Genomic DNA, 113,300 nt, shown 5'->3' on the forward strand with positions numbered 1-113,300 from the left:
CCCTTCGAGCGCCACCTCCTGACGCGCCGCGTACCGCAGCGCCTCATGACGCTCGCCCCCGCGTCGCAGCTCAGGCACGACCTCGTAGAGGTCCTCGTACTCGGCGACGACACCGTCGATCGCGGCCTCCTCCACCGCGTCGACGGCCGCCACCAGGTCGTTCACGCCCCACGTGTTGACGGAGACGCCGAAGCGCAGCTCGGCCTCCGTCTTGTCACCCTCGGTGACCGCGACGTTGCGCATGTTGTCGCCGAAGCGCGCGAGACGCAGCTCGTGCGTCGCAGCCCAACCGGCCGCGCCACGCACCCACGTGCCGACCCGGCGCGTGACGGCGGGGTTGGACACGTGCCCGACGACGGTCGTGCGCGAGACCCCGAGCCGCGTCTGGATGTACGCGTACTCACGGTCGCCGTGCGCCGCCTGGTTGAGGTTCATGAAGTCCATGTCGATGCTGTCCCACGGCAGGTCCGCAGCCGCCTGCGTGTGCAGGTGCAGCAGCGGCTTGCGCAGCGCGTCGAGCCCGGCGATCCACATCTTCGCGGGGCTGAACGTGTGCATCCACGTGATCACGCCGAGCACCTTGTCGTCAGCGCTCGCGTCGATCATCGCCCTGCGGATCGCGTCCGCATCGGTGAGGACGGGCTTCCACACGACCGGCGCCGGCACGTCGCCCGAGGCGTCGAGCGCGCGCGCGACCTCCTGCGACTGCTCGGCCACCTGCCGGAGGGTCTCCTCGCCGTAGAGGTGCTGGCTCCCCGTGAGGAACCAGATCTCGCGGTCCTGGTACGGCTTGTTCATCGTTGCTCCAAGATCTCTCGTCGTCGAAAGGTCGCGTGCGGGCGTCGTCGCGGCGCAGGTTCAGCGCTGCGCGGGCGCAGGCTGGCCGTACACGTTCTGGTACCGGGCATAGAGGCTGTCGATCGCGCGCTGGTCGATCGGTACGGGCTCCCCGAGCTGCCGCGCGACGTGGATCGTCCGCGCGACCTCCTCGACCATGACGGCTGCCTTGACGGCCGCCGTCGCGTCCCTGCCGATCGTGAAGGGCCCGTGGTTCTGCATGAGCACGGCCGGGCTGCGCGAGCCCGTGAGGGTCTCGACGATGCCCCGCCCGATCGAGTCGTCACCGATGAGCGCGAACGGACCGATCGGGACAGGCCCGCCGAACTCGTCGGCCATCATCGTCAGGACGCACGGGATCTCCTCGCCGCGCGCGGCCCACGCGGTCGCGTACGTCGAGTGCGTGTGCACGACTCCCCCGACCTCCGGCATGTTCCGGTACACGTAAGCGTGCGCCGCGGTGTCCGACGACGGGGCGCGCGTGCCGTCGAGCAGCTCGCCGTCGAGCGTGCACACGACCATCGACTCGGCCGTCAGGTCGTCGTAGGTCACGCCCGAGGGCTTGATGACGAACAGGTCCTCGCCGTCGTGCACGCGGACCCGCTGGGACACGTTGCCCGCGGTCCACACGACCAGGCCCCACCTCGGAAGCTCGGCGTGCAGCCGCGCGACCAGGTCGCGGACGCGCGCGACCTCCGCGCGAACCTCGGCGCTCATCTCGTCCAACGTCACCATCGTCCGTCCCTCTGCTCGTCCCGCCCCGGCGCTCACCGGAGCACCTCGGCGGCCGTCCGTACGGCTGCCAGCCCTTGCTCGTAACCCTCGAGGTAGTGCGCGTACCCGGCGACGTCGTCGGCGTCGGGGGTCGCGACCGTGGTCGACGTCGCACGCACGTGCTCGTCGAGAAAGTCCGCGAGGGTGAGCCCGCGCGGGTCGAGGCGGTAGGAGGCGAGGACCGCCATCCCCCAGGCGCCCCCCTCGCCAGCCGTGTCGCTCACGCTCACGGGGACGCCGACGGCGGCGGCGAGCATCCGCTGCGCGACGCCGGCCGTCCGGAACATGCCGCCGTGCGCCTGGAGCGAGTCGATCGACACGCCCTCGTCCGCGAGGACGCGCAGCCCGAGGCTCAGCGTCGCGAAGACTCCGTACACCTGGGCGCGGGCAAGGTTGGCGAGCGTCAAGCGGCTGCCGGGGGTCCTGACGACGAGAGGCCGTCCCTCGTCGAGGCCTGCGATCGGCTCGCCGGACAGCTGGTTGTACGCGTAGACCCCGCCCGCGTCGGCGGCACCGTCGAGCGCTGCGCGCAGCAGCGCGGCGAACACCTGGTCCTGCGTCGCGGGCGTGCCGAGCGCGGTGGCGAGCTCGCCGAAGACCGCGGCCCAGGCGCCGAGCTCGCTCGCACCGTTGTTGCAGTGCACCATCGCGACGAGGTCGCCTGCGGGGGTCGTGACGACGTCGAGCTCTTCGTGGACGTTGCGGAGCGGGCCTTCGAGGACGACCATCGCGAAGATCGAGGTGCCTGCGGAGACGTTGCCGGTGCGCGGGCGGACGGCGCCCGTCGCGACCATGCCCGTGCCGGCGTCCCCCTCGGGTGGCGCGACAGGCGCCCCCGGGCGGATCGCTCCGCTGGGGTCGAGGAAGAGTGCGCCCTCCTCGGAGAGGAGGCCGGCGTCGGCCCCGGCGGCGAGCGGGGTGGGCAGGAGGTCGCCGAGCGGCGTGGTGAACCCGCGCTCGGCGAGGAGCGTGTCGACGACGGCGAGGCGCGCAGCGTCGTAGCCGCCGGTCGTCGGGTCGATCGGGAACATCCCGGAGGCGTCGCCGACGCCGAGGACGCGGCGTCCGGTCAGCCGGTGGTGGACCCATCCGGCGAGAGTCGTCAGCGAGGCGACGTGCGCGACGTGCGGCTCCTCGTCGAGGACGGCCTGGACGAGGTGGCTGACGGACCAGCGCAGCGGCATGTTGAAGTCGAGCGCCTCGGTGAGGAGCGCGGACGCTGCTCCGGTCGAGGTGTTGCGCCAGGTGCGGAAGGGGACGAGGAGCTCGTCGGCCGCGTCGAGGGCGAGGTAGCCGTGCATCATCGCGGAGACGCCGACGGCGGCGACCTCGACGGGGCGCACGCCGTGGCGCTCCTCGGCGTCGTCGAGCAGTGCGGCGACGGCAGCCTGGACCCCGGTCGTGACGTCGTCGAGCGCGTAGGTCCACACGCCGTCGACGAGCTGGTTCTCCCAGCCGTGCCCGCCCTGGGCGAGCGGCTGGTGGTCCGGTCCGACGAGGACGGCCTTGATGCGCGTCGAGCCCAGCTCGATGCCGAGCACAGCGCGACCGTCCGCGAGGATGGTCGATCCCTGAGCAGCTTCCGCCATCGTCGGCGTCCTCTCCCGTACCTCCCGGGAAGGGTTACTTCCCAGGGCCCGCGCCGCCGTTGGCGCGGTTGCGTCGTCGTCGGGCCGCGGGGCCCGGCGGGGTGACGCAGCATCATGTTAGCGCTAACAATCGCGCGTCGGCAACACGCTTGTCCGAAGAAGTCCGATCTGGCGCTCAGCCGCGCGCTTCCGCGGGACCTGCCCCCCGACGTCGGCTCAGGGGCGCGGCGGGGCCGTGCTCGCCCGCACCTGGAGCGTCGGGACGAGCGGCGTCACGACCGGCTCCCGACCAGCGAGCATCGTGCGCATCGCATCGATCGCCAGCCGCCCGAGCGCCTGGAAGTCCTGCCGCACCGTCGTCAACGGAGGGATGAAGTGCGCAGCACCGGTCGCGTCGTCGAACCCCGCCACCGACACGTCCTCAGGCACCCGCACCCCCGACTCCCAGAACGCTCGCAGCATCCCCAGCGCCAGCTGGTCGTTCGCCGCGAACACCGCGGTCGGCAGTCCCTCGCGCACCATCCGCCGGCCCGCCGAGTACCCGCGCTCCGCAGTCCAGTCACCCGGCAGCGGGTCCTCCATCGCGAGCCCAGCACGCTCGACCGCAGCCCGCCAGCCCGCGACGCGCGCCCGTGCGTCGAACCAGTCCTGCGGACCTGCGAGGTGCACGACCTGCTCGTGGCCCAGCCCGATCAGGTGGTCGGTGACCGCCGTCGCACCCGCGACCTGGTCGACGCTCACCGAGCGGATCATGCCCGGACCGGGAGAACCCTCACGGATCCCCGTCGACGAGATCATGACCACCGGGACGGGAGCCGCCAGGCTCACGACCGCACGGGTCGCGTCGACCTGCGGCGCGATCATGATGATCCCCTCGACACCCTGACCGAGGAAGTGGTCCATGACCTGCCGCATCGACGCCGGGTCGAACCGCGTCACCGTCGCGACCGACACGTAGTACCCAGCCTCGCGCGCCGCGACCTCGATACCGATCGCCGTCGACGACGGGCCGTACAGCGCCGAGCCGGTCGAGACGACGCCGAAGATCCCCGACCTGTTCGTCGCGAGCGCACGCGCCGCGCTGTTGCGGCGGTAGCCCAGCTCGTCGATCGCGTCGAGGACGCGCGCACGCGTCTCCGGCCGCACGTTCGGGTGGTCGTTGAGCACGCGCGAGACAGTCTGGTGGGAGACGCCGGCACGCTCGGCGACGTCCGCCATCGAGGGCGCTCGAGACGCGCCGGGACGCACACCCACCTCGCCGAGCGCCATGTCGTGCTCCCCTGTCGATCAGGCGCGGCCGGACCGCGCGTGCGACAACTATCTCACCGGGGGAGCCTCACAGCGGGAACGCGCGGAAGAAGTCCTCGATGCCGTCCGCAGGCCCCTCGGCGTGGAACGCCACGGTCCCGTTCACCCACGTCGCCCCGCCCGTCCCCGAAGGCACGGCACGGATGGTCGCCTCCGACGTCTGCGCGCCGCCGATCACGACCGGGAGCACCGTCGCGGTGCCGTCCGGCGTCGCCTCCGCGAACGCCCCCGCACGCGCCCCGGCGGTCGCACGCGACGCGTCGGCGTCGCGCAGCTGGGTCACCTCGAGCACGATGTCGCCACCCGCCCCGTCCGTGTACGTCACGCGGTACGACTCGAGGGCGTCGCCGGGCCCCTCGGCGTCCTCGACCCCCGCGAACGCCCACTGCAGGACCGTGTCAGGGAGAGCCGCGACGAGCGGCGTCGGCTCCTCGCGCGGGGCAGGCGCGACCGCGGCCGTGGGCACCGGGTTGGTGATCGTCACGGCGGGCGGCGTCACGGGCGCCGTCGGCTCCCGGTTCGCGAGCACGGCAGCCGTCACGCCGCCACCGACGAGGACGACCGCACCGACGATCCCCAGGACGAGGCCGCGCCGCCGCGGGCGGCTGCGCCCGTGCTCGGGCACCTGGCCTCTCGCTCCCACCTTCACCGGCTCGGCCGGCTCGGGGACCTGGTTGGGCTCGGTGTGCTCAGACATCTCACGTCCTTCCGTCGATCGTCCCGAGCCTACGGGGACCGGGCGGGCCGCGTCCTGGCGTCCATGGCACGCGAGCGTGTCGGACGGGGCAGATACCGTGTCGCCCATGACGCCTCCCGCCGCCACCCGCACCTCTGCGCGCCCGTCGCGCCCCGCGTTCGCGTGCAGCGAGTGCGGCTGGACCACGAGCAAGTGGGTCGGGCGGTGCGGCGAGTGCCAGGAGTGGGGAACGGTCTCGCAGAGCGCGGGGCCGACGGCGGGTCCGCGCACGTCGGCGACGTCTCCCGCGCGCACCCCGGCGCGTCCGATCGACCAGATCCCCGTCGACGCGGCTCGCGCGGTGCCGACGGGCGTCGCGGAGCTCGACCGCGTCCTCGGGGGCGGTCTCGTACCGGGGGCCGTCGTCCTGCTCGCGGGCGAGCCGGGCGTCGGCAAGTCGACCCTCCTGCTCGACGTCGCGTCGATCGCCGCAGCGAGCGGCCGCACCGTCCTGTACGTGACGGGCGAGGAGTCGGCCGGGCAGGTGCGGCTGCGCGCCGAACGGATCGGCGCGCTCGACCCGAACCTGCTCCTCGCCGCCGAGACGGACCTCGGGACGGTCCTCGGGCACATCGAGGCGACCGACCCGTACCTCCTCGTGCTGGACTCGGTGCAGACCATCGCGTCGGCCCAGGTCGAGGGCGGGCCGGGCGGCGTCGCTCAGGTCAAGGAGGTCGCTGGCGCGATCATCGCGGCCGCGAAGGGCCGCGACATGCCGGTCCTCCTGGTCGGCCACGTGACGAAGGACGGCTCCGTCGCGGGTCCTCGCACGCTCGAGCACCTCGTCGACGTCGTCTGTCAGTTCGAGGGCGACCGCCACTCGAGCCTGCGCATGGTCCGGGCGGTCAAGAACCGCTACGGCGCGACCGACGAGGTCGGCTGCTTCGAGCTCACCGAGTCGGGGATCGTCGGCCTCGCCGACCCGAGCGGGCTCTTCCTGTCGCACACCGTCTCCGAGACTCCCGGCACGTGCGTGACGGTGACGCTCGAGGGCCGCCGTCCGCTCCCTCTCGAGGTGCAGTCGCTCGCGGTCCCGACGACGCTCGCGAACCCGCGCCGCACGACGAACGGGATCGACTCGAGCCGGGTCGCGATGATCCTTGCCGTCATGCACCGCTTCGCGGGCCTGCGCGCCGAACAGCTCGACATGTACATCTCGACGATCGGGGGCCTGCGCGTCGTCGAGCCGTCGGCGGACCTCGCGATCGCGCTCGCCGCGGCGAGCGCCGTGAGCCACCGGCCGGTCGCCCGCGGGACGATCGCGGTCGGCGAGGTCGGGCTCTCGGGAGACCTGCGTCCGGTGTCCGCGCTCGGGCGGCGTCTCGCCGAGGCTGCGCGCCTCGGCCTGCGTCGGGCGATCGTCCCGCAGGTGTCGTTCGAGACGCTCGACCAGGTGCCTGCCGGGATGACCGTCCTGCCGGCCGTGCACGTCGCGCAAGCTGCGGAGCTCGCTCTCGGCCCGGCCGAGGATCACCTCGGCGCGGCGAACGGCGCAACGGCGGCGCTGCGAGGCGCCTGACGGCTAGGATCGGCCTCGTGCCTCCGTACTCAGCCCACCTGGACGACCAGCTTCGTGACACCCTCGCGGCTGTCGCGCCCGGCACCGAGCTCCGGGACGGCCTCGAACGCATCCTGCGTGGGCGCACCGGCGCGCTGATCGTCATGGGCATGGACGGCGTCGTCGACGACATCTGCTCGGGCGGGTTCGAGCTCGACGTCGAGTTCTCCGCGACCCGTCTGCGCGAGCTCGCGAAGATGGACGGCGCGATCGTCCTCGACCGGCACGCCTCGCGCATCGTGCGCGCCGCCGTGCAGCTCCTCCCCGATCCGACGATCTCCACGTCCGAGTCGGGCACCCGCCACCGCACCGCTGAGCGCGTCGCCAAGCAGACCGGCTTCCCGGTCATCTCGGTGAGCCAGTCGATGCGGATCGTCGCCGTCTACTCGGGTGGCTCGCGTCACGTCATCGAGGACACCGAGGCGATCCAGTCCCGCGCGAACCAGGCGCTCGCGACGCTCGAGCGGTACCGCGCCCGCCTCGACGAGGTGTCCGGCACGCTCTCCGCGCTCGAGATCGAGGATCTCGTCACGGTCCGCGACGTGTGCGCCGTCGTGCAGCGTCTCGAGATGGTCGGACGCATCTCCGAGGAGATCGCCGGCTACGTCATCGAGCTCGGCACCGACGGGCGCCTGCTGTCGCTCCAGCTCGACGAGCTGATCGGCGGCCTCGGCTCCGACCGGGACGCCGTCATCCGGGACTATGTCGAGCTGTCCCGCAAGGACCGCACGTCGGCCGACGTCCTCGCCGAGCTCGGCGACCTCGACTCGACCCAGCTGCTGGACCTGTCGCAGATCGGGCGGGTCCTCGGCCTGCCGGGTGGGGGCGAGGCGCTCGACGCCGCGGTCGCCCCGCACGGGTACCGCCTCCTGTCGAAGGTTCCCCGCCTGCCGGGCGCGATCGTCGAGCGGCTCGTCGTGCACTTCGGCGGCCTGCAGCGCATGCTCGCCGCGACGATCGAGGAGCTCATGAGCGTCGAAGGTGTCGGCGAGCAGCGCGCCCGCGCGATCCGTGAAGGTCTGTCGCGTCTCGCCGAGTCGAGCATCCTCGAGCGCTACGTCTGACCCACCCCGCCAGGGTCACCCGCCAGACAAGCCGCGCGAGGTAGCGCGTTCCAGGCCGGACAAGCCACCCGAGGTAAGTGGGTTCCCCGCCAGGTAGTGGGTTCCACGCCAGACAGGCCCCTCCAGAGCCCTACCTGGCGTGCACGGACCTACCTCGGCGAACAGGCCGGGAGCGTCGACGAACGCGCCGGGCAGGACTCGGGCTCCGGGGCGCGCGCGTCACAGGTGGGGAGGCAGCGCAGGCGTCCGACTCAGGACAGGACGAGCACAACCTCGTCGGACGTCTTTCCGAGGATGCTCGCCGTCGCGCGGTAGGTTCCGGCCTTCGCCTCGACGCCCTTCGTCGGGCAGCCCGGCTCGGACCGCACCCGCTTCCACGTGAGCGACGCTGTGTCGGACTGGCCCGCCGCGAGCAGCAGCATCCGCGGCTTCGGGTCGACGCAGTCGGCGCTGCCCCAGATGCGTGCGGGGCCCGAGACGATCACGAGCTCGCGCGTCTTGTCGGTGACGTCGATCAGGCAGGAACGGTCGCTCGTGTTCGTCACCTCGAGGGCGAACTTCACGTTGCGACCCTGGAACGTCTCGCCGTCGGCGGAGAGCGTGATGCCGACGTCCTCCTGTGCGCACGCGGGCACGTCGCCCGATCCCCCGGACTCGGCACCGTCCTTCACGGGCTCCTCGGCGCTCTGGTCGGCGGGCTTCTCGTCGGTGCCGCCCGCCGGCTGGCCGTCCTTGCCGCCGGAGCCTGACGGTTCGGTGGCCGCGGCTGACACGGTCGGCTTCGCTGTGGGAGCGTCGCCGGCTCCCGCGATCTTGCTGACGGCGGCTGCGACCAGAGCGACCACGACGACGACCGCAGCGATCAGCAGGAGCCGACGCACCCAGTACACGCGAGGGGGCAGCGGGCCCACAGGGCGGATGACTGTGCTCACGCTCCCACCTTCCCTGGGTCGACGTCGGCGGCGATGCTGCACCCAGGCTACGAACCGAGCAGGCGCGGCGTCGCGAGGCGCGCCGCACCGCGCGCACCGCATGGCACGAGGTGCGCATCGCGTGCCGCGTCGCGCAGAATCGTCGTCGTGCCTCCCTCCCCCGCCCTGGTCCGCGAGCGCGTCGGCGCGTGGTTCGCGCGCGCGGCACGTGACCTGCCGTGGCGTGCGCCGGACCGTACGCCGTGGGGCGTGCTCGTGAGCGAGGTGATGCTCCAGCAGACGCCGGTCGTGCGGGTCGAGCCGGTGTGGCGCGAGTGGATGGCGCGCTGGCCTGGGCCGGCGGACCTGGCCGCAGCGCCGACGGCGGACGTGCTGCGCGCGTGGGGTCGGCTCGGCTACCCGCGGCGCGCGTTGCGGTTGCAGGACTGCGCGCACGCCATCACCGAGCGGCACGACGGTCAGGTGCCGGACGGTCTCGACGAGCTGCTCGCGTTGCCGGGGGTCGGGGCGTACACGGCGGGCGCGGTGACGGCGTTCGCGTTCGGGCGTCGCGCCGTCGTCCTGGACACGAACGTGCGACGCGTCCTCGCACGGGCTCTCGACGGCGTTGCCCTGCCGCACCCGCACCAGACGGTCGCCGAGGTGCGGCGCGCGGAGGCGCTCGTCCCGCAGGATGACGCGGAGGCTGCCGAGTGGGCGGCGGCGTCGATGGAGCTCGGCGCGCTCGTGTGCACGGCGCGCTCCCCGCGGTGCGGGGAGTGCCCGGTCGCTGACCTGTGCGCGTGGCGCCTCGCGGGCTTCCCTGCGGACGAGCACGCTGCCCGACGCCGCACGCAGGCGTGGGCGGGGACGGACCGGCAGTGCCGTGGCCGGGTCATGGCGGCGCTGCGCGCGGCGGACGGGCCGGTGCCGCGCGCGGGCATCGACTGGCCCGACCCTGCACAGCTGGACCGCGCGCTCGCCGGGCTCGTGGAGGACCATCTCGCCGAGCAGACGCCGGACGGCTACGTGCTTCCGCGCTGAGCGCGGCGGTGGGCCCGCGCTCGGCGGCGTCAGAGGTGCAGGAGCATCCGGGTGTTGCCGAGCGTGTTGGGCTTCACGCGGGCGAGGTCGAGGAACTCGGCGACGCCGTCGTCGTGCGAGCGCAGGAGCTCGGCGTACACCTCGGGTGAGACGACCGTCCCCTCGATCTCCTCGAAGCCGTGCCGGGTGAAGAAGTCGACCTCGAAGGTCAGGCAGAATACGCGTGCCAGTCCGAGCGCACGCGCCCGGTCGAGGAGCGTCGTCAGCAGCGCGGAGCCTGCGCCCGTGCCGTTCCACCCCGGGGCGACGGCGAGGGTGCGGATCTCCGCGAGGTCGACCCACATCACGTGCAGGGCGCCACAGCCGACGACCGTGCCGTCGGCGTCGACCGCGACGACGAACTCCTGCACGGCCTCGTAGTACGTCACCTGCTCCTTGGCGATGAGGATGCGCTCGTTCGCGTACGGTTCGACCAGCTCGCGGATGGCTCGGACGTCTGCGGGCAGGGCGGGCCGGACGGTGAACTCGCGGGAGGCTTCGGGCACGCCCTGCACGCTACTACCCCGGCACCGCGAAGCGCTGACCTGCACAGGAAGTGGCTGCTGCGCAGCCCGCGCGGCCGTCACGACACCGTCGTGGCGTCGCGCAGCGCGGCGCCACGTTCGGCGGCCGCGCGCTCGGCGTCGTCGAGCTCGAAGAGGCGCAGCGCGGTCAGCTCGTCGATGACGAGGTGGGTGACCGCGCCGGCGAGGAGGGCGGCGCGCAGCGGGACGACCTTGTTGTCGCCTGCGACCGCGCAGACGCGCCGGGGAACGGCACGCAGCTGGGCTGGTGTGGGGCCGGTCGCGCGCGCGTTGAGGTCGATGTCGGAGTAGGTGCCGTCGGCGCGCAGGAAGACCGTGCAGACGTCGCCGACGACGCCCTCGGCCTCGAGGGTCGCGACGTCGTCCGGCTCGAGGTAACCGGCGGAGTAGACGTGGCTCGGGAGCTCGCCCTGGAGGGCTCCGACCGAGAACAGGGCGATGTCGGCGCGGCGCTGCACGTCGACGACGCGCTGCACGCTGCGCTCGCGCCACATCGCGTCGCGCGTCTCGGCGTAGTCGAAGAACGCGGGGACGGGGAAGTAGTGGACGTGCGCGCCGAAGGCGCGCCCGAAGCCGGAGATGAGGTCGCCGGCGTAGTCGACGCCGGAGGTGCGGGTGTTGGCGGCCCCGTTGAGCTGCACGACGGCGGAGCCGCGCGTGGGCTTGTTCGTCAGGTGCCCGGAGATGGCGTTGATCGTGGTGCCCCAGGCGATCGCGAGGACCATCTCGGAGTCGAACCAGGACGTGATCAGGCGGGCAGTCGTGCGGGCGACCTGGTCGAGGCGGTCGAGCTGCGCTCCCGAATCGGGGACGGGGACGACGAACGCCTCGATGTCGTAGTCGTCGCGCAGACGCTGCGTGAGGCCGGGCGCTCGGGAGTGCGTGGGGCGCAGGGTGATCTCGACGATGCCGCTCTCGCGGGCGTCGCGGATCATCCTCGAGACGGTCGAGCGGGACGTCCCGAGGTGCTTGGCGATCGTCTCCATCTTCATGTCCTGGAGGTAGTACATCGATGCCGCGGCGTACGCGTCGCGGCTGTGCCGCAGGGAACGCAGGTCTGAACGAATTGCCACGCTGCCACCTCCACGGACGTCCCAGAGGGTCTTGTCACCCGGGATCTTGGTCCTAGCGTTGCACATATGTGCAGCCCGGTTGCGCGGATGTTCTACCGATGTTTGGTTGAGACCGGAACAGCACCAACCTCCGGCGAAAGGCCAGCAATGTCAGTCTCCGGCACGTCAACCCGTCTGACCCCCAGCACCCGTGAGGCCTCGCTCGAGGCGCTCCGCCAGAGCGCGGCCACCCCGCTCGACGTCCTGGTCGTCGGCGGCGGCGTGACCGGCGCCGGCATCGCGCTCGACGCCGTGACCCGCGGCCTGAGCACCGCGATCGTCGAGGCGCAGGACTGGTCCTCCGGCACATCGAGCCGTTCCTCGAAGCTCGTGCACGGTGGCCTGCGCTACCTGCAGATGCTCGACTTCCACCTGGTCAAGGAGGCGCTCACCGAGCGCGACCTCCTCATCAACAAGCTCGCCCCGCACCTCGTCAAGCCGGTCTCGTTCCTGTACCCGCTCGAGCACAAGGTCTGGGAGCGCGCCTATGTCGGCGCCGGCGTCGCCCTGTACGACGGGCTCGCGACCCTCGCCCCCGGCAAGCGCGCGATGCCGTGGCACCGCCACCTCAGCCGCAAGGGCATGGACCGCCTGTTCCCCGACCTGCGCCACGACGCCGCCGTCGGCGCGCTGCGCTACTGGGACGCGAGCGTCGATGACGCGCGCCTCGTCTCGACCCTCGTCCGGACCGCCGCGGGCTACGGCGCCCACGCCGCGAGCCGCACCCAGGTCGTCGAGCTCACGAAGAACGCGCGCGGCCGCATCGACGGCGCCGTCCTCCAGGACCTCGAGACCGGCGAGAAGATCACCGCCAAGGCTCGCCACGTCATCAACGCCACGGGCGTCTGGACCGAGGACACCGAGGCTCTCGCGGGCGGCTCCGGCGGGCTGCGGGTGCTCGCGTCCAAGGGCATCCACATCGTCGTCCCGCGCGACCGCATCCGCGGCAAGGTCGGCCTGATCCTCCAGACCGAGAAGTCCGTGCTTTTCGTCATCCCGTGGTCCCGCTACTGGGTCATCGGCACGACGGACACCCCGTGGGAGCAGGAGCTCACGCACCCCGTCGCGACCTCGGCCGACATCGACTACGTCCTCGAGCACGCGAACGCCGTCCTCGCCGAGCCGCTCACGCGCGACGACATCATCGGCACGTGGGCGGGCCTGCGCCCGCTCCTGCAGCCGGGCACCAAGGAGGGCACGTCGTCGGCCAAGGTGTCGCGTGAGCACACTGTCGCCTCACCCGAGCCAGGCCTCACCGTCATCGCGGGCGGCAAGCTCACCACCTACCGTGTCATGGCTGAGGACGCCGTCGACTTCGCGCTCGGCGCGGAGGCGAGCCAGCTCCCGTCCGTGACGTCCAAGACGCCGCTGCTCGGCGCCGTCGGGCTCGAGGCCCAGCGCAACTGGGCGCGCACCCACGCCTCGACGTACGGGTGGTCGAACGCCATGCTCGACCACCTCTTCCACCGGTACGGCGCGCTCGTCGCAGACATCGTCCACCTGTGCGAGCAGGACCCGAGCCTCGCCAAGCCGCTCGAGCACGCGTCCGCGTATCTCCGCGCCGAGGTCTCCTACGCGGCGAGCCACGAGGGTGTCCTCCACCTCGAAGACGTGATGCTGCACCGCACGCGCCTCGTCTACGAGGAGCGCGACCGTGGGCTCGCCGCCCTCCCCGAGATCGTCGACATCATCGCGCCGATCCTCGGCTGGGACGACGAGCGCCGGGCGGCGGAGATCGCGTCCTACACCGCGCGCGCCGAGGCCGAGGAAGCTGCTTCCCACGACCTCGACGACGCCTCCGCCGAGGAGACGCGCCTCAAGGCTGCTGATATCAGCCCCATGACAACGCTCGGTTCTCACTGAGCGTCCAGGTCGGTGCTGGCGCCCGCCAGCACCGACCGGCCGCCCTCGGGCGGTCTGGCCCGTCCGCGAGGGGCGGACGGGTATCCACGACAACGAAGTCAATGAAAGCGGGCACACCATGACACTGACCGACATCTTCGTCTCCGAAGTGATCGGCACGGCACTCCTGATCCTCCTCGGCGCGGGCGTCGTCGCCAACGTCGTCCTCCCGAAGAACAAGGGATTCAACGCGGGATGGGTCGTCATCACGTTCGGGTGGGGGCTTGCCGTCTACGCAGGCGTGTGGGCGGCGTGGAAGTCGGGAGCACACCTCAACCCGGCCGTCACGTTCGGCATCATCGCGAACAAGCAGGAGAACTACGTCGACGGCATCCCTGTCGACGTCACCAGCACCCTGGTCTACCTCTCGGGGGAGATGGTCGGCGCGTTCATCGGCGCTGTCCTCGCCTACCTCGCCTACAAGAAGCACTTCGACGACGCCGACGCCGACTCGGGCTCCAAGCTCGCTGTCTTCTCGACCGGCCCGGCGATCCGTTCCTACGGCTGGAACCTCGTCACGGAGGCCCTCGGCACGTTCGTGCTCGTGTTCGTCATCCTGCAGTTCGGCAACTCGCCGCACGAGCTCGGCCCGCTCGCGGTCGCGCTGCTCGTGGTCGGTATCGGCATGAGCCTCGGCGGGCCCACCGGCTACGCGATCAACCCGGCACGTGACCTCGCGCCCCGAATCGCGCACGCCCTCCTCCCGATCAAGGGCAAGGGCTCGAGCGACTGGGGCTACGCCTGGGTGCCCGTCGTCGGCCCGATCATCGGCGGTGTTCTCGCCGGCCTCCTGGCCACCGCCGTCGCCTGACCTTGTCTAGCGCGGAAGGCCGCCACGAACGGCGGCCTTCCGCAGGCACACCTGACCCCCCGCACACGACGCGAAGGAAACCTGGACCATGACGAAGAAGTACGTCCTTGCGATCGACCAGGGCACCACAAGCTCTCGGGCGATCCTCTTCACCCACGAGGGCACGATCCACTCGGTCGGCCAGCTCGAGCACGACCAGATCTTTCCCCAGGCCGGCTGGGTCGAGCACAACCCGGAGCAGATCTGGAACAACGTCCGCGAGGCTGTCGGCATCGCTCTGACGCGCGGCAACGCCACGCACGAGGACGTCGCGGCAGTCGGCATCACGAACCAGCGCGAGACGGCGGTCGTCTGGGACAAGACGACCGGCAAGCCGGTCTACAACGCGATCGTCTGGCAGGACACGCGTACCCAGAAGATCGTCGACGAGCTGGGTGGCTCGGACGGCCCCGAGAAGTACAAGGACATCGTCGGGCTGCCGCTCGCGACGTACTTCTCCGGCCCGAAGGTCAAGTGGATCCTCGACAACGTCGAGGGCGCCCGCGAGGCGGCCGAGCGCGGCGACCTGCTGTTCGGCAACACCGACACCTGGGTGCTGTGGAACATGACGGGCGGCCCCGAGGGCGGCGTGCACGTCACCGACGTCACCAACGCGTCGCGCACGATGCTCATGAACATCGACACCCTCGACTGGAACGAGGACATCGCGAGGGACATGACGATCCCCATGTCGATGCTCCCCGAGATCCGCTCGTCGTCCGAGGTGTACGGCCACGGCCGTGCGCGGGGCATGGTGCCCGGCGTGCCGATCGCCGGCATCCTCGGCGACCAGCAGGCCGCGACGTTCGGCCAGGCGTGCTTCGAGGTCGGTACGGCCAAGAACACGTACGGCACGGGCAACTTCATGCTGCTCAACACGGGCACGGAGCCGGTCCGGTCGGAGAACGGCCTGCTGACGACGGTCTGCTACAAGATCGGCGACCAGCCCGCGGTGTACGCGCTCGAGGGTTCGATCGCGGTGACGGGGTCGCTCGTGCAGTGGCTGCGTGACAACCTCGGCATGTTCGACGACGCGCCGGACATCGAGCACCTGGCGAGCAAGGTCGAGGACAACGGTGGCGCGTACTTCGTGCCGGCGTTCTCGGGCTTGTTCGCACCGCACTGGCGCTCCGACGCGCGCGGGGCGCTCGTCGGCCTGACGCGCTACGTCAACAAGAACCACATCGCGCGTGCTGCTCTGGAGGCCACGGCCTTCCAGACGCGCGAGGTGCTCGACGCGATGAACGCCGACTCGGGCGTCCCCCTCAAGGAGCTCAAGGTCGACGGCGGCATGGTGTCCAACGAGCTGCTCATGCAGTTCCAGGCGGACATCCTCGACGTCGAGGTCGTGCGACCGAAGGTCGCCGAGACGACGGCGCTCGGCGCGGCCTACGCGGCGGGTATCGCAGTCGGGTTCTGGGAGGGCGAGCAGGACGTCCGCGACAACTGGGTCGAGGGCGGCCGCTGGAAGCCGACGATCGAGCCGGAAGAGCGCGACCGTCAGTACCGCCTCTGGAAGAAGGCCGTCACGAAGACCCTCGACTGGGTCGACGACGACGTGAAGTAGACCGCTCGGCCTCCTTCTCTACACACGGATCGCCCGTCTGCACACGTGGAGTGTGCAGACGGGCGATCTGTGCGTCTGGGAGCTGCGCGTCGGCGGGCCGGTCAGAGGTCCGGCTGGCACTCCCCTGAGCCGAGGACGGCGAGCCCAGCACGGTCGCCAGGGCCCCACGACGTCCTCGTCGAGTCGCTCGGGTGCATGAGTGCGTCCGTGTCCTCGACGTGGTCCAGGCCGAGCATGTGGCCGACCTCGTGGCGCAGCACCTGCACGTAGCCCGGCTCCCCCGCGTACCGCGGGTAGTCGAGCATCGTCGTATCGATCGCGACGGCGCCTGTCACGTATCCGACACTGCCGCCGAACTCGAGCGCGGAGGAACCCCCGAGCCCTGCGATGGTGCCGGCGAGCCCCGGCATCTCCGCCTCGTCGGCGAACCCGATGATCACGGGAGCCCACCGCCCGCCGTACTGGTCCGGCTGGTATGCCTCGCGCTCGAAGCTGACCCGCTCGCTCGTGGTGCCGTCGAGGATGATCTGCAGGCCCGTCAGCTCGCTCGCCTCGGCGAGGACGTGGCTCACCCAGTCGACGAAGTCCTGTGGCGCACGCGCGGTGTCGACGACGACGCGCAGCGGCCGGCAGGGTGACCAGGTCACCGGCATCTGGTCGTGGTAGTTCAAGAACTCGTAGGTGCCGACGAGCCCTTGTGTGCTGACGGCGGGGAGCAGCCGCTCACGCTGCTCCTCGAACCCCGCGGGAGGGCGGAGCCGTGACGTGACCCGTGGCATGTCGGCGAGGTCGGACATGGGCACGGTCAGTGACGGGTCGACCCGGTTCGGGCCCCAGCGGCTGTAACCCGCGATGAGGGAGACGACGACGATCACGATGACGAGGAACCCGGTGAGCGGGCTGCTGTCCCGGCGGGGTGCTCGAGAGGTGGCGGGCGACGGGACGTGCCACGCTTCGGGCCGCTGGCGGCGGGTGCGCGGCCGGTCTGCCTCTCGCTCGTACCGGGCGAAGGCCCTCGCAAGGGACTCGTCGTCGCGGAGCTGCTGCTCCATGGCGGTCCACTGTACGTCCACGTTCTCGGGCGTCCACGAGTCTTGTCCCCCGGTCCCGGGCACGGGCACCCCGCGAGGCGGGACCAGCGGCTCCGGCGACCACGACTGTGGCTCGCGGCGCTCGACGACGCCGTCGTCGTCGCGCCCGGAGTCCCAGGGGTTGCTCGGAGGGATCGCGGGATCGCCGGGCGTGGTCACCCCCACATCGTGGCGTATCGAGGAGCATCCGTCACGCATGACCTGCGCACGTACGACTGTCCTCCTCGCCCGGGTGGGAGCATGGGCTCATGAGCCTCCACCGCCTGCCTGGTGTCCGCGTGATCGACCACGTCGTGACGGTCCCGCTCGTCCACGACGACGGCGCAGACCCGCGCACGATCACGGTCCTGGCGCGCGAGCTCGTCTCGGCGACCCGTGCGGGAGACGACCTGCCGCTCCTCCTCTTCTTGCAGGGCGGTCCCGGCGGCAGGTCTCCGCGCCCGCTCGGGAGCGACGGCTGGTGGGCTGCGGCGCTCGACCGGTTCCGTGTCGTGCTGCTCGACCAGCGCGGCACGGGGCGTTCGACCCCCGTGACCGCGGCGACCATGGCGGCGCTCGCGGACGGCGCGGGCTCGGACCCGGCTGCCCAGGCCGCGGCGCAGGCGGAGTACCTCGCGCACTTCCGCGCGGACGCGATCGTCGCTGACGCCGAGGCCGTGCGTCGGCAGGTCTACGGCGGGCGCCGGTGGACGACGCTCGGCCAGTCGTACGGCGGCTTCCTCACCCTCACGTACCTGTCACGGCATCCTGAGGCGCTCGACGCGTGCCTCGTGACAGGCGGCCTCGCGAGCATCCACCCGGACGCGACGGCCCTCTACACGAACACGTGGGCGCGCACCCTGGTGAAGAACGACGCGATGCGCCGTCGGCACCCGGGCGACGCCGAGATCCTCGCGCGCGTCGCGGACGTGCTCGACGCCGGCGAGACGCGCCTGCCGAACGGCGACGTCGTCTCGGTGCGCCGCCTGCAGTCGCTCGGCATGGACCTCGGCATGCAGGCCGGCGCGGACCGCATCCACTGGCTGCTCGACGACGCGTTCCTGCCCGACGGCGCGCCGGGCGCCGACGAGCGGCTCTCCGACACGTTCCTCGCGGGCCTCGAGTCCGCGACGGGCTTCCGCACGAACCCGCTGTACGCGGTGCTGCACGAGTCGATCTATGCCAGCGGCGACGGCGTCACACCGTGGGCCGCCGCCGCGACGATGCCGGCCGACTTCGCGCCCGACGCGCGGCCGCTCCAGCTCACGGGCGAGATGATCCTGCCCTGGATGTTCGAGGAGATCGCCGAGCTGCGGCCGTTCCGCGCAGCGACCGAGGCGCTGCACGCTCGCACGTCATGGCCTGAGCTGTACGACCGCGGGCGCCTGGCCGCGAACGAGGTCCCGGTCGTCGCAGCGGTCTACCACGACGACATGTTCGTCCCGGCGGACCTGTCGCTCGCGACGGCGGCCGAGGTCGGGAACGTGCGCACGTGGATCACGAACGAGCACGAGCACGACGGGCTGCGCGTGGGCAACGCGCTGCCGCACCTGCTCGGCATGCTCGACGAGGGGCTGTAGCGCCGCGCCGTCAGGCCGGGGCGTGCCGCTCGAGGAACCGGTACACCTCGCCGTCGTCGACGCCCGGGAACGTGCCCCGGGGCAGGGCGGCGAGGACGTGGCTGTGCATCTTCGCGCTCGGCCACGCGGCGTCGCCCCAACGCTGCGCGAGCCGCTCGGGCGGGCGCTGGCAGCACGCCGCGTCCGGGCACGTGGAGGTCATGCGGCGCGTCGTCTCGCGACCGCGGAACCACTTCACGTCGCTGAACGGCACGCCGACGCTGATCGAGAACTCGCCGCTCTCGGCGGTGCCCGTCTGCGTCGAGCACCAGTACGTGCCGTTCGGCTTGTCGGTGTACTGGTAGTACTCGCTCGCCCTGTCGCGGGACGCGAACGCCTGCCGCGCCGCCCACCGGCGGCACACGGTCTGCCCCTCGATCGAGCCCGTGACGTCGGCGGGGAAGCGCACACCGTCGTTCTCGTAGCCGCGCATGAGCGTGCCGGCGCCGTCGACGCGCACGTAGTGCAGGTGGATGCCGAGGTGCGCGGTCGCGAGGTTGGTGAAGCGCTGCGCGGCGGCGTCGTGGGCGATGCCGAACGCGTCGCGGAAGTCCGCGACGGCGAGATCCTTCTCCTTCTTGCGCGCGGTCAACCAGTCGACGCCAGCCGAGCGCGGGACGAGGCACGCGGCGGCGAAGTAGTTGATCTCGAGGCGCTGCCGCAGGAAGTCGGCGTAGGAGGCGGGACGCTCGTGGCCGAGCACGCGGTGCGCGATCGCCTGCAGGGCGAGCGACCGCAGCCCGTGACCGCCCGGGATGGAGGCGGGCGGCAGGTAGATCCGGCCGTTCGCGAGGTCGGTGACCGTGCGGGTCGACGACGGCAGGTCGTCCGTGTGCAGGATCGTGAAACCGAGCTGCTCGGCGAGCACCGCGACGACGCGGTGCGTGAGGGGGCCTGACGTGTACCCGGCCTTGCGGACGAGCGGCTCGGCGAGCTCCTCGATCTCGGGCAGGTAGTTGTCGACCTCGCGCATCTCGAGGCGCAGCGCGGTGATCGCGCGACGGGCCTCCTCGGGCGTCGCGACGGCCTCCGCGTCGCGGCGTGCGAGCTCGCGGTGCAGGCCGACGAGCGTCTCGAGGACGGGCAGCGGCAGCTTCTGGCTGGACTTGACCTCGGGGAGGCCGAGCCGGCCGAAGGTGGTCGACCGCTGGGCGCGGTCGAGCTCGATCTCGAGCGCTGCGCGGTGCGACGGCGGCTCGGTCGACAGGAGGGCGGGCACGTCGACGCCGAGCGCGACCGCGAGCGTACCGAGCGCGCTGATGCGCGGCTCGCGCTTGCCGTTCTCGATGAGGGAGAGCTGCGACGGCGCGAGACCCGTCACCGCCGCGACGTCGTCGAGCGTGAGACCGGCGCTGGTCCGGAAGTGCCTGATGCGGCGCCCGAGCGTGATGAGGTCCATCGCTTGACGATAGCGAAAGATCGGGCGATCTTCACCCGATCCCGTTCGTGAATCGCGCGCTGAGGGGCGCAAGGGTGGAATCAGGACGGGCTGCCGACGCCCGCCGCACACGACAGGAGCCACCGATGAGCGTCATCGACCGTCCCCGCCTCGAACTGCCGCACGCGCCGGGCACGCTGCCCTCCCCGCGCGACGCGCTCGGCCGCCAGCTCACCGCGGGCGAGTGGGTCGACGCCGTCGCCGCGTTCCTCGAGCCCGACCACGTCCTGTGGTGCGACGGCTCCGCCGAGGAGCGCGCCGCGCTCCTCGCGCACCTCGTCGAGGCGGGCACGCTCCTCCCCCTCGACCCGGAGAAGCGCCCGGGCAGCTACCTCGCCCGCTCTGACCCGTCCGACGTCGCACGCGTCGAGTCGCGCACCTTCATCTGCTCCGAGCGCGAGGAGGACGCCGGCCCGACCAACAACTGGTGCGCACCCGACGAGATACGCCGCGAGCTGCACACCGTCGCCGCGGGCGCCATGCGGGGCCGCACGATGTTCGTCGTGCCCTTCTCGATGGGACCGGTCGGCGGGCCCATCTCCCAGCTCGGCATCCAGGTCACAGACTCGCCCTACGTCGTCGTGTCGATGGGCATCATGACGCGCGTCGGCGCGCAGGTCACGGCCCGCATCGACGCAGGCGCGCCCTTCGTCCCCGCCGTCCACACGGTCGGCATGCCGCTGCGTCCGCTCGTCGACGAGCCGGGCCTCGCGGACCTCTTCCCCGTCCAGCGGGACAGCTCGCGCCCACGCCGCACGACGGCGTCGGGCATCCCCGCCCCGCACCCGGACGACGTGACCTGGCCGTGCAACGAGACGAAGTACATCGTGCACCTGCCGGAGACCCGCGAGATCTGGTCGTACGGCTCGGGCTACGGCGGCAACGCCCTGCTCGGCAAGAAGTGCTTCGCGCTGCGCATCGCGTCCGTCATGGCTCGTGACGACGGCTGGCTCGCCGAGCACATGCTGCTCATCCGGGCGACGTCGCCCGAGGGCCGCGCCTACCACCTCGCCGCCGCGTTCCCGTCGGCGTGCGGCAAGACGAACCTCGCGATGCTGCAACCGACGATCCCCGGGTGGACGGTCGAGACGGTCGGCGACGACATCGCGTGGTTGCGCCCCGGCCCGGACGGGACGCTGCGCGCGATCAACCCCGAGGCCGGGTTCTTCGGCGTCGCGCCCGGTACCGGCTGGTCGACCAACCCGACCGCGATGCGCACGATCGCACGGGACACGATCTTCACGAACGTCGCCCTGACGGACGACGGCGACGTCTGGTGGGAAGGCATGACCGACGCCCCGCCCGCACACCTGACCGACTGGCGGGGCGAGGACTGGACCCCAGGCTGCGGTCGGCCCGCCGCGCACCCGAACGCGCGGTTCACGGTTGCGGCGTCCCAGTGCCCGTCGATGGCGGACACGTGGGAGGACCCGGCCGGTGTCCCGGTCGACGCGATCATCTTCGGTGGGCGCCGCGCGACGAACGTGCCGCTCGTCGCCGAAGCGTACTCGTGGGAGCACGGCGTCTTCCTCGGCGCGACCATCTCCTCCGAGCAGACCGCAGCCGCCGAGGGGACCGTCGGCGAGCTGCGGCGCGACCCGTTCGCGATGCTGCCGTTCTGCGGCTACGACATGGCCGGGCACTGGGCGCACTGGTTGCGCGTGGGTGCCGGGCTCGACGCGTCGAAGCGGCCGCTCGTGTTCCAGGTCAACTGGTTCCGCAAGAGCGCGGACGGCCGGTTCCTGTGGCCGGGCTTCGGGGAGAACTCGCGGGTGATCGAGTGGATCGCGCGGCGCACCGACTCGCGCCGCGGTCCGGACGCGCCGGGCACCGTGCGCGGCACGGTCGGTCTCATGCCGCGGTTCGAGGACCTCGACCTCGCTGGTCTCGACCTCCCAGAGCGGGACCTTGCCGAGCTGTTCGACGTCGACCCGCACGCTGGGCTCGTCGAGGCGGCGTCGACCGAAGAGCTGTTCGACCGGTTCGACGGGCGCGTGCCCGCCGAGCTGCGCGGTGAGCTCGAGTCCCTGCGGGAGCGTCTCGTCGCCGACATCCGCGGGGCGGTCGACTGACGACGCTGAGGGCCAGCGCCCTGGCACCCCGTCGGACCGCTTGTTAGCCTCGCCGCACCGACCAACGACGATCGGGAGGAGTCGCCGTGCGCCTCGGTGCGGAGAGGAACGACCACGCGCCCCTGCGTCGCGTCGTCGCGGAGTCGTGGCGCCGCTCGCGCGCGTTCGCGCTCGATCCGGACGCCGTGCCGGGTGTCGTCGACGTCGCGGACGACGAGCTGCGCGCCTACCGCGACGAGCACCCGCTCGTGGCGGCGCGCCCGATCATCGACCGGCTGCTCGTCCAGCACGCCACGGACGCGGGACTGATCGTCGCGATCGGCGACCACGCAGGTCGGCTGCTGTGGGTCGACGGCGACCGTCGGCTACGTCGCCGCGCCGAGGCGATCGCGTTCCAGGAAGGCGCTGACTGGTCGGAGCGCGCTGTGGGCACGAGCGCACCCGGGACGGCTCTCGCCCTCGGGCGGGCGGTACAGATCCGCGGCGAGGAGCACTTCGCGCGGATGGTGCACCCGTGGTCGTGCTCGGCTGTGCCGTTGCGCGACCGTGCGACGGGCACGCTGCTCGGGGTCCTCGACGTCACCGGCGGTGAGGCGGCCGTCGCCCCTGTGACGCTGCCGCTGCTCGAGGCGACGGCTGCAGCCGTCGAGGCGGAGCTCGCGCTGATCGAGCGCGGTCGCGCGCCGATCCCCGCGCTCGCTGCGGCACCGGTCGAGCTGTCTGCCACGCCGACGCTGCGCGCGACCGGACCGACGCCGCACCGTCCGTCGCCCGTGCTCGCGATCCTCGGCCGGGACGACGGCGTGCTGCGCTCGTCGGCTGGCGAGGTGCGCCTGTCGCAGCGGCACGCCGAGATCCTCACGGTGCTCGCGGACCGGCCGGAAGGACTGTCGGCGACGGAGCTCGCGGACGCCGTCTACGGGCGGGACGACGCGGTCGTGACGCTGCGCGCCGAGATGGTGCGGCTGCGGCGCGCTCTGCGCGGCGTGGCGCCGCACCTGGGCCCGCTCGCGCGGCCGTACCGCCTGGGCGGCCGGCTCGACGTCGACGCGCACCAGGTGCTCGCGTTCCTCGAGCGTGGCGCGCACCGCATCGCGCTCGCGGCGTACGCGGGCCCGGTGCTGCCTGCGTCGGAGTCGCCGGGCACGGCGCACCTGCGGGAGGCCGTGCGGGCTCAGCTGCGCGAGTCGCTGCTGGCGGGCGCGAGCGTCGACACCCTGCTCGCGTTCGCGCGGACGAGCGACGGCGCTGACGACGTTGAGGTGTGGCTCGCGTGCTTGCGGCTGCTGCCGCCGCGGTCACCGCGGCGGTGTGCGGTCGTCGCGAGGCTCGAAGAGCTGGACGCTGCGCTCACGACCGGGACCGGCCGGGTGCGTCGAGAAGAGACGGGCCGGACGAGCCGGGTGCGTCGAGAAGAGACGGGCCGGACGAGCCGGGCCCGGTCGGTCAGCGCGGGTCAGCCCAGACGCTTGCGGGGGTAGCTGCGCGAGGCGACGAGCCGGGGCTCCCCGAGCGAGGCCTCGAGCACGCTGGCCGCGTTGAAGAGCGCCGCGTCCGCAGCGATCCGCGACCGGCTCAGCGCGGCAGACCTGCGGCGCGAGACTGGGCGGCCCGTCCCGTCGGCGCGGCGCACGAGCGCCTGCTGGATGGGCACGACGTTGCCCTCGTTCATGTCACTCCCCGAATTTCTTGCATCCCCGATGAGCTGGCACGCGTCAGCGCACGCTCTCCAACTCACACTAGACGTCTCACACGTCTTCGGCAGGGGGAAACGTCCCCCCAAGGGCGGGTGAATCGGGAAAAGTCGTGATATGCGTCACCTCGCCAGGGTGGGATCACCTATCCCGGGATGCGATGTGCCACGACCCCGCTGACACTCGAATGAACAGTCAGTCCCACGAAACGGAGCAGTCATGGGTATCGGCGGAGGCATCTTCCTCATCGCGCTCGGCGCAGTCCTGTCGTTCGGGGTCAGCCCCGACGCGTGGGAAGTCTTCAACATCAACATCATCGGCTACATCCTCATGGCGGCGGGTGCGCTCGCACTGATCCTCGCGTTCGCGATGCAGTCGCAGCGCCGGAACACGAGCCACACGGCGTACGTCGAGAAGCACGACGTGGAGCACCAGGCCCCGCCGGCGGGCAACCCGCCCACGGTCTGAGCACCACGCGTCCCGACGAGGCGGCGTCGACCCTCCGGTCGACGCCGCCTCGTCGCGTTCTGCCCGTCGCGGCTCCGCCCGGACCCGACCGTCGATCCACCACACAAGGGACGAACGTCCTGCGATGCAACCGGGCGCAACCTTCGCCGACCTACCGTCAGGGACGAGCCTCCCCACGAGGCGCTCACAGACAACGACGTCGAAGGAGCCACCATGACCGTGTACGCCGCCCCCGGCAGCCCCGACAGCCTCATCACCTTCAAGCCCCGCTACGAGCACTGGATCGGCGGCGAATGGGTACGCCCCGTCCAGGGCCAGTACTTCGAGGACGTCTCACCCGTGACGGGCAAGCCGTTCGCCGAGGTCGCCCGCGGGACTGCCGAGGACATCGAGGTCGCGCTCGACGCCGCCCACAAGGCGGCACCCGCGTGGGGCCGCACGAGCGCGACCGAGCGCGCCGCGATCCTCAACAAGGTCGCCGACGTCATCGACGCCAACCGCGAGCTGCTCGCCGTCGCCGAGACCTGGGACAACGGCAAGGCGATCCGCGAACCGCTCAACGCCGACCTGCCGCTCGCCGCTGACCACTTCCGCTACTTCGCGTCCGTCATCCGCGCGCAGGAGGGCGAGTTCACCGAGCTCGACGGCGACACCGTCGCCTACCACTACGCCGAGCCGCTCGGCGTCGTCGGGCAGATCATCCCGTGGAACTTCCCGCTGCTCATGGCGACCTGGAAGCTCGCACCCGCGCTCGCCGCCGGCAACGCCGTCGTGCTCAAGCCCGCCGAGCAGACGCCCGTGTCGATCCTCGTCCTCATCGAGCTCATCGGTGACATCCTGCCGCCGGGCGTCGTCAACGTCGTCAACGGGTTCGGCCTCGAGGCGGGCAAGCCGCTCGCCTCGTCCAAGCGCATCCGCAAGATCGCCTTCACGGGCGAGACGACGACCGGGCGCCTGATCCTGCAGTACGCCTCCGCGAACCTCATCCCCTCGACGGTCGAGCTCGGCGGCAAGAGCCCGAACCTGTTCTTCGAGGACGTCGCCGCCCAGAACGACTCGTACTACGACAAGGCCCAGGAAGGGTTCGTGCTCTTCGCGTTCAACCAGGGCGAGGTGTGCACCTGCCCGAGCCGCTCGCTCATCCAGAAGAGCATCTACGACACGTTCCTGTCGGACGCGATCGACCGCACCAAGCGGATCGTGCAGGGCAACCCGCTCGACACGGACACCCAGGTCGGCGCGCAGGCCTCCAACGATCAGCTCGAGAAGATCCTGTCGTACATCGACATCGGCAAGCAGGAGGGCGCGAAGCTGCTCCTCGGCGGTGAGCGCGTCGACCTGGGCGGCGACCTCACCGACGGCTACTACGTCGCCCCGACGATCTTCGAGGGCCAGAACAAGATGCGCGTCTTCCAGGAGGAGATCTTCGGGCCGGTCGTCGCCGTGACGAGCTTCGCGGACTTCGACGACGCGATCTCGCTCGCGAACGACACGCTCTACGGGCTCGGTGCCGGCGTGTGGTCCCGCAACGGCAACACCGCGTACCGCGCTGGCCGCGCCATCCAGGCGGGACGCGTCTGGGTGAACAACTACCACGCGTACCCCGCGGGCGCGGCGTTCGGCGGTTACAAGAGCTCGGGCATCGGACGCGAGAACTCGAAGCTCGCGCTGAGTCACTACCAGCAGACCAAGAACCTGCTGGTGAGCTTCTCCGACAACGCCCTCGGCTTCTTCTAGACCGGCCCGTCATGCCGATCGACGCGCAGGTCGTCATCCCCGGGGAGACGCAGTCGCGGGTCGCCCTCACCGACGGGGCGCTCGCCCTCCTGCGGATGCTCTGGGACAAGCACGGACCGCTCATGTTCCACCAGTCCGGCGGCTGCTGCGACGGCAGCTCACCCATGTGCTACCCGGCGGGCGACTTCCTGACGTCGGACGCCGACGTCCTCCTCGGCACCTTCGACATCGCCGAGGAGGGCGCGGCGCGGCAGGCCGTCGACTTCTGGATGTCCGCCGAGCAGTTCGAGTACTGGAGCCACACGCACCTCACGGTCGACGCCGTCCCCGGGCGCGGCGCCGGGTTCTCCGTCGAAGCGCCCGAGGGCAAGAGGTTCCTCATCCGGTCGCGGCTCATGGACATGACGGCCGAGGCCCCCGGCGTGCGGGACATGCCTGACCAGACCTAACCTCAGTCATGGAGACCAGCCGCTCGGACGATGCCGCCCCTCGTCTGTGCGTCCTCGCGGCAGAGCCGCTGCTCACCGTGACGATCGAGGCGAGCGGCCACGAGGTCGACGTCCCCGAGGTTCACGTCCACGCGGGCGGCCAAGGCCTGTGGATCTCGCGCATGGCGGCGTCGCTCGGTGCGACTGTGACCGTGTGCGGGCCTTTCGGTGGGGAGACGGGGTCGGTGCTCGCTCACCTCGCGGAGCAGGAGAGCTTCGACGTACGCACGACCACGGGCCCCTCGAACGGCGCGTACGTCCACGACCGGCGGGACGGCGAGCGCCGGGAGATCGCACGCATGCCGTCCCCGCTGCTCGACCGCCACTGTCTCGACGACCTGTATGGCACGGTCCTCGTCGCGTCGCTCGACGCTGACGTGTGCGTCCTCACCGGGACCGAGGAGAGCAGCAACGTCCCGCCGTCGTTCTTCGGGCGGCTCGCCCACGACCTGCGCGCGGCGGGTCGGATCGTCGTGGCCGACCTGTCCCGGGGGCAGGCGAAAGCCGTGATGGACGTCGACGGGGTCATCCTCAAGATCAGCCACGAGGAGATGGTCGAGGGTGGCTTCGCCGACGACGACACGCTGGACTCCCTGCGCGCCGCCGCCGAGAAGCTCGTCGCAGACGGGCTGGGCGGCGTCGTGCTGTCCCGTGCCCACGAGCCCGCCCTCGTCGTCACCGGCGAGAACGTCGCGACCGTGACCACGCCTCCGATCACGACCGTCGACCATCGCGGCGCCGGCGACTCGATGACCGCGGGGATCGCCGTCGGTGTCGGGCGGGGCGAGAGCCTCGCGTCGGCCGCGCGGCTCGGCGCGGCCGCAGGCGCGCTCAACGTCACCCGCCGCGGGCTCGGGACCGGACGCCGCGAGCAGATCGAGCGATACGCCCAGCAGGTGCGGGTCGACCTGCTCGACTGACCCGCCCGGGTGCGGCGTGCCCGCGCGCACGGCAGGGTGGAGGGACGACGACGCGAGGAGGTTGGCGTGCGCGCCCTCATCACGAACGACGACGGGATCGACTCCCCCGGGCTCACCGTGCTCGCCGAGCGAGCCGCAGCCGAGGGCTACGAGGTGGTCGTCGCCGCACCCCGCCGCGAATCGTCCGGAGCGAGCGCTGCGCTCATGGGCACCGAGGACGACGGCCGGCTCATCGTCGAGCGGCGCTCACCCCCGGGCCTTCCCGACGGCATCGAGTCGTTCGGGGTGCGCGCCACGCCCGCCCTCATCACGCTCGTCGCCGCGCACGGCGGCTTCGGCCCGCCGCCCGACCTCGTCCTGTCCGGCATCAACCGGGGGGCCAACACGGGACACGCGACGTTGCACTCCGGGACGGTCGGCGCCGCCTTGTCCGCCTCGACGCACGGCATGCTCGCGATGGCCGTCTCGCTCAACTCTGCCGACCCGACGCACTGGGACACCGCCGGGTATGTCGTGGAGCGGGCCCTGCGCTGGCTCCTCGATAACCCCGACCCCACGCGGGTCATGAACCTCAACGTGCCTGACCGTCCGGTCGACCAGATCCTCGGCCTGCGCAAGGCGCCGCTCGCGAGCTTCGGCATGGTGCACGCCCGTATCAAGGAGGCCGACCACGGCCACCTCACGCTCACGTACACCGGGACCGACATGTCGAAGGAACCGCAGAGCGACGCGGGTCTCGTCGCCCGCGGCTGGGCGACCGTCTCGCTGCTGCGCGCCCCCGTCGCCGACGACGACGCCGACCTCCCGCACTTCGAGCATGAGGGCGCGCGGGAGCACCGCATGTCCGCGCAGCGCTCCCGCGGCGAGGACGACGAGGGCACCGAGATCATCGACACGATCGACGCGGGCGTCATGACCGGCCAGGACTTCCCGGAACCCTGACGGGCCGTGGGCGCCTTCAGGTGGAACTACTCTTGAAACAGCTTCGCAGCCGACTCGAACGACCCCGTGACGATGAAACCCTCCGGGTCTTCGGCGGCTGGCTCGAGCCGCCCACCCTCGTCGACGGTGTAGATGGTCTGGTCAAGATTCAGCAGGCTCAACCTGCCGTTGTCGATCTGACGGGCGAACAGGAGATACTCCTGGCCCACCGACATCTGGTCGAGGCCCTCTGTCAGGTAGTTGGTCTTCTTGTAGATGCCTCCGAGCTGCGGAACTGTGACGATGTCACCGACTTCATGGTCACCCTGGATGACGTCGGTGATCTCGACGGAGTGCATCGTCGCAACGAAACCGTCGTCAAGTTCGCGCAGCTCGCGCAACTCCTTCTCCGAGAGACCCGCCTGCGGATTTCGCATCGGGTCGTCATCATCGGACACCACAAACTCCGGAACGACATACTCGACCTTGGAGGATCGGACGATGCCCCGCACGATCGTGTCGGCCTTCTCGTCGAGCTCGACCGCTGACTCAAAAACACGATAATCGGCGCGCATCATCACCGTCTCCAGGATCTCGACGCCCTCTCCAGCGCCACCCACGCCGTCAGCTCTCGTGAAAGTACCGGAACAGCCACCGAGCAAACCTATAGCAAGCCCGGCCATGCACACTCCCGACAACAATCTCGCGGCGCGAGTCTTCATCAGTACCACCTCGCTACGTCTTGGATGTCGTACGCTGTCGGCTCGTATACAGTGGAGCGGTTCCTAGCATGCTTCATCAAACTGGACTGCGTCGTGACTGGGTCATCGGCGAGACTGAGGGAATGACCAAGCTCGTGAGTTGTCGTGCTCATGATCCACTCGTAGAGCCTGGGACCAGCGTCCTGCTTGAGGTAGTAGGTGTTTACCTGGATCTTGAACGTCCGCGTCGACCGGGTACCGTAAGCAGTGTAAAGACCATACCAGTCCCACTCAGGCATGTCCTTGGCCGTGAGGAAAGACGCCGCTGTTGAGTTACGCTTGATGTACGAGCCAGTCGAGGTATTCCACGCCCCGCGAGCCGTGTCCACGTAGCCCACCCAAGCGGTGCTAAGCCCGGTCGTGCTCATCCAAAAGCTCGCCGTCGGCATGCCCAGCGACGTTTAGTCCGCATTCGCCGGGGATACGCCGACGCCCATGATGGCGACAGTCGACGCCAGCGATGCCACTGCTATCCGCCGATAACCCACCTTCCGCGCGATCTTCGGTTTCCTGCTCAACGAGGCGCTCATCCTGGTTGGACTCATGACCGTGACGCTAGCAGCAACGAGCCGACCAGCGCTAACACTCCAGCAATTTGCGCACCAATCTCGAGCGCACCGATCTCTTGCGCAGCGGCTCGTCGCCCAGGAGTTGCATTTATTGTGTCTCGAGCCAGCCGATCCTTGCACCCATTCCCACTCGAGTTTCGGGTCTCACTGCAGTCGACGATGTGTCAGGCACCCCGACGTCGCAGTCGGGTCAAGCCTCGCTCAGCGGGCGGGCCACCGCAGGATCGCGCCGCCGACCCCGTGGCGGTCGACCTCCTCGGTCGTCGTCCAGGCGACGTGATCACCCGCGATCACCGTGTCCCCGATGCGCTGATCGACGAGGAGCCGCTCAACGGTCCGGGTCTCGAGGTCGACGACGATCACGGGCCGCTGGTCACCTTCGACCCCGCGATCGGCGGACAGGACGACCCGTCCGTCGGCCAGCCACGGGTCATAGACGTGGTCGCCGACGAGTCTGGCGCCGGTGCGCTGCTCGCGGTCGAGGACCCAGAAGCTGTTCTCCTCGCTACCCTCCGGCGACGACTCCCTGACGACGACATGCTGGTCGTCCCCGCCGACGACCCACGTGTCTGGTGTCAGCGTCAGGAGGGGTGTGCTCGCGCCGTCGCGCGTCACGACGCTCACGTCGCAGGCACCTTCCGCGCTCTTCGCGCACTCGGTCACGAGCACGTCGGCTCCCGCGGCGACGACCTCGACGTCGACCTCGACATCCGACGGACGTTGCTCCGCGGCGACCTTCTCCCCCGTCCAGCGGACGAGGTTGCCGTCCTCGTCGAACGCACCCCACGCGGCGAGCACGGCGATGTCGGCGTCGCCCTCGCCGCCTTCAGCGATCACGGTCCCCTCGGTCGCGCCGTCGGGCGCGTAGAGCAGGCGCCACGTGCGGTAGTCGATCTGGTAGGTCCGCTCCACCCACGCGGTACCGCCGTCGACGAAGGCAGCCAGCTCCGCGCGATCGACGTAGGCGTCGGGCTCGTCCGGGACTCGCAGCACCGTCGCACCGTCGGCCGTGACGATCTGGGGCGGGCCGTACGGGTCCTTGCCCACGGGCCCGCCGCCCGTGCCGACGTCCCCCTCGATCGTCGAGACGAGCGCGGCGCCGTCCGGGCGCAGGTCACGGACCCTCGGCCGCCAGCCATTCTTCGCGTCGAGCGTGCGCACCAGCTCGACGCCGTCTCCGAGCGCCACGGGCTGCGCCTCCGCGAGCACGTCGATCGTCGGCCCCGTGATCGGGCTGCTGTCCGCCCAGGCGAGGATCGGCTTCTCGGCAGCGGGCGTCGTGACTGCAGGCGACGCGACCGCCGCATGCGGCGTCGTCACCCCCGGGCTCACGGCTGGCTGCTCGGCGGTGCAGGCCGGGAGCGCGCTGAGCGCGAGCACGGCGATGCCGGTCCTCATTCCTCGTTGCATGTGTTCCCCCTGCTCAAGCCAGCGAAGCGCTGGCACGCTCACGCTATCGACCGAGGCGACGGCGGGAAAGGGGCAGGTGCTGCAAGGTCGGTCGCCGACGGCGCGGTCGGCGGGTCCCGTCGAAGGAGCCTCGTAGCGACGCCGGCGTGATGACGGGCCAGGACCTGCCCGTCGACCGTGGCGAGGCCTAGCCGTCGGCGGCCAGGCACGGCGTCGCCCGTCAGTCGCCGTGCGGCCAGCTCAGGATGGCGCCACCGACCCCGTCTGCCCCAGCGGGACCGGAGGCCGTCCACGCGGCGAGATCACCAGCGAGCGAGAGACCCAGCGGCAGCCGATCGACCGGCAGACGCTCGGACCGCTGCTCGACGACGTCGACCAGGAACAGCTCGTGCTCCCCCTCCGCATCCATGGACTCGCCCGTCATCAGGACCCGGCCGTCGTCCAGACCGGGCTCGTAGGGATCCGCGCCGAGCAGCCGGACGGCCGTGCGTGCCGTCCGGTCGAGCACCCACACCTGCGAGTCATCCTCGCCGACGGCGACCTGGACCACGACGTGCTGCTCGTCCGCCGCTCTGACGAAGACGCTGCCGGGAGCACGGACGAGCGGCGTGCTGCTGCCCTCCGGGTTCTCGACGCTGACCTCGCAGCCGTCGTCCGTGCAGCTGTTCACCAGGAGGTCGTTCCCGCCCGGGGTGACCCACACGTCCGGCGCGTCAGACGACCGCGGGACCCTCGTCCCGTCCCAGCCGAGCGCGCCACCGCGGTCGTCGTACGCAGCGGACCGGCCGAGCGCACGCACGGCGATCTCGACACCGTCCCCTTCAGCGACCACGCGGCCCTCGTCCTCGCCGTCGGGCGCGTAGAGCAGGCGCCACGGGCCCTCGACCGACCGCTCGACCCATGCGACGCCCCCGTCGACGAACCTTGCGAGCGTGCCGGGGTCGACCATCCCTGAGACCTCCCACCCTGGCGAGCGGAGCGTCGTCGTCCCGTGCGCACCGACGAGGCGGAGGGGCCCGTACCCGTCCGGTCCACCGCCCGGGCTCGCGTCACCCTCGAGGTCGACGGCGAGATACGTCCCGTCAGGTCGCAGGTCGACGACCGCGGGCCGCCAGCCCTCGGCCACCCTCAGCTCGGACACGAGCATGACCCCCTCGCCGAGGCGCACGTCCACCGCGTCGTCGATGTCGATGGTCGGACCGTCGACCGGTGTCCCGTCCGCCCAGGCGAGGATCGGTTCCTCGGGAGCGGGCGTCGTGACCGCAGGGGACGCGACGCCCCCAGGCGGCGTGGTCACCCCCGGGCTCGCGGCTGGCTCCTCGGCGGTGCAGGCCGCGAGCGCGCTGAGCGCGAGCACGGCGATGCCGGTCCCCATTCCTCGTCGCATGTGTTCCCCCTGCTCAGGCCAGCGAAGCGCTGGCACGCTCACGCTATCGACCGGGGCGACGGCGGGGAAGGGGCAGGTGCTGCGAGGTCGGTCGCCGACGGCGCGGTCGGCGGGTCCGTCAGACCGGGCCCGCCGACCGTCAGCCGTCGATCAGTAGGTCGTCCCCATGAGGCGGCGGACGTCGTCGAGGGTCGCGTCAGCGAGCTCGTTCGCCCGCTCGTTGCCGCGGGCGAGCATCTCGAGCACGTCGTCGCCGTGCGCGGCGAGCTCGGCGCGCCGCTCGCGGATCGGCCGCAGGTACTCGACGAGCGCCTCGGTGACCTCGCGCTTGAGCGTGCCCGCACCGCCGTCGCCGATGCGGGCGGCCGCGACCTCGGGGTCCTCGCCCGTCGTGAGCGACAGCAGACCGAGCAGGTTCGCCACCTCGGGGCGTCCCTCCGGGTCGTACGTGATCGTGCGCTCCGCATCGGTCTTCGCGCGCTTGACCCACTTCGCGGTCTCGTCCGCGGTCGCAGACAGCATGAGCGTGTTGCCGCGCGACTTGCTCATCTTCGTGCCGTCGGTCCCGAGGATCGTCGGGGTCGGCGCGAGGAGCGCCTCAGGCTCGCGGAAATACTGCTCGCCGCCCGCGTACCGCTGGTTGAACCGGCGGGCGATCGTGCGCGTCATCTCGAGGTGCGGCAGCTGATCCTGCCCGACAGGCACGAGGTTGCCGTGGCAGAACAGGATGTCCGCAGCCTGGTGCACGGGGTAGGTGAGCATGAGGCCGCTCATCGCACGCCCGCCCGTCGCCGCCGTCTCGGCCTTGACCGTGGGGTTGCGCTCGAGCTCGGAGACGGACACGAGCGAGAGGAACGGCAGCATGAGCTGGTTGAGCGCCGGCACCGCGGAGTGCGTGAAGATCGTCGTCTTCTCGGGGTCGATGCCGCTCGCGAGGTAGTCGAGCATGATCTCGCGGACCGTCCCGCGCAGGTCGCCCATGACGTCCCGGTCGGTGATGACCTGGTAGTCGGCGAGGATCAGGATCGTCTCGACACCCGCCGTCTGCAGCCGGACGCGGTTGGCGATCGTCCCGAAGTAGTGGCCGATGTGCAGCGACCCGGTGGGCCGCTCACCCGTGAGCACGCGGAACTGCGAGGGGTCCTTGGCGATCTGCTCCTCGACCTGGGCGCTGCGCGCGCGTGCGGCCTCGAGGGTCGAGATGGGTGCTTCACTCATGTGTGCGGGCTCCTGGGATCGGGCGCCGCCCCCGCGACCGAGGCGCGGGCCCGGCTGCGGCGAGCAGCTCGGGGACACGGACGGTCACGGCTGCGCGGGCAGCCACCACCATGCGTGCGTCGTCATGCCCCCAAGGCTACCGCGTCCGGCACGAGTACCGGGCTCACGCGAACGCCTCCGGCGGCGGGCACGCGCACACCAGGTTCCGGTCGCCGTACGCCTGATCGATGCGGCGCACGGACGGCCAGTACTTGCGGCCACGCTGCCCCGGCGCCGGGAACACCGCGAGGTCCCGCGGGTACGGGTGCATCCACTGCTCGACGAGGCTCGCCGCGGTGTGCGGCGCGTGCACGAGCGGGTTGTCGTCGGCAGGCCACCGGCCCTCCGCGACGGCGTCGGCCTCTGCGCGGATCGCGACCATCGCGTCGACGAAGCGGTCGAGCTCGGCGAGGTCCTCGCTCTCGGTCGGCTCGACCATGAGCGTCCCCGCGACAGGGAACGACACGGTGGGTGCGTGGAAGCCGTAGTCGACGAGCCGCTTCGCGACGTCGTCGACCGTGATGCCCGTCGCGGCCCGCAGGGGCCGCAGGTCGAGGATGCACTCGTGCGCGACGAGCCCGCCCTCGCCCGTGTAGAGCACGGGGAAGTGGTCGCGCAGCCGCGCCGCGAGGTAGTTCGCACCGAGCACGGCTGATGCGGTGGCGTGCCGCAGCCCGTCCGTGCCCATCATCCGGAGGTACGCCCACGTGATCGGCAGGACGAGCGGGCTGCCGAGCGGCGCGGCGGACAGGATCCGGCGGTGCGCCGGACCGTCGTCGTCCATCGGCGCGGCGGCGCGCGGGTCGAGCGGGTGCCCGGGCAGGAAGGGAGCGAGGTGCTCGCGCACCGCGACCGGCCCCACGCCCGGGCCGCCCCCGCCGTGCGGGATGCAGAACGTCTTGTGCAGGTTGAGGTGCGAGACGTCGCCCAGGTCGCCGAGGCGGACGTGGCCGAGCAGCGCGTTGAGGTTCGCCCCGTCGACGTACACCTGACCGCCCGCCGCGTGTACGACGTCGCGCACCTCGGTGATCGTGTCCTCGTAGACGCCGTGCGTCGACGGGTAGGTGACCATGATCGCGGCGAGGTCGTCCGCATGCTCCGCGACCTTGGCGCGCAGGTCGTCGAGGTCGATGCTGCCGGTCTCGTCGCACGCGACGACGACGACGCGCAGCCCCGCGAGGACGGCGCTGGCCGCGTTCGTGCCGTGCGCCGACGACGGGATGAGGCACACGGTGCGTGCCGCGTCGCCGCGGGAGCGGTGGTACTCGCGCACCGCGAGGAGCCCGGCGAGCTCGCCCTGGCTGCCAGCGTTGGGCTGGAGGCTCACAGCGGCGTAGCCGGTCAGGTCGGCGAGCCACCGCTCGAGGTCCGCGACGAGTGCGAGCGTCCCGGCGGCGTCCTGCGGCGGTGCGAACGGGTGCAGGTCCGCGAACGCGGGCCACGTCACGGGCGTCATCTCGACCGCCGAGTTGAGCTTCATCGTGCACGAGCCGAGCGGGATCATGCCGCGATCGAGCGCATAGTCCTTGTCCTCGAGCGCACGCATGTACCGCACGAGGCTCGTCTCGGAGCGGTGCGTGCGGAACACGGGATGAGTGAGGTAGTCGCTCGTGCGGCGCAGCGCGGCCGGGATGCCGACGTCGGGCGTCCCGTCCGCGGCGGGTGCGGCACCGTGCGCGGTGAGGACCTCAGCGAGGAGCTCGACCTCGGCGTCCGTCGTCGTCTCGTCGAGCGTCACCTGGAGCGTGTCGTCGTCGGCGAGCCAGAGCAGGAGGTCGCGCTCGGCGGCCGCCGCGACGGCCCGCGCCGCGCGGCCGGGCAGGCGCACGGCGAGCGTGTCGACCACGTCGCGGTGCACGACGGCGTCGCCGAGGGCGCGGGCGAGCCGCACCGTGCGGTCGTGGACGGCGCACGCGATGCGGGCGAGCCCGTCGGGTCCGTGGTGCACGGCGTACATCGACGCGACGACCGCGAGGAGGACCTGCGCGGTGCAGATGTTGCTCGTGGCCTTCTCACGGCGGATGTGCTGCTCGCGCGTCTGGAGGCTCAGGCGGTAGGCGGGGTCGCCGTCGGCATCCTTGGACACCCCGACGAGGCGGCCGGGAAGCTGCCGTTCGAGGCCCGCGCGCACAGCCATGTAGCCGGCGTGCGGGCCGCCGTAGCCGAGCGGCACGCCGAAGCGCTGGGTGGTGCCCACAGCGACGTCCGCGCCGAGCTCGCCCGGAGCGCGCACGAGGGTGAGCGCGAGCAGGTCCGCCGCGGCGACGACGAGGCCGCCGCGCGCGTGCACGGCGGCCGCGACGGCAGACGGGTCCCAGAGCCGTCCCGACGCGCCGGGATGCTGGACGAGCACGCCGAACGCGGGCGGCAGGTCCTCGGGTGCCGTGTCTGCGAGCGGCACCTCGACGACCTCGATGCCGACCGCCTCGGCACGGTGCGCGAGCAGCGCGCGCGTCTGCGGCAGGGCGTCCGCGTCGACGAGGAACACGTCGGTCGGCTCGGCCGGGCGCGCGGCGCGGCGAGCGAGCAGCATGCCCTCGACGACGGCGGTGCCCTCGTCGAGCATCGACGCGTTCGCCGTCGCGAGCCCCGTGAGGTCCGCGACCATCGTCTGGAAGTTGAGGAGCGCCTCGAGGCGCCCCTGGGAGATCTCCGGCTGGTACGGCGTGTACGCCGTGTACCAGCCGGGCGCCTCGAGGATCCCGCGGCGGATCGCCGCCGGCGTGATCGTGCCGTGATAGCCCATGCCGAGGAAGGACCGGCGCACGCGGTTCGCGGCCGCGAGCGCGGCCAGCTCTGCGAGCGTCTCGCGCTCGTCGGCCGGTGCGGGCAGCGCAGACGCGAGCGGGTCGGCGTCCGCGTGCAGGACGACGCCCGGGACCGCGCGCTCGACGAGCGCGTCGAGCGACGCGAGGCCCGGGTCCACGGCGGCGAGCATGCGGCGCTGGTCCGACGCGTCGGTCCCGACGTGACGGTCGCCGAAACCTGACGTCATCGCGGGCGCCGCCTCAGGCGCCGACGAGCGAGGCGTACGCGGCGGCGTCGAGCAGCGAGTCGATCGTCGCCGGGTCGTCGGGGGCGACGACGTAGAGCCACGCGGCGTACGCGTCGGCGTTGACGAGCGCCGGGTCGTCGACGACCGCAGTGTTGATCTCGACGATCTCCCCGTCGATCGGCGCGAACAGCTCGGAGACAGACTTGGTCGACTCGATCTCGCCCGCCACGTGACCGGCGACGACCCGCGTGCCCGGCTCGGGCAGCTCGACGAAGACGATGTCACCAAGCTCGGTCGCGGCGTGCGCCGTGACCCCCACACGCACCTGCCCGTCGACGACGGCGACCCACTCGTGCTCGGCCGTGTACCTCAGGTCTGCGGGGATGGTCATCAGGATTCCTTCCGGGAGTAGAACGGGAGCGTGCTGACGGTGACGGGGACGCGCGTGCCGCGCACGTCCGCCTCGAGCGGGAGCCCAGGGTCGGTCAGGGCCGGGTCGACGTAGGCGAGCGCGATCGGGTGGCCGAGCGTCGGCGAGAGCGCTCCGGACGTGACCTCCCCGACGACCGTGTCGCCGTCGAGGATCGCGGTGCCCGCCCGTGGGGCGCGGCGCCCCTCGCCGACGAGACCGACGAGCTGACGGGCATCGGCCGGCGGGCCCGCGAGGACCGCATCGCGACCGACGAACTCGCCCTTGCGGGCGACCGGGACCGACCGGGAGAGCCCGGCCTGCGCGGGGTGCACCTGCCCGGTGAGCTCGTTGCCGTAGAGCGGCATGCCTGCCTCGAGCCGGAGCGTGTCGCGCGCCGCGAGCCCGGCGGGGACCGCGCCCAGGTCGGCACCCGCCGCGAGCACGGCGTCCCACAGCGCGGGGGCCGCCGACGCCTCGAGGTAGAGCTCGAAGCCGTCCTCGCCCGTGTACCCCGTCCGTGCGACGAGGCCGTCAGCACCGGCGAACCGCATGGGCAGCGCTCGGTAGTAGCGCAGCGTCTCGAGACCGTCGACCTCGAGGTCGACGACCCGCTCGAGGACCTCCCGCGAGCGCGGGCCCTGGACGGCGACGAGCGCGAGCTCGTCCGTGACGTCGTCGACCTCGCAGTCCGCGCCGCGGCACCGTGACCGCAGCTCGTCGCGGACGAGGTCGCGGTTGGACGCGTTCGCGACGACGAGGAAGCGGTCGGGTGCCGTGCGGTACACGATCAGGTCGTCGAGGATCCCGCCGTCCGGGGCGAGCAGCAGGCTGTACCGCGCCTGACCGTCGACGAGCGGGGAGAACAGGCCGGCGAGCGCGTGGTCCATCGCCGCTGCCGCGTGCGGACCGGTCACGAGGATCTCCGCCATGTGACTGAGGTCGAACACTCCGGCCGCCTCGCGCACCGCCTTGTGCTCCGCGAGCTCCGACGTGAACCGCAGCGGCATCCGCCACCCTGCAAAGTCGGTGAACCGCGCACCAGCGGCCTCGAGCCGCTCGTCGAGGGGGCTCAGGCTCAGGGACATCGCGCTCCTCCGCGCCGCTGCCGGTCGGGCCCCGCGCGGGTGAGGGACCCGCAGGTGAACAGGACGATCCGGGACGCAGCGCACCTCTGTGGCGAGAGTAGCAAAGGGGTGTTTCGGGCACGTTGCGCACGTGAGAGCCGGCCAGCGTCCGGGACGCGGGAGGATGGGGCGTGCACATCGTGGTCGAGCAGGTGGGGACGCCCGACGGCGACCGCCTCGCGCTCACGTCCGTGACCCGCGAGGGCGAGGTCGTCGCGCGCCGCGACGTCGCCGCGGACGAGCTGCCTGCCGCGGTGCGCGCCGAGCCGGCCGAGGTGCGGTGGACCTGGGCGGACACGTCGGTCGCCCTGCCCCCGCTGCTCGCGGCAGGCGTGCACGTCGCGCGCAGCCACGACCTGCGCCTGTGCCACCGCATCCTGCGCGACGCGGCCGCGACGTCGTCGAGCAGGCTCGCACGGGGGCCCCGGGACGGCTGGGACGACCCGCTGCCGCTCGCGGCGCCCGCGCGGCAGGACGCGCTGTTCGACGCGGCCGAGCTCGGCCCCGCAGCCGAGCGTCTCGATCCTGTCGTCGAGCTCGTCGCCCAGCTCGACGCCGTCAGGGCGGCGGGAGACGGCGCGGGCCGGCTGCGCCTCCTGCTGGCTGCCGAGTCCGCGGGCGCGCTCGTCGCCGCCGAGATGACGTACGCGGGCCTGCCGTGGCGGCCGGACGTCCACGACGCCCTCCTCGCCGACCTGCTCGGCCCGCGCCCGCCCGAGGGCTTCCGCCCCGCGCGGCTCGAGGCGCTCGCCGCGGTGCTGCGCCGCGAGCTCGACGACCCGACGCTCAACCCGGACTCCCCCGTCGACGTGCTGAGGTCTCTGCGCCGCGCAGGCCTCCCCGCGACGTCGACCCGCTCGTGGGAGCTCACGCAGATCGACCACCCCGCGATCCCGCCCCTGCTCGAGTACAAGAAGCTCGCGCGCCTGTGGACCGCGAACGGGTGGCACTGGCTCGAATCGTGGGTGCGCGGCGGCCGCTTCCGGCCGGTCTACGTTGTCGGTGGTGTCGTCACCGGGCGGTGGGCGTCCGACGGCGGCGGCGCCCTCCAGCTCCCCCGCCAGGTGCGCGACGCCGTCCGCCCCGACCCGGGGTGGTGCTTCGTCGTCGCCGACGCCGCCCAGCTCGAGCCGCGGATCCTCGCCGCCATGTCCGGCGACGAGGCCATGGCAGGTGCAGGCCGGGCCGCCGACATGTACGAGGGCATCGTCGCGACGGGCGCGGTCGAGAGCCGCACGCACGCGAAGTACGGGATGCTCGGCGCGATGTACGGCGGGACGCAGGGCGTGTCCGGTCAGGTGCTGCCCCAGCTGCGGCGCGCGTTCCCGGCGGCGATCGGGCTCGTCGAGCGCGCCGCCGAGGTGGGCGAGCGCGGCGGCCAGGTCACGACGTGGCTCGGACGCACCTCCCCGCGCCCAGACGGCGGGAGCGGGGCGCCGCTCGGCGAGGGCGAGGAGCGCGAGCGCCCCGCGGACGCGGGTGCCGACGCCGCGCGCGCCCGCGCGATCGGCCGCTTCACGCGCAACTTCGTCGTGCAGGGCACCGCCGCCGAGTGGGCCCTGTGCTGGCTCGCGCTCCTGCGCGAGCGCCTGCACGCGCTACGCCCGGAGGCACCGCTCGTCGAGCGGCCCCACCTCGTGTTCTTCCTGCACGACGAGGTGATCGTGCACGTGCCCGCCGACCTGGCCGACGACGTCGCGCAGGCCGTGCGGGAGAGCGCAGCCGAGGCGGGTCGCCTGCTGTTCCCCGCCTCGCCCGACGACGTCGAGTTCGCCCTCTCCGTCGCTGTCGTCGCCTCCTACGCCGACGCGAAGGACTGAGGCGCCGCCCTGTAACCTCATCGGGACCGCACCGATCCTGGGAGCCTCGCATGCATGCCCGTCGCCTCGTACGTCCTGTCGGCGGGTTCGCCGTCCTCGCGCTCGCGCTCGCGGCATGCACGTCGTCGAGTCCCGAACCGGCACCGACGACGTCCGCCGCACCCGTCGAGGTCGACCTGCGCGCGACGTTCCCCGACGCGATCGCCGAGGGCGTCGTCACGCCTGTGAGCACCGACGTCGACGCAGGCACCGGCACCGTCCAGGCCGACGGCACGGTGCTGCTCACCGGCTCGAGCGACGGCCTCACCGACGACTCGATCGGGATCCTGGACCTCACGACGGGCGACGTCGAGTGGCTCGTCGAGGACACGGTGCCGGAGACGGTAACGCTCGTCGCGGGCCAGCTCACGCCTGACGTCCTGACCTGGACCGTCGAGGTCGAGGCCGTGGACGAGCAGGAGCTCGCCGCGGCGCTCGAGGACGTCGGCGGCTACGTGTTCGCGCTCGACCGCGCGAGCGGGAAGCGCACCGTCCTCGCCGACGCGTCCGGCGCGGGCGGCATGCCCCCAGGTACGTACGCGGCCTCCGTCGCGGTCCAGGACGGGATCGCGTACTGGGAGGGCCTCGACGGCGACGACCTGTCGACGATCTACTCGCGACCGCTCGACGGCTCGGGCGCGCCCACGGTCGTCGCGACGGACGCGTGGGGCGTCGCGGCAGACCCGTGCGTGTCTGCCGGCAGGCTCTCGTTCTTCGCGTTCGCCGAGGACGACGTCACGCGCCAGCTCGTGAACGCTGACGGGACCGCAGGCGAGACCGTCGCGATCCCCGCACCGACCGCCGCCGACCGCATCGTCGAGATCCAGTGCGGCACCGCCTACGTCCAGAGCCCGTACTCCGAGGACGGCGGTGTGAGCCCTGACGACGCCGACACGGTCGAGGAGGGTGTCGACGACGGCGTCAGCGAGGACGACGAGACCGCAGAGGGCGAGCCGCTCGAGGGCGAGGTCGTCGTCGAGGGCGAGAACCTCTCGACCGAGGGCGAGGCGTCGCCCGCCGACCCGGCAGGAGACCTCATCGAGCTCGTCGACGGAGCGAGCCTCGTGCGCTTCCGGGCGAACGGCGTCGGAAGGATCTCCTCCGTGGCGCTCGACGCGACCTGGATGACGCTCGGGCTCGCGGTCGGCGACGACGACTCCGAGTCGCGACAGCTGCTGTTCCACCGCGCGAGCGGCAAGGTCTACGAGCTCCCGCAGACGAGCATGACGATGCTCGACCTGCAGAACGGCTACGTCACGTACGGCTCGACCGCGACCGAGGACAGCGACTCGATCACGGTGGTCGGCAGGCTCACCGCGCCCTGACGCCGTCAGGCCGCTGGAGACGAGCCTCGGTCGTCAGGGCAGCGAACGCTCGACCTCGAGCAGGTGCGCCTGCATGAGCGTGCGAGCCTCGTCCTGACGGCCGTCCTCGACGGCCGTCAGGATCTGGCTGTGCCACTCATGAGCGCGGGCGTCTGCATCAGGCAGCGTCGTCGCGCGCCACCTGCGGTGCGGCGTCGTGCGCCCAGCAAGAGCGTCGACGAGCGCGGCGAGCACGGGGTTCCCCGCCCACGCTGCGAGCGCGGCGTGGAACGCGACGTCGGCCTCGAGGAACGCGTCGTGCCCGTCGTCGGGCGGGCCGGCGAGCGCCGCCGCGGCGCGGTCGAGCGCGGCGCGGGCGGCGTCGCGGGACGCCGCGTCGTCAGGCCGGCGCGCGGCCCCTGCCGCCGCCTCTGCCTCGAGCATGCGGCGGACGGCGTGAGTGTGCCGCGCCTGACCGGCCCCCTGCAGTTCGACGAGCAGGCCGACCGGACGCAGCAGGAGGCTCGGGGCGAGACTCGTGACGTAGGTGCCGTCGCCTTGGCGCGACTCGAGGATGCCGAGCACCGCGAGCGCGCGCACCCCCTCGCGCAGCGACCCGCGCGACACCTCGAGGCGCTCGGCCAGCTCGGCCTCGACGGGCAGGCGGCCGCCCGGCGCGAGCTCGCCGTCGAGGATCATCTGCGTGACGGCGTCGACGACGCGATCGGTTCGGGACATGGGGCGAGTATCCACGCTGCGGCTCCTCATGGGCCCGGCGGCGCGTCTCGGGGGGACGCGCCGCCGGGGGTCGGGTTGTCCGGCCGGTCGGCGGACCGGTCAGTCGGCGAGCCGCTCGGCGACGGACGAGGCCGCGGTCCCGGCGGCGACCGCGGCACGTGCGGCGCTCTCGTGGCGCTCGCGCCAGTACGCGCCGTCAGGGAAGCGGTAGTCAGCGACCGACGCGGGGAACATCTCGGTCGAGTAGCCGGGCTTGCTCGGCAGGCGGTAGCGCGCGTCGCGGACGACCACGGGGTCGGTGAAGTGCTCGTGCAGGTGGTCGACGAACTCGGTCACGCGGCCCTCCATCGATCCGGAGATGGCGACGTAGTCGAGCATCGACGCGTGCTGGACCATCTCGCACAGCCCGACGCCGCCTGCGTGCGGGCACACGGGCTTGCCGAACTTCGCGGCGAGCAGCATGACCGCGACGATCTCGTTCATCGAGGCGAGCCGGCCGGCGTCGAGCTGGACGAAGTCGATGGCGTCGGCCTGGAAGAGCTGCTTGAACATGACGCGGTTGTGGCAGTGCTCGCCCGTCGCGACGCCGACCGGTGCGACGCCGCGCCTGACGGCCGCGTGGCCGAGGATGTCGTCGGGGCTCGTCGGTTCCTCGATCCACAGGAGGTCGAACTCCTTCATGGCGTTCACCCAGTCGATCGCCTCGTCGACGTCCCACACCTGGTTCGCGTCGATCATGAGCGCGCGGTCGGGGCCGATCACCTCGCGGGCGATGCGGGCACGGCGGACGTCGTGCCCGAGGTCGAGGCCGCACTTGAGCTTGATGTGCTGGTATCCCTCGGCGACGGCCTCCTCGCACAGGCGTCGCATCTTCTCGTCGGAGTAGCCGAGCCAGCCTGCCGACGTCGTGTAGCAGGGGTAGCCAGCCTCTTCGAGGTGGGCGATGCGCTCGGCCTTGCCGGCTTCCTGGGCGCGCAGGAGGGCGATCGCCTCGTCGCGGGTGAGCGCGTCGGACAGGTAACGCAGGTCGGCGACGTCGACGAGCTGCTCGGGCGTCATGTCGGCGAGCAGGCGCCAGACAGGTTTGCCCGCGAGGCGGCCGGCCAGGTCCCAGACGGCGTTCATGACTGCGGAGAGGGACAGGTGCACGACGCCCTTCTCGGGGCCGAGCCAGCGCATCTGCGCGTCGGAGGTGAGGTAGCGGTAGGTGCCGCCGAGGTCGGCGGCGACCTCGGCGACGTCGCGGCCGACGAGGTGCTCGGCCTGCTGGCGTGCAGCTGCGGCGACGATGTCGTTGCCGCGACCCGTGGTGAAGGTGAGGCCGTGGCCGGTGAGCGGCGCCCCGGACGCGTCGACGCCGTCGGTGCGCAGGACGACGTAGGCGGCGGAGTAGTCGCCGTCCTTGTTCATGGCGTCCGAGCCGTCCGCGGTGAGGGACGTCGGGAAGCGCACGTCCTCGATCTCGATGCTGGTGATGCGTGCCATGGGTGGCCCTTCGTCGTTGAGGGGGCGGGGTTGCCTCACGATAGCAGTCGTCTGATGAATCTGACTACTGACGCCCTCATGTCGCTACCCTGGGCGCATGGGGCCGCTATTGATCTGATGATTTGATGCCCTACGCTGAGAACGTTCCGCTGCCCGGAGCGCCTGTTCCACGGTGCGGGGAGGGCGCGACCGCACGAAGGAGTGTCATGGACCAGTCGCACGGCCCCTACGTCGTTGGGCTCACCTCCGACAACGTCGCCCCCGACGGCACGACCGTGTTCGGGGACATCGGCCTCGAGCGCCTCGAGGCCGCAGGCCTCACGTGGCGCACGATGCGCCCCGTCGACGGCCACGCCCCGACGCCCGGGGACCTCGACGGGTTCGACGCGATCCTGTCGTTCGGCCACTGGCCGTTCTCCCGCGAGCTCGTCGCCGCCTGCCCTCGCCTCAAGCACATCGCCCGCTTCGGCGCCGGCTACGACGGGATCGACCCCGACGACCTCGCCGCCGAGGGCGTGGTGCTCACCAACGCGCCCGACGGCGTCCGACGCCCCCTCGCCCTGTCCGCGCTCACGCTCGTGCTCGCGCTGAGCCACGAACTCGTGGCGAACCAGCGCCTCGTGTCGAGCGGCCGCTGGGAGGACCGCGGCCAGCACATCGGACGCGGGGTGGCCGGCCGCACGGTCGGCATCGTCGGCTTCGGCAGCGTGGGCCAGGACCTCGCCGGGCTCCTCGTACCGCTCGGCGCGCGCGTCGTGACGGTCGACCGCGACAGCGCACACGAGCCCGCGGCCCGGCTCGGCGTCGACCTCGTGCCGCTCGACCGCCTCGCCGCCGAGTCCGACTACGTCGTGCTGACGGCGTCCCTCAACCCCGGATCGTTCCACGTCGTCGACGCGACCTTCCTCGCCCACATGCGGCCGACGTCGTACCTCGTGAACGTGGGACGCGGCCCGCTCGTCGACCAGGCGGCGCTCACGGCGGCGCTCGACGCAGGTCAGATCGCCGGGGCCGCTCTCGACGTCCTCGAGGAGGAGCCGCCCGCGACGGACGAGCCGCTCCTCTCGATGGACCAGGTGATCGTCACGCCGCACGCGCTGTGCTGGACCGAGGACTTCGTACGCGGCGTCACCGACTCCGCGTTCGAGTCGCTCGTCGACGTCGCGCACGGGCGCCGCCCGCGCAACCTGCTCAACCCCGCCGCGTACGACGCCGACCGCGGCGTCGGAACGTTCCTCCCCCTCACCGATCCCGAGGACGCCCGATGACCATCCCTGAGACCACACAGCCCGCGAGCACGGCCACGTCACCGGTGGAGGCGATCGACCGCGCCCTGGTCGTGCTCGAGGCGCTCGCCTGCGGGGGCGCCCAGGGCGTCCAGCTCGCCGATCTCGCGGCCGGGCTGGGGCTCAACAAGACGACCGTGCACCGCTCTCTCGCGGCACTGAAGTTCCGCGGCTTCGCGAGCCAGGACCCCGCCTCGGGCGCCTACCTCCTCGGCGCGGCTGCCGTCGCGCTCGGCGACCGCTTCCTCTCCGAGGACAACCTCCCGGCGCTCCTGCACCCCGCGCTCCTTGCACTGTCGACCGCGAGCGGCGAGCTCGTGCACCTCGGCGTGCTGAGCGGGACGCACATCGTGTACCTCGACAAGGTCGAGCCGGAGCGGTCCGTACGCGTCTACTCCGCCGTCGGCCGGCGCAACCCAGCCGCGACGACGGCGCTCGGGCGCGCGCTGCTCGCAGCCCGCGGGACGGACCGTGCGTCGCTGCGGGGGTACACGGTGGGCCTCGCGGACGGCGTCGAGGAGCGGGCGTGGCACGCGCTCGAGGCAGCTCGCGACCGCGGTTACGCCGTCGAGGAGCGGGAGAACGAGCCTGACATCTCGTGCGTCGCGGTCCCACTCTTCCGCAGTGGGCAGCCGGTCGCTGCCGTGAGCATCACGGCGCCGGCGGAGCGGATGTCGCCCGAGCGGGTCGGCGAGCTGCACTCGCTCATCCGCTCGACGCTTCCAGACCTGCTTCCCGGCGGGCTGGGCCTCGGCGCGGCCTGACGCTTGTGCGCCCATGCGCCGCATGCGATGCTTGTTCCGTTCAGCGATACCAGCGTTTCGGGTAGCGAAACGGCCGTGATGACGCGGCCCGCACCGAGACCGACAGGACGGACCCGCCATGAGCCCTCAGCCCCAGCAGACCCTCGACCAGCTCTCCGCAGCACGCCTCGTGCCCGTCGTCGTGCTCGACGACGCCGCCCACGCCGACCCGCTCGCCGCGGCGCTCGCCGCCGGCGGCCTGCCGGTCGCCGAGGTCACCTTCCGCACCGCGGCCGCAGCCGACTCGATCCGCGCGATGGCCGCCCGCGGCGACATGATCCTCGGCGCCGGGACCGTCCTGACCACCGACCAGGTGGACCTCGCCGTCGCCGCAGGCGCGAGCTACGTCGTCTCCCCCGGGCTCTCCCGCGCCGTCGTCGAGCGCTGCCAGGAGCACGGCATCCTCGTCCTGCCGGGCGCCGTCACCGCGACCGAGATCCAGGCCGCCCTCGAGCTCGGCCTGACGACCGTCAAGTTCTTCCCCGCCGGCACGTCCGGCGGCGCCCCCGCCATCAAGGCCCTCGCCGCGCCCTTCGGCGGCGTCTCGTTCGTCCCCACCGGCGGCGTCGGCCCCGCCAACCTCCACGAGTACCTCGCCATCCCCGCGGTCGCCGCCGTCGGCGGCTCCTGGATGGTCCCCAAGAACCTCGTCAACAGCGGCGACTTCGCCGAGATCACCCGCCTCACCGCCGAGGCCGTCGCGCTCGCCGCCCGCTGAACCACCACCGCACACGACCCTGCCTCACACCATGGAGAAGACGACGATGTCCCAGATCCCCGTCGAGATCGCCGCGCTCAACCTGCGCCCCGCCTCCGAGTGCCGCTACGACGCCGTGTCACTCGGCGAGGTCATGCTCCGCCTCGACCCGGGCGCCGGCCGCATCCGCACCACCCGCCAGTTCGCCGCCTGGGAAGGCGGCGGCGAGTACAACGTCACCCGTGGCCTGCGCCGCGCCTTCGGCCTGCGTACCGCCGTCGTCACCGCCCTCGCCGACAACGAGGTCGGCCGCCTCGTCGAAGACCTCATCCTCCAGGGCGGCGTCGACACGCAGCTCATCCAGTGGCGCGACTACGACGGCATCGGCCGCACCGTCCGCAACGGGCTGAACTTCACCGAGCGCGGCTTCGGCGTGCGCGGCGCCGTCGGAGTCTCCGACCGCGGCCTCACGGCCGCGAGCCAGCTCGGCCCCGACGACGTCGACTGGGACCACCTCTTCGGTGCGCTCGGTGTGCGCTGGCTCCACACCGGCGGCATCTACGCCGCGCTCTCCGAGACGTCCGCGCAGACCGTCATCGCCGCCGTCACGGCAGCGAAGAAGCACGGCACCGTCGTCTCCTACGACCTCAACTACCGGCCGTCGCTGTGGAGGTCCATCGGCGGGATCGACAAGGCGCGCGAGGTCAACCGTGAGATCGCTCAGCACATCGACGTCATGATCGGCAACGAGGAGGACTTCACGGCCTCGCTCGGCTTCGAGATCGACGGCGTCGACGAAAACATCTCCGAGATCGAGGTCGACTCGTTCGCGAGGATGGTCGAGACCGCTGCTGCCGCCTTCCCGAACTTCAAGGTCGTCGGCAACACCCTGCGCACCGTCCACTCCGCTTCCGACAACGACTGGGGCGCGCTCGCCTGGTCCCGTGACACGGGCATCGTCCACGCCACCATGCGCGAGCACCTCGAGATCTTCGACCGCGTCGGCGGCGGCGACTCGTTCGCGTCGGGCCTCATCTACGGCATGCTCGAGGGCCAGCCCCTGCAGACCGCCGTCGAGTACGGCGCAGCACACGGCGCCCTCGCCATGACCACCCCGGGCGACACGACCATGGTCACGAAGGCCGAGGTGCTCAAGCTCGCCGGCGGCGGATCGGCCCGCGTCGACCGCTGAGCGTCCTCGATCGACGCGTCTGACCTGCACAGACGCGTCGATCGAGAATCTCGTCCAACTTTCTTGCCTCCAGGTGCATCCGCGCGGCCGCCTCCGCCGGAAGTAGTGGGTGTCCATCACACCCGACGGGTCGACCACGACCCGGCACGCACCTCAGGAGCAATCATGCGAATCACGAAGCGCGCAGCATTCCTCGCCACCGGCGCAGCCGCAGCACTGGTCACCCTCGGCGCCGTCCCCGCCCAGGCCGCTGACGGCGACGCGACCCTGTCCGTCCTGCACGGCGTCCCCGACCTCACCGTCGACGTGTGGGTCGACGACGAGCTCACCCTCGACGACTTCAAGCCCGGCGACCTCGCCGGCCCGCTCGAGCTCCCTGCCGGCACGTACTCCGTCGCGATCACCGCCGCGGACGCGACCGACGCGAGCGACCCGGCGATCGGCCCCGTCGACCTCACGCTCGACGCCGGCAAGAGCTACACCGCGGCCGCGCACCTCGACGCCGAGGGCAACCCGACGGCGTCGCTCTTCACGAACGACACCTCGAAGACCGAGGCCGGCGAGGGCCGCCTCACCGTCCGCCACGTCGCTGCCGCCCCGGCCGTCGACGTCCTCGCAGGCGGCGACGCCGTCATCTCCGACCTCGCGAACGGCAAGGAGGAGGTCCTCGACCTCCCGGCCGGCACGGTCCCCGCAGCGGTCGCGGCCGCGGGCACGACCGAGCCCGTGCTCGGCCCGGCCGACGTCGAGGTCGCCGAGGGCACCAACACGATCGTGTACGCGTGGGGCAGCCTCGAGGGCGACTCGCTCGCGCTCGCGACCCAGACGATCGACGGCCTCCACTCGACGCCGTCGGGCGTCCAGGCCGGCATGACCGGTCTCGCGGCCGAGTCCGGCTCGGGTGTCAGCCCGCTCGCCGTCGGCGGCGGCCTGCTCCTCCTCGCCGCCGGCGGGGCTGCGCTCGTGCGCCGCTCCTCCGTCGCGACCGCCCGCGCCCAGCGCTGACAGGACGGACGACCATGCACCCGACCGGACGAGCTCTCCTCTCGCTCACGGCCCACGGTGCACCCCGGCCGGCGTCCCGCCCGCTCCTCGGAGCGGCGCGGGGCGCCCGGCCCGCGGGGGCTCGAGGCCGTGCGCGGTCCCGGGCTGCCGCAGCCGTCGTCGCCGCGTCGTTCGCGCTCGCCGCGTGCTCGGGCGGCGCGGCGTCCGACGTCCCGGCCCCGACGCCGTCGGCTGTCTCCCCGACGGCGTCGGCCGCGCAGCCGGCCGCTCCCGTCGTCGTCCCGGACATCCCGGTGACCTCGGCGATCGGCGTCCCCGACGCTGCCGCACCGGCACCGGCGACACTCACGATCAAGGACCTCGACATCTCGATGGCGGTCGACGCCGTGGGCGTCGAGCCTGACGGGACCATGACGGTCCCCGAGGACGGGGACCGCGCGGGCTGGTACCGCTACGGCCCTGCACCAGCGGACAGCGCCGGTGCGGTCGTCGTCGCAGCGCACGTCGACACCCTCGCTGGCCTCGGGCAGTTCTCCCGCCTCGTCGACATCGACGAGGGCGCCCGCGTCATCGTGACCGACGACGACGGGCAGATCTTCACGTACACGGTCACCGACATCGAGCGCATCGCGAAGTCCGACGTGCCGCTCGAGCAGGTCTTCGACCGTGCAGGTGACCGGCGTCTTACCCTGGTGACGTGCGGTGGCAGGTTCGACCGCAGCACCGGACACTATGTGGACAACGTGATCGTCACGGCCGTCCCTGCACCATGACCGTCCTGACGACCGCACCACCGCCCACGCGCAGAGGAGAGCACGTGACCGTCACCGCGCGCGCTGACGACGACGCCCTCCGGGCGCTCGGCGCGGCCTTCGCCGGCGGTGACGAGAGCGCGCTGCGCGAGGCGTACGAGCGCTGGTCCGCCCTCGTGCACACGGTGGCGATGCGGTCGCTCGGCAACCGGAGCGACGCCGAGGACGTCACCCAGGCGGTGTTCGTCGCTGCGTGGCGCGGACGGCAGGGCTTCGACCCCGACCGCGCGAAACTCTCGACGTGGCTCATGGCGATCTGTCGGAACAAGGTCGCGGACGCCCACGAGGCCCGGACACGCTCGCGGAAGTCTGAGACGGCGGCCGTCGTGCTGGCACCGGACGTCGCCGGGACCGAGGAGTCCGCCGCGGACCGCGTCGCGGACCGCGTGCTCGTCGCCGACGAGCTCGACAGGCTCGGCGACCCCGCCGGCACCATCCTTCGGCTCGCGTTCTTCCGCGAGCTGACGCACACAGAGATCGCCGAAGAGCTGGCCCTGCCGCTCGGTACGGTGAAGAGTCACGTCAGGCGCGGCCTGACCCGATTGCGCACACGACTGGAGGTGGACGGTGCAGCACGTCGATCCTGACGTCCTCGCGCTCGTCGCGCTCGGAGAGGACGCCGCGAGCGCCTCCGAGCGTGAGCACCTCGCCGCGTGCGAGCACTGCCGCGCCGAGCTTGCCGAGCTCACCTCGGTCGTCGAGACGGGACGATCCGTCACGACGGAGGACGCGCTCGTCCCCGCGGCTCCCGAGGTGTGGGACCGCATCAGCGCCGAGCTCGGTCTCGGTGGCGCGGGTGGAACCTCGGGCGGTTCGTCGCCCGAGACCGGCCCTGCGGGCGTCCAGCCCTTCCCCGGTACACCGGTGCCCGCGGACGCGCCTGTCCCCGTCGTCGACCTGCACGCCGCGAGCGTGCCGCCCGTCGTGCCGGTCGTGCCGCGGGCGGCCGACGCCGAAGGCGGCTCGACGCCTGACGAGCGCGACGAGACCCTGGCGCCAGTCACTGACTTGTCGTCGCGACGTCGTGGGTCGTCGCGCACCGGGCGCGTGCAGATGCTCGTCGCAGCGTGCGCAGCGCTCGTCGTCGGCGTGACCGGCGGCATCCTCTGGGAGCGCCGCGGGTCCGAGCCGCAAGAGGCCCCGATCGCGAGCGCGACCCTCGTCGCGCTCCCCGACTGGCCCGACGCCCGCGGAGAGGCACGCGTCAAGGAGGTCGACGGACACCGCCAGGTCGTCGTCGACCTCAACGCGCCGACGAGCGCCGACGGCTACCGCGAGGTGTGGCTCATCGCGTCCGACCTCTCCGGCCTCGTGAGCCTTGGCGTGCTGCAGGGGCAGGAGGGGCGCTTCGACATCCCGGCGGGCCTCGACCTCGAGAAGTACTCGCTCGTCGACGTCTCCGAGGAGCACTTCGACGGCGACCCGGCGCACTCGGGCGACTCGATCGTCCGCGGCCCCCTCGAGCCCAGCCAGGCCTGAGCGCGCGTTCAGTACCGTCGGCCGCCGTCGCGGGCCCGCACGCGCATGCGCCCGCGCTGAGGTAGGCACTTCCCCGCGAGGTAGCCCTTCCCACGCGACGTAGGCCTCTGCACACCCCTATCCCGCGTGGAACCCCCTACTTCGGCGCGCACGGCGAGGGACCGTCCGGCCGCGACCGTCAAGCCGGGATCGGGACGTTGTACGAGTCGAGCGCGGCCGCGCCGTCGTCCGCGAGGTCGAGCGTGGTCACCGTCGCGTTCCGCAGGTTCGGGAACACCTGCCGGTAGGACTCAGGGTCGATCCCGAGCAGCGCGCACAGCACGAGCCGCAGCAGCGTGGAGTGCGCGACGACGAGCACCCGTCCGTCGGGCTGCTCCGCGCAGATCTCACGGAACGCCGCGGCGGCGCGGGCGATCGCGTCGTAGCCGCGCTCCCCCCCGGGCAGCGGCACCGATGCCGGGGACCGCAAGAAGGCGTCGACCGCGTCCGGGAACACGACGCCCATCTCGCTGCGCGTGAGACCTTCGCCCTTGCCGAACGCGACCTCGACGAGGCGTGCGTCCGTGCGCAGCTCGAGTCCCGCGGCCTCGGCCGCGGGCGCAGCCGTGTCGATCGCGCGCTGCAACGTCGACGACCACACGGCGTCGAGCCGGGCGGTGGCCGCCCACCGGGCGAGGGCCTGCGCCTGCTCGTGCCCGACGTCGGTCAGCGGCACGTCCGACGAGCCGGCATACCTGTTGCCCTCGTGCCACACGGTCTGACCGTGCCGCACGAGCAGGAGCGTCGTCATCACTCGCCCCCGGGGAAGCCGGCCTGGCGCCACGCCTCGTAGATCGCGATGGATGCCGAGCTCGTCAGGTTGAGGGAGCGGCGCTGCGGGAGCATCGGGATGCGCAGCTGCGCGCTGATCGCCGAGTGCGCGAGCACCTCGTCCGGCAGGCCGGTGGGCTCGGGGCCGAAGAGCAGCACGTCGTCGTCCCGGTACTCGACGTCGGTGAAGCGCTGGGTCGCGTGCGTCGTGAACGCGAGGACCCGCGCGTCGCCCCACGCGGCGACGGCCGCGTCGAGGTCCGGGTGGACGACGACGTTCGCGAGGTCGTGATAGTCCAGCCCGGCGCGGCGGAGCTTGGGCTCCGACAGGTCGAAGCCGAGCGGCTCGATCAGGTGGAGCGGCGCGCCGGTCACCGCGGACAGGCGGATCGCGTTGCCGGTGTTCTGCGGGATGCGGGGCTCGAAGAAGGCGATGACGGGCACGCCTGCCATCGTCCCACGGGTGTGACGCAACCGTTCCCTCGGGGGTGCTCTCCGTGTGGTAGAAATTCATGTGACGTCTGCTCTCGCCCCCTCGGTTCTCGACCCGTCCGAGGCATCGGCAGCCACGTCCCTCCTCCCCGCTCGGGGCGCCGCCATCGTCGCCCGCCTGGCCGAGATCGCGCGCTTCGGCGCCGTCGGGACGATCGCCTTCTTCGTGGACCTCGGCGTCTACAACCTCCTCCGCTTCGGCCCTGGCGACGCCCCGCACGCGTCCGCCCTGTGGGCCAAGGTCATCGCCGTCGTGCTCGCGACCGCCGTCTCGTGGCTCGGGTCGCGGCACTGGACGTTCGCGGACCGCCGCACCGACCAGCCTGCACGCGAGGCGCTCAGCTTCCTCGTCGTCAACGGCCTCGGCATGGCGATCTCCCTGCTGTGCCTCGTCGTGGCGACCGACGTCCTCGGCCTGACGTCGCCCCTCGCGGAGAACATCGCCGCGAACGGCGTCGGGCTCGCGCTCGCGAACGTGTTCCGCTACTTCGCGTACCGCCACCTGGTGTTCTCCGAGTCGCGCTGACGCCGTCGGCCCCCACGAGCCGTAGCCTGGACAGATGACGACGCTGTCCTACGCCCCCGACCCCTCTCGCTACGCGAACGCGACCTTCCGGCGGTGCGGCCGCTCCGGGCTCGACCTACCTGCCCTCTCGCTCGGCCTGTGGCACAACTTCGGCGACACCAAGCCGTTCGACGAGCAGCGCGCGATCCTGCGCCGCGCGTTCGACCTGGGCATCACGCACTTCGACCTCGCGAACAACTACGGCCCACCCTACGGTTCTGCTGAGGAGAACTTCGGCCGGCACATCGCTGCCGACCTGCGTCCGTTCCGCGACGAGATGGTCATCTCCTCGAAGGCTGGCTACGACATGTGGCCGGGCCCGTACGGCGACGGCGGCAGCCGCAAGTACCTGCTGTCCTCGCTCGACCAGTCGCTGTCGCGCATGGGCCTCGACTACGTCGACATCTTCTACTCGCACCGCCCCGACCCGTCGGTGCCGATCGCGGAGACGATGGGCGCCCTGCACACCGCCGTGACGAGCGGACGTGCGCTCTACGCCGGCATCTCGAACTACACGCCCGCGCAGACGCGCGAGGCGCAGCGCGTCCTCGCCGAGCTCGGCACGCCGTTGCTCATCCACCAGCCGAGCTACTCGATGTTCAACCGGCACGTCGAGCTGCCCGACGCCGCGTCGACAGCCGACGCGGACGCCGTCGCGGACGGCGCACGGTTCGCCCCCGCACCGACGGGCGAGTCGCTCCTCGACACGGTCGGCGACCTGGGCATCGGCATGATCGTGTTCTCGCCGCTGCACCAGGGGCTGCTCACGGACCGCTACCTCACGGGCGAGGTGCCTGCGGGCTCGCGTGCCGCCGTCGGGCACTTCCTCAAGCCGGAGCGCATCTCGCCGTCGTACCTCGAACGGGCGCGGGGACTCGCCGAGATCGCGGCGGGGCGCGGGCAGAGCCTCGCGCAGCTCGCGCTCAGCTGGGTGCTGCGCGACACGCGCGTGACGTCGGCGCTCATCGGTGCGAGCAGCGTCGCACAGCTCGAGAACAACGTCGCGGCGCTCGAGGCGCCGCCGCTGACGGCCGACGAGCTCGCGGCGATCGACCCGCTCGCGGTACACGGCACGGTATGACCGCCGCCAGGTGATGCTGGCGCGCCGATGGCACAGTGGGCGCATGGAGAAGTTCTCGCTCGTCGCGATCGGCCGCCAGCAGCTCGACGCCGCACGAGCCGCGCGCAGCGGCCGCGCAGCGCAGACCGTCTACGGCGGTCATGAGCACGTGCTGCGTCAGACGCTCGTCGCGTTGCGCGCCGGTGCGCGGCTCGACGAGCACGACAGCCCCGGTGAGGCGACCGTCCAGGTGCTGTCGGGCCGCGTCGTGCTCGTCGCCGCAAGCGCGTCATGGGAGGGCGCGACGGGCGCGCTGCTCGTCGTGCCGCCGGAGCGCCACTCGCTCGAGGCGCTCGAGGACTCGACGTTCCTGCTGACGGTCGCCAAGCACTGAGGCGGGCGCCCTCTCACCCCAGTCCCGCCTGGGGCCCGGGCCCAGGACGAGAGCGAGCGGGGCGCTAGCGCGCCATCCAGCCGCCGTCGACGGCGATGACCTGCCCGTGGACGTAGCGCGCGGCCGGGCTCGCGAGGAACACGACAACGCCACCCATGTCCTCGGGCGTGCCCCACCGGCCGGCGGGGATCCGCACGGAGAGCTGTTCGAGACGGACCGGGTCGGCGAGGAGCGCCTCGTTCATATCGGTCGCCATGTAGCCGGGTGCGACGGCATTGACGTTCACGCCCTTGCCCGACCACTCGTTGCACAGCGCCTTGGTGAGCTGCCCGACCGCGCCCTTCGACGCCGCATACGCGGCGACGTTGAGGCCGCCCTGGAAGGTGAGCAGAGAGGCCGCGTTGATGATCTTGCCTTCGCCGCGCTCGAGCATGGGCCTCCCGAAGAGCTGGCAGAGCTGGAAGACGGCACGCAGGTTCACGTCCAGGACGGCGTCCCACGCGTCGAGGGGGAACTCCGCCGCGGGGTAGCGGTCCTGGGTCCCGGCGTTGTTCACGAGGATGTCGACCGTGTGCGCGGCGAGGACCTCGGCGGCGACCTGGTCGATCGATGCGGCGTCGGCGAGGTCGACGCGGTAGAACGAGACGGTGCGGGCGCGCTCGGACGCGTACGCCTCGAGCTCGGCTGGTACGCCACCGCGTGCGAGGACGACGACGTCGGCTCCTGCGTCGAGGAGGGCCTCGGACATCCCGAGGCCGAGGCCGCGGCCGCCGCCGGTGACGACGGCGGTGCGCCCCGTCAGGTCGAACGCCGGGTTGGGCGTGGTCATGCGTCTGCTCCGTCCGAGAGGGGGGTGACGAGGACCTTGAGCGCATCGGCTCCGGTGGTCGCGGCGTCGAACGCCTCGGTCACCTGGTCGAGCGGGTAGGCGCGGGTCGGGAAGGTGTCGAGTCCGAGCTCGCCGGACGCGATGAGCTCGATCGCACGGACGACGTCGGCGGTCGTGTAGACGCGCACGCCCTGGAGCGACTGCTCCTTGAAGCAGATCGCCTGCAGGTCGACCGGGGTCGGCTGCTTGTAGACGCCGACGATGACGATGCGACCGAGGACGCGCGTCGCGGCGGCGAGCTCGGCTGCGACGGACGGGTGCGCCGCCGAGTCGAACGTCGTGTCGGCTCCCTCCCCGCCCGTGAGCCGCACGAGGTGCTCGGTCATGGTCAGGCCTTCGGGGACGACGTCGAACCCCATCTCGTCGGCGACCGACCGGCGCCAGGCGCTCGGCTCCGTGACGACGACGCGGCCGGCACCCGCGTGGCGGGCGACGAGCGCGGTGAGCAGGCCGATCGGTCCGGCGCCGAACACGGCGACCGTGTCGCCGCGTTCCATGCCGGACAGCTCGACGGCGTGGACGGCCACGGCGAGCGGCTCGGCGAGCGCCGCGGTGCGCGGGTCGACGCTCAAGGGCACTGCGTGCAGGACGCGCGGTGGGAGCGCGACGTACGGCGCCATCCCCCCCGGGGCGTCGATGCCGTACAGGCCGAGCGCGTTGCACACGTGCGCGCTGCCCGTCGTGCACGCACGGCACTCGCCGCACGAGATGAGTGGCTCGACCGCGACGAGCTGACCGACCTCGAGGCCGCTGTCGCCCGGCTGCTCGATCCAGCCGGACATCTCGTGACCGGGGACGAGACCGTGCTGCGCTCGGGGATGCTTGCCGTGGTAGATCGACAGGTCGGTCCCGCAGATGCCGTTGTACGCGACGCGGACGAGCGCCCAACCGTCGGGGACCTCGGGAAGCGGGAGGACCTGGATCTCCGCCGTGTCCGTGGCGGTCCACACGGCTGCCTTCATGGTGGTCATCGCTGCGCTCCTTCGCGTGCGGGGGCGCACGTGGCGTTGCGCCCAGGGGTCCCGAGCACCTCGGGGTTGACGATGTTGCGCGGCGCGCGGTCGGAACAGACGTCGACGACGTTCTCGATCGTGCGGCGCTTGAGCTCGTCGTACGACTCCTCGGTGTACCAGGCGAGGTGCGGCGTGAGGACGACGTTGTCGAACGTGGTGAGCGGGTGGTCGGCGGGCAGGGGCTCGGCCTCGTGGCAGTCGATGCCCGCACCGCCGAGCGCTCCCGCGCGCAGCGCGTCGACGAGAGCGTCGGTGTCGATCACGCCGCCGCGCGCGGTGTTGACGATGATCGCGTCGCTGCGCATCCGGTCGAGCTGTGCGTATCCGATCATGCCGCGCGTCTCGTCGGTCAGCGGCGTGTGTATCGACAGCACCTGGCTGCGCTCGAGCAGCTCGTCGAGGCTCACGTGCGTCACGCCGCGGAACTCGGTCGCACCGTCGGGAGCCGCGGCGTCGTACCCGATCACCTCGTAGCCGAGGCCGGCCGCCTTGCGGGCGGTCGCCGTCCCGATGAGGCCAAGGCCGAGCACACCGAACACGCGGGCGCGCGTCTGGTAGAGCGGCCGGACGGCAGGAAGGTCGAACGCGCCCGCCCGGAGGCCGCGGTCGAGCCGCGGTATGCCCCGCGCGACGGCGAGCGTGAGCCCGATCGCGTGGTCGGACACGGACTCCGTGCCGTAGTCGGGGACGTTGCACACGGCGATGCCGCGCGCGGTCGCTGCGGGGATGTCGACCGAGTCGACGCCGACGCCGTAGCGACCGATGACGCGCAGGCGCGGCAGCCGGTCCATCAGCTCGCCCGTGATGCGCGCGTACTGGACGAGGATGCCGTCGGCGTCCGCGCACGCCGCGACGATCGCGTCGTCGTCGAACGCCTGACGGATCGTCAGCGTCGCGCCCGCCGCGTCGGCGACCGCCTGCTCGGGGGCGAACGAGTCGTGGTCGCACTCGGTGGTGGTGATCTGCACGGTGGTTCTCCCGGTGCGTCGAGGCTGGGGTGGGCGGCCGGTCAGCGGGCGAGCCAGCCGCCGTCGACGGGCAGGATCGCCCCGTTGACGTACGACGCCGCGCGGGAGGCGAGGAACAGGACAGCGCCCGCGATGTCGTCGGCCTCAGCCCAGCGACCTGCAGGGATGCGGTCGAGGATCGCCTCGGAGCGGTCCGCGTCGTCGCGCAGCTGCTGCGTGTTCGCGGTCGCGACGTAGCCGGGGGCGACCGCGTTGACGTTGAGGCCCTTGCTCGCCCACTCGTTCGCGAGCGCCTTCGTAAGGCCCGCGATCGCGGACTTCGACGACGTGTAGCCCGGGACGTTGATACCGCCCTGGAACGAGAGCATCGACGCGGTGTTGATGATCTTGCCGCTGCCGCGCTCGATCATCGTCCGTCCGATCTCGCGCGACAGCACCCACGCGGTACGCAGGTTGACGTCCATGACGTGGTCGAAGTCCTCGTCGGAGTGCTGTGCGGCGGGCGTGCGGCGGATCGTGCCACCGTTGTTGACGAGGATGTCGACAGGCAGGTCGGCGAGCCGTGCGGCAAGGGCCGTGACGGCGTCGCGGTCGGAGAAGTCTGCGCGGATGGGGGTGAGCTCGCGCCCCGCGCCCTCGACCGCGGTACGGACGTCCGACTCGCCGAGCTCCATGTTGTGCGAGACGCCGACGACGTCCGCGCCTGCTCTCGCGAGCATCGTGGCGATCGCGAGACCGATCCCCTGGCTCGCGCCTGTCACGACGGCGAGCTGCCCCTCCAGGGAGAAGAGGTCGGTGAGGTGTGCGGGGACGGTGCTGGTGCTCATGGTGTGTCTCTCGTTCGGGTCAGTCGGTCGCCCAGAGGCTGGGCGCCGGTGGTTCAGTGCGTGATGTGGCCGAGTGCCTCTGAGATGGCATCGGCGGTCGCGATCGCGTGCGGCGCCATCGCCTCCATCTGCGCCTCGTCGTGCTCGACGGCGATCGAGGAGATCGAGAGGCCGTACTTGACCGTGCCTGTGTGGTCGCGGATCGGGGCGGCGACGCAGACGACGCCGGGCACGTTCTCCTCACGGTCGCGCGCGTAGCCCTTGGCGCGGACGTCGGCAATCTCGGCGCGCAGCCCCTCGATCGTGGTGATGGTGTGCGCGGTACGCGCCGTCAGGCCTGCACGGGCGACGAAACGCTCGAGCTCCTCGTCGCTCCAGTCCGCGAGGACGACCTTGCCGATGCCCGACGAGTGCATCGGGATCGCGTGGCCCACCCGCGACGGCATCTGGTAGGGCTTGTCGGAGTCGCTCCGCACGAGGTAGACGATCTCGTCGCTCGCGACGACGCCGACGTGGACCGTGCAGTGCACGAGCGCGACGAGCCTCTCGACGTGCGGGCGGGCGATCGAGGAGATGTCGATGTTCTCGAGAGCCCGGCCCGCAAGGGTGAGGATCTTGGGGCCGGGCTGGAACTGCCCGTCCGAGGACACGAGGATGAACTGGCGCTCCTGGAGCGTCGCCAGGATCCTGTGCGCCGTCGCCTTCGCGAGCCCGGTCGCCTCGACCACGTCCGTGAACCGAGAGTGCGTGAGCGCGGCCTCGAGGACGAGGAGAGTCTTCTCGCTCGCGCTCGCGCTCGCGGTGCGCGTGGTCGGCTCGGTCATGTCGTTCCCCTGTCTCGTCGCGCAGATCAGCGCATGTCGGTGACGGCGAAGCCGTCCATGTCGTCGAACGACTGATTCTCCCCGGCCATGCCCCAGACGAAGGAGTAGGACGCGGTCCCGACCCCCGAGTGCACGGACCAGCTCGGCGCGATGGTCGCCTCGCGGTTGCCGACGACGAGGTGACGCGTCTCGGTCGGCTCCCCCATGAGGTGGATGACGCGGGCGTCCTCGGGAAGGTCGAAGTAGAGGTAGGCCTCCATGCGCCGGTCGTGCGTGTGCGCGGGCATGGTGTTCCACATGCTGCCGGGGTGCAGCGTGGTGACGCCCATGACGATCTGGCAGGACTGGACGCCGTTCTCGTGGATGTACTGGTTGAGCGTGCGCCGGTTCGAGGTGAGCGCGTCGCCGAGCTCGCGGACGTTGCCGTGGCCTGCCTCGACGAGCGTCGTCGGGTACGCCGTGTGTGCGGGTGCGCTCATGACGTAGAACGCTGCGGGAGCCTCGGCGCCTTCGTCCGACGCGAAGGAGACGTCCTTGACGCCGCGCCCGAGGTAGAGGCACGAGCCCTTCGTGAGCGTGTACGTGGTCCCGTCCGCGGTGATCGTCCCGGTCCCGCCCACGTTGATGACCCCGGCCTCGCGGTGCTCGAGGAAGTACTCGGACCGGATCTCGGGGAACGTCGGCAGGTCGAGAGGCTTGCTGGTCGGGCTGACTCCCAGGAGGACGACGCGGTCCTGGTGGGTGTAGACGGCGCCGACAGCGTCGTCCCGGAAGAGGTCCTGGACGAGGTAGCGCGAGCGCAGCTCTGCCGTGTCCATCCCGGGCACGTGCTCGGGGCTGGTGGCGTAACGCTGTTCCATGAGGTTTCTTCTCCTATATATAGGGAGGACTTGCGAGGTGGCCCGGGTGCCGGCCCGCTCGGGGGGACGGGCGCGGCACCCGGACGGGTCAGAGGAGTCCGAGCGCCGTCGGCAGCCAGGTGGAGAGCTGCGGGACGAATGCGACGACGATCAGCACGACGACGAGGGCGAGGAAGAACGGGACGAGCCGCCTGATCACGTCCTCGATCCTGAGGTTCGCGACCTTCGCGCCGACGAACAGCACGGGGCCTACCGGGGGTGTGATCGTGCCGATGCTCAGCGCGAAGCACATGATGATGCCGAAGTGGATCGGGTCCATCCCGAAGCTCGTGACGATGGGCAGGAAGATCGGCACGAAGATCAGCACTGCGGGGGTCGGGTCCATGAAGCACCCGATGACCAGGAGCATCAGGAGGATGAGCAGGACCAGGACGATGGAGTTGTCGGAGACGGAGAACATCGCGTCGGCAACCATCTGCGGGATCTTGGCGAAGCTCATCACCCAGCCCATGATCGAGCTGACTCCGACGAGGAACATGACGATCGCGGTCGTCCGGGCGGAGTCGAGCAGGATCGGGAAGAGGTCCTTGACCTTGATGCTCCGGTAGATGAACGACAGCACCAGCGCGTAGACGACTGCGATGCACGACGCCTCGGTCGGGGTGAAGATGCCACCCAGGATTCCGCCGATCACGACGACGATGAGCAGGAGCGACGGGATCGCATCGACGACGACGAGCGTTCGTGTCTTCATCGGGACGCGCTCGGTGAGCTTGAGCTCGGAGCGCTTGCGTGCGTAGAGGTAGACGATGATCATGCACGCGAGCGCCCAGAGGATGCCGGGGATGTAGCCGGCGACGAACATCGCGGCGATCGACGTGCTCGAGACGAGCGAGTAGACGATCATCAGGTTGCTCGGGGGGATCAGCATCCCGGACGGCGCCGACGCGATGTTCGTGGCTGCGGCGAAGTTCCTGTCGTAGCCCTCCTTCGCCTGGAGCGGGCCCATCGTCGAGCCCACGGCCGCGACCGCTGCGACGGCCGAGCCGGAGACTGCTCCGAAGAGGGCGTTGGCGGCGACGTTCGTCTGGGCGAGCGATCCGGGCATGCGTCCGACGAGCACCTTCGCGGCGTTGATGAGCTTGAGTGCGATTCCGCCGTTGTTCATGATGACGCCGGCTAGCACGAAGAATGGTATGGCGAGCAACGAGAAGTTGTTGATGCCGCGGAACATCTGTTGCGCGGACGTGAGCATGCCGTTCTCGAACCCGAGCGCCGAGACCATGGCGAGCGCCGACGAGAGGCCGACGGCGACGGAGATCGGCGCGCCTGCGAGCAGCAGGACGACGAGACCCACGACGAGGACGAGCCCTGCGAGAGCTGCGGTTTCCATCTGCGACCCTCCTTACAGGACGTCCGGCTCGGTGTCCGTGAGCACGCCGGACTCGGCACGCCGCAGGATCGCGACCAGATGGTAGAGCGTGTAGAAGATGATGAGCACGCCCGAGACCGGCAGTGCGGTGTAGAGCCAGCCCACGTTGACGGGGAGCCCTGTGAGGTTCTGGTCCCACGCGAGCGCCGAGACCTTGTACCCGCCGTAGACGAGCACGAGCGCCGCGAACAGGAGGATGGCGACCTGCACGAGGACGCCGACCCAGTGCTGGAGCTCGCGAGGCAGCTTGGCCACGGCGAAGTCCACGAAGATGTGGCCGCGTTCGCCGAACACGAGGGCGGACCCGAAGAGCCCGAGCCAGATGAAGAGGTACTTCGCGAGCTCTTCCGACCAGCCGCTCGGGCTGTCGAGCACCTGTCGCGTGAACACCTGCCAGGTCACATCGACGACGAGCGCACCGAACAGGATGACGCAGAACCACGCGAGCGCCCTGTCCAGGCCTGTCTTGATCTTGTTCATGGTGTAGTCCTCAGATCCGCCCCCGTGAGGGTCACTTGGCCGCGGCGCGGATCTTCTCGTAGATGCCCTTGACGGTGTCGTTCGAGAGCTTCTCGGTGATCAGCGGCTCGAGCGCGGTGCGGAACGCCTCGGCGTCGACCTCGTTGAACTCTGCGCCAGCCTTCTTGGCGATGTCGATCGAGCGGGTCACCTCGTCGTCCCAGTAGCCGGCCTCGGCGGTGAGGGCCGTCTGGACCTCTTCCTTGAACGCGGCTCGGTCGGCCTCGGACATGCCTTCGAGGATCTTCGGGTTCGTGATGAGGAAGTCCGGGAACATCAGGTGACGCGTGTACGAGTAGTACTTGGCGATCTCGGCGTGCTTGAGGTTCGCGTAGATCGACTCGTTGTTCTCGGCGCCGTCGAGGACGCCGGACTGGATGGCGGTGTAGACCTCGCCCTGACCCATCGGGGTGCCGGAGCCACCCATGAGCTCCATCATCCGCAGGTTGGTGTCGGACTCGATGACCCGGATCTTCATCCCGGCCAGGTCGGCAGGCGTGTTGATCGGCTTCTCGGAGTTGTAGACGGAGCGGATGCCGCCGTGGAAGCCCGCGACGACCTCGATGTTGGAGCTCTTGAGGGTCTCGAAGATCTCGCCGGAGATCTCCGGGTTGTTGACGGTCTCGCGCTGGTGGTCCTTGCTGTCGAACGTGAACGGCAGGTTGAAGACCACGAAGTCTGGGTTGAAGTTCTCGAGCAGCGAGCCGGCGACCATCGCGAAGTCGACCGAGCCTGCCTGGACCAGCTCGAGCGTGTCCTTCTGGGTGCCGAGCGTCTCGTTCGGGAACACCTCGAGGTCGTAGCGGCCGTCGGTGCGCTCCTTGAGGCGGTCACCGAGCTCCGAGATGGCCTTGTACTGCGGGTGGGTCTCGGTCTGGTTGAACGCGACCTTGAAGACCTTCGTGCTGCCCTCGTCATCCGAGCTGCAGGCGGTCAGACCGAGAACCCCCATGGCTCCGATCGCGAGAATCGAAACGACCTTGTTTCGCTTCATGAGGTGGCTCCTCTCGAGGGCTGACGCTGGTGGGCCGCAAAAGTGCTGGGGGCCGGTCCGATGCTCGACATCGAGCGGAGGTGATCGAACGACCTTGTTGCGATCCCACACCGTCACCCGCGACGATGTGATTCAGAATGGAACTCAGTTCCAGTGGACGGAACTAGTAAGCCATGGTCTTCCGAGCAAGTCAACCCACAGCATCTCGAGGAAGAGAGTCCGATGACTGACAACCGTGCCACTGCGCCCCGCACCCACCTCACGCTGGGCTCGTACGCGTTAGCACCCCACCCCGGGCAGGACGAGGCCACGTTCTATGCCGCTCTGCGTGACGTCACGTTCGACGCGTACGAGCTGCCCGTCCCCACCTCGGACGCGGCTGCGCACGTCACGTCCTGGATCCTGAAGCACCTCCCCGACGACCGGGACGTCGTCCTCACAGCTATCCCGAGCACGATGCGTCGGCTGGGCGAGAGCCCGGGGTACGGGCTCGCGTCCAGCGACGACGAGGGCCGTCAGGCGGCCCTGACCGACCTCGCGGTCGTGGGCGAGCTGGCGCAGCGGCTCGCCGACGCGTCCGGCCGTCGGCGAGTCGTGGCGGTCGAGGTCCACTCGGCGCCAGGTCCCGACGGCGGGAACGCTCGCGGGGGCGCTCCGGGCTCGTCGGAAGCACTCGCGAGCTCGCTCGCGGACATTGCGGGGTGGGGCACGGGAGCGCGGATCGTCGTCGAGCACTGCGACAGGCTCGTCTCGGGGCAGCGCCCGGAGAAGGGCTTCTTCTCGATCGCGGACGAGATCGCGGCTGTGCGCCGCGCCGTCGACCTGGGCCTGCCTGCGGCCGACGACGGCGGCTCACCTCTCGGGGTCGCGCTCAACTGGGGGCGGTCGGCAATCGAGGCGCGCGACGCTGCGGCGCCCGTCGCGCACGCCCGGGCAGCCGCGGCTGCGGGTGTGCTGCGGGGCGTGATGCTGTCGGGGGCGACGCCCGAGGCGAGCGAGTGGGGCGAGCCGTGGACGGACGCTCACATCCCGCCGCGGGGTGCGGCCGCTGCGCTCGCAGCGTCGGCCACGTCCGCGCTCGACGTCGAGCAGGCCCGAGCGACGTTCGCGGCTGCGGCCGGAGGCCTCGACTTCGTCGGGGCGAAGGTCTCGGCACGCCCGCTCCGCGCGAGCGTCACCGACCGGGTGGCCCTCGCCGAGGCGACGCTCGCTCTCGTGCGCACAGCGTACGGAGCCTAAAACCATGCGAGGCGCGGCGACCAGGCATCTCCGGCTGCGGTCGCCGCGCGTCTGCCCTGGTCCGGGCCCCACAGCGCCTGGGCCTCAGCTCGAGACGAGCCCGGAGAGCTCCGGCGCCGGGTCGCGCAGCAGCTGCGCCAGGCGGGTCAACGACTCGCTGACTGCCGCTCGCTTCGTCGGGTCGGCATATCTGTCGAGCATCGACACGCCGACAGCGCAGGGCCGCGTGCCTGCGACGCCGGGAACGGCGACAGCAAGGCCCACGACGTGCTCGAACGTCCGTCCGTCGTCGACCCCGTAGCCGCGCTGCCGCGTGCGTTCGAGCTCTTCCTCGAGGACGCGCTCGACCACGGAACCGTCGGACGCCTCGGCGACTGCCCGGACAGCCTCCGCGCGTCCAGCATCGTCGAGCGCGGCAAGCATCACCTGACCGACGGCGGTCGTCGTGGCAGGCAAGCGGTCCCCGACGGAGGCTGAGACGCGCAACGGTGCCGTGCCATCGTGCCGCGCGAGGTACAGGACGGCGGGGACGCGCCGACCGGAGGTCACCATCTCGTCGAGCACGGCGAGCTGCACGACCTCCTCGCGGAGCACCGGGTCCCGCCGGCACACGGTGACGAACTCACGCACCGGCTCGAACTGACGGACGTACGCTCCGCCCAGCGCGACGGCCGAGCGCCCGAGGCGCATCCCGCCGTCGGCCCGCTCGATGTAGCCCGCGCCCTCGAGCTCCGCGCACAGCGCAGACGTCGAGGACTTGGGCGCACCCAGCGCCCGGGACAGCTCGCTCAGGGTGCGCGCCTCGCCGCGCGAGGCGGCGAGGATCTCGAGCAGCGCGATCGCACGCGCGACCGCCGGGACGCTCACGCGAGATCCTCAGGACGGATGCGGTTGCGCAGCGGCGCGCCCGCGAGCAGCCGGCGCGCATTGTCGGCGGCGAGCCGCGCTATGCGAGCGTCCTCGGCGTCGCTCAGCGCCGCGGTGTGCGGGCTGAGGAGCACTCGGGGGTGCGCCCAGAGCGGGCTCGTCGGATCGAGCGGCTCGTGCACGACGACGTCCAGCGCCGCGAACCCGACCTGACCGGTCTCGAGCGCGTCGACGAGCGCCCGCTCGTCGATCACGGTCCCGCGACCGACGTTGACGACCGTCACGCCGCGCCGCGCAGCGCCGAGCAGGTCGTCGTCGACGAGTCCTGTCGTCCCCGGCGCTCCCGGCAGCGTCACGATGATCGCGTCCGCCTCCCCGACGACGTGGACCACCTCGCCGAGCCCGACGACACGCTCGAGGCCGGGCACCTCGACCGGCGACCTGTTCGCGCCGATGACGCGAGCACCGACGGCGCTCAGCAGGCGCGCACAGTCGCGACCGATGTTCCCGAGCCCGACGACGAGGACCGTCTGCTCGTGGACCTGGCCCATGGCCCAGCGCGGTGCCCACTCGCGCGCCCTCTGGTGCGCCTGGAGCCTCGGCAGATCCTTCGCCCCGGCGAGGACGCCCAGGAGGGCGAACTCGGCGAGCGTCCCGCCGTGCACCCCGGCCGAGGTCGTGAACGCGATCCGGTCGAGCGCACCGTCAGGCAGGCGCGCAGCCGCGACCTGCGAAGCTCCGCCCGCGGCCATCGTCTGGACCCAGCGCAGCCGCGGGTTGGCCGCGACCGTGCGTGCGAGCGCCGCCGGGGACACATCGGGGATGCCGTAGAGCGCCTCGGCTGTGTCGACGAGCGCTTCGAACGCCGCCTGCTGCTCGGGGGTGCGCCGGAACGCCGGGTCACCGTCGTGGTCGCCCGGGTAGCGCATCGGGGGGAGCAGCGCGTGGTCACGGACGAGCTCGAGGCCAGGCGCCTCCCTCTCGAGCTGGACGCACAGCTCCTCGGGGAGCGGGGTGGCGAGAACCATGCGGAGCGTGTTCGACATGGAGAACAGTATTCACCATGTCGAACATCTCGGCTAGGGTGGCTCGCATGGACGCACAGGCGATCGAGGGAGATGTCGGTTTCGTGGGGCTCGGGACGATGGGTGCCCCCATGGCCGGGCACCTGCTCCGCGCACTCGGCCCCGGGCGGCTGCACGTCACGGCCCGCCGCCGCGACGCCGCCGCCGACCTCGTCGCAAGCGGCGCCGTCTGGCACGCGACAGCCCGCGAGGTCGCTGCCGCGAGCACGACCGTGGTGCTGATGGTTCCCGACCTCCCCCAGGTCCGGCAGCTGCTCGAAGGTCCGGACGGTCTGCTTGCCGGCGCAGGCGACGACCTGCTCGTCATCGTGAGCTCGACCTCGTCGCCGCGGGGCGTGCGCGACCTCGACGCCGAGCTCCGCTCGAGGACCGCGAGCGCCGTCCGGGTCGTCGACGCCCCGGTGTCCGGCGGCGAGGAGGGCGCGCAGGTGGGCTCTCTCGCGATCATGGTCGGCGGCCCCGAGGGCGATGCGGCGCGCGCGTGCGCCACGCTCGCGCCCTGCGGGCGACCAGAGCACCTTGGCCCGCTCGGCGCAGGACAGGTCGCCAAGGCATGCAACCAGATGATCGTCGCTGCGACCGTGACGGCCCTCGGTGAGGCGAGCGTCCTCGCCGAGCGCGCGGGGCTCGACGTCGCACGTCTTCTCGCGCTCCTCGGCACCGGGTACGCCGGGTCACGCATCCTCGACGTCAAGGCACGGCGTTTCGCCGAGCACGACCACTCGCCGTCGGGTGCCGCGAAGTTCATGGTCAAAGACCTCGGCTTCGCGACCGAGGAAGCAGCCCGCACCGGAACGGGCACCCCGCAGCTCGATGTCTTGAGGTCCGTGTTCGCCGATCTCACGGATGCCGGTCTGGGCGAGCAGGACACCGCAGTCGTGCAGGCGTGGATCGGGCAGCTCGCACGCAGCACCGCTGTCGCGTGATCTGCATCACATCATCAGCGTGGGGGCCCACCGGTTGTCGAGGGCGCGCGTACGCACGCGATATCACCTTGCACGCCTCCGCACCAGACCCTGCGGTCCCTCATCCGGGCTCTCCCCCGTCGGGCGCGGGGTTATCGTTCCCGTGAACCCGTGCCCGTCGACGAGGACGAACCATGACTGACAAGAACGCGATCCTGGGGAAGCTCACCCCGGGCTCCCGGCGGAACTTCCTGGATACGCTGCGCGCCGAGAACACCGGCGCGATCCTCCTGCTCCTCGGCGCCGTCGTCGCACTCGTCTGGGCGAACTCACCGTGGGGCGACAGCTACCGCAACCTCTCCTCGCTCCGGTTCGGCCCGTCCGCGGTGCACCTCGATCTCACCGTCGCGCAGTGGGCGACCGACGGGCTTCTCGCGATCTTCTTCTTCGTCGTCGGCGTGGAGCTCAAGCGTGAGATCGTCGACGGCCAGCTGCGGCGCCCCTCGACCGCGATCGTGCCGATCGTCGCAGCCGTCGGCGGCATGGCCGCGCCAGCGCTCCTCTACACCGCCGTCAACACGTTCGGCAACGGCGACCCCCAAGGCTGGGCCGTGCCGGTCGCGACCGACATCGCGTTCGCGGTCGCCGTTCTCGCGATCGCCGGAAGAGGGCTGCCGACCGCCCTGCGAGCGTTCCTGCTCACGCTCGCCGTCGTCGACGACCTTCTCGGCATCATCGTCATCGCCGCCTTCTACACCGAGTCTCTCGACTTCCTCGCGATGGCAGGAGCCGGTCTCGTGATCGCCGCCTTCGCCGCCCTCGTCCGCAAGCACGGCGGCGCGTCGCCCTGGCTGCTGGTCCCCCTCGCTGTCCTCGCATGGGCGCTCATGCACGCGTCCGGCATTCACGCCACGATCGCAGGGGTCTTGCTCGGGTTCACCGTTCCCGCCCTTCCCCGCGCCGGCGAGCGGCACAGCCTCGCCGAGCACTACGAGCACCGGTGGCGGCCCATCTCCGCCGGCTTTGCCGTCCCGGTGTTCGCGCTGTTCGCCGCCGGTGTCACGATGACGCCCGACGCCCTGCGCGACGCCCTCGGCAACCCGGTCGCGATCGGCGTCGTCCTCGGCCTCGTCGTCGGCAAGCCCCTGGGCATCACCGCCGCCACCTGGCTGCTCGTGCGCCTCACCCGAGCGACGCTCGACGCGGCGCTGCGCTGGCTCGACGTCATCGCCGTCGCCTGCGTCGGCGGCATCGGCTTCACCGTGGCCCTCTTGATCGGCGAGCTGTCGTTCGAGCCTGGATCACCGGACAGCGAAGCCGGCAAGGCCGCGATCCTCGTCGGGTCGCTGCTGTCCGCCCTTCTCGGAGGCCTGCTGCTGGCCTGGCGCTCGCGCGTGCACCGCGCCGCGGCCGTCCGCGCCGACGACGTGCAGGTTCGCACCCAGGAGGATCCGCCGCACAACGGCTAGGATCGTCCAGGCTGAGCGGGCACCGAGGCAAGGACAGAGGCGACGAGCGACGTGAGCGACCACAGCTATGGGGTCATCGAGGCGGGCTCCGGCCACCTCGGGCACGTCACGTGGGCCGCCTTCGGCCCGACCGACTCCCCTCTTCCCCCGGCGGTGCTGGTCCACGGTCTCGGCGACTCGGCCGCGTGCTGGCCCGGCATCGTCGAGCACCTCGCCGAGCAGCGCCTCGTCATCGTCTCCGACCTGCGAGGTCACGGCGACTCCCCTCTCCCCGACGGCCCCGTCACGGTGCGCGCGCTCGCGGACGACCTCGCCGTCGTCGTGCACCGCGTCGCGCAGCGGCCCGCCGCGCTCATCGGGCACTCGCTCGGCGCGCTCGTCGCACAGGATCTCGCGCTGCGCGGACCGGCGCTCGTCTCGGCACTCGTGCTCGAGGACCCGGCCTGGACGGCGGACGACACCACCTTCCCCGACGTCGCGCGCATCCTGCGCGAGCTGAACACCACCCCGTACGCGCGGCTCCTCGCGTCCGTCACCCGCGACCACCCGAGCTGGCCAGCCGCCGAGGCAGCCCCCTGGGCGACGTCGAAGCGTCAGCTGGACCCTCGTTTCCTCGACCGTGCCACCGGCTTCTCCCAGGACTGGGTCTCACCCCTGGCCACGCTCGCACCCGACGGCGAGTTTGCGACGACCGTCCTGCTCGGCCAGGAAGAGCTCGGCGGGATGATCCCCGGCGCGATGGCCGTGCGCGCCGAGGAGCTGCTCGAAGGCAAGGGTGAGGTCTTCGTCCTCGCCGCCGGACACGACGTCCGGCGAGAGCAGCGCGCCACCTACCTCCAGCTGCTCGACGAGGCCCTCGCGGCTCACCCGGCAGGCTGAGCCGCGCCGCGCCCTGCCGCGCGCCGCCGGGCTGCCGCGCGCCCGCCCTGCCGCGTGCCCGCCCTGCCGCGCTATGCCCTGCCGCGTGTTGCCCGCCCCGCGCGGACAATCCGCGTGACGTATGTCGTTCCTCGCGAGGTAGGGCCTTCCCCGCGTATCAGGGCCCTGCAACGCCCTACCTCGCATGCCGACCCCTACCTCGAGTGCAAGCCCCTGCCTCGCGACGCACCTCGGCGCCCTCGCGTGGCCGTGGGCCGCGGCACGGGGCGCCGGACCTGTCCCGCGGGGTCGCAAGGCGACGCTCTCGCGGGCCGACGCCGCTGAGCGCCCGACTACAGGTCAGCCGGGCGACGGCGCGGTCGACGACTCGGGTTCGAGGAGGAGGACCGCGTCATGGTGGGTCCGCAGCGCGGTTGCCGGGACGGCGGGTCCGACGGGCGCGGAGAGCGTCGCCGCGATCGCGGCGGCCTTGCGCCGCTCGGGCACGTTGACAATGATCTTCTGGCCTGCGAGCAACCCCGGCACGGTCGTGGAGATCGCACGGTCGGGCACGTCGTCGATCGACTCGAAGTGGCCTTCACCGACCTCTTGTCGTCGTGACGCCTCCGCGAGTGCGAGGACACGCACCCACCGCGGGTCGGAGAACCATGCGGCGTGGGGTTCGTTGAGGCCGATGTGGGCGTTCTCGCCGATGCCGAGGACGACGACGTCGATCGGGTCCTCGCGCAGCAGCGCCTCGTATCGCTCGGCCTCGGCGAGTGGAGACGTGACGTCGCCGCGGAGCCGGTGAACGATCCCGGGCTGGAACGGTGTGACGAGGTGCTCCTGGATCCACGTGCCATATGCGGCTGGGTGGCCGTCGGGCAGGCCGACGTACTCAGCGACCTGGAAGATCGTGACCGCAGCCCATGGGATGTCCTTGCCCGGGAGGGCGCGGACGAAAGGAAGCTGCGCGTTGCCGGTTCCGATGAGGACGCGCGCCTCACCGTGCTCCCGGACGACGCCGCGGATCGCGTCAGCGAACAGGGTCGCGGCGCGGTCGCCGAGCGCGTCGGCGTCCTCGTGGACCTCGACGGTGAGGCCGTCGACGGCGAATGTCATAGGGATGTAACTACCAGCCAGACGCCACGCCGTCGAGGTTATGGTTGACCTTCCCACCGGATCGGGTGTATTTATCCCCATTCGCGCGCTGCGCGTGAGACGAACGACGGAGGTCCCCGGCACTCCTGGTGCCGGGGACCTCCGTCGCGTCTGTGCTGCTGAGGGCTCAGGCGCCTGCGCTGAGCTGCCCCTCGCCGCCGCTCGAGCTTCCCTTCGAACCGGTCGACGCGGGAACCGCGATCGACTCGATCTCAGGAACCTCCGAGGTCGGTGCACCGGGCTTGCGCGGCTCGCCACGGAAGGTGAACTCCCCGAGCGGGGCCTCACCCTCGGCGTCGACCACGATGTTCTCGCCGGCTTTGAGGTCTCCGAAGAGGATCTTCTCGGAGAGCACGTCCTCGATCTCTCGCTGGATCGCGCGGCGCAGCGGGCGCGCGCCGAGCACCGGGTCGTAGCCCTTGTCGGCGAGCAGGCTCTTGGCGGCGGGCGTGAGCTCGACGCTCATGTCCTTGTCCCGGAGCCGCTTGTCGAGGCGGGCGATCATCAGGTCGACGATCTGGACGATCTCCTCGTGCGTGAGTTGCGGGAACACCACGACGTCGTCGACACGGTTGAGGAACTCAGGCCGGAAGTGCTGCTTGAGCTCGTCGTTGACCTTGCCCTTCATGCGCTCGTAGTCGGTCGACAGCTCGCCGGACGCCGCGAAGCCGGTCATCACGCCCTTGGCGATGTCCCTCGTGCCGAGGTTCGTCGTCATGATGATGATCGTGTTCTTGAAGTCCACGACGCGGCCCTGCGAGTCGGTCAGGCGACCGTCCTCGAGGATCTGCAGGAGCGAGTTGAAGATGTCGGCGTGCGCCTTCTCCACCTCGTCGAACAGGACCACGGAGAACGGACGGCGGCGCACCTTCTCGGTGAGCTGGCCACCCTCGTCGTAGCCGACGTAGCCGGGAGGCGAGCCGAACAGGCGCGACACCGTGTGCTTCTCGGAGAACTCCGACATGTCGAGCTGGATGAGCGCGTCCTCGTCACCGAAGAGGAACTCGGCGAGCGCCTTGGCGAGCTCGGTCTTGCCGACACCAGTCGGCCCGGCGAAGATGAACGAGCCACCGGGACGCTTCGGGTCCTTGAGCCCGGCGCGCGTGCGGCGGATCGCCTGCGAGATCGACTTGATGGCGGCCTCCTGGCCGATGACCCGCTTGTGCAGCTCGGTCTCCATCTTGAGGAGCCGCGAGGACTCCTCCTCGGTCAGCTTGAAGACGGGGATGCCCGTGGACTGCGCGAGCACCTCGGCGATCAGGTCCTCGTCCACCTCCGCGACCGAGTCGAGGTCCCCGGACTTCCAGGCCTTCTCACGGTCGGCGCGCTGGGCGGTGAGCTGCTTCTCCTTGTCGCGCAGGCCGGCGGCCTTCTCGAAGTCCTGCTCGTCGATCGCGGACTCCTTGTCGCGGCGCGCCTCGGCGATGGCCTCGTCGAGCTCGCGGAGCTCCGGCGGCGCGGTCATGCGGCGGATGCGCAGGCGCGCGCCTGCCTCGTCGACCAGGTCGATCGCCTTGTCCGGGAGGAAGCGGTCGTTGATGTAGCGGTCCGCGAGGGTTGCCGCAGCGACGAGCGCGCTGTCCGTGATGGACACACGGTGGTGCGCCTCGTAGCGGTCGCGCAGGCCCTTGAGGATCTCGATCGCGTGCTCGAGGTTCGGCTCGGCAACCTGGATCGGCTGGAAGCGGCGCTCGAGAGCGGCGTCCTTCTCGATGTGCTTGCGGTACTCGTCGAGGGTGGTCGCACCGATCGTCTGCAGCTCGCCGCGGGCGAGCATCGGCTTGAGGATCGACGCCGCGTCGATCGCGCCCTCGGCGGCACCGGCACCGACGAGGGTGTGGATCTCGTCGATGAACAGGATGATGTCGCCGCGGGTGCGGATCTCCTTGAGGACCTTCTTGAGGCGCTCCTCGAAATCACCGCGGTAGCGCGACCCGGCGACGAGCGCGCCGAGGTCGAGCGTGTACAGCTGCTTGTCCTTCAGCGTCTCCGGGACGTCGCCACGGACGATGTCCTGGGCGAGGCCCTCGACGACGGCCGTCTTGCCGACGCCGGGCTCACCGATCAGGACAGGGTTGTTCTTGGTGCGGCGCGACAGGACCTGCATGACGCGCTCGATCTCCTTGGACCGACCGATCACGGGGTCGAGCTTGCCCTCGCGGGCGGCCTGAGTGAGGTTGCGCCCGAACTGGTCGAGGACGGCCGAGCCGGCCGGCTGCCCCTCGTTCGGGGCGCCCGCAGCGACCGGCTCCTTGCCCTGGTAGCCGGACAGGAGCTGGATGACCTGCTGGCGCACACGGTTGAGGTCGGCGCCGAGCTTCGTCAGCACCTGGGCGGCGACGCCCTCGCCCTCACGGATGAGGCCGAGCAGGATGTGCTCGGTGCCGATGTAGTTGTGGCCGAGCTGCAGGGCCTCGCGGAGCGAAAGCTCGAGCACCTTCTTGGCGCGCGGCGTGAACGGGATGTGGCCCGACGGCGCCTGCTGGCCCTCGCCGATGATCTCCGTGACCTGCTGACGCACGGCGTCCAGCGAGATGTTCAGGGACTCGAGCGCCTTGGCGGCGACCCCCTCACCCTCGTGGATCAGACCGAGCAGGATGTGCTCGGTGCCGATGTAGTTGTGATTGAGCATCCGTGCCTCTTCTTGGGCAAGGACGACCACCCGACGCGCTCTGTCGGTGAATCTCTCGAACATCTGCTGCTCCTCACGAGCGGCGTTCACCCGCGCCGGATAGCGCACAGGTCTGACCGCTTCGACTCTAACCAAGCGAGGGGTGCCGTGATGCCCGTGTTCGCCATGGGCGTGACACCTCGCCGGAGCGGGCGCGGGGGCACCGTGACCGCCCGGCGGGACGTCCGTCACGTTCCGCGTCAGGCGCCGCCACGGTCAGGTACGCTCCCACCGTGAACATCCGGCAGAGCGCTCTCCAGCCCGCGTCGACGTCGTCGTCGCTGCGCTGTTGCTGCCTGCCCGCAGGCACCTTCGGGTGTCCCTGTCAGCGCTGAGGCGCTGCCCCTGCACCCGGCTCGGGTGCCCGACGTCGTCGCGACCCCTGGTCGCCGTCGTCCCCTCCCCGTCGCTGACGTGAGCCTCCCCGCACCGGCCTGAGCGCTGGCGCTGCGAGCACCCGTCCGACACCTCCCCGGCGCTCCGCCCACCCTCAGGCTGCGCCTCCCGAACGGCCGCGACATCCTGGACCTTGCGGACATACGTCCGCCGGTCCGGCGTCGCTGTCACCACCCCTCAGGAGAACCATGAACATCCGTAGGTCTGTCGCCGCCACCGCCGTCGTCCTGTCTGCGCTCGCACTCGCCGCGTGCTCGTCCGACGGCGACGAGAAGACCGCTGCCGACCCGGTCGCCGCACTCAAGGAGTCCGGCGTCCTCAAGGTCGGCACGGAGGGCACGTACGCGCCGTTCACCTTCCACGACCCGACGTCGGGCGAGCTGACCGGCTACGACGTCGAGGTCATCACGGCCGTCGCGGAGAAGCTCGGCGTCAAGCCGGAGTTCTCCGAGACGAAGTGGGACTCCATCTTCGCGGGCCTCGAGGCCAAGCGGTACGACGTCGTCGCGAACGAGGTCACCATCAACGACGAGCGCGCCGCGAAGTACGACCTGTCCGACCCGTACTCCGTGTCCGTCCCGGTCGTGATCGTGCCGGCGGACGACACCGAGCTGACGGACCTGGCCGGCTTCGAGGGCCGCACCGCCGCCCAGACGGCGACGTCCAACTGGGGCGCGCTCGCGCGTGACAACGGCGCGAAGGTCGAGCCGATCGACGGCTTCACGGAGGCCGTCACCGCCGTCCGGGACGGCCGCGTCGACTTCACTGTCAACGACAACCTCGCGGCCCTCGAGTACCTCACCTCGACCGGTGACACGAGCGTGAAGATCGCGTTCGAGATCCCTGAGGAGAAGGTCGTGCAGGCGTTCGCGCTGCGCAAGGACTCGGGTCTCGTCGCGGAGATCAACAAGGCGCTCGGCGAGCTCGCGGCCGACGGGACTCTCGCCTCGATCGGTGAGAAGTACTTCGGCACCGACATCTCGAAGTGACGGCGACGGCCCTGACGAGCGGAGGTCTCACGATGTTCGGCATCGACGACCAGCTGCAGCAGCTGCTCCTCGACTCGCTCGTGCCCCTGCTCGTCGGGGCCGTGCGCGGCACGATCCCGCTGACGCTGCTGTCGTTCACGATCGGCCTCGTCATCGCGCTCGTCGTCGCGCTCGCCCGCATCTCCCGGTGGCGCGTGCTGCGCTGGGTCGCGCGTGCGTTCGTGTCCCTCATCCGCGGCACACCGCTGCTCGTGCAGCTGTTCATCATCTTCTACGCGCTGCCGTCGCTGGGCATCGTGATCGACCCGTTCCCGTCGGCGATCGTCGCGTTCTCGCTCAACGTGGGCGGCTACGCGGCCGAGGCGATCCGGGCGGCGATCCTCTCGGTGCCGCGAGGGCAGTGGGAGGCTGCGCAGACGGTCGGCATGTCGTACGCGACGACGCTGCGCCGCGTGATCCTGCCGCAGGCTCTTCGCGTCGCGGTCCCGCCGCTGTCCAACACGTTCATCTCGCTCGTGAAGGACACGTCGCTCGCGTCGTCGATCATGGTGACCGAGCTGTTGCGCAAGGCGCAGGAGATCGCGGCGCCGTCGTACGAGTTCCTTGCGCTGTACTCGCTGGCCGCCGTCTACTACTGGCTGATCTGCACCGTGCTCTCGGCGGTGCAGTCGCGGCTCGAGAGCCGCCTGGAGAGGTACGTGACCGTATGACCGCCCCCGCTCTTCTCGAGGTCGAAGACCTGCACAAGTCGTTCGGCGACAACGAAGTGCTGCGCGGCATCGACCTGCGCGTCGACCGCGGCTCCGTGACGGTGCTGATCGGCCCGTCCGGTTCCGGCAAGACGACGCTGCTGCGCTGCCTCAACGCGCTCGAGACGCCGCAGCGCGGCGTCGTCCGGGTTGACGACGTCGCCGTGGACTTCGCGACGTCGCCCACGCCGGCAGACCTGCGCCGGCTGCGCGCCGGCTCCGGGATGGTGTTCCAGGCGCACCACCTGTTCCCGCACCGCACGGCGCTGCAGAACGTGACCGAGGGGCCGATCTACGCGCAGAAGGCTCCGCGGGCACAGGCGGAGGCACAGGCTCGCGAGCTGCTCGCGAAGGTCGGGCTCGCCGACAAGGTGGACGCACTGCCTGCGCAGCTGTCAGGCGGGCAGCAGCAGCGCGTGGGGATCGCGCGGGCGCTCGCGCTGCGTCCGGCTCTGCTCCTCTTCGACGAGCCGACGTCGGCCCTCGACCCAGAGATCGTCGGCGAGGTGCTCACGGTCATGCGCGACCTCGCTGCCGAGGGCTGGACGATGGTCGTCGTCACGCACGAGATCCGCTTCGCGCAGCAGGTCGCCGACCACGTCGTGTTCCTGGACGGCGGGGTCGTCGTCGAGGAAGGCCCGCCGTCCGAGGTGCTGACCGCGCCCCGCGAGGAGCGGACGCAGCGGTTCCTCAAGCGCGTCCTGGACCCGCTCGGAGAGTAGGGCGTACCCCTCGGATCCACAGATCCGCGACATGTGTGGCGAGCCGCTCGGCGGATCGCTACCTTGCTCACCATGCCCGCAACCCGCTCGTCCGCCCTGCGCTGTGCCTCCGTCTTGCTCGCACTCGCGCTGATCACTGGCTGCACGAGCGAGGCAGCACCCTCACCGACCGCGACGGCGGCCACCCCGGCAGCGAGCGCGTCACCGACCGCGACGCCGACCGTCTCAGCGACCTCCGATCCGACGATCGAGAAGATCACGACACCTCCGCCTGTGCCTGCAGACCTCACGACGCCCGGAAAGGTCGGGTCGAAGGCAGCGGTCGAGCACTTCGTGGCGCTGTACGGGTACACGCTCAACACCGGCGACACGTCGCTGCTTCGGGCGGCCTCGACCGAGACGTGCGAGTACTGCCTCGACCTCGCCGAGGGGATCGAGGAGGGCCACGAGTCGGGCTGGGAGTATGTCGGCGAGCAACTCAGGATCGAGAGGATCGAGCTATACGAGCCCGAGTCCTCGGAGAACAGGCACCTCTGGGTCGTAGCGGCAGAGGTGGCGCCGTCACAGAGAACATCACCTGATGGCGAGCGGGCTACCCAGCCGACGAAGTCTCATACGACGGCACTTCTGGCGGTCTGGACGGGCCACCAGTGGAAGGTCACCAGTCGTCTGAACGTGCGAGAGGGGACCGGGACAGCGTCATGAGTCGTCCCTTCTGGACCGTCGCTGTCGCCGCCGCCGTCGCGTTCACAGCGCCGTTGCCGACGCTGAGAGCTTCAGACCTTCTTGGTGACGACCCCGTGGAGGCGTGGGACTCGAACGCTGAGAGAGAGACCATCGAGCTCGGCGCCCGGAGAAGCGATGAGAGAGGCACGAAGACGAAGCCCCGAACTCGCCCGATCGGGGGCCCGCCTCTCGTCGAGTCTCGGGTGATTGATCCGGCGATGTGTCAGCCTGGCTCGTCGGTCACCTACGACCCGGCGTACTCCTACCGGTGCGACGGGTTCGATCTCGAGTGTGCGGAAGGGGAGATCCTCCAGCCGCCGCGTGAGACGCGTAGCCGCCTCACCGGCACCGCGGAATGGGGTCCGTGGACCGCCCTGTCTTCGTGGCAGTGCGTGACCCCGGAGGAAGGCGACCTGATCGGCGACGTACGTTCCGCATTCGCCGAGATGACGCTGACGCCCTCGCCGATCACGGTGATCGACGGGCGAGGCTGGACGTTCGTGCAGATCGATACCGTCATCTACTCCGACGCCGAACCCCAGACCCTCGCCACCACCGTGGGCGGCACGCCTGTCGAGCTGCGGGCCACCCCCGTCGAGTGGCACTGGGACTTCGGCGACAAGTCCAAGCCTCTGACGACCACCACGCCCGGTGGCCCCTACCCGGACAAGAGCGTCTCGCACGTCTACACGCGACTCGACACCTACCAGGTCACGCTCACCACCACCTGGCAGGGCCAGTGGCGTCTCGTCGGTGAGACCACCTGGCGCGACGTGGACGGGCAGAACGTCACCACCAGCACCTCCGAGCCCTTCACCACCCACGAGATCCGCACCCGCCTCGTCACACCACCCAGCTGAGCGGCGCGGGGGAGGCATCCTTCCCGCGAGCGCCGGGAGCACAAGGAGCGTCGGGGAACCCGCTCGAGGACGCGTCGCCGCCCACAGCCAGCCACGAACAGGGCCTCGTCGCGCGCGTCACTCGACGTCGGCGACCGCAGTCCGAGGGAGCAGCGGCACCGCGACGAGGCACAGTGCGATCAGAGCGAGCAGCGCGAGGAGCGTCGTGGTGACGGCCGCGACGTCACCACGGGGCAGCAGCGTCAGGAAGACACTGGTGACCAGGGCGGAGCCGATCCCGTTGGCCACCTGCTGCACGGCGCTGAGCGAACCGCTGGCCGAGCCCGCTTCCTCGGGGGCGACGTCGCCGAGGGCGGTGTTGAAGACAGAGCTGAAGCAGATGCCCGCTCCTAGCCCCATGAGGAGCGTCGCGGTCCCGGTCTGCCACCACTGCGGGTCGAGCCCTCGCGCCTGGACGACGACGAGGAGGACGCCGATGCCCGCCATGATGACCCCGAGCCCGAGGGCGACAAGCCGGCGGGCGAGCTTCACGACCAGCGCGGCCGCCACGCCGGATCCGGCCATGATGCCCAGGGTCAAGGGGACGAGCTGGACGGCCGTCTGCGTCGGGGTGTATCCGAGGCTGTACTGGAAGAACAGGGAGAGGACGTACATCAGTCCGCCGAAGCCTGCGAAGACCAGCAGGCCGACCACCATGCCGGCGGTGAAGCCTCGGTTGGTGAGCAGCGTGCGAGGGAGCAGCGGTGCGGCGGTGCGGGTCTGACGCCGCGCGAACCCAGCAAGGAGGAACACGCCGACGACGAGCGCCCCGACGGAGACGCTGGTCCATCCGCTGCTCGACCCGTCGATGAGCCCGAAGAGGACTCCGAAGAGGGCGATCGTGAGCAGGGCGCTGCCGAGCGTGTCGATAGGTGTCTGCTGATGGCGCGGGACCGTGGGGAGGAACCGGAGGGCCAGGACGAACGCGACGCCACCCAGCAGGAGGTTGATGAGGAAGATCGGGCGCCAGTGCAGCCCGAAGAGGTTGGCGTCGATGAGCACGCCGCCGAGGATGGGGCCGGCTATCGCGAACACTCCGAGCATCGGCGCGAAGACGCTGAACGCCTTCCGGAGGACGGGCTTGGGGAAGGTGGCGGCCATGATCGCCATCCCTTGCGGGATGAGGAGCGCGCCGAAGATCCCCTGGCCGGCCCGGGCTCCGATCAGCATCGCTGGGGAGGTCGCCAGTCCCGCTGCCACGGATGCGAGCACGAATCCGCCCATGCCGACGAGGAAGGTGCCCTTCTGGCCGAACTTGTCCCCGAGACGCCCGCCGAGCACGAGCAGCGACCCGAGGGCGAGGGCGTAGGCGGCGCCGAGCCACTTGATCAGGCTGTCGTCCGCGCCGAGGTCGGCGACGATCGACGGTGCGGCGATGTTCGTGATGGCGGCGTCCATGAGATCCATGGCGTCTGCGAGGAGCACGACGATCAGGGTGAGCCATACCCCTCGTGTCGTGAGTTCGGGTGAGTGCGTGGTGGTCGTGGTGGACATGAGAACCCCTTCCGGGGCGGCGTCCGTCGTCGTCCCGAACGCGATCGTAACGAACATGTTCGTCACGATCAATCGTACGATGACTGCATGGCCCGTCCTGAACCCGTCAGCCGCCGCGAACGCCCTGCCAAGCCGGCCCTCTCCCGTGCGGCGATCATCGACGCCGCGATGAGGCTCCTCCGCGAGGAGGGTGCGCGCGCCCTGACGATGCGCCGCCTCGCCGCGCAGCTCGACACCGGGCCTGCATCGCTTTACGTGTACGTGCGCAACACGACCGAGCTCAACGCCCTGCTCATCGACCGGCACCTCGCAGAGCTCGACCTGAGGTGGGACCGCACCGAGGACCCCCGCGCGCGGATCCACCGGGCGCTGCTCGACTACACGCACCTGCTCGCCAGCCAGCCCGCTCTCGCCCAGGCGGCTCAGGTGACCTGGCCAGAGGGGACCCACTACCTCGACCTGCTCGAGCTCCTCCTCCAGGCGCTGCACGCGCTCGGGCTCGACACCGCGACGGCCGCCCGTGCCGTCGACCTGCTCCTGCAGCTCGCTACCGCATCGGCGACGGAGTGGGCGGCACGCTCGGCCACCGACGCCCAGCAGCTCGCCGACCTGGAGTCCACCCTCGCGTCCGCCGACCCGGCCCGGCATCCCGCGCTCGTCAGCGCCGGGGCACCCGCGTTCACGGCGGGCACACCCCACGAGCGCAACACGTGGGCCATCGACGTGCTGCTCGACGGCCTGCTCCAGTCCGCATCCCCCCACCGCTGGTCAGGAACGTGAACAGCGCGTCCTGAAGAGCCGCCCCAGCACCATGGATCCGCGCTCATCGAAACGTTACGATGGCGTAGCGGAAGAATGATCGCCCCGCATCCCCCGAGCTCGGAGCCCGACCCCCATGGCGAGGAACCTCACCACCGGCACGCCCTGGCGCGTCATCGGCGTCTTCATGGTGCCCTTGCTCATCGGCAACGTCGTCCAGCAGCTCTACCAGGTCACCGACGCGATGGTCGTCGGTCGCACGCTCGGTGTCGACGCGCTCGCTGCGGTCGGGGCGACCGGCTCGCTCCTGTTCCTGCTGCTCGGCTTCGCCTTCGGGATGACGTCCGGCTTCGCGATCCCGACGGCGCAGGCGTTCGGTGCCGGTGACCTCGCCGCGGTCCGCCGATCGGTCGCCGCGGGGACGCTGCTCACCGGGGCTGCGAGCATCGTCGTGACGGTGGGCGGCCCGCTCCTCGCGGGCACGGCGCTGCGCCTGCTCGGCACGCCGGAGGAGCTGGTCCCGCAGGCGACGACGTTCGCGGTCGTCACGTTCGCCGGCGCCGCCACGACGATGTACTTCAACTTCCTCGCGGCGATCATCCGCGCGATCGGCGACTCCCGCACCCCGCTGCTCTTCCTCGTCGTGTCGTGCCTGCTCAACATCGGGCTCGTCCTCGCGATCGTGCGCGGCGCAGGCTACGGCGTCGGCGGTGCGGCGCTCGCGACCGTGGTCGCGCAGCTCGTCTCGGTCGTCCTGTGCCTCCTCTACGTCCGCAGCCGCGTGCCCGTCCTGCACGTGCACCGCGCCGACTGGCGCGTCCCCCGCGCCGACCTGCGCGAGCACCTGCGCATCGGCCTGCCGATGGGCTTCCAGATGTCGATCATCGCGATCGGCGCGGTCGCGGTGCAGGTCCGGCTCAACACGCTCGGTGCGGACGCCGTCGCGGCCTACACGACGGCGCTGCGCGTCGACGGCATCTCGATGGCCGTCATGTCCTCACTCGGCATCGCCGCCTCGACGTACACCGCGCAGAACTACGGCGCCGGCCGCTACGACCGCATCCGCAGCGGCATCAGGCAGGCGATCGTCATGGCGGTCGTCGCAGCGCTCACGATCGGCGCGGCCCTCGCGCTCTGGGGCGGGCAGATCGTGCAGCTCTTCGTCGGCAGCAGCGAGGAGCAGGTGGTCGACATGGCTGCGCTGTTCCTCCTCGTCAACGGCTCCTTGTACTGGGTGCTCGCGGTGCTGTTCGTGGTGCGCGGGGCGCTCCAGGCGCTCGGCCGCACGTTCGCGCCGACGGCGAGCGGCGTCGTCGAGCTCGGCATGCGCATCGGCGCGGCCATGATCCTGGGCGCGGCGTACGGCTTCCCGGGCGTCGTGTGGGCCAACCCGCTCGCATGGGCAGGCTCGGTCGCGGTGCTGCTGCCCGGGTACGTGCTCGCGCGCCGTGCACTCCAGCCGGGCTCCCCCGGCCGCCCCATCACGACGCCGGAGCTCGCCGCCGCGGAGCCCGTCGCACTCGGCGCGGCAGCGCCCGGGGCCTCGACCCCGGACGCACGCCCCGCCTCGGTCCCGCCCGCGCAGTGAGCCCGCGCAGCGAGCCGGTCAGGCTCGACGGCGCAGCGCGAGCGCGGCGCCCGTGACCGTCGCGAGGCACCACGCACCGAGCACGACGACCGACCTCGCAGGCATGTCGAACGTGTCGCTCACGAGCCCGGCGCGGACGAGCTGTGCCATGGGTTCGAACGGGAGCCACTCGTGCGCGTCCTGCGCCCACTGTGGCATCCGCTCGCGCGGGTAGCTGACGGGTGCGAAGAGCAGGACGACGAAGACGAGCACCTGGCTCATGAGCATCGCGATGGCAGGCGGCATGAGCACCGCGATCGAGTAGCCGATGGCGGCCGCCGTCATGGACACGGCCACGACGCCGGGCAGGAGCCAGGGCGCGAGCGACAGCTCGACGTCGAACCGGAGAGCTCCGGCGACGACGCCGAGGACCATGCCAGGGAGAGCGAGCGCAGACCACATCGCGAGGTCGGCGACGAGGAACACGCCTCGCGGCACGGGCAGGGTGCGCATCCAGTCGTACGAGCCCTCGGTCCGTGCCGTCGCGACCATCTGGGGTGTCATGACGAGCCCCACGGTGATGAGGGTGATGGTCGGGGCGCCCGTCGCGAGGTAGAGGGCGGTCTCGGACGGCGGGTCGCCCACGAGCATCCCGTACCCGACCACGGTCGTGACGGCGAGGAACACCTGCACGAGGACGAGGAGGGGCAGGTACATCGACTGGCGGCGCAGCTGCCAGACGAGCAGGAGCAGCGTCTGGCGGGTCATGCCGGCGAGGCGGGGGCGGTGGGCGGGGAGGGGCGGGTGCACGGCGGGGACGGTGGTCGTGCGCGTGGCGGCGCTGGTGCGGTTCATGCTGCTGCCTCCTCAGTGAGGGTGCCGCCGTCGCTGGCGCCGACGAGCTGGACGTAGACGTCCTCGAGGGACGCGGGCGTGAGCGCGTAGCGCTCGACGCGTCCGGCGTCGACCTGGGCCTGAGCCCAGCGCACGACGTCGGTCGCGTCCTGGGCGGGCACGGTCCCGCTCACGCGCCCGTGCCCGGAAGCGGTCGCCGTGACGGCCGGGTGCAGCGCGACGTCGTCTGCCGTGTCGAGCTCGATGGTCAGGGAGCCGCGGAGCGCGGCGGTGAGTCCCGCCGGCGTGTCTGCGGCGAGGACGACGCCGCGGTCGAGGATCGCGAGATGGTCGACGACGCGTTCGGCCTCGCGGACGTTGTGCGTGACGAGGAGGACGCCCGCTCCGCCGTCGGCGAGCCGCCTGATCGCCTGCCACAGGAGACGACGACGCACGGGGTCGACGTCGTTGGTCGGTTCGTCGAGGACGACGAGGCGTCCGGGCACGACGGTCGTCATGCCGAACGCGGTGAGGCGGGCGACTCCTCCGGAGACCTTCTCGGCGGGGGTGTCGGCCCACGGTTCGAGGGCGAGCTCCTCGATGAGGCGTGCCGTGCGGGCGCGGACCGCGTCCCGCTCTCCCCCGCGGATGCGGCCGACGAGCTCGATCGCACGCCGGGGGGTGAGTCCGGTGATGGGCACGTTCGCCTGGGCCTGGACCGAGGCCCAGGCGCGGGCGAGGTCGGGGCGCTCGACGGCGTCGATCGCGGTGGTGCGGTCGCCGAGGCGGATGCTGCCGCTGTCGGGGCGGACGAGGCCGACGACCTGGTTGACGAGCGTCGTCTTGCCCGCGCCGTTGTGGCCGAGCAGGCCGACGACCTGGCCGGCGGCGACGTCGAGGTCGATCCCGTCGTTGGCTTGTGCGCCCTTGCGACCGCGGTATCGCTTCCGCAGGTCGCGGACTGTGAGGACTGGGTCGTTCACGATCACTCCTTTCGGTTCCATACCGGTCGGTATGTGCGAGACGGTAGCAAACCTCTGTACCGATCGGTACCCCTGAGGTACGGTGACGTCATGAGCGGAACCGACAGCACCCCCGGACCCGATGACCGGAGCCCCCGCGACGAGAGCCTCGGCGCCGCGACCCGCGCGCTGCGCGACGCGACCGTCGCCCTCACGCGGCTCATCCGCGACGAGGTCGCCGCCGTCGGACCCGACGTCAACGAGGCGGTCAACTCCGCACTTCGCGAGGCAGCGCGCGGCCTCACCGACGTCTCCGAGAAGGTCGCGCGCAACGCCGCCACCTCCGACCGCCGCCGCAACCGTGCCGAGCAGACCCGCACCGACCTGCTCGACGCCGCCGAGCGCGTCATCGCACGCAAGGGCTATGAGGGCGCGTCCGTCGAAGACATCGCATCGGACGCCGGCTACACGAAGGGGGCGCTCTACTCGAACTTCGGGTCCAAGAGCGGCCTGTTCATCGCGCTCGCCCACCGCTGGTTCGACGCCCCCGACGCCGGGCCGGGCGCGCGAGGCGCGCGCATCGACGGACTCTTCACCGCCGTCCGCGACCATGACGCGGGCGACGCGGCCGCGCTGCGCCGCTGGCTCACCACCGCCCAAGAAGACCCCCAGCTCCTCCTGCCGATCGAGTTCGCCGCGTTCGCCCTGCGTCACCCCGGCTCACGCGACGAGCTCGGCGGCCTCCTCACTGCCGCGCTCGACCGCGTCGCCCAGCAGATCGCGGCACTGCGCACCGGCGCGGACCCCACGGCTACCCCCGAGCAGGCACCGACCGAGCACGACCACGACACCGCGCTCGCCGTCGTGAGCGTCTACCTCACCGCCAACCTCCTCGGCGCGGCGACCGGCTCACCGACCAGCTCGCCCGCCGCCGTCGCGCGGGTCGTCGAGCGCCTCCTCGTCGACCGCCGCTGAGACGCGCACCTCCCCCGGGAGCGATCCGGGCCTCTCGTGCGTTAGAGGTTGAGGCACCCGATGGAGCACGATAGAGCCGTGCCCGGCGACCACGCCGGGCACAGCCACGAGGAGAGAACGACACGATGGCCGGTCCCAAGTCCGCGAAGCCGCTGCACGCCCAGGACCTCTGGGCTGGCTACCCGGGAGTCGAGCCGCTGCGCGGCGTGACGCTCGACGTCGTCCCCGGCGAGGCTCCGATCGGCGTCGTCGGCGAGTCCGGCGTCGGCAAGTCGACTCTCCTGCGCGCGCTCGCCGGCAAGATCAAGCCCCTCTCCGGCTCAGTCACCTGGGGCAAGCGCCCCGTGCACCGCATCGGCCCGCGCGACAAGCGCGAGTTCCGCGCCGCCGTGAGCCACGTCGGGCAGCAGGAGCTCGTCAACAACGTGGACCAGCGCAAGACGGTCGACGCCGTCGTCAAGGCCGGCCTCGCCGAGGCCCGCAAGGCGGGCCGCACCGTGAGCCTCACGGTCGGCGACCTGCTCGAGTCGCTCGCGCTGCCCGCGTCGTTCGGCAGCCGGCAGATGTACACGATCTCCGGCGGCGAACGTCAGCGCGTCGCGCTCGCCCGCGCGATCGCGTCGCGCCCCGACATCCTGCTCCTCGACGAGCCGCTCACCGCGCTCGACCCGGCCACGCGCCTCGAGGTCGCGACGGCGATCAAGGACGTGCTCGCGACGCTCGGCACCGGCATGCTGCTCGTCACGCACGACCTCGAGCTCATGGCCCGCATGACGTCGACCGTGCACTTCCTGGCCGACGGCGTCTTCGTCGCGGACGGCCCGCTCGACCGCGTGCTCGCCGAGAGCGAGCACCCGTCTGTGCGCGGGCTCGCGGAGGCCGCGCCGCTCGCCGTCCAACGCATGCGCTGAGCTACCCCGGACGGCGCCGCGGCCAGCTACGCCGCTGAGGTCTCGTAGACGATCGTCACAGGGCCGTCGTTGACGAGCTCGACCGCCATGTCGGCGCCGAAACGCCCCGTCCCGACCCGCAGCCCCATCCCGCGCAGCGTCTCGACGACCGCGTCGACGAGCGGCTCCGCGACCGGGCCGGGCGCCGCCGCGTTCCACGTGGGGCGGCGTCCCTTGCGCACATCGCCGTAGAGCGTGAACTGGGAGACGACGAGCACGGGCGCACCGGCGTCCAGCGCTGAGCGCTCGTCGCGCAGGATGCGCAGGTTCGCGACCTTGCTCGCGACGGTCGCGACCTGGTCGGGTCCGTCGTCGTGCGTCACGCCGACGAGGACGACGAGGCACGGCTCGTCGAACGCCGCCAGAACCTCGCCCGCGACCGTCACCGAGGCGCGCGCGGCACGCTGCACGACGACGCGCACGTCACCACCCGCCGCGGTTGCCGGTGCCGCGCGAGCCGCCCTTGCCCTTGCCGTAGGACGCGATCGCGGGCTTCACGTCGACGAAGTAGACGATCGGCGGGACCGCGGAGATCACGACGAGGAACGAGAGCCCACCGATGCCGACGGGGTACGGCAGGCTGATGAAGCCGAAGAGCGCGGAGACGCCGAGGATCAGCAGCCACTTGGTCTTGGTCAGCTTGCCTTCCGCGGTGAAGCCGCGCGCGGAGCGCGGGGCGGCGTCGACGAGAGCCCACACCTGGCTCGCGAAGACGGCGACACACAGGATGAGCTCGATGGACAGCTGCGCAAGGGTGAACACCCGCCGATGCTAACCCGGCCACCTGGCCACCACGCGAGCGTCAGATCGCTGGGAGCGCCGCGCGCGCCTCTTCAGGGCTGGCGCCCGTCGCCTCGAGCAGGTCCACGATCGGGCTGCGCATGAGGACGACGAGGGACTGCACGTACCAGTCCGTCTCGCCGAGCTGCCCGGGGTCCGCGAGCGCCGCGGCGGCCTCGAGGGCGCGGCGCGGGCCGCCGAGGTCGGTCCCGTTGAGGAGCGCGCCCGCGAGCTCTTGGACGGCCTGAGCGGTCTCCCCGACGACCGGTGCGACGATCGACAGGTCCCGTCCGGCGTCGGGGCCGAGCCCTTCGACCCTGCGGGCGAGGACGCGCACCGAGCGCACGGCCCGGTCGATGAGCACGGCCTGCCGCTCGAGCAGGACGAAGTCCTCGCGGTAGCGGCGGGTGCTCGCGTCGATCCGCGTGTTCTCGTAGCCGGCTCGTGCGGAGGCGAGCCACTCCTCGAGGAGCGGCTGGGTCGTGCGGCCGCGGGCGAGGGCGTCGCGCAGGTCTTCGTGGTCGCCCGTGCGCAGGCCGCGCGCGAGGACGCGCATCGCCTCGGCGAGGACGCGCGTCGACTCTCCGGCGAGACGGCGGGCGTACCGTCGCGGGTCGCCCGGTGTCAGGATCGCGACGAGGAGCGCCATGGCGCCGCCGATGAGGGCGTCGGTCCACCGGCCGACGGGCCCGGCGCTGATCTGGGGCATGCCGATGATGACGATCGCCTGGACACCGGCTTGCGTCGTGAGCATCTGGCCGCGGTCGAGGAACCGGGCGAGCAGTGCGGCGGCGGCGAGCGTCAGGCCGATCTGCCAGGGTCCGGAGCCGATGAGGTGCGCGACGAGGTCACCGAAGCCCACACCCACCGCGACGCCGACCGCGAGCTCGGCGACGCGCCGCAGCTCGCGCTCGTGCTGGAACCCGAGGCACACCCACGCGGCGATCGGCGCGAAGACGGGCATCGCGTGGCCGAGCCCGTAGTGCGCGATCGCATACGCGAGCCCGGCGGCGACAGCCGCGACGAGGACTGGGACGGCAGCGTTGCGGACGCGGTCGCGCCCTTGACGCAGGCGGATGCTCACGAGCCGACGGCGCGCGACAGGATCCCCCAACGCGTCAGCCTCGCGGCGCGCGGGGCGCGAGGCCCCGGGCGACAGGGCCGCGCGGGGCGGGGCGGTCCGTCGAGACGCCCTCGGCGCTCACGACGACCTCCTGCCCGGCGGCGACGGCACCCCCGTCGCAGTCGACGAGGAGGTCGGCGTCCGGGTCGACCGACCGTTTGAGGACGACGAGCGCGACCGGGCCGAGCTCGTGGTGCCGAGCGACCGACGTCGCGCGTCCGACCTCGCGCTCGCCGTGCCGGACGGCGGCACCGGGCTCGGGGAGCAGGTGGCCGGAGCCGTCGAGGTGCCCGAGGGCGAGCCGCCGCGGCGGGCGCCCGAGGTTGTGGACGCGCGCGATCGTCTCCTGCCCGCGGTAGCAGCCCTTGTTGAGGTGGACGGCGGTGCGGAGCCAGTCGAGCTCGTGCGGGATGGTGCGGTCGTCGACCTCGCGGTCGAGGCGAGGGCGCAGGGCCTCGACGCGCAGCGCCTCGGTCGCCCAGGTCCCTGCGAGCCGCCAGCCGGTCGCCTCGCGGGCGCGGACGGCGTCGTCCAGCTCGGCGCGGGGGACGAGCACGAGCCGCCACGCACGGTCCTGGCCGGGGTGCTCGTCGTCGGCCGGGCCGTAGCGGGTCGAGCCGGGCGCGGTGCGCGGCCACGGGTCGACCCAGGTGACGGGCTCGTCGGCCGTGCCCTCGGCGCGGACGGCCTCACCGACCGCAGCCCACTGCTCGGTGACATCGGCGACCTCGACGCGCAGCATGAAACGCATGCGGTCGAGCCACGCGGCGAGCGGCGCGGCGTGGTCGCCCTCGGTGAGGAGCCAGGTCGTCGTGCCATCGTCGACCACGCCCACAGCGTGCTCGACGTGCCCGTGCGGGTCGAGGACGAGCGTCTCGGTCGAGGTGCGGGGCGCGAGCGTCGCAAGGTCCTGCGACGTGATCGAGTGCAGCCAGGTGAGCCGGTCCGGTCCCGTGATCGTGACGACGCCCGTGTGTGACATGTCGACGACGCCAGCACCGCGGGCGAGCGCGCGCTGCTCAGCGACGGGGTCGCCGTAGTGCCAGGCGACTCCAGCGTCCGGACCGGACGCGGCGACGGCGCCAGACCGCATCAGGAGCTGGCTCGAGCGCACCGCGCGCTCGTCCGACGCGGTCGCGTCCTCGGGCACCGCGGGGGCCATGTCAGGCCTCCTGGCGGAAGAGCTGCGCGGAGGCGTAGGACTGCAGCGGCTTGCCGAACGCGGCGAGGTCCCACGCCCACATGAGGCTGCCTTCGACGAGGCCGTACATCCGCTTGGACGCGGTGACGTCCGCGCCCGTCGAGGTGCGCGCGATGAGGTCGGAGACGAGGTCGATGCGGCCGTTGCCTGCGACTCCGAGGTAGACGCTCACGCGGCCGGCCGGGTCCGCGAGCAGCACCTCGAGGGATGCCTGGTCCTCGCGCGCACCCTCGTGCGGCTCGGGCGAGACGCGCCAGTAGCCGGTCTCGGTGGACCAGACGGTCTCCTCGCCGTCGGGGCCGTCAGCCCCGGGCTCGACCGCGGGCAGGCGCGTCGTCGCCTCGTAGCGGAGGTACGGTCCGCCGTCGTGGTCGAACACGACGTCCTGGACGAACGTCGTCTCGGGGATGTCCGGGTAGGAGATGACGCCCTCGCCACGCCAGTGGCCCACGAGCCAGGCGAGTGGGTACGCCTCAGGGGCGAGTCCGTCCGGGAAGGTGAAGGGCATGGGGAGCTCCGCTCGGGGGTGGTGCGTGGTGGTCGCGGGCGTGTCAGGCCCGCGTGAGAGCGCTGCGCGCGGCCGGGATCGTCTCTGATCCCGGCCGCGGCCGTGTCAGCGCTGGGCCTGGCCCTTGAACAGCTTGACGACGACGAGACCGGCGAACCAGGTGATCGTCAGCGTCGCTACCACGAGCAGGCCGATGAATACTGCCTCGAGTGCGTCGATTCCCATGGCCCGATCCTAGCGTCGGGAGCGCGGCCCCACGCGTGATGCGGGTCTCGCTGTGCGCCGCGGCTCAGTAGACGAGGGAGCGGGCGCCCGGCGCCATGACCTCTTCGACGAACGCGGGGGCGCCCGCGATGCGGATGCCGCGCAGGAGGTCGGCAGGCGTGAGGTCGCGGCGAGCCGCGCACTGCGTGCACAGGGTCACGGTGCCGGCCTCGAGGACGCTCGCGAGGAGCGCGTCGAGCGGGGCGGCGTGCTCGAGGTCGAACTCGGCGGCCTTCCCCGGGACGGCGAACCAGGCGGCCTCACCCGTGAGCCACAGGCTCACGCGGACTCCGGCGGCGACGGCGGCGGCAGCGACGGTGAACGCCTGGTTGCAGGCCTCGGCGCGCTCGGCTCCGGCAGTCACCTTGACGACGAGCGAGGGCGTGGCGGCGGGCTCTTCGGTAGGCATGCGGCCACCCTAGCCCCGCCCGGCGCGTCCCTCCCGGAGACGTCGGACCCGTCTCAGACGACGATCGACGCGACGACGTGGACGAGCATCCCGCCGACGAGCACCGGCACGAGCGCGGCAGCCAGGCCGCCGGTCCGCGTCTGCGACTGCGGCAGACGCTCGAACATCACGTGGAAAGAAGCGGCGAGGATGCCGGCCGTCGCGCCGAGCCAGAGCCCCTGCGCGACGTCGACCTGCGGGAGGACCGTGCCGAGGGCCCCGCCCACGCCGACCGCGACCCCCACGGTGAGTCCGACGTTCGCCCACCCGCGCCACGGCAGCGCGGCCGCGACCGCTGAGGCGGCCGCGAGGGTCGCGGCAGCGCACACGACGATGCCCTCGCCCGAGTAGACGGCGACCCAGCCGGACGCGCTCAGCACGACGAAGACGCCGCCGACGGTCCCGGACAGCGACTCGACGAGCCGCATGCGGCCGTCACGACGGAGCATCTCGCGGACGAACGACAAGATGAGGCCGCCGGCCGCGACGAACGGGAGGAAGGCGAGACCCTGGTCGCCGAGCACGGCGGCGACGGAGCCGAGGCCGACGATGGCGAGCACCGCGGTCGCACCGGCGGGCCAGGGCAGCTCGACGAGGGAGGGCCAGCCCGCGGCGAAGGCCAGGGCGAGGACGGCGGACGTGGCGACCAGCGGAACCTCGCCGAGGTACGCCGCCACGGCGACGAGCGCGGCCAGCGCGGCCGTCACGACGGCGCGGGTCGATCTGCTCACTGTGTACGCACGTCCAGGGCGTCGGAGGGCTGGGAGTCACTCGATTCTCCCAGATGTTGGCGCCGTCCACGACCATCGGCTCCGTCGGACGATAATGTCGGCACGTCACCGGCATCCCCGCTGCGTCGACCACCGTGATGCGTTCGAGAGAAGGAGGTGAGGCGTGTGGCCGAGCTCCTGCTCCTGACACCCGCAGCCGGCGCCTCCGCCCAGGTGCTGCCCGCACTAGGACTCCTGGCGCACCGCGTGCGCGTCCTGCCCATGGAGCCCTCCGCGTTGGTCGACGCCCCCGACTCCGACGTCCTGCTCCTCGACGCCCGGCACGACCTGGCGGGCGCCCGCACGACGTGCCGCGTGCTCCAGGCCGCTGGCCTGGACGTGCCCCTCGTGCTGATCCTCACCGAGGGCGGCCTGACCGTCGTCACCGGCGAGTGGGGCGCGAGCGACCTCCTCCTCGAGACGGCGTCGCCCGCCGAGGTCGAGGCGCGCCTGCGGCTCGCGATCGAGCGCGGCTCCGGCGCCCGCGGTGACGACGCGCCCGAGGAGATCTCCTCGGGCGACCTCGTGATCGACGCGAGCGGCTACACGGTCCGTGTGCGCGGCGTGCCGATCGACCTGACCTACAAGGAGTTCGAGCTGCTCAAGTGCCTGGGCCAGCACCCGGGCCGCGTGTTCACGCGGGCCCAGCTCCTCCAGGAGGTCTGGGGCTACGACTACTACGGAGGCACCCGGACGGTCGACGTGCACGTGCGTCGGCTGCGCGCGAAGCTCGGCCCTGAGCACGAGCAGCTCATCGGCACGGTGCGCAACGTCGGCTACCGGTTCGACCCGCCGTCGTCCCGACGTCCGGGCGGGGAGCCGCCGACCGCAGTCTCGGCGCCCGAGCCTGCGACCGCCGACCTCGAGACGGGTGACATGTGAGCGCCGACTTCAGCTCGGTCCTGATCGACGGACCGTGGAAGCACGAGCTGGTGCCGGCGAACGGGGCGCGGTTCCACGTCGCGATCGCCGGCCCGGTCGACGCACCCGGCCCGCTCGTCGTCCTGCTCCACTCGTTCCCGCAGTTCTGGTGGGCGTGGCGCTTCCAGATCGAGGCGCTCGCCGCGGCCGGGCACCGCGTCGCGGCGATGGACCTGCGTGGCGTCGGCGCGTCGGACAAGCCGCCGTCGGGCTACGACGTCGCGACGCGCTCGCGGGACGTCGCGGGAGTGGTCCGCAGCCTCGGCGCGGACTCGGCCGTGATCGTGGGTCACGGCCTGGGCGGTGTCGTCGCGTGGGCGATGGCGTCGCTCCAGCCGTCGGTGACGGACGGCGTCGTCGCGCTCAGCGCACCGCACCCCGCCCGCCTGCACCGCACGGCCCGCGCGGCGCTCACGCCGACCGCGCTCAAGCACCTCGCGTTCCTGCAGCTGCCCGTCCTGCCCGAGCGTGCGTTCGCGAACCGGTCGCTGACGACGCAGCTGCTCGTCGAGGGCTCGTACGAGCGCCGGAGCTCGAGCGAGCTCGCGACCTACGAGACGGCGATGGCCGTGCCCTTCGCCGCGCACAACTCGATCGAGGCGGTGCGCTGGCTCATGCGGTCGACGCCGCGACTCGACGGTCGCAGGTTCTTGTCGGTCGTGCGACGCCCGATCGCCGTGCCGGCGATGCAGGTGCACGGCGCGCACGACGCGTTCTTGCGCCCCGAAGGGGTCGAGCTCGACGCGGCCGCGCTCACCCGCGACCTGCGCTTCGAGATGCTCGACGACGCGGGGCACTTCCTGCACGAGGAGCGACCCGAGCAGGTCGACCGGCTGCTGCTCGACTTCCTCGCACGCTGGCGCTGACGGGCGTCAGTACGGCCTGACGAGCGCGGCCGCCGCGGCCGGGTCGTTCTCACCGATGCCCGCCGACGGGCAGAGCTGCGCGATCGCGCACGCCCCGCACGCTGGGCGGCGCGAGTGGCACACGCGACGCCCGTGGAAGATCAGCCGGTGCGACAGGAGCGTCCACTCGCTCTTCTCGATGAGCCCGCCGACGGCCGTCTCGACCTTGACCGGGTCCTCCTCGGCCGTCCAGCCGAGCCTCCGGACGAGCCGCCCGAAGTGCGTGTCGACCGTCAGGCCAGGTACGCCGAACGCGTCGCCCAGCACGACGTTGGCCGTCTTGCGCCCCACGCCCGGCAGCGCGACGAGCGCGTCGAGGTCGGCCGGCACCTCGCCGTCGTGCCGCTCGACGAGCGCGCGGCCGAGCCCCACGAGGGACTTCGCCTTCGCCCGGAAGAAGCCCGTCGACCGGATGATCTGCTCGATGTCCTCGACGTCGGCCGCCGCGTAGTGCGCCGCGGTCGGGTACGCCGCGAACAGTGCGGGCGTCACCTGGTTCACCCGCACGTCCGTCGTCTGGGCGGAGAGCACGGTCGCGACGAGCAGCTCGAGCGGCGTCGTGAAGTCCAGCTCGCAGTGCGCGTCCGGGTGCGCGACGGCGAGCGCACGGTTGGTCCGCCGGGCGCGTCTGAGCAGGGCGAGAGGCGTCTCCCCCGCGACCGTCGGACGCGCTGCGGGGGCATCGTTCCTGGGCACGCGCCCAGCCTAGGACGCGCTCGGGCTCAAGGTCGCAGGCCGGGACGCCGATCTACAGGGCAGCAGCACGCGCCGAGCGTCGCTGCAACACGGCTTCGGGGCGGAAGGAGCGGCATGACCATGCAGATCGGCACGACAGCCGCTCTCGACGACCTCCGCCTGCGGCGCCGGGCGCTGCGCTCAGAGGTGAACCGCGTCCTCCACTGGCGCCGCCTCATCAAGGCGCGCATCGACCTGTCTGTCGCGGGGGCGCTCCTGCCCGACCGCCTCGGCATCGATGCCTGGGACGTCCTGCGGCCTGCCGACTCCGTCCTTCCCGACCACGTGCGGATGGCGCAGCTCGTCCGCGGCTCCGGCTCGGCGTCGGCCGTGCTCGACCTGCCCGAGCTGCGCGACATCGACCGGCATCTCGCCGCGTACGGAGCGCACGCCAGGTCCGAGCTCGAGCGCGTCACGTCGCTGCTCGTCGAGCTCCTGTCGCAAGACCTCACCGAGGAGCACGCGGGCCTCTAATCCGGTGCTCACAGCGTGATCTGGTGCACAATGTGAGTGAGCCTTCGGGACCGGATCGACAAAGGAATGACACGTGGACGACTCAGTGGTCCTTGCAGCCCCGCTCTTCGCAGGCCTCGACCCCGAGGAAGCCCGCCCCCTGCTCGCGTCGATGGCCACGGTTCGTCTGACGCGCGGTGACGTGCTGTTCAACGAGGGTGAGCGCGGCGACCGCCTGTTCATCATCTCCGAGGGAAAGATCAAGCTCGGTCGGCGTTCCTCGGACGGCCGCGAGAACTTGATGGCGATCCTCGGTCCGGGCGAGATGTTCGGCGAGCTGTCGCTCTTCGACCCGGGGCCCCGCACGCTGACGGCGAGCGCCGTCGCGGACACGACCCTCCAGGAGCTGTCGCACGCCGAGCTCGTCGCCTGGCTGCAGGCGCACCCTGGCATGTCCAAGTTCCTGCTCGGCGCGCTCGCACGCCGCCTCCGTCGGACGAACGAGAACCTCGCCGACCTCGTCTTCTCGGACGTTCCCGGCCGCGTCGCCAAGGCGCTCCTCGACCTGTCCACGCGCTTCGGTCAGAAGACCGACGAGGGCATCCGTGTCGCGCACGACCTCACGCAGGAGGAGCTCGCTCAGCTCGTCGGCGCGTCGCGTGAGACGGTCAACAAGGCGCTCGCCGACTTCGCGGCACGCGGCTGGGTGCGTCGCGAGGGCCGCGCCGTCGTCCTCCTCGACATCCCGCGCCTGGAGCGCCGCGCCCGCTGACACGGCCCCTGACGCAGCGATGCGCCCGTGACGCTCAGCGTCACGGGCGCATCGTCGTTGCGGGGCCTGGTCAGGCGACCTCGACCATGATCTCGACCTCGACCGGCGAGTCGAGCGGCAGGACCGCGACGCCGACGGCGGACCGGGCGTGCACGCCAGCCTCGCCGAAGATCTCGCCGAGGACGGTGCTCGCGCCGTTGATGACTCCCGGCTGGCCCGTGAACCCCGGCTGGCTCGCGACGAACCCGACGACCTTGACGACGCGCACCACCGTGTCGAGGTCGCCGACGAGCGCGCGGACCGCCGCGACGGCGTTGAGCGCCGCCACGCGCGCGAGCTCGGCCGCACGCTCGGGGCTCACGTCCTGGGGACCCGTGCCGACCTTGCCCGTCGCGGGGAGCGCGCCGTCGACGAACGGCAGCTGGCCGGACGTCAGGACGTGGATCCCGGACCGCACGGCGGGGACGTACGCCGCGACGGGTGCCGCGACGTCGGGCAGCGTGATGCCGAGCTCCGCGAGACGCGCGGCGACGCGGCCGCTCACTTCTCGCCCGTCGGGCGCTTGAGGTACGCCACGAGGTTCGTCGAGCCCTCGGGGCCGGGGACGACCTGGACGAGCTCCCACCCGTCCGCGCCCCACTGGTCGAGGATCGCCTTCGTGGCATGGATCAGAAGCGGAACGGTTGCGTACTCCCACGTGGTTGCCATGTGCCCGAGCGTAGTGCGTGCCCGACGGGGCGGGCAGGGGGCAACCTTCCAGCGACTCCTTCCCGCCCCGGGGACGTGACACTCACACAACCTGCACACCCCCACCGAGGCCCTCTCAGGAGGTCCGACTACCCTGGATCCATGCCTCATCCCTCCACCCGGTCGACCCGTCAGGTCAACGTCTTCCAAGCCCTCGCGCTCCTGGTCACGTTCCTCCTCCTCGCCGGCGTCGGTGGAGTGCTCACCGCCGGCCTCGTGCTGCCCCTCGCGGCCGGCGCGAGCACGGTCACCGACGAGAGCGCCGAGGTGTTCGAGGCGCTGCCCGACGAGCTCGTCCCTGGGCCGCTCTCGCAGAAGTCGACGATCGTCGACCGTGACGGCAAGCTGCTCGCGACGTTCTACATCCAGAACCGCGTGGTGGTCCCGCTCAACGAGATCTCCCTCGCGATGCAGAACGCGATGGTCGCGATCGAGGACAAGCGCTTCTTCGGCCACGGCGGGGTCGACGTCGAGGGCATGGCGCGCGCCGTCGTCGTCAACCTCGCGTCGAAGAGCCGTCAGGGCGCGTCGACGCTCACGCAGCAGTACGTCAAGAACGTCCTCATCGAGGAGGCGTCCCGCGCAGGCGACAAGCTCGCCGTCGAGGCAGCGCGCGACGACACGATCGAGCGCAAGCTCCGCGAGGCCAAGCTGGCGATCGCGATCGAGAAGAAGATGTCGAAGCTCGAGATCCTTGAGCGCTACCTCAACATCGCGCAGTTCGGCTCGTCGGTGTGGGGTGTCGAGAGCGCCGCGCGGTACTACTTCAACAAGTCCGCGAAGGACCTGAACATCACCGAGGCCGCGACGATCGCAGGCATCACGAAGGCCCCCACGAAGTACGACCCGGCGCTCAACCCGAAGAACGCCACGGACCGCCGCAACCTCGTGCTGAACAACATGTTCGCGCAGGGCTACATCACCAAGGCGGAGCTCGACGACGCGCGCGCGGTCAAGCTCGAGGACATCCTCGACATCACGCCCGTCGAGAACAGCTGCGAAGGCGCTGGTGGGGCCGCGTACTTCTGCGACTACGTCACCAAGGTCATCCTCAGCGACCCGGTCTTCGGCAAGACGAAGGGGGACCGCTACGACCTGCTGACCCGCGGCGGGCTGACGATCCGCACGACGCTCGACTCGAAGGCCCAGAAGGCCGCGAACAAGGAGCTGCGCGCGTCGATCCCCGCGAAGGACCCCTCGGGCATCGCTACCGCTCTCACGTCCGTCGAGCCCGGTACGGGCGAGATCCTCGTCATGGCCCAGAACCGGAAGTTCGTCGCTAACGCCGACGACGTCAAGGTAGGCCAGACGACGGTCAACTACTCGGCGGACCAGGCGCACGGCGGCTCCCGCGGCTTCCAGCCGGGCTCGTCGTTCAAGCCGTTCGTGCTCGCCGAGTGGCTCAAGTCCGGGCACTCGCTCAACCAGATGGTCAACGCGAGCTCCACGGCGTGGAAGGGCGACTCGTGGACCGCGAGCTGCATCGACAACTTCGGGGCTGGTCGCGGCGAGTACAAGCCCCGCAACTCCGACGGCGCGGGCAGCGGTATGAAGTCCGTCCTCCAGGCGACCGCCTTCTCGATCAACACGGCGTACGTCGCGATGGAGAACCAGCTCGACCTGTGCGCGGTCGCCGACACGGCCTACCTGGCTGGCTTCCGGCCCTCGCTCTCCGAGGCGCCCGACAGCTCGACGAACGCTGATGGCATCCAGGTCGAGCCGTCGATGGTCCTCGGCATCCAGAACACGTCGCCGCTCGCGATGGCGTCCGCGTACGCGACGTTCGCGTCGGGCGGCAAGTACTGCGAGCCGGTCGCGATCACGTCGGTCCTCGACGCCGAGGGCAAGGAGCTCGAGGTCCCGTCCGCGAACTGCCGCACCGTCATCGACTCCTCGGTCGCCGCGGGTGTCAACCACGCGCTCAAGGGCGTGCTCGACAACGGCGGCGCGAAGGCCTCACGACTCTCGGGCCGCACGGCCGCGGGCAAGACCGGAACGGCACAGATGAGCTACCACACGTGGTTCGTCGGCTACACCCCGCAGCTGTCCACCGCCGTGTGGGTGGGCCACCCCGACCGCAACATCTCGATGCAGAACATCGTGATCAACGGGATCCGCCGCCCGATCGTCTACGGCTCGACGATCGCCGCCCCGACGTGGAAGCGGTTCATGGACACCGCCCTCAAGGGGCAGCCGAACAAGGAGTTCCCCGAGGTCAGCACCAAGGTCCTGCACGGCGAGAAGGTCGCCGTGCCGCGCGTGTGGGGCCAGTCGGTCGACGCCGCGAAGAAGCTCCTCGAAGAGGCAGGCTTCTCCGTGACGGTGCGCGAGCAGAAGGTCTACTCGAGCGCGCCTGACGGTGCCGTCGCCTACACGTCGCCGTCAGGTACCGCGACGAAGGGCACGCTCATCTCGATCTACGTGTCCAACGGGCAGCCCGAGCCGCCGAAGAGCGACGACAACAAGGACAACGCGGGCGACAAGGGTAAGGACAACAAGAAGGACAACAAGAAGGGCCGCGGCGGGGCGCGGGGCAACGACTGACGTGGCCGAGGTCTGGAAGACGCTCCGACGCACGCTCGGAGCGGGTCTGGTGGCGGGCGTCGCGGGCGTCGCCTACGCGCGCTGCGAGGCTGAGATGTTCACGCTGCGCCGGGTCACCGTTCCCGTGCTCCCCTCCGGCGCCGCTGACCTGACCGTCCTGCACCTGTCCGACCTGCATCTCACACCGAGCCAGACCCGGAAGATCGCCTGGGTCCGGGAGCTCGCCGACCTCGAGCCCGACTTCGTCGTCGACACGGGCGACAACATGGCGCACGTCGACGTGCTGCCGCACCTGTTGCACGCGCTCGAGCCGCTCCTCGCATTCCCCGGTGCGTTCGTCATGGGCTCGAACGACTACTTCTCGCCCCACGCCAAGAATCCTGCGCGCTATCTCTTACCTGACGCCCGCACACCACGCGTGCCGCGCAAGCCTGACCTCCCGGTCCATGAGCTCGCGATCGCCCTGTCCGCGGCCGGCTGGGTCGACCTCGACAACAGCAGGGCACGGACGACGATCGCCGGCCTCGACGTGGCGCTCGCCGGTCTGGACGACCCGCACATCGACCGGGACAAGATGCCCGCTCCTGACCAGACGACGGCGGGCGCGGACCTGCGCCTCGGCGTCGTGCACGCCCCGTACGTCCGGGCGCTCGACGCGCTGCAGCGCGACGGCGCGGAGCTCATCATCGCGGGGCACACGCACGGCGGGCAGCTCTGCCTGCCGGGCCTCGGTGCGCTCGTGACGAACTGTGACCTCGACCGAGGGCGCGCCCAGGGGCTGCACGGTTGGCCAGGCGCGCGGCCGGACGAGTTCAGCGGTCACGACTCCACGTGGCTGCACGTCTCCGGTGGGCTCGGCACGTCCCCGTACACGCCGGTGCGCTTCGCGTGCCGCCCGTCCGCGACGCTCCTCACCCTCACCGCCCGCTGAGAACCGCGAGACTCCGCCGGTTTCGTGAAGTAGCCCCCTGTCGGCTATCCTGAGCGAGGCCGTTTTCGAGGTGATCACCTCGAGGGCAGCCGCTAGACCTCGGGGTGTGGCGCAGCTTGGTAGCGCGCTTCGTTCGGGACGAAGAGGTCGCAGGTTCAAATCCTGTCACCCCGACCAGCCGAGAGGCCCTCCAGCCAGCAGAGATGCGGGCAGGAGGGCCTCTTTCGTCACGCTGAGCGCGAGCCTCACGACCGACGAGGCCGCACGGTCCTAATGCACCGTGAAGCCAGCACGCAGAAGCGCCTCGTCGCGCGAGGACGGCCCGACGATCAGCTCGAACGCGCCCGGCTCGACACCCCGGCGACCTGCCGCGTCGACGATCGTGCACGACGACGCCGGAACGTCGAGGTCCACCACGACCGTCTCGCCGGCGGCGACAGGAACCTGGCGGTAGCCCTTGAGCTCCTTGTCGGCCCAGCTCACCGAGGACACGACGTCGGACACGTAGACCTGGACCGTCTCGAGCGCCGGCCGCGACCCGGTGTTGGTGAGCGTGACGCGGGCGCGCACGTCCTCGTCCGCGGACACCTCGGGCGTCTGGACGACGAGGTCGGAGTACTCGATCGTCGTGTAGGAGCGACCCTCCCCGAAAGCCCATGCGGGTGACTGCGTGAGGTCGGCGTAGCGGTCACCGTGCTGGCCACGGATCTGGTTGTAGTACGTCGGCTGCTGACCGACATGACGGGCGAACGAGATCGGAAGTCGGCCCGACGGCTCGGATAGCCCGAAGAAGATCTCGGCCAGAGCACGTCCTCCCTGCATACCGGGGCTCGCCGCCCAGATGACGGCAGCCGCATCCGCGACCGACGGCGGCAGGACGAGCGGCTTGCTCGCCAGGAGAACGACGACGACGGGCGTGCCCGTCGCGACGACCGCGTCGAGCAGAGCGACCTGACCACCGAGCAGCTCGAGCGTGGCCGTCGAACGTCCCTCGCCCACGAGCTCCATCCGGTCACCGACGACGGCGACGACGACGTCGGACGCCTCTGCCGCAGCAACAGCCTCGGCGAGCTGCACCTCGTCGACCGGCGCGGGGACGACGACTGGCGGCCGAGGCTGCCCGTCCGGGAAGGTCTCTCCAGCGGGGCTCGGGAGCAGATCAAGGATGTTCGCCCCCCGGGCGAAGACGACCTCGGAACCCCGAGGAGCGAGCGCGCGCAGGCCGTCGAGCACGGTCGTGATCATCTCGCGCGGGTGGCCGTCGGGCAGCCAGTCAATCTGCCCGGACGACCCGGCCCAGTCGCCGAGCTGCGTCTGCGCGTCGTCGGCGAGCGGCCCGACGACTGCGATGCGCGCTGGCTTGTCCGTGGTGAACGGAAGCACGCCGCCGTTCTCGAGGAGGACGAGCGACCTGCGAGCGACCTCGAGGTTGAGGTCGACGTGCGAGCCGATGACCGCAGAGATGCGCTCGTCTGACGGACGGCGCGGATTCTCGAACAGCCCCAGCTCGAACTTCAGGGTGAGGATGCGGCTGACTGCGGCGTCGAGCTCCTCCTCACCGAGCATCCCCTGCGCGATGGCGTCGAGCGCACCCTCGTAGAAGCCCGGGGTCGTCATGATCATGTCGTTGCCGGCCTTGACGGCGGCGGCCGCCGCGTGAGCGAGGTCGGGCTGGACCTTCTGCTCCCACACCATGCGGCCGACGTTGTCCCAGTCGGTGACGAGGATGCCCGTGTAGCCCCACTCGCCCCGCAGCACGTCGGTGAGGAGCCAGTCGTTGATCGTGATCGGCACGCCGTCGGTCGTCTGGTAACCGAGCATGAAAGATCGGCATCCCTCACGGGCCACCCGCTCGAACGGCGGAAGGAACCACGAGCGGAGCTTGCGGCGGGAGATGTCAGCCTCGGACGCGTCACGTCCGCCCTGGGTCTCCGAGTACCCGGCGAAGTGCTTCGCGGTCGCGAGGATCGCGGTCTCGTCGGCGAGGCCAGAGCCCTGATACCCGCGCACCATCGCCGACGCGAGCTCGCCGATGAGGAACGGGTCCTCGCCGAAGGTCTCGTTGATGCGTCCCCACCGCAGGTCGCGCGCGATGCACAGCACGGGTGAGAAGGTCCAGTGCATGCCGGTCGCTGACGCCTCGATGGCCGTCGCACGTGCCATGCGTTCGATGAGCTCCGGGTCCCAGGAGGCGGCCATGCCGAGCTGGGTGGGGAAGATGGTCGCGCCCTCGTAGAACGAGTGCCCGTGGATGACGTCCTCCCCGACGAGCAGCGGGATCCTCAGGCGTGTCTGCGCGGTCAGGTCGTGCGCCTCCCGCACGCGTTCGGGCGACGTGTGGAGGATCGACCCGGCGTGCATGTCGCAGATGTGCCCCCGAACGCCCTCGCGGGCGTCGAGCTGCATCATCTGGCCGACCTTCTCCTCGACGGTCATGCGTGCGAGGAGGTCGGCGACACGGTCGGCGACCGTGAGCTCGGGGTTGAGGTAGGGGTGGATGGTCACTGCTTCTCCGTCGTGGTCTGGTGGGCGCGGACGACGGTCACTGCGTTCGTCACGTCGAGCCCCTTCTTCTTCATGGCGCGGGCACGCTCGCCCGCCGAGCGCAGGCGCGGGTTGATGTACTCGTCGATGCCGAAGTTCAGCAGCGCGAGCGCAACCCCGATCGCGGCGATGCACAGCCCCGGGGGCAGGAACCACCACCACTGGTTCTGGACGAACGCACCCTGGGCGGAGGCCCAGTTGAGGATCGTTCCCCAGTTGTAGGCGTTGACCGGAATGACGCCGATGTACGAGAGGGTTGTGAGTCCGAGGATCGCAGCGGTGACCGAGCCGACGAACGACGAGGCGATGATCGCCATGAGGTTGGGCAGCATCTCGACGCCGATGATCCGGTGCAGCCGCTCACCGTTGAGCTTCGCCGCCTGGACGAAGTCCCGGTTGCGCAGCGACATCGTCTGCGCACGCAGGACGCGGGCGCCCCATCCCCAGCCGAGGAGGCCGAGTACCCCGGCGATGAGCCACAGCGGCGGGTTGGTGAACCGCGAGGCGATGATGATGAGCAGGGGGATTCCAGGGATGACGAGGAAGATGTTCGCGAGGGCGGAGAGCCCCTCGGAGCGCCAGCCCGAGAGGTAGCCGGCGAGGACCCCCACGACGATGGCGATCGTCATCGAGATGACCGCGGTGAGTGCGCCGACGACGACGACGCCACGCGTGCCGTAGATGACCTGGCTGAGGACGTCCTCCCCCAGGTGTGTCGTGCCGAGCCAGTGGGTCGCCGACGGCGGCTGGAGCCGCGCCCTCGGGTTGATCTGCGTCGGCGAGAACGGCGCGATCTGCTCGGCGAAGATCGCGACGAGGACGAAGAGCGTGAGGATCGAGAGTCCCGCGACCGACTTGGCGTTGCGGAACATCGCGAACGCGGCGCCGAGCTTCGTGGCGCGCTGGCGAAGGATGAGGTGCGTGCTGGACATCGGTCAGCCCTCCGACTGGCGGGTACGTGGGTCGAGGACCGCATAGACGAGGTCCGCGACGATGTTCGCGGCAAGGACGGCGAGCACGATGACGAGGAATCCGCCCTGCATGAGGGCGTAGTCCTTCGCATTCGTCGCGTCGAGGAGCATCTTGCCGACGCCGGGGTAGGAGAAGACCTGCTCGACGATGATCGCGCCTCCGACGATGAAGGCGATCGACAGGGCGAACGACTGGATCTGCGGGAGGACGGCGTTCCGTGCCGCGTAGCGCCACAGGACTCGACGGGTCGGCATGCCCTTGGCCTGCGCCACGGTGATGTAGTCCTCGTCGAGGACGGTGAGCATCATGTTGCGCATGCCGAGCATCCAGCCGCCGAGCGAGGCGATGACGATCGTCGCGACCGGGAGGGTGCCGTGCTTGATGACGTTCCCGATGAACTCGAGGGTGAAGCCCGGTGCCTGCCCGACGCCGTAAGCCTTGCCGATGGGGAACCAGCCGAGACCCACGGAGAAGAACGAGATCGCCATGAGGCCGATCCAGAAGTACGGGACGGTCGACAGGAAGGTCGTGATCGGGATGAGGACGTCGAGACGAGAGCCGCGCCTCCACCCGACGAACGCTCCGCCGACGGTGCCGATCGCAACCGCGACCAGGGTCGCGAGGCCGATGAGACCGATGGTCCAGGGCAGTGCGGTGGCGATGACGTCACCCACCGGCTGGAGCCCGTGGGTGATGGCCACCCCGAGGTCACCGCGCAGGAGCATCCCGAAGTAGTCGATGTACTGCTCCCACATCGACTTGCCGGAGTCGAGGCCGAGAAGCGCGCGCAGGGCCTCTACGGCCTCGGGAGAGATCTCTCGGTTGCGGGCAAGATAGTTGTCGACGGCGTCGCCCTTCATCATGCGCGGCACGAAGAAGTTGATGGTGAGCGCAGCCCACAGGGTGACGAGGTAGAACACAGCGCGCTGACCCAGGAAGCGCCACGGGACCCTCACGCGCGCCTTGGTTGCCCGGGTGGCCGTGGTGCCCTCCGCGACGACCTCGACGGTGACGTCCTGGCGGTCGGTCGTGGTCATGACGCACCTCCTGCTCGTGCGGCGAAGAATCGCTCGGGGTCGGGTGAGGCGCCACGAAGGGCCCGCGTGTACGCGTCCTGCGGGCGCAGGATGACGTCGTCGGCCGGGCCGTGCTCGACGATGCGCCCCTGGTTGAGGACGATGATCTCGTCGGAGAAGTACCGCGCCGTAGCGAGGTCGTGGGTGATGTAGAGGACTCCGAGGCCGTCGTGGCGTCTGATCTCGGCGAGCAGGTTGAGCACACCCATGCGCAGCGAGACGTCGAGCATCGAGACGGGCTCGTCCGCGACGAGGAGGGTCGGGCGCGGGGCGAGCGCACGGGCGATGGCGACGCGCTGACGCTGGCCGCCCGACAGCTCGTGCGGTCGTCGGTCGATGACCACCTGGGGATCGAGGTGGACCTTCTCCAGCAGGCGGTGGACCTCCGCCTCGATCTCGTCGGACGGGACGACACCGGACAACGCCAGGGGGCGCTCCACGTGGTGCCGGATCGAGTGGTAGGGGTTGAGGGAGGCGAACGGGTCCTGGAAGACCATCCGCAGCCGCTGTCGGTAGGCGCGTAGCGCCTTCCCGCGCGTGGGGACGGGCACACCGTCGAGAAGCACCGCGCCCTGGGTGGGCTTCTCCATCTGGGTGAGGATCTTCGCCACGGTGGACTTGCCGGAGCCCGACTGTCCGACCATGCCGACGCACCGGCCGGTCGTGAGCGTGAACGAGACGTCGGACAGGGCGTTGATCGCCCCGGCGCCACGCACGCGGTACGTCTTGGTGACGTTGCGGACCTCGAGGGTAGTCATGGGGTCACCTGTGTCTCGGCCGTCAGTCTGGGGAAGGACGACAGCAGCTTCGTCGTGTAGTCGTGCTGGGGCCGGAACCAGATGTTCTCAGCGGTGTTCTGCTCGACGATCTCGCCGTCCTTCATGATGGCGATCCGGTCGGTGATCTCGAGGAGCAGGGGAAGGTCGTGGGTGATGAAGACGACCGAGAACCCGAAGGCTTCACGCAGGTTGGTGATCTCACGGAGGATCTCGCGCTGGACGAGCACGTCGAGCGCCGTGGTCGGTTCGTCCATGACGACGAGCTGGGGGCGCAGCGCGAGCGCCATCGCGATCATGATGCGTTGCCGCATGCCTCCGGAGAGCTCGTGCGGGTAGCTCTTGATGCGCTCGCCGCCGACCTTGACGATCTCGAGCAGCTCGACGACGGCTGCGATGCGCTGCTTCTTCGACATCTGAGGTCGGTGCACCTCGAAGACGTCGGCGAGCTGGGCCCCGATGGTGGCGACCGGGTTGAGCGCGTTCATCGCACCCTGGAACACCATCGACACCTTGTCCCAGCGAAACCTCATCATCGCGTCGGCCGAGAGGCCGAGGATGTCGACCTCCGTGCCGTCCGCGTCGTGCCAGACGACGGACCCGCCGGGGATCGTGGCCGGTGGCCGCAGGAGCCGCTGGATGCCGTAGGCGAGCGTCGTCTTACCGCACCCGGACTCGCCGGCGAGCCCGAGGATCTCCCCACGGTGGAGGGTGAGGGAGACGTTCTTCACCGCCTCGACGGGCGGGTCGACCTCGTACACGACGGAGAAGTCGCGTATCGAGAGCAGTGGTTCGTTCACGAGGGTCACCTTCCGGGGATCGTCGCCCGCGCGACGGGCAGCGGGCCGGTGCGGCCGAGGGGCCACGCCGACCCGCTGCGTGTCGTGGACCGTCAGGAGACGGGCTTGAGGTTCTGCAGGACCATGGTGATCTCGGCCTGGGTCGGGTCGGCCGAGGCGTACATGTTGTCCTCGGTCGGCCAGCCCGTGTAGCTGCGCTCGTTGAAGAGACCGATGAGCGGGTGCGCACCGAGCGGGATCGCGGGGACGTCCTTGACGAACGCCTTCTGGACCGTCGTCAGAGCCGCGAGCCGGGCCTCGTCGCTGTCGGCGGAGGCGTAGGCCGCCAGCGCCTCGTCGACCGCCGGGTTGTCGTACCGGCCGAAGTTGAACTGGGCGGTGTTCTTGTCCTTGTCGATCCACCGGGTGCTCATGATCGAGTCGTAGACGCCCCAGGCGCCCTCACCGTCGAGCCAGTGGATGATCGCGTCGAACGTGGCGGTCTGACGCGCCTCGTCCCAGCCGCCCCAGTCGGGCTGCTCGATGGTGACCTCGATGCCGAGCTGCTTGAGCTCCTCGGCGAGGAGCGCCTGCTCCGTGTTCCAGTCGGACCAGCCGGCAGGGACGGAGACGGAGAAGGTCACCTTCTCGCCGTCGGGGTCGACGAGCGCCGTGCCGACGCCGGTGTACCCGGCGTCCGTGAGGATCGTCTTGGCCTTCTCGACGTCGACCGTGTAGACCTGCCCGGCGAACTCGTCGATGACGTCGTTCTGGAGCGACGGGCCGAGGCCCGTGACGGAGTCGACGACGGCGGACGCGCCCTCACGGGCGATCTCGACGTACGCGGACCGGTCGATCGTCCACGCCAGGGCCTGGCGGAGCGCCGGGTTGTTGAACGGCTTGCGGGTCATGTTGAGGAAGAGCGTGCCGGCACCCGCCGTGGGGGTGATGAGCTGGCGGTTCGCGTCGTCGACGCCGAGGAACGACGCCTGGATCTGCGGGAGGAAGGCCTGGGCCCAGTCGGCCTCACCGGTGGCGAGGGCGGTCGTCAGGGCCGCGTTGTCGCCGTAGGAGACGTAGTGGAGCTCGGGGACGGCAAGCTCGCCGCCCCACCAGTCGGGGTTCGCCTTGAGGGTGACCGCCTGCGTGGTCCACGAGTCGAGCATGTACGGGCCGGTGCCGATGGCCTCGCCCTCGCCGGTGAGCGGGGTCGTTGACGGGTCGTCGATGTTGTCCCAGATGTGCTTGGGAACGATCGGGACGTGGAGGACGGAGCCGCGCTTGACGAACTTCGAGTCCTTGAACTTCAGGGTCGCGGTGTCACCGTCGACGTCGGCGCCGAGGTAGTTGAGCGCAGCGGAGTCGGTGAGGCGACCGTCGAGGTACATGTCGAACGTGCCGACGATGTCCGCGATGGTGAACGGCTTGCCGTCCTGCCACGTGACGCCCTCGCGCGCGGTGACCGTGAGCTCGGTGTAGTCGGCGTTCCACTCGACCTTCGAGGCGAGGCGCGGGGTGACGACCGTGTTGTCGGCCGTGTTGACGAGCGCCATCGTCTCGAACATCACCTGGCGGTAGCCGTACATCGAGGCCGAGGTGTCGCCGAGGTAGGGGTTGTGGGACTCGGTGGTGATGGCGCCGTCGGGCTTGGCGATGGTCAGCGCCGCTCCGGTGGCGGCGCCCCCGGTGCCTGTGCCGCCTGTGCTTGTGCCACCGGTAGCCGTGTTGCTGGTGTCCCCACCACCACAGCCGGTGAGGAGTAGAACTGCTGCCGTGGCGAGGGCCGCCACGGCTTTGATGGATGACTTCATCGTCGCTCCTGAAGTGGGCCAAGCCCCTTCGTCGGGGCCGTCGCCAGGTTGGCTGGCCCCAACTTACTGTCGAGAAAGTAAGATGGGAAGTCGACAGTGTCACAGTTCCGCAACGACAATGGACGCCGCCGACCGCAACAACCCCGTGGCGCGTGCCCCACCACCCGCTACACGACGACGAGATGAGTTCTCACCATGGTCTCCCCGACCGCTCGCAGGACGCTCCAACCCCGCCCCGAGACGGCACGGCGCCGTGAAGAGATCCTCCGCGCGGCCATCTCGACGTTCGCAGCCAAGGGGTACAAGGGCCCGCTCAGCGACATCGCCGAGCAGGTCGGCATGACGCACGCCGGCGTGCTCCACTACTTCGGCTCGAAGAGCGCTCTCCTCCTCGAGGTCCTGAAGTTCCGCGACGAAGAAGACGTCGAGGATCTCCCCACCCAGCACATACCTGGCGGCGCCGAGCTCTTCCGTCACCTCGTCAAGACGGCGTTCCTCAACGCACGGCGCGCCGGAATCGTCCAGGCCTTCACCGTCCTGTCCAGCGAGGCCGTCACGGACGGCCACCCGGCCCGGCGCTTCTTCGAGGAGCGCTACGTCAACCTGCGCAAGGAGGTCGCCGAGGCATTCCGAACGATGTGCGCCGACGAGGGCGTGACCGCGCCCGAGACCGTCGACCGCGCCGCGGCCTCGATCCTCGCCGTCATGGACGGCCTCCAGATCCAGTGGCTCCTCGACCCAGCAGCCGTCGAGCTCGGCGAGGCAACCCAGTTCGCCGTCGAGGCGATCGTCGCGCAGGTGCTCGATCCGCGTTCGACGCCCGGGTCGACCACCACGACGGGCAACGACGCGGGCTGATCCTTGCTGCCGCCGCGGCTCCCGCGGCCGGTAGTGACAGACGTCCTACGAATCTGCAGTGCTCCCGCCTTAGGGTTTGCTGGAAGGAGTGCAGCCGTGCGTCCCGAGTCCCGCACGACGCCCGCCCCATGACGCCCACCTCCGCGCCCAAGCGCGCCCCCCGTCCCTTCGCCATGCCGCGCCTCACGAGTGTCCGCAGCGACGTCCTCGCCGGCGTCACCGTCGGGGTCGTCGCGCTCCCCCTCGCTCTCGCGTTCGGCATGAGCTCGGGTGTGGGCCCGGCCGCCGGTCTCGTCACGGCCGTCGTCGCCGGCGTCGTTGCCGCAGTGTTCGGCGGCTCCCGCGTGCAGGTCTCGGGCCCGACGGGCGCCATGGCAGTCGTCCTTGCGCCGCTGGTCGCCGTCCACGGCGCGGGCTCCGTCCCGCTCGTCGCCATCATGGCGGGCGTCATCGTCCTGGCGGCAGGCGTTGCGCGCCTCGGCCGGGTCGTCACCTTCATCCCGTGGCCCGTCGTCGAGGGTTTCACTCTCGGCATCGCGACGATCATCTTCCTGCAGCAAGTGCCCGCCACCGTCGGCGTTGTGGCGAAGGCCGGGGAGAACCCGCTGCTCACCGCGATCGACGTCATCCCGCGCGCAGGATCGACCGCCGCGTGGACGCTCGGAGCCGTCGCTGCGGTCGTCGCGATCATGCTCGTGCTGCCGCGCGTGTGGGCGGCGCTCCCCGCTTCGCTCATCGCGATCATCCTCGTCACGGTTGCCGCAGAGCTTCTCGACGCTCCGATCGCGCGCATCGGCGCGCTTCCCGACGCGCTGCCCGCCCCCTCGATCCCGGACGTCACGCCCGCGCTCCTCAGCGAGCTCCTCGGCCCCGCGTTCGCAGTCGCGGCGCTCGCGGCGATCGAGTCGCTCCTGTCGGCGCGCGTGGCCGCGACCATGCCGTCCGAGACGCTTCCCGAAGACGCCCGCCGCTACGACCCAGACCGGGAGCTCGTCGGCCAGGGCCTTGCGAGCGTCGCCGCTGGCCTCTTCGGCGGCATGCCGGCGACCGGTGCGATCGCACGGACAGCCGTCAACGTGCGCGCCGGCGCGCAGACGCGGCTCGCCGCCGTCGTTCACGGTCTCGTCATCCTCGTCCTCATCTACGCGGCGACCGCGCCCGTCGGGCGCATCCCGCTCGCTGCGCTCTCGGGCGTCCTCATCGTGACGGCGTTCCGCATGGTCGACATCCGCGCGGTGCGCACGGTGCTGCGTTCGACGCGGGGCAGCGCGCTCGTGCTCGTCGTGACCGCCATCGTGACGATCGCGGTCGATCTGGTGCAGGCGATCATCGTTGGCCTGGCGGCTGCGGCGCTGCTCGCGCTGCGCGCGATCTCGCGCGCGTCGGTCGTGCACCGTCAACCCTTGCCCGGCCCCGCAACCCACGGTGACGAGCACATCGCCCTGTTCCGGCTCGACGGATCTATGTTCTTCGGCGCGGCCGACCGCATCGCTGAGACCGTGCTGCGCGACCACGGTGCGCGCGTTGTCGTGCTGCGGCTCTCAGGCCTGAGGCTCGTCGACGCGACGGGAGCGCACGCGCTGGCCGAGCTCGTGGGGACGCTCGAGCGGACGGGCGTCACAGTTCTGGTCAAGGGTGTCCAGGAGCAGCACCGTCCCGTGCTCACGCGCGTGGGCGTCCTCGACGAGCTTGCGAGCGAGCACCACCTCTTTGACGACCTCGACGCCGCGATCGCGCACGCGCGCGACCACATCGCCCGCGAGACGTCGCCGAGGTAGGCGGCGGGCGGGCCCCGGCTGCCACGGCGCCCGAAGAACTCCGCCGAGGTAGGGCCTCCCATTCGAGATCGGGCGTTGTAGGGCCCGATCTCGCGTGCAGACACCCACCTCAGCGCCTGGGCGGCGGGTCCGGCAGCGCCTGGGCGGGCCGCCCGCGGACGACGCCGTGGCTAGCTGAAGGAGATCGTCGCCAGGCGGGTCGTCTTGCCCTTCTTCACCGTGATGACTCGCGACTTCTTGAGCGTCTTGCCCTGGTAGTACGCGTCGCGGAACCCTCCGACGGTGAAGGTGGCGCCCATGCGCGATGCGTCGCGCACGATGACGCGGTAGCGCCCCGGAGCGATCTCACCCAGCACGAAGCGCCCGGAGTCCTTCGCCTTGCGCTCGTAGCGCGCTGACGTGCCGACGCCCTTGAGGATGACCGTGCCGGGGTAGCCCTTCCCGCCCGCCTTGATCCGGCCCGCGACCTGACCGCCGGCAGGGTTGATGACGACCGTCGTCGTCCGGCCTGCGCGCACGGTGACCTTCCTGACGTACTCGCGCTCCGAGGCTCGGAGCCGGAGCGTGTACGTGCCTGCACGCATGTCGTAGAACTTCAGGCCGTTCGCCCGCGCGATCCGGACGTTCGACGAGTTCCACAGCTCCGTGTCGAGGAAGTGCTTGTCCTTGAGGTGCCGGCCAATCTTGATCTTGAGGTCACCCCGCTTGGCGGGCATCGTGAGCGTGAGCTTCGTGTTGACCGTCTCGCCAGCACCGACCGCGACCTCGAGAGACTGACGGGTTGATGGTACGTAGACCTCGTAGGTGCCGGCGGCGAGGAATCGGAAGACGGCCTCGTCCGCCCCCGGGTCTTCCCAGATCTGCTGCTCCTCGAGGAAGTTGCCGCGAGAATCCAACAGGTAGACCGGCGTCGTGTAGCTGTCCTGGCCCATGGGGCCTGAGAACGCGATGTACAGGGTCGACGTCCCAGACCCTGCCGGGCGGTCGATCGTCACGTCTCCCAGGTCGAGCGTCTTGCCCTTCCGCACCTTCGCGGTCTTGACCGTGGTCGTGTAGTTCCCCTGGTCGGGGCCGCGGAAGGAGAGCTCGTACGCGCCCAGCCCCTTGACCCCGAGCGTGAACCGGCCGTTCGCGTCCGACCGCCACCGTGCCTGGTTGTCGCCGATGATCGCGCGGCCGTGGACATCCACCCTCCCGAGCGGGCGGCCGGCACGGTCGACGACGCGGCCCGTGATCTTCGCTGGCGGCACGACCCGCACGGCGGGGACGTTCTCGGTCACGTGGCCGCCAGGGGCGACGACGAAGCTCTTCGCGGCCGCTTCGGACGTCACACCGCCGGAGTACGTCGTCTTGGTCGCTTCCTGACCGACGACACCCTTGGCGATCCTGAGGACAAACGTGCCGGGGCTGACGACGAGCGCGTACCGTCCGTCGGCGTCGGTCTTCGTTCGCGCGCCGTTCAGGTACCCCTTCCCGAACCTGCTCCGGGCTGTGACGGCGACACCCGCCACCGGCTTCGAGCCGAGCGTGACGCGTCCCGAGATCGTCTGGGCGGCGGTGATCCGCATCGTGACCTTCACCGACTCGCCTGCGGCGACAGTGACGAGCGCGGTGCGCTCCGCTTCTGTCCCGAGGAGGTCGCGGATGACCAGCCGGTACGAGCCGGGCGCGATGCCGGTGTATCGGGTCCACCCGCCGCTACCGACAGGAGTCACGACGAGGAGATCGCCGCTGCCGGCATCTTCCCTTTCGAGGCTCTCGAGGTCGACGCGAGACTGCCTGATCACCTGGTCGTCCTGGGTACGCACCTGTACGGCGATCGAGGCAGTCGCCTCGGCAGAGTACGCGGGGGCGGTTCCCGCCACGAGCCCGGCAAGTGTGAGCAGCCCGGCGAGCAATGCGGCGATGAGACGTCTGAACATGAGAGCCCCCTACGCTGCGAACCGCACCCGAATCGGCCATAGCGCCCAGGGAGCACGCGCCGCCAGGGCGGTTCGTCGAGGTAGGCGGCCCCTCGCCAGATCGGGGACTACAGGGCCCGATCTCGCGTGGGAGCGCCTACCTCGGCGGAAGGGGAGTTCAGGCGGTGCGGCGTGCGCGGACGTCGGCGGCGAGCTCGCGCAGGAGCGTCGCGGTCGTCTCCCAGTCGATGCACGCGTCGGTGACGGACTGACCGTAGGTCAGGCCGCTCGGCGCGGGCTTCTGCGCGCCGGCGACGATGAAGCTCTCCATCATGATCCCCGCGATGCCAGCGTTGCCTGCAGCGATCGACGCGCCGATCTCGCGGACGACCTCCGCCTGACGGACGTGGGACTTCCCGGAGTTGCCGTGGGACGCGTCGATCATGAGGCGAGGCTCGAGGCCTGCCGTGGTCACGACGTCGAGCGCGGCTGCGACGGACGCGTCGTCGTAGTTGGGGCCGCCGCGGCCGCCGCGGAGGATGACGTGGCAGTCCGGGTTGCCGGCCGTCGCGACGGCCGCAGCGCGGCCGGCGGAGTCGACGCCGAAGAACGTGTGCTCGGCGGCGGCGGTGATGCAGCCGTCGACGGCGATCTGGACGTCGCCGTCGGTCGCGTTCTTGAAGCCGACCGGCATGGACAGGCCGGACGCGAGCTGGCGGTGCACCTGCGACTCGGCGTTGCGGGCGCCGATCGCTCCCCACGAGACGGCGTCGGCGATGAACTGCGGGCTCGTGGGCTCGAGGAACTCGCACGCCGCCGGGACACCCTCGTCGAGCACGCCGAGCAGGACCTCCCGGGCGAGGCGCAGGCCGCGCTGGATGTCGTGGCTGCCGTCGAGGCCGGGGTCGTTGATGAGGCCCTTCCAGCCGACGGTCGTGCGCGGCTTCTCGAAGTAGACGCGCATGACCACGCACAGGTCCTCGGCCAGCTCAGGAACGAGGGCTGCGAGGCGGCGCGCGTAGTCGAGCGCCGCGTCGGCGTCGTGCACGGAGCAGGGGCCGACGACGACGAGCAGACGGTCGTCGATGCCGCTCAGCACGGCGCGGACCTCGTCGCGCGAGCGCGCCACCAGGTCGGCGTTGGCGCCGGTCAGCGGGAGGTCGGCGAGCATCTCCGCGGGGGTGGGCAGCGGTGCGAGCTCGCGGACGCGAAGGTCGCTGGTGCTGGGTGCCGCGAGAGGCGCGGTGGCGGTCATGGTCGAGCTCCGATTCCTTGGTTCTGGTCAGGTACGGCCTGCTCAGACGGAGCCTCGGCGGCCGTCCCGCACGCGGAGTCGGCCCGTCTGAACGACGAAGGGCCGAGACGTCGCGCGTCTCAGCCCTGTGCTGGCTCCGGGTGGATGTTGGTCAGGCAGCAGCCCGCTCGGCCCCACCAGGAGCCAGCGTAAAGCGCCAATACCAACGGTTGTTCATGACGGGGAGGCTAGCACAGGGCGTCTTGCCTGCCGAGTAGTGCGTCCGCCTGCTGGTCAGGCGTGGCCGCCCGGGGAGACGCGGGGTGTGCGGAAAAGCAGGTCGCCTGCATGGTGGGTCGAAAGTCCCACCCCGCGGAGACCACTACATCTAGTCTACTTACACGAACGTAGGCACAAGATGTAGTGGCGACAGGGACTGGGGCGGACAAGAGATGACCATCATCGCGGACGGGACAGAACGAGCAGAGGCCCCCACACCCGACCGCGAGGACCCCAGCGGCCCCGCCCTCAGCGTCCGCAAGCGCGACGGACGCACCCTCCCGTTCGACTCGACCCGCATCCGGGCCGCCATCACCAAGGCGTTCCTCGAGGTCCACGGCGAGGTCAGCCCGCTGCACGACCTCACGATCACCGACCTCGTCGAGCGCACGCTCGACGAGCTCCGCACCCGCTACGCCGGCGAGGTGCAGATCTACGAGATCCAGAACGTCGTCGAGCACACGCTGCTCTCCTCGCACGAGTACGACGTCGCGAAGGTCTACATCGACTACCGCGTGCAGCGCGACCTCGCGCGCTCGCAGTCCGTCGACGTCAACCACTCGATCGGGCAGCTCATCGGCAAGGACTCGTCCGTCGTCCACGAGAACGCCAACAAGGACGCCGACGTCTTCAACACGCAGCGCGACCTCACGGCCGGCGCCGTCGGCAAGGCCATCGGCCTGCGCATGCTGCCCGACCACGTCGCCAACGCGCACACCAAGGGCGACATCCACTACCACGACCTCGACTACCACCCCTACGCGCCGATGACGAACTGCTGCCTCATCGACTTCCACGCGATGCTCTCCGAGGGCTTCCGCATCGGGAACGCGCAGGTGTCCCCGCCGCGCTCCATCCAGACGGCGACGGCACAGATCACGCAGATCATCGCCAACGTCTCCTCGAGCCAGTACGGCGGCTGCTCGGTCAACCGCATCGACGAGCTCCTCGCCCCGTACGCGGAACGCAACTTCGCAAAGCACCTCGCCGACGCCGAACGCTGGATCGAGGACGAGTCGCGCCGCGACGAGTACGCCCGGGAGAAGACCCGCAAGGACATCTACGACTCGATGCAGTCCCTCGAGTACGAGATCAACACCCTGTTCACGTCCAACGGGCAGACGCCGTTCACGTCCGTGGGCTTCGGCCTCGGGACCGGGTGGTTCGAGCGTGAGATCCAGCGCGCGATCCTCGAGGTGCGCATCCTCGGCCTCGGCAAGGAGCGCCGCACGGCGATCTTCCCGAAGCTCATCTTCACGCTGCGCCGCGGGGTCAACCTCGAGCAGGGCGACCCGAGCTACGACATCAAGCAGCTCGCGGTCGAGTGCGCGACCAAGCGCATGTACCCCGACATCCTCAGCTACGACAAGATCGTCGAGATCACGGGCTCGTTCAAGGTGCCGATGGGTTGCCGCTCCTTCCTCCAGG

At 71.2% G+C, this 113,300-nt stretch carries 106 protein-coding genes and 1 tRNA gene (2 of these 107 cut by a window edge); 50 read left to right on the forward strand and 57 right to left on the reverse strand.

The window, feature by feature from the left end; translation table 11 throughout:
- The 5 genes from araA to HF995_RS03695 form a co-directional block, all read right to left on the reverse strand.
- Positions 1–798, reverse strand: the 5' portion of a protein-coding gene (gene araA / locus HF995_RS03675) for an L-arabinose isomerase (RefSeq protein ID WP_168446416.1). Its footprint begins 708 nt before the window's first position; 798 of the gene's 1,506 nt are visible here — the first part of the coding sequence; its start codon is at positions 796–798; its stop codon lies off the left edge, out of view.
- A 60-nt stretch (positions 799–858) separates the two neighbouring features.
- Entirely contained in the window at positions 859–1,572 is a 714-nt protein-coding gene (locus HF995_RS03680; protein WP_168446417.1) for an L-ribulose-5-phosphate 4-epimerase, read from the reverse strand.
- A gap of 32 nt (positions 1,573–1,604) precedes the next feature.
- The gene (locus HF995_RS03685; RefSeq protein WP_168446418.1) at positions 1,605–3,200 is read right to left on the reverse strand and encodes an FGGY-family carbohydrate kinase; all 1,596 of its coding nucleotides are present in this window, start codon (positions 3,198–3,200) and stop codon (positions 1,605–1,607) included.
- Positions 3,201–3,416: 216 nt separating this feature from the next.
- Positions 3,417–4,469, reverse strand: coding sequence for a LacI family DNA-binding transcriptional regulator (locus tag HF995_RS03690; protein ID WP_286189163.1), 1,053 nt, complete (start codon positions 4,467–4,469; stop codon positions 3,417–3,419).
- Positions 4,470–4,536: 67 nt separating this feature from the next.
- Positions 4,537–5,205, reverse strand: a complete 669-nt coding sequence (locus HF995_RS03695) for a hypothetical protein (RefSeq protein ID WP_168446419.1) — start codon at positions 5,203–5,205, stop codon at positions 4,537–4,539.
- A gap of 106 nt (positions 5,206–5,311) precedes the next feature.
- Between HF995_RS03695 and radA the strand changes: the two genes are divergently transcribed.
- Both radA and disA read left to right on the forward strand, forming a co-directional pair.
- Entirely contained in the window at positions 5,312–6,763 is a 1,452-nt protein-coding gene (gene radA, locus HF995_RS03700) for a DNA repair protein RadA (RefSeq protein WP_168446420.1), read from the forward strand.
- A gap of 17 nt (positions 6,764–6,780) precedes the next feature.
- Positions 6,781–7,866: a DNA integrity scanning diadenylate cyclase DisA gene (disA, locus tag HF995_RS03705; RefSeq protein WP_168446421.1), complete on the forward strand. Its 1,086-nt coding sequence runs from the start codon at positions 6,781–6,783 to the stop codon at positions 7,864–7,866.
- A gap of 251 nt (positions 7,867–8,117) precedes the next feature.
- Here disA and HF995_RS03710 read toward each other — a convergent pair whose 3' ends face one another.
- Positions 8,118–8,798, reverse strand: a complete 681-nt coding sequence (locus HF995_RS03710) for a hypothetical protein (protein ID WP_168446422.1) — start codon at positions 8,796–8,798, stop codon at positions 8,118–8,120.
- 147 nt (positions 8,799–8,945) lie between these two features.
- Here HF995_RS03710 and HF995_RS03715 point away from each other — a divergent pair, with 147 nt between their 5' ends.
- On the forward strand, positions 8,946–9,821 hold the full coding sequence (locus HF995_RS03715; RefSeq protein ID WP_350308719.1) for an HhH-GPD family protein: 876 nt from the start codon (positions 8,946–8,948) through the stop codon (positions 9,819–9,821).
- 29 nt (positions 9,822–9,850) lie between these two features.
- Here HF995_RS03715 and HF995_RS03720 read toward each other — a convergent pair whose 3' ends face one another.
- Together HF995_RS03720 and HF995_RS03725 are read right to left on the reverse strand one after the other, a co-directional pair.
- Positions 9,851–10,366: an amino-acid N-acetyltransferase gene (locus tag HF995_RS03720; RefSeq protein WP_168446424.1), complete on the reverse strand. Its 516-nt coding sequence runs from the start codon at positions 10,364–10,366 to the stop codon at positions 9,851–9,853.
- 77 nt (positions 10,367–10,443) lie between these two features.
- The gene (locus HF995_RS03725; protein ID WP_286189304.1) at positions 10,444–11,415 is read right to left on the reverse strand and encodes a sugar-binding transcriptional regulator; all 972 of its coding nucleotides are present in this window, start codon (positions 11,413–11,415) and stop codon (positions 10,444–10,446) included.
- A gap of 210 nt (positions 11,416–11,625) precedes the next feature.
- On the opposite strand from HF995_RS03725, the gene HF995_RS03730 reads away from it, so the two are divergent.
- The 3 genes from HF995_RS03730 to glpK all read left to right on the forward strand — a co-directional run bounded on the left by HF995_RS03730 (position 11,626) and on the right by glpK (position 15,836).
- Positions 11,626–13,380, forward strand: coding sequence for a glycerol-3-phosphate dehydrogenase/oxidase (locus HF995_RS03730; RefSeq protein ID WP_168446426.1), 1,755 nt, complete (start codon positions 11,626–11,628; stop codon positions 13,378–13,380).
- A 118-nt stretch (positions 13,381–13,498) separates the two neighbouring features.
- Positions 13,499–14,230, forward strand: coding sequence for an MIP/aquaporin family protein (locus HF995_RS03735; RefSeq protein WP_168446427.1), 732 nt, complete (start codon positions 13,499–13,501; stop codon positions 14,228–14,230).
- 88 nt (positions 14,231–14,318) lie between these two features.
- Entirely contained in the window at positions 14,319–15,836 is a 1,518-nt protein-coding gene (glpK, locus tag HF995_RS03740) for a glycerol kinase GlpK (protein ID WP_168446428.1), read from the forward strand.
- A 101-nt stretch (positions 15,837–15,937) separates the two neighbouring features.
- On the opposite strand, the gene HF995_RS14050 is transcribed toward glpK, so the two are convergent.
- Complete coding sequence (locus HF995_RS14050) at positions 15,938–17,086, reverse strand: matrixin family metalloprotease (RefSeq protein WP_168446429.1); 1,149 nt, start codon at positions 17,084–17,086, stop codon at positions 15,938–15,940.
- 89 nt (positions 17,087–17,175) lie between these two features.
- On the opposite strand from HF995_RS14050, the gene HF995_RS03750 reads away from it, so the two are divergent.
- Complete coding sequence (locus HF995_RS03750) at positions 17,176–18,486, forward strand: alpha/beta fold hydrolase (protein ID WP_168446430.1); 1,311 nt, start codon at positions 17,176–17,178, stop codon at positions 18,484–18,486.
- Positions 18,487–18,496: 10 nt separating this feature from the next.
- Here the strand turns inward: HF995_RS03750 and HF995_RS03755 are convergent, their stop codons facing one another.
- The gene (locus HF995_RS03755; protein ID WP_168446431.1) at positions 18,497–19,924 is read right to left on the reverse strand and encodes an XRE family transcriptional regulator; all 1,428 of its coding nucleotides are present in this window, start codon (positions 19,922–19,924) and stop codon (positions 18,497–18,499) included.
- 125 nt (positions 19,925–20,049) lie between these two features.
- Here HF995_RS03755 and HF995_RS03760 point away from each other — a divergent pair, with 125 nt between their 5' ends.
- Positions 20,050–22,035, forward strand: a complete 1,986-nt coding sequence (locus tag HF995_RS03760; protein ID WP_168446432.1) for a phosphoenolpyruvate carboxykinase (GTP) — start codon at positions 20,050–20,052, stop codon at positions 22,033–22,035.
- An 86-nt stretch (positions 22,036–22,121) separates the two neighbouring features.
- Positions 22,122–23,516, forward strand: a complete 1,395-nt coding sequence (locus tag HF995_RS03765; protein ID WP_168446433.1) for a GAF domain-containing protein — start codon at positions 22,122–22,124, stop codon at positions 23,514–23,516.
- Here HF995_RS03765 and HF995_RS03770 read toward each other — a convergent pair.
- Positions 23,492–23,707: a hypothetical protein gene (locus HF995_RS03770; RefSeq protein WP_168446434.1), complete on the reverse strand. Its 216-nt coding sequence runs from the start codon at positions 23,705–23,707 to the stop codon at positions 23,492–23,494. The genes HF995_RS03765 and HF995_RS03770 overlap by 25 nt on opposite strands.
- 241 nt (positions 23,708–23,948) lie before the next feature.
- On the opposite strand from HF995_RS03770, the gene HF995_RS03775 reads away from it, so the two are divergent.
- From HF995_RS03775 to surE, 5 genes are all read left to right on the forward strand, one after another.
- Positions 23,949–24,197 (forward strand): DUF6458 family protein, encoded by a 249-nt coding sequence (locus tag HF995_RS03775; RefSeq protein ID WP_168446435.1) that lies wholly within the window; start codon positions 23,949–23,951, stop codon positions 24,195–24,197.
- A gap of 213 nt (positions 24,198–24,410) precedes the next feature.
- Complete coding sequence (gene exaC / locus HF995_RS03780; protein WP_168446436.1) at positions 24,411–25,934, forward strand: acetaldehyde dehydrogenase ExaC; 1,524 nt, start codon at positions 24,411–24,413, stop codon at positions 25,932–25,934.
- A gap of 11 nt (positions 25,935–25,945) precedes the next feature.
- Entirely contained in the window at positions 25,946–26,383 is a 438-nt protein-coding gene (locus tag HF995_RS03785; protein ID WP_168446437.1) for a DUF779 domain-containing protein, read from the forward strand.
- An 8-nt stretch (positions 26,384–26,391) separates the two neighbouring features.
- Complete coding sequence (locus tag HF995_RS03790) at positions 26,392–27,342, forward strand: PfkB family carbohydrate kinase (protein ID WP_168446438.1); 951 nt, start codon at positions 26,392–26,394, stop codon at positions 27,340–27,342.
- A 66-nt stretch (positions 27,343–27,408) separates the two neighbouring features.
- Positions 27,409–28,284 (forward strand): 5'/3'-nucleotidase SurE, encoded by an 876-nt coding sequence (gene surE, locus HF995_RS03795; protein ID WP_168446439.1) that lies wholly within the window; start codon positions 27,409–27,411, stop codon positions 28,282–28,284.
- A gap of 26 nt (positions 28,285–28,310) precedes the next feature.
- Here the strand turns inward: surE and HF995_RS03800 are convergent, their stop codons facing one another.
- The 8 genes from HF995_RS03800 to gcvT all read right to left on the reverse strand — a co-directional run bounded on the left by HF995_RS03800 (position 28,311) and on the right by gcvT (position 38,139).
- Complete coding sequence (locus HF995_RS03800) at positions 28,311–28,985, reverse strand: hypothetical protein (RefSeq protein WP_168446440.1); 675 nt, start codon at positions 28,983–28,985, stop codon at positions 28,311–28,313.
- Positions 28,985–29,392 (reverse strand): hypothetical protein, encoded by a 408-nt coding sequence (locus HF995_RS03805; RefSeq protein ID WP_168446441.1) that lies wholly within the window; start codon positions 29,390–29,392, stop codon positions 28,985–28,987. Before HF995_RS03805 ends, HF995_RS03800 begins: the two co-directional genes overlap by 1 nt.
- A 402-nt stretch (positions 29,393–29,794) precedes the next feature.
- Positions 29,795–30,991, reverse strand: coding sequence for a hypothetical protein (locus HF995_RS03810; RefSeq protein ID WP_168446442.1), 1,197 nt, complete (start codon positions 30,989–30,991; stop codon positions 29,795–29,797).
- A gap of 232 nt (positions 30,992–31,223) precedes the next feature.
- The gene (locus HF995_RS03815) at positions 31,224–32,390 is read right to left on the reverse strand and encodes a hypothetical protein (protein WP_168446443.1); all 1,167 of its coding nucleotides are present in this window, start codon (positions 32,388–32,390) and stop codon (positions 31,224–31,226) included.
- A 150-nt stretch (positions 32,391–32,540) separates the two neighbouring features.
- On the reverse strand, positions 32,541–33,608 hold the full coding sequence (gene trpS, locus HF995_RS03820) for a tryptophan--tRNA ligase (RefSeq protein ID WP_168446444.1): 1,068 nt from the start codon (positions 33,606–33,608) through the stop codon (positions 32,541–32,543).
- A gap of 163 nt (positions 33,609–33,771) precedes the next feature.
- Complete coding sequence (gene gcvP, locus HF995_RS03825; protein WP_168446445.1) at positions 33,772–36,642, reverse strand: aminomethyl-transferring glycine dehydrogenase; 2,871 nt, start codon at positions 36,640–36,642, stop codon at positions 33,772–33,774.
- 13 nt (positions 36,643–36,655) lie between these two features.
- On the reverse strand, positions 36,656–37,036 hold the full coding sequence (gcvH, locus tag HF995_RS03830) for a glycine cleavage system protein GcvH (protein ID WP_434060841.1): 381 nt from the start codon (positions 37,034–37,036) through the stop codon (positions 36,656–36,658).
- Complete coding sequence (gene gcvT / locus HF995_RS03835; protein WP_168446447.1) at positions 37,033–38,139, reverse strand: glycine cleavage system aminomethyltransferase GcvT; 1,107 nt, start codon at positions 38,137–38,139, stop codon at positions 37,033–37,035. Before gcvT ends, gcvH begins: the two co-directional genes overlap by 4 nt.
- A 170-nt stretch (positions 38,140–38,309) precedes the next feature.
- Here gcvT and HF995_RS03840 point away from each other — a divergent pair, with 170 nt between their 5' ends.
- Positions 38,310–39,998: a bifunctional 3'-5' exonuclease/DNA polymerase gene (locus HF995_RS03840; RefSeq protein ID WP_168446448.1), complete on the forward strand. Its 1,689-nt coding sequence runs from the start codon at positions 38,310–38,312 to the stop codon at positions 39,996–39,998.
- A gap of 50 nt (positions 39,999–40,048) precedes the next feature.
- A complete protein-coding gene (locus HF995_RS03845) occupies positions 40,049–41,362 on the forward strand; it encodes a hypothetical protein (protein ID WP_168446449.1) in 1,314 nt (437 codons plus the stop codon).
- A 33-nt stretch (positions 41,363–41,395) separates the two neighbouring features.
- On the opposite strand, the gene HF995_RS03850 is transcribed toward HF995_RS03845, so the two are convergent.
- Together HF995_RS03850 and HF995_RS03855 are read right to left on the reverse strand one after the other, a co-directional pair.
- Positions 41,396–42,079 (reverse strand): FadR/GntR family transcriptional regulator, encoded by a 684-nt coding sequence (locus tag HF995_RS03850; RefSeq protein ID WP_168446450.1) that lies wholly within the window; start codon positions 42,077–42,079, stop codon positions 41,396–41,398.
- 99 nt (positions 42,080–42,178) lie between these two features.
- A complete protein-coding gene (locus tag HF995_RS03855) occupies positions 42,179–43,564 on the reverse strand; it encodes an L-fuconate dehydratase (protein ID WP_168446451.1) in 1,386 nt (461 codons plus the stop codon).
- A gap of 206 nt (positions 43,565–43,770) precedes the next feature.
- Here HF995_RS03855 and HF995_RS03860 point away from each other — a divergent pair, with 206 nt between their 5' ends.
- The 8 genes from HF995_RS03860 (at position 43,771) to HF995_RS03895 (ending at position 50,838) form a co-directional block, all read left to right on the forward strand.
- Entirely contained in the window at positions 43,771–44,832 is a 1,062-nt protein-coding gene (locus HF995_RS03860) for a 2-hydroxyacid dehydrogenase (protein WP_168446452.1), read from the forward strand.
- Entirely contained in the window at positions 44,829–45,614 is a 786-nt protein-coding gene (locus HF995_RS03865) for an IclR family transcriptional regulator (RefSeq protein WP_168446453.1), read from the forward strand. Before HF995_RS03860 ends, HF995_RS03865 begins: the two co-directional genes overlap by 4 nt.
- Positions 45,615–45,732: 118 nt before the next feature.
- Positions 45,733–46,371: a bifunctional 4-hydroxy-2-oxoglutarate aldolase/2-dehydro-3-deoxy-phosphogluconate aldolase gene (gene eda, locus HF995_RS03870; RefSeq protein WP_168446454.1), complete on the forward strand. Its 639-nt coding sequence runs from the start codon at positions 45,733–45,735 to the stop codon at positions 46,369–46,371.
- 31 nt (positions 46,372–46,402) lie between these two features.
- Positions 46,403–47,542 carry a sugar kinase gene (locus tag HF995_RS03875; protein ID WP_286189175.1) on the forward strand — a complete coding sequence of 380 codons (1,140 nt, stop codon included), beginning with the start codon at positions 46,403–46,405 and terminating at the stop codon, positions 47,540–47,542.
- A 165-nt stretch (positions 47,543–47,707) separates the two neighbouring features.
- On the forward strand, positions 47,708–48,547 hold the full coding sequence (locus HF995_RS03880) for a DUF4397 domain-containing protein (RefSeq protein ID WP_168446455.1): 840 nt from the start codon (positions 47,708–47,710) through the stop codon (positions 48,545–48,547).
- A gap of 14 nt (positions 48,548–48,561) precedes the next feature.
- On the forward strand, positions 48,562–49,320 hold the full coding sequence (locus tag HF995_RS03885) for a class F sortase (RefSeq protein ID WP_168446456.1): 759 nt from the start codon (positions 48,562–48,564) through the stop codon (positions 49,318–49,320).
- A complete protein-coding gene (locus HF995_RS03890) occupies positions 49,317–49,946 on the forward strand; it encodes an RNA polymerase sigma factor (RefSeq protein ID WP_168446457.1) in 630 nt (209 codons plus the stop codon). Before HF995_RS03885 ends, HF995_RS03890 begins: the two co-directional genes overlap by 4 nt.
- Positions 49,927–50,838 carry an anti-sigma factor domain-containing protein gene (locus tag HF995_RS03895; protein WP_168446458.1) on the forward strand — a complete coding sequence of 304 codons (912 nt, stop codon included), beginning with the start codon at positions 49,927–49,929 and terminating at the stop codon, positions 50,836–50,838. Before HF995_RS03890 ends, HF995_RS03895 begins: the two co-directional genes overlap by 20 nt.
- A 178-nt stretch (positions 50,839–51,016) precedes the next feature.
- Here HF995_RS03895 and HF995_RS03900 read toward each other — a convergent pair whose 3' ends face one another.
- Together HF995_RS03900 and HF995_RS03905 are read right to left on the reverse strand one after the other, a co-directional pair.
- Positions 51,017–51,628 carry a histidine phosphatase family protein gene (locus tag HF995_RS03900; RefSeq protein WP_168446459.1) on the reverse strand — a complete coding sequence of 204 codons (612 nt, stop codon included), beginning with the start codon at positions 51,626–51,628 and terminating at the stop codon, positions 51,017–51,019.
- The gene (locus HF995_RS03905) at positions 51,628–52,101 is read right to left on the reverse strand and encodes a tRNA (cytidine(34)-2'-O)-methyltransferase (protein WP_168446460.1); all 474 of its coding nucleotides are present in this window, start codon (positions 52,099–52,101) and stop codon (positions 51,628–51,630) included. Before HF995_RS03905 ends, HF995_RS03900 begins: the two co-directional genes overlap by 1 nt.
- Positions 52,102–52,162: 61 nt before the next feature.
- Between HF995_RS03905 and HF995_RS03910 the strand changes: the two genes are divergently transcribed.
- The 3 genes from HF995_RS03910 to HF995_RS03920 are packed head-to-tail and all read left to right on the forward strand — an operon-like array spanning position 52,163 to position 54,159.
- Positions 52,163–52,666 carry a GtrA family protein gene (locus tag HF995_RS03910; RefSeq protein WP_350308721.1) on the forward strand — a complete coding sequence of 168 codons (504 nt, stop codon included), beginning with the start codon at positions 52,163–52,165 and terminating at the stop codon, positions 52,664–52,666.
- Positions 52,667–52,700: 34 nt separating this feature from the next.
- Complete coding sequence (locus HF995_RS03915) at positions 52,701–53,786, forward strand: aldo/keto reductase (protein WP_168446461.1); 1,086 nt, start codon at positions 52,701–52,703, stop codon at positions 53,784–53,786.
- Between the two features lie 43 nt (positions 53,787–53,829).
- A complete protein-coding gene (locus HF995_RS03920) occupies positions 53,830–54,159 on the forward strand; it encodes a cupin domain-containing protein (protein WP_168446462.1) in 330 nt (109 codons plus the stop codon).
- A 64-nt stretch (positions 54,160–54,223) separates the two neighbouring features.
- On the opposite strand, the gene HF995_RS03925 is transcribed toward HF995_RS03920, so the two are convergent.
- The 9 genes from HF995_RS03925 to HF995_RS03965 all read right to left on the reverse strand — a co-directional run bounded on the left by HF995_RS03925 (position 54,224) and on the right by HF995_RS03965 (position 62,485).
- Positions 54,224–54,988: an SDR family oxidoreductase gene (locus tag HF995_RS03925; RefSeq protein WP_168446463.1), complete on the reverse strand. Its 765-nt coding sequence runs from the start codon at positions 54,986–54,988 to the stop codon at positions 54,224–54,226.
- Positions 54,985–56,019 carry a zinc-dependent alcohol dehydrogenase gene (locus tag HF995_RS03930; protein ID WP_168446464.1) on the reverse strand — a complete coding sequence of 345 codons (1,035 nt, stop codon included), beginning with the start codon at positions 56,017–56,019 and terminating at the stop codon, positions 54,985–54,987. The genes HF995_RS03925 and HF995_RS03930 overlap by 4 nt, the downstream gene beginning before the upstream one ends.
- On the reverse strand, positions 56,016–57,029 hold the full coding sequence (locus HF995_RS03935) for a C-terminal binding protein (protein ID WP_168446465.1): 1,014 nt from the start codon (positions 57,027–57,029) through the stop codon (positions 56,016–56,018). The genes HF995_RS03930 and HF995_RS03935 overlap by 4 nt, the downstream gene beginning before the upstream one ends.
- Before the next feature lie 41 nt (positions 57,030–57,070).
- Positions 57,071–57,856, reverse strand: a complete 786-nt coding sequence (locus HF995_RS03940) for an SDR family oxidoreductase (protein WP_168446466.1) — start codon at positions 57,854–57,856, stop codon at positions 57,071–57,073.
- A gap of 53 nt (positions 57,857–57,909) precedes the next feature.
- Positions 57,910–58,680, reverse strand: coding sequence for an IclR family transcriptional regulator (locus tag HF995_RS03945; RefSeq protein WP_168446467.1), 771 nt, complete (start codon positions 58,678–58,680; stop codon positions 57,910–57,912).
- Between the two features lie 26 nt (positions 58,681–58,706).
- Positions 58,707–59,540: a 5-dehydro-4-deoxy-D-glucuronate isomerase gene (kduI, locus tag HF995_RS03950; protein ID WP_168446468.1), complete on the reverse strand. Its 834-nt coding sequence runs from the start codon at positions 59,538–59,540 to the stop codon at positions 58,707–58,709.
- Between the two features lie 88 nt (positions 59,541–59,628).
- Entirely contained in the window at positions 59,629–60,933 is a 1,305-nt protein-coding gene (locus HF995_RS03955) for a TRAP transporter large permease (RefSeq protein WP_168446469.1), read from the reverse strand.
- Between the two features lie 12 nt (positions 60,934–60,945).
- Positions 60,946–61,452 carry a TRAP transporter small permease gene (locus tag HF995_RS03960; RefSeq protein WP_168446470.1) on the reverse strand — a complete coding sequence of 169 codons (507 nt, stop codon included), beginning with the start codon at positions 61,450–61,452 and terminating at the stop codon, positions 60,946–60,948.
- A 31-nt stretch (positions 61,453–61,483) separates the two neighbouring features.
- On the reverse strand, positions 61,484–62,485 hold the full coding sequence (locus tag HF995_RS03965) for a TRAP transporter substrate-binding protein (RefSeq protein ID WP_168446471.1): 1,002 nt from the start codon (positions 62,483–62,485) through the stop codon (positions 61,484–61,486).
- Between the two features lie 222 nt (positions 62,486–62,707).
- Here HF995_RS03965 and HF995_RS03970 point away from each other — a divergent pair, with 222 nt between their 5' ends.
- Entirely contained in the window at positions 62,708–63,724 is a 1,017-nt protein-coding gene (locus HF995_RS03970; protein WP_168446472.1) for a DUF4862 family protein, read from the forward strand.
- An 84-nt stretch (positions 63,725–63,808) separates the two neighbouring features.
- On the opposite strand, the gene HF995_RS14055 is transcribed toward HF995_RS03970, so the two are convergent.
- Complete coding sequence (locus tag HF995_RS14055; protein WP_168446473.1) at positions 63,809–64,591, reverse strand: IclR family transcriptional regulator; 783 nt, start codon at positions 64,589–64,591, stop codon at positions 63,809–63,811.
- A complete protein-coding gene (locus HF995_RS03980; RefSeq protein WP_168446474.1) occupies positions 64,588–65,637 on the reverse strand; it encodes a D-2-hydroxyacid dehydrogenase in 1,050 nt (349 codons plus the stop codon). The genes HF995_RS14055 and HF995_RS03980 overlap by 4 nt, the downstream gene beginning before the upstream one ends.
- 47 nt (positions 65,638–65,684) lie before the next feature.
- Here HF995_RS03980 and HF995_RS03985 point away from each other — a divergent pair, with 47 nt between their 5' ends.
- The 3 genes from HF995_RS03985 (at position 65,685) to HF995_RS03995 (ending at position 68,929) form a co-directional block, all read left to right on the forward strand.
- The gene (locus HF995_RS03985) at positions 65,685–66,602 is read left to right on the forward strand and encodes an NAD(P)-dependent oxidoreductase (protein ID WP_168446475.1); all 918 of its coding nucleotides are present in this window, start codon (positions 65,685–65,687) and stop codon (positions 66,600–66,602) included.
- A 173-nt stretch (positions 66,603–66,775) separates the two neighbouring features.
- A complete protein-coding gene (gene nhaA / locus HF995_RS03990; RefSeq protein ID WP_168446476.1) occupies positions 66,776–68,050 on the forward strand; it encodes a Na+/H+ antiporter NhaA in 1,275 nt (424 codons plus the stop codon).
- Positions 68,051–68,101: 51 nt separating this feature from the next.
- Positions 68,102–68,929, forward strand: coding sequence for an alpha/beta fold hydrolase (locus HF995_RS03995; RefSeq protein ID WP_168446477.1), 828 nt, complete (start codon positions 68,102–68,104; stop codon positions 68,927–68,929).
- A 339-nt stretch (positions 68,930–69,268) separates the two neighbouring features.
- Here HF995_RS03995 and HF995_RS04000 read toward each other — a convergent pair whose 3' ends face one another.
- Positions 69,269–70,030 carry a 6-phosphogluconolactonase gene (locus tag HF995_RS04000; protein WP_168446478.1) on the reverse strand — a complete coding sequence of 254 codons (762 nt, stop codon included), beginning with the start codon at positions 70,028–70,030 and terminating at the stop codon, positions 69,269–69,271.
- A gap of 166 nt (positions 70,031–70,196) precedes the next feature.
- Complete coding sequence (locus HF995_RS04005; protein ID WP_168446479.1) at positions 70,197–72,764, reverse strand: ATP-dependent Clp protease ATP-binding subunit; 2,568 nt, start codon at positions 72,762–72,764, stop codon at positions 70,197–70,199.
- Between the two features lie 560 nt (positions 72,765–73,324).
- Here HF995_RS04005 and HF995_RS04010 point away from each other — a divergent pair.
- The 5 genes from HF995_RS04010 (at position 73,325) to HF995_RS04030 (ending at position 77,182) form a co-directional block, all read left to right on the forward strand.
- On the forward strand, positions 73,325–74,125 hold the full coding sequence (locus HF995_RS04010; protein WP_168446480.1) for a transporter substrate-binding domain-containing protein: 801 nt from the start codon (positions 73,325–73,327) through the stop codon (positions 74,123–74,125).
- 32 nt (positions 74,126–74,157) lie between these two features.
- Positions 74,158–74,835, forward strand: a complete 678-nt coding sequence (locus tag HF995_RS04015) for an amino acid ABC transporter permease (protein ID WP_168446481.1) — start codon at positions 74,158–74,160, stop codon at positions 74,833–74,835.
- A complete protein-coding gene (locus HF995_RS04020; RefSeq protein WP_168446482.1) occupies positions 74,832–75,596 on the forward strand; it encodes an amino acid ABC transporter ATP-binding protein in 765 nt (254 codons plus the stop codon). Before HF995_RS04015 ends, HF995_RS04020 begins: the two co-directional genes overlap by 4 nt.
- Positions 75,597–75,869: 273 nt before the next feature.
- Entirely contained in the window at positions 75,870–76,301 is a 432-nt protein-coding gene (locus HF995_RS04025) for a DUF6318 family protein (RefSeq protein WP_168446483.1), read from the forward strand.
- A 413-nt stretch (positions 76,302–76,714) separates the two neighbouring features.
- Positions 76,715–77,182: a PKD domain-containing protein gene (locus HF995_RS04030; RefSeq protein ID WP_168446484.1), complete on the forward strand. Its 468-nt coding sequence runs from the start codon at positions 76,715–76,717 to the stop codon at positions 77,180–77,182.
- 117 nt (positions 77,183–77,299) lie between these two features.
- Here HF995_RS04030 and HF995_RS04035 read toward each other — a convergent pair whose 3' ends face one another.
- Complete coding sequence (locus HF995_RS04035; protein WP_210727067.1) at positions 77,300–78,772, reverse strand: MFS transporter; 1,473 nt, start codon at positions 78,770–78,772, stop codon at positions 77,300–77,302.
- A 30-nt stretch (positions 78,773–78,802) separates the two neighbouring features.
- Here HF995_RS04035 and HF995_RS04040 point away from each other — a divergent pair, with 30 nt between their 5' ends.
- Both HF995_RS04040 and HF995_RS04045 read left to right on the forward strand, forming a co-directional pair.
- Positions 78,803–79,495, forward strand: coding sequence for a TetR/AcrR family transcriptional regulator (locus tag HF995_RS04040; RefSeq protein WP_168446485.1), 693 nt, complete (start codon positions 78,803–78,805; stop codon positions 79,493–79,495).
- Positions 79,496–79,610: 115 nt separating this feature from the next.
- A complete protein-coding gene (locus tag HF995_RS04045; protein ID WP_168446486.1) occupies positions 79,611–81,062 on the forward strand; it encodes an MATE family efflux transporter in 1,452 nt (483 codons plus the stop codon).
- A gap of 18 nt (positions 81,063–81,080) precedes the next feature.
- On the opposite strand, the gene HF995_RS04050 is transcribed toward HF995_RS04045, so the two are convergent.
- Together HF995_RS04050 and HF995_RS04055 are read right to left on the reverse strand one after the other, a co-directional pair.
- Entirely contained in the window at positions 81,081–81,896 is an 816-nt protein-coding gene (locus HF995_RS04050) for an ABC transporter permease (RefSeq protein WP_168446487.1), read from the reverse strand.
- A complete protein-coding gene (locus HF995_RS04055; protein ID WP_350308722.1) occupies positions 81,893–82,858 on the reverse strand; it encodes an ABC transporter ATP-binding protein in 966 nt (321 codons plus the stop codon). The genes HF995_RS04050 and HF995_RS04055 overlap by 4 nt, the downstream gene beginning before the upstream one ends.
- A 90-nt stretch (positions 82,859–82,948) precedes the next feature.
- Between HF995_RS04055 and HF995_RS04060 the strand changes: the two genes are divergently transcribed.
- Together HF995_RS04060 and HF995_RS04065 are read left to right on the forward strand one after the other, a co-directional pair.
- Positions 82,949–83,812, forward strand: a complete 864-nt coding sequence (locus tag HF995_RS04060) for a TetR/AcrR family transcriptional regulator (protein ID WP_168446489.1) — start codon at positions 82,949–82,951, stop codon at positions 83,810–83,812.
- Positions 83,813–83,937: 125 nt separating this feature from the next.
- The gene (locus HF995_RS04065) at positions 83,938–84,723 is read left to right on the forward strand and encodes an ABC transporter ATP-binding protein (protein WP_168446490.1); all 786 of its coding nucleotides are present in this window, start codon (positions 83,938–83,940) and stop codon (positions 84,721–84,723) included.
- Positions 84,724–84,749: 26 nt separating this feature from the next.
- On the opposite strand, the gene dtd is transcribed toward HF995_RS04065, so the two are convergent.
- From dtd to HF995_RS04100, 7 genes are all read right to left on the reverse strand, one after another.
- Positions 84,750–85,184, reverse strand: a complete 435-nt coding sequence (dtd, locus tag HF995_RS04070) for a D-aminoacyl-tRNA deacylase (RefSeq protein WP_168446491.1) — start codon at positions 85,182–85,184, stop codon at positions 84,750–84,752.
- 1 nt (position 85,185) lies between these two features.
- Entirely contained in the window at positions 85,186–85,524 is a 339-nt protein-coding gene (locus tag HF995_RS04075) for a DUF2516 family protein (protein ID WP_168446492.1), read from the reverse strand.
- Positions 85,525–85,564: 40 nt separating this feature from the next.
- Entirely contained in the window at positions 85,565–86,626 is a 1,062-nt protein-coding gene (locus HF995_RS04080) for an FUSC family protein (protein ID WP_350308723.1), read from the reverse strand.
- A gap of 34 nt (positions 86,627–86,660) precedes the next feature.
- Complete coding sequence (ygfZ, locus tag HF995_RS04085) at positions 86,661–87,827, reverse strand: CAF17-like 4Fe-4S cluster assembly/insertion protein YgfZ (RefSeq protein WP_168446494.1); 1,167 nt, start codon at positions 87,825–87,827, stop codon at positions 86,661–86,663.
- Position 87,828: 1 nt separating this feature from the next.
- On the reverse strand, positions 87,829–88,374 hold the full coding sequence (locus tag HF995_RS04090) for a heme-binding beta-barrel domain-containing protein (RefSeq protein WP_168446495.1): 546 nt from the start codon (positions 88,372–88,374) through the stop codon (positions 87,829–87,831).
- A 289-nt stretch (positions 88,375–88,663) separates the two neighbouring features.
- The gene (locus tag HF995_RS04095; RefSeq protein ID WP_168446496.1) at positions 88,664–89,047 is read right to left on the reverse strand and encodes a DsrE family protein; all 384 of its coding nucleotides are present in this window, start codon (positions 89,045–89,047) and stop codon (positions 88,664–88,666) included.
- Positions 89,048–89,100: 53 nt separating this feature from the next.
- Positions 89,101–89,817 (reverse strand): hypothetical protein, encoded by a 717-nt coding sequence (locus HF995_RS04100; RefSeq protein ID WP_168446497.1) that lies wholly within the window; start codon positions 89,815–89,817, stop codon positions 89,101–89,103.
- Between the two features lie 165 nt (positions 89,818–89,982).
- Between HF995_RS04100 and HF995_RS04105 the strand changes: the two genes are divergently transcribed.
- A complete protein-coding gene (locus HF995_RS04105; protein WP_168446498.1) occupies positions 89,983–90,738 on the forward strand; it encodes a winged helix-turn-helix transcriptional regulator in 756 nt (251 codons plus the stop codon).
- On the forward strand, positions 90,735–91,643 hold the full coding sequence (locus HF995_RS04110) for an alpha/beta fold hydrolase (protein WP_168446499.1): 909 nt from the start codon (positions 90,735–90,737) through the stop codon (positions 91,641–91,643). Before HF995_RS04105 ends, HF995_RS04110 begins: the two co-directional genes overlap by 4 nt.
- Before the next feature lie 6 nt (positions 91,644–91,649).
- Here the strand turns inward: HF995_RS04110 and nth are convergent, their stop codons facing one another.
- Positions 91,650–92,378: an endonuclease III gene (nth, locus tag HF995_RS04115; RefSeq protein WP_350308724.1), complete on the reverse strand. Its 729-nt coding sequence runs from the start codon at positions 92,376–92,378 to the stop codon at positions 91,650–91,652.
- A 114-nt stretch (positions 92,379–92,492) separates the two neighbouring features.
- On the opposite strand from nth, the gene HF995_RS04120 reads away from it, so the two are divergent.
- Positions 92,493–92,891 (forward strand): hypothetical protein, encoded by a 399-nt coding sequence (locus HF995_RS04120; protein ID WP_168446500.1) that lies wholly within the window; start codon positions 92,493–92,495, stop codon positions 92,889–92,891.
- A 73-nt stretch (positions 92,892–92,964) separates the two neighbouring features.
- Positions 92,965–93,642, forward strand: coding sequence for a Crp/Fnr family transcriptional regulator (locus HF995_RS04125; protein ID WP_168446501.1), 678 nt, complete (start codon positions 92,965–92,967; stop codon positions 93,640–93,642).
- 70 nt (positions 93,643–93,712) lie between these two features.
- Here HF995_RS04125 and HF995_RS04130 read toward each other — a convergent pair whose 3' ends face one another.
- Together HF995_RS04130 and sp36 are read right to left on the reverse strand one after the other, a co-directional pair.
- Positions 93,713–94,186: a RidA family protein gene (locus HF995_RS04130; RefSeq protein ID WP_168445802.1), complete on the reverse strand. Its 474-nt coding sequence runs from the start codon at positions 94,184–94,186 to the stop codon at positions 93,713–93,715.
- A complete protein-coding gene (sp36, locus tag HF995_RS04135; protein ID WP_168446502.1) occupies positions 94,183–94,350 on the reverse strand; it encodes a Sp36 family protein in 168 nt (55 codons plus the stop codon). Before sp36 ends, HF995_RS04130 begins: the two co-directional genes overlap by 4 nt.
- 141 nt (positions 94,351–94,491) lie before the next feature.
- Here sp36 and HF995_RS04140 point away from each other — a divergent pair, with 141 nt between their 5' ends.
- The 3 genes from HF995_RS04140 (at position 94,492) to HF995_RS04150 (ending at position 98,041) form a co-directional block, all read left to right on the forward strand.
- Positions 94,492–96,933 carry a transglycosylase domain-containing protein gene (locus tag HF995_RS04140; protein WP_168446503.1) on the forward strand — a complete coding sequence of 814 codons (2,442 nt, stop codon included), beginning with the start codon at positions 94,492–94,494 and terminating at the stop codon, positions 96,931–96,933.
- 1 nt (position 96,934) lies between these two features.
- Complete coding sequence (locus HF995_RS04145; protein WP_434060833.1) at positions 96,935–97,864, forward strand: metallophosphoesterase; 930 nt, start codon at positions 96,935–96,937, stop codon at positions 97,862–97,864.
- Between the two features lie 100 nt (positions 97,865–97,964).
- Positions 97,965–98,041: transfer RNA gene (locus HF995_RS04150), tRNA-Pro, on the forward strand.
- A gap of 93 nt (positions 98,042–98,134) precedes the next feature.
- Here the strand turns inward: HF995_RS04150 and HF995_RS04155 are convergent.
- The 6 genes from HF995_RS04155 to HF995_RS04180 form a co-directional block, all read right to left on the reverse strand.
- Positions 98,135–100,369 carry an exo-beta-d-1,3/1,6-glucosidase gene (locus HF995_RS04155; RefSeq protein ID WP_350308725.1) on the reverse strand — a complete coding sequence of 745 codons (2,235 nt, stop codon included), beginning with the start codon at positions 100,367–100,369 and terminating at the stop codon, positions 98,135–98,137.
- Entirely contained in the window at positions 100,366–101,340 is a 975-nt protein-coding gene (locus HF995_RS04160; protein ID WP_168446504.1) for an ABC transporter permease, read from the reverse strand. The genes HF995_RS04155 and HF995_RS04160 overlap by 4 nt, the downstream gene beginning before the upstream one ends.
- Positions 101,341–101,343: 3 nt before the next feature.
- Positions 101,344–102,417 carry an ABC transporter permease gene (locus tag HF995_RS04165; protein WP_168446505.1) on the reverse strand — a complete coding sequence of 358 codons (1,074 nt, stop codon included), beginning with the start codon at positions 102,415–102,417 and terminating at the stop codon, positions 101,344–101,346.
- Complete coding sequence (locus HF995_RS04170) at positions 102,414–103,214, reverse strand: ABC transporter ATP-binding protein (protein ID WP_168446506.1); 801 nt, start codon at positions 103,212–103,214, stop codon at positions 102,414–102,416. The genes HF995_RS04165 and HF995_RS04170 overlap by 4 nt, the downstream gene beginning before the upstream one ends.
- Positions 103,211–104,032, reverse strand: a complete 822-nt coding sequence (locus HF995_RS04175) for an ABC transporter ATP-binding protein (protein WP_168446507.1) — start codon at positions 104,030–104,032, stop codon at positions 103,211–103,213. The genes HF995_RS04170 and HF995_RS04175 overlap by 4 nt, the downstream gene beginning before the upstream one ends.
- Positions 104,033–104,124: 92 nt before the next feature.
- On the reverse strand, positions 104,125–105,822 hold the full coding sequence (locus HF995_RS04180) for an ABC transporter substrate-binding protein (RefSeq protein WP_168446508.1): 1,698 nt from the start codon (positions 105,820–105,822) through the stop codon (positions 104,125–104,127).
- Positions 105,823–106,017: 195 nt separating this feature from the next.
- On the opposite strand from HF995_RS04180, the gene HF995_RS04185 reads away from it, so the two are divergent.
- Both HF995_RS04185 and HF995_RS04190 read left to right on the forward strand, forming a co-directional pair.
- Positions 106,018–106,680 carry a TetR/AcrR family transcriptional regulator gene (locus HF995_RS04185; RefSeq protein ID WP_168446509.1) on the forward strand — a complete coding sequence of 221 codons (663 nt, stop codon included), beginning with the start codon at positions 106,018–106,020 and terminating at the stop codon, positions 106,678–106,680.
- A 128-nt stretch (positions 106,681–106,808) separates the two neighbouring features.
- A complete protein-coding gene (locus HF995_RS04190) occupies positions 106,809–108,458 on the forward strand; it encodes a SulP family inorganic anion transporter (RefSeq protein WP_168446510.1) in 1,650 nt (549 codons plus the stop codon).
- A 170-nt stretch (positions 108,459–108,628) separates the two neighbouring features.
- Here the strand turns inward: HF995_RS04190 and HF995_RS04195 are convergent, their stop codons facing one another.
- Both HF995_RS04195 and HF995_RS04200 read right to left on the reverse strand, forming a co-directional pair.
- Complete coding sequence (locus HF995_RS04195) at positions 108,629–110,380, reverse strand: carboxypeptidase regulatory-like domain-containing protein (RefSeq protein WP_168446511.1); 1,752 nt, start codon at positions 110,378–110,380, stop codon at positions 108,629–108,631.
- A gap of 157 nt (positions 110,381–110,537) precedes the next feature.
- Positions 110,538–111,614: a 3-deoxy-7-phosphoheptulonate synthase gene (locus HF995_RS04200; RefSeq protein WP_168446512.1), complete on the reverse strand. Its 1,077-nt coding sequence runs from the start codon at positions 111,612–111,614 to the stop codon at positions 110,538–110,540.
- 431 nt (positions 111,615–112,045) lie between these two features.
- Here HF995_RS04200 and nrdD point away from each other — a divergent pair, with 431 nt between their 5' ends.
- Positions 112,046–113,300, forward strand: partial view of an anaerobic ribonucleoside-triphosphate reductase gene (gene nrdD, locus HF995_RS04205; protein ID WP_168446513.1) — the 5' portion only. 983 nt of this gene lie beyond the right edge of the window; 1,255 of the gene's 2,238 nt are visible here — the first part of the coding sequence; its start codon is at positions 112,046–112,048; its stop codon lies beyond the right edge, outside the window.

Source organism: Sanguibacter hominis ATCC BAA-789 (genome assembly GCF_012396185.1).
Taxonomy (GTDB): domain Bacteria; phylum Actinomycetota; class Actinomycetes; order Actinomycetales; family Cellulomonadaceae; genus Flavimobilis; species Flavimobilis hominis.

What these genes read in the sequence shown, in the direction of transcription:
- HF995_RS03680 (WP_168446417.1), bottom strand. Translation starts at nt 1,572, where the DNA reads ATGGTGACGTTGGACGAGATGAGCGCCGAGGTTCGCGCGGAGGTCGCG.
- HF995_RS03685 (WP_168446418.1), bottom strand. Translation starts at nt 3,200, where the DNA reads ATGGCGGAAGCTGCTCAGGGATCGACCATCCTCGCGGACGGTCGCGCT.
- HF995_RS03690 (WP_286189163.1), bottom strand. Translation starts at nt 4,469, where the DNA reads ATGGCGCTCGGCGAGGTGGGTGTGCGTCCCGGCGCGTCTCGAGCGCCC.
- HF995_RS03695 (WP_168446419.1), bottom strand. Translation starts at nt 5,205, where the DNA reads ATGTCTGAGCACACCGAGCCCAACCAGGTCCCCGAGCCGGCCGAGCCG.
- radA (WP_168446420.1), top strand. Translation starts at nt 5,312, where the DNA reads ATGACGCCTCCCGCCGCCACCCGCACCTCTGCGCGCCCGTCGCGCCCC.
- HF995_RS03725 (WP_286189304.1), bottom strand. Translation starts at nt 11,415, where the DNA reads ATGTACTACCTCCAGGACATGAAGATGGAGACGATCGCCAAGCACCTC.
- HF995_RS03730 (WP_168446426.1), top strand. Translation starts at nt 11,626, where the DNA reads ATGTCAGTCTCCGGCACGTCAACCCGTCTGACCCCCAGCACCCGTGAG.
- HF995_RS03735 (WP_168446427.1), top strand. Translation starts at nt 13,499, where the DNA reads ATGACACTGACCGACATCTTCGTCTCCGAAGTGATCGGCACGGCACTC.
- glpK (WP_168446428.1), top strand. Translation starts at nt 14,319, where the DNA reads ATGACGAAGAAGTACGTCCTTGCGATCGACCAGGGCACCACAAGCTCT.
- HF995_RS03750 (WP_168446430.1), top strand. Translation starts at nt 17,176, where the DNA reads ATGAGCCTCCACCGCCTGCCTGGTGTCCGCGTGATCGACCACGTCGTG.
- HF995_RS03755 (WP_168446431.1), bottom strand. Translation starts at nt 19,924, where the DNA reads ATGGACCTCATCACGCTCGGGCGCCGCATCAGGCACTTCCGGACCAGC.
- HF995_RS03760 (WP_168446432.1), top strand. Translation starts at nt 20,050, where the DNA reads ATGAGCGTCATCGACCGTCCCCGCCTCGAACTGCCGCACGCGCCGGGC.
- HF995_RS03770 (WP_168446434.1), bottom strand. Translation starts at nt 23,707, where the DNA reads ATGAACGAGGGCAACGTCGTGCCCATCCAGCAGGCGCTCGTGCGCCGC.
- HF995_RS03775 (WP_168446435.1), top strand. Translation starts at nt 23,949, where the DNA reads ATGGGTATCGGCGGAGGCATCTTCCTCATCGCGCTCGGCGCAGTCCTG.
- exaC (WP_168446436.1), top strand. Translation starts at nt 24,411, where the DNA reads ATGACCGTGTACGCCGCCCCCGGCAGCCCCGACAGCCTCATCACCTTC.
- HF995_RS03785 (WP_168446437.1), top strand. Translation starts at nt 25,946, where the DNA reads ATGCCGATCGACGCGCAGGTCGTCATCCCCGGGGAGACGCAGTCGCGG.
- HF995_RS03790 (WP_168446438.1), top strand. Translation starts at nt 26,392, where the DNA reads ATGGAGACCAGCCGCTCGGACGATGCCGCCCCTCGTCTGTGCGTCCTC.
- HF995_RS03800 (WP_168446440.1), bottom strand. Translation starts at nt 28,985, where the DNA reads ATGAAGACTCGCGCCGCGAGATTGTTGTCGGGAGTGTGCATGGCCGGG.
- HF995_RS03805 (WP_168446441.1), bottom strand. Translation starts at nt 29,392, where the DNA reads ATGAGCACGACCGGGCTTAGCACCGCTTGGGTGGGCTACGTGGACACG.
- HF995_RS03810 (WP_168446442.1), bottom strand. Translation starts at nt 30,991, where the DNA reads ATGAGGACCGGCATCGCCGTGCTCGCGCTCAGCGCGCTCCCGGCCTGC.
- HF995_RS03815 (WP_168446443.1), bottom strand. Translation starts at nt 32,390, where the DNA reads ATGCGACGAGGAATGGGGACCGGCATCGCCGTGCTCGCGCTCAGCGCG.
- trpS (WP_168446444.1), bottom strand. Translation starts at nt 33,608, where the DNA reads ATGAGTGAAGCACCCATCTCGACCCTCGAGGCCGCACGCGCGCGCAGC.
- gcvP (WP_168446445.1), bottom strand. Translation starts at nt 36,642, where the DNA reads ATGACGTCAGGTTTCGGCGACCGTCACGTCGGGACCGACGCGTCGGAC.
- gcvT (WP_168446447.1), bottom strand. Translation starts at nt 38,139, where the DNA reads ATGTCCCTGAGCCTGAGCCCCCTCGACGAGCGGCTCGAGGCCGCTGGT.
- HF995_RS03845 (WP_168446449.1), top strand. Translation starts at nt 40,049, where the DNA reads ATGCATGCCCGTCGCCTCGTACGTCCTGTCGGCGGGTTCGCCGTCCTC.
- HF995_RS03850 (WP_168446450.1), bottom strand. Translation starts at nt 42,079, where the DNA reads ATGTCCCGAACCGATCGCGTCGTCGACGCCGTCACGCAGATGATCCTC.
- HF995_RS03855 (WP_168446451.1), bottom strand. Translation starts at nt 43,564, where the DNA reads ATGGCACGCATCACCAGCATCGAGATCGAGGACGTGCGCTTCCCGACG.
- HF995_RS03860 (WP_168446452.1), top strand. Translation starts at nt 43,771, where the DNA reads ATGGACCAGTCGCACGGCCCCTACGTCGTTGGGCTCACCTCCGACAAC.
- HF995_RS03865 (WP_168446453.1), top strand. Translation starts at nt 44,829, where the DNA reads ATGACCATCCCTGAGACCACACAGCCCGCGAGCACGGCCACGTCACCG.
- eda (WP_168446454.1), top strand. Translation starts at nt 45,733, where the DNA reads ATGAGCCCTCAGCCCCAGCAGACCCTCGACCAGCTCTCCGCAGCACGC.
- HF995_RS03875 (WP_286189175.1), top strand. Translation starts at nt 46,403, where the DNA reads ATGGAGAAGACGACGATGTCCCAGATCCCCGTCGAGATCGCCGCGCTC.
- HF995_RS03880 (WP_168446455.1), top strand. Translation starts at nt 47,708, where the DNA reads ATGCGAATCACGAAGCGCGCAGCATTCCTCGCCACCGGCGCAGCCGCA.
- HF995_RS03885 (WP_168446456.1), top strand. Translation starts at nt 48,562, where the DNA reads ATGCACCCGACCGGACGAGCTCTCCTCTCGCTCACGGCCCACGGTGCA.
- HF995_RS03890 (WP_168446457.1), top strand. Translation starts at nt 49,317, where the DNA reads ATGACCGTCCTGACGACCGCACCACCGCCCACGCGCAGAGGAGAGCAC.
- HF995_RS03900 (WP_168446459.1), bottom strand. Translation starts at nt 51,628, where the DNA reads ATGACGACGCTCCTGCTCGTGCGGCACGGTCAGACCGTGTGGCACGAG.
- HF995_RS03905 (WP_168446460.1), bottom strand. Translation starts at nt 52,101, where the DNA reads ATGGCAGGCGTGCCCGTCATCGCCTTCTTCGAGCCCCGCATCCCGCAG.
- HF995_RS03915 (WP_168446461.1), top strand. Translation starts at nt 52,701, where the DNA reads ATGACGACGCTGTCCTACGCCCCCGACCCCTCTCGCTACGCGAACGCG.
- HF995_RS03920 (WP_168446462.1), top strand. Translation starts at nt 53,830, where the DNA reads ATGGAGAAGTTCTCGCTCGTCGCGATCGGCCGCCAGCAGCTCGACGCC.
- HF995_RS03925 (WP_168446463.1), bottom strand. Translation starts at nt 54,988, where the DNA reads ATGACCACGCCCAACCCGGCGTTCGACCTGACGGGGCGCACCGCCGTC.
- HF995_RS03930 (WP_168446464.1), bottom strand. Translation starts at nt 56,019, where the DNA reads ATGACCACCATGAAGGCAGCCGTGTGGACCGCCACGGACACGGCGGAG.
- HF995_RS03940 (WP_168446466.1), bottom strand. Translation starts at nt 57,856, where the DNA reads ATGAGCACCAGCACCGTCCCCGCACACCTCACCGACCTCTTCTCCCTG.
- HF995_RS03945 (WP_168446467.1), bottom strand. Translation starts at nt 58,680, where the DNA reads ATGACCGAGCCGACCACGCGCACCGCGAGCGCGAGCGCGAGCGAGAAG.
- kduI (WP_168446468.1), bottom strand. Translation starts at nt 59,540, where the DNA reads ATGGAACAGCGTTACGCCACCAGCCCCGAGCACGTGCCCGGGATGGAC.
- HF995_RS03955 (WP_168446469.1), bottom strand. Translation starts at nt 60,933, where the DNA reads ATGGAAACCGCAGCTCTCGCAGGGCTCGTCCTCGTCGTGGGTCTCGTC.
- HF995_RS03960 (WP_168446470.1), bottom strand. Translation starts at nt 61,452, where the DNA reads ATGAACAAGATCAAGACAGGCCTGGACAGGGCGCTCGCGTGGTTCTGC.
- HF995_RS03965 (WP_168446471.1), bottom strand. Translation starts at nt 62,485, where the DNA reads ATGAAGCGAAACAAGGTCGTTTCGATTCTCGCGATCGGAGCCATGGGG.
- HF995_RS03970 (WP_168446472.1), top strand. Translation starts at nt 62,708, where the DNA reads ATGACTGACAACCGTGCCACTGCGCCCCGCACCCACCTCACGCTGGGC.
- HF995_RS03980 (WP_168446474.1), bottom strand. Translation starts at nt 65,637, where the DNA reads ATGTCGAACACGCTCCGCATGGTTCTCGCCACCCCGCTCCCCGAGGAG.
- HF995_RS03985 (WP_168446475.1), top strand. Translation starts at nt 65,685, where the DNA reads ATGGACGCACAGGCGATCGAGGGAGATGTCGGTTTCGTGGGGCTCGGG.
- nhaA (WP_168446476.1), top strand. Translation starts at nt 66,776, where the DNA reads ATGACTGACAAGAACGCGATCCTGGGGAAGCTCACCCCGGGCTCCCGG.
- HF995_RS04000 (WP_168446478.1), bottom strand. Translation starts at nt 70,030, where the DNA reads ATGACATTCGCCGTCGACGGCCTCACCGTCGAGGTCCACGAGGACGCC.
- HF995_RS04005 (WP_168446479.1), bottom strand. Translation starts at nt 72,764, where the DNA reads ATGTTCGAGAGATTCACCGACAGAGCGCGTCGGGTGGTCGTCCTTGCC.
- HF995_RS04010 (WP_168446480.1), top strand. Translation starts at nt 73,325, where the DNA reads ATGAACATCCGTAGGTCTGTCGCCGCCACCGCCGTCGTCCTGTCTGCG.
- HF995_RS04015 (WP_168446481.1), top strand. Translation starts at nt 74,158, where the DNA reads ATGTTCGGCATCGACGACCAGCTGCAGCAGCTGCTCCTCGACTCGCTC.
- HF995_RS04020 (WP_168446482.1), top strand. Translation starts at nt 74,832, where the DNA reads ATGACCGCCCCCGCTCTTCTCGAGGTCGAAGACCTGCACAAGTCGTTC.
- HF995_RS04035 (WP_210727067.1), bottom strand. Translation starts at nt 78,772, where the DNA reads ATGTTCGTTACGATCGCGTTCGGGACGACGACGGACGCCGCCCCGGAA.
- HF995_RS04040 (WP_168446485.1), top strand. Translation starts at nt 78,803, where the DNA reads ATGGCCCGTCCTGAACCCGTCAGCCGCCGCGAACGCCCTGCCAAGCCG.
- HF995_RS04045 (WP_168446486.1), top strand. Translation starts at nt 79,611, where the DNA reads ATGGCGAGGAACCTCACCACCGGCACGCCCTGGCGCGTCATCGGCGTC.
- HF995_RS04050 (WP_168446487.1), bottom strand. Translation starts at nt 81,896, where the DNA reads ATGAACCGCACCAGCGCCGCCACGCGCACGACCACCGTCCCCGCCGTG.
- HF995_RS04060 (WP_168446489.1), top strand. Translation starts at nt 82,949, where the DNA reads ATGAGCGGAACCGACAGCACCCCCGGACCCGATGACCGGAGCCCCCGC.
- HF995_RS04065 (WP_168446490.1), top strand. Translation starts at nt 83,938, where the DNA reads ATGGCCGGTCCCAAGTCCGCGAAGCCGCTGCACGCCCAGGACCTCTGG.
- ygfZ (WP_168446494.1), bottom strand. Translation starts at nt 87,827, where the DNA reads ATGGCCCCCGCGGTGCCCGAGGACGCGACCGCGTCGGACGAGCGCGCG.
- HF995_RS04090 (WP_168446495.1), bottom strand. Translation starts at nt 88,374, where the DNA reads ATGCCCTTCACCTTCCCGGACGGACTCGCCCCTGAGGCGTACCCACTC.
- HF995_RS04095 (WP_168446496.1), bottom strand. Translation starts at nt 89,047, where the DNA reads ATGCCTACCGAAGAGCCCGCCGCCACGCCCTCGCTCGTCGTCAAGGTG.
- HF995_RS04120 (WP_168446500.1), top strand. Translation starts at nt 92,493, where the DNA reads ATGACCATGCAGATCGGCACGACAGCCGCTCTCGACGACCTCCGCCTG.
- sp36 (WP_168446502.1), bottom strand. Translation starts at nt 94,350, where the DNA reads ATGGCAACCACGTGGGAGTACGCAACCGTTCCGCTTCTGATCCATGCC.
- HF995_RS04140 (WP_168446503.1), top strand. Translation starts at nt 94,492, where the DNA reads ATGCCTCATCCCTCCACCCGGTCGACCCGTCAGGTCAACGTCTTCCAA.
- HF995_RS04160 (WP_168446504.1), bottom strand. Translation starts at nt 101,340, where the DNA reads ATGTCCAGCACGCACCTCATCCTTCGCCAGCGCGCCACGAAGCTCGGC.
- HF995_RS04165 (WP_168446505.1), bottom strand. Translation starts at nt 102,417, where the DNA reads ATGACCACGACCGACCGCCAGGACGTCACCGTCGAGGTCGTCGCGGAG.
- HF995_RS04170 (WP_168446506.1), bottom strand. Translation starts at nt 103,214, where the DNA reads ATGACTACCCTCGAGGTCCGCAACGTCACCAAGACGTACCGCGTGCGT.
- HF995_RS04180 (WP_168446508.1), bottom strand. Translation starts at nt 105,822, where the DNA reads ATGAAGTCATCCATCAAAGCCGTGGCGGCCCTCGCCACGGCAGCAGTT.
- HF995_RS04185 (WP_168446509.1), top strand. Translation starts at nt 106,018, where the DNA reads ATGGTCTCCCCGACCGCTCGCAGGACGCTCCAACCCCGCCCCGAGACG.
- HF995_RS04190 (WP_168446510.1), top strand. Translation starts at nt 106,809, where the DNA reads ATGACGCCCACCTCCGCGCCCAAGCGCGCCCCCCGTCCCTTCGCCATG.
- HF995_RS04195 (WP_168446511.1), bottom strand. Translation starts at nt 110,380, where the DNA reads ATGTTCAGACGTCTCATCGCCGCATTGCTCGCCGGGCTGCTCACACTT.
- HF995_RS04200 (WP_168446512.1), bottom strand. Translation starts at nt 111,614, where the DNA reads ATGACCGCCACCGCGCCTCTCGCGGCACCCAGCACCAGCGACCTTCGC.